This window comes from Pseudomonas sp. V88_4 (assembly GCF_029967985.1).
GTDB classification, from domain to species: domain Bacteria; phylum Pseudomonadota; class Gammaproteobacteria; order Pseudomonadales; family Pseudomonadaceae; genus Aquipseudomonas; species Aquipseudomonas glycinae.
Map to the genome: position 1 here is coordinate 115,344 of NZ_JASCAF010000046.1, position 106,781 is coordinate 222,124.

A 106,781-nucleotide genomic window follows, 5' to 3' on the forward strand; every position below is an offset into this window, starting at 1 on the left:
GAAAATGGTGGTGACGTTTACGCCGGATCGCAGCAAGTATTTCAATCAGGTGGCGGAAGCCGAAACTTGAGGAATCCCGTATGACCCGAGCCGTGATGCAGTTTTGCAAGACTGAAAGTCTGACCATCGCCTATGAGCATCACGGCCCGGAAAACGGCACGCCGGTCATCCTGCTGCACGGTTTCCCCTACTCTCCCCGCGCCTACGACGAAATCACCCCGCCCCTCGCCGCCAAGGGTTATCGGGTAATCGTGCCGTACCTGCGCGGTTACGGGCCGACCCGTTTCAACAGCCAGTACACGCTGCGCTCCGGCCAGCAAGCGGCGCTGGCGCAGGATCTGCTGGAGCTGATGGATGCGCTGGGCATCGAGCAAGCGACGTTGTGCGGTTATGACTGGGGCGGTCGGGCGGCGTGCATTGTGGCGGCGTTGTATCCCGAGCGTGTGCGCGGTTTAGTGACGGGCGACGGCTACAACCTGCAAGACATTCCGAATTCGATCCGGCCGCTGGATCCTGCGAGCGAGCATCGCTACTGGTATCAGTACTACTTCCATACGCCCCGTGGCGTTGAAGGGCTGACGCAGAATCGACGGGCGCTGTGCGAGTTGCTGTGGCAGTTGTGGTCACCGACCTGGGCGCGGAACGCCGAGCGTTATCCGCTGAGCGCGCCGGCGTTCGACAACCCGGATTTCGTTGAGGTGGTGATTCACTCTTATCGTCATCGCTTCATGTATGCGCCGGGCGATCCGGCGCTGGAAGGGATGGAGCAGGCGCTGGAGAAACAGCCGGCGATCGGCGTGCCGGCGATTTCGCTGTGCGGTGCCGATGATGGCGTTGGCCCGGCGCCGGCGGACGATGAAGATGCCCATCACTTCACTGGGCCTTATGAACGGCGAGTGCTGGCGGGAGTCGGGCATAACATTCCCGAGGAAGCGCCGGGCGAAACGCTCAAGGCATTACTGGATCTGCTCCAGCGCTGACCGAAAACCGCTCCCGATACGCCTGCGGCGTCACCCCCATGGCCCGCAGGAAGCTGCGCCTTAGGGTCTCTTCACTGCCAAATCCACAATTGGCCGCGACCCGCTTGATCGGCAATCCGGTATCGCTCAACAACCGGCGCGCGGTTTCAACGCGGATCAGTTCGATGGCCCGGGCCGGGGTCTGGCCGGTGTCGGCGCGGTAGTGACGCACGAAGCTGCGCTCGCTCATGCCGGCCTGTTCGGCGAGGGTCGGGATGCCCAGATCGCAGGTCAGGTGCTCGGCAATCCACGCGTGCAGATCGTCGAAGCGGTTGCCCTGTTTTTGCAGCGACAGCGTCACGCTGAATTGCGACTGCCCGCCCGGTCGCTTGAGGAACACCACCAGTTGCCGGGCGACGTCCAGGGCCATGTCGCGACCTAGGTCGTCTTCGACCATGGCCAGCGCCAGGTCGATGCCGGCGGTGACGCCCGCCGAGGTCCAGACCGGGCCGTCGTTGATGAAGATCGGATTCGGCTCGACCTGTAATTGCGGGTGTTGCTGCGCCAGTTGTTCGCAACGAGTCCAGTGGGTGACGACCCGGCGACCGTCGAGCCAGCCGCTGGCCGCCAACAGAAATGCTCCCGTGCAGACCGAAGCCACGCGCCGGCAGCAGTTGGCGTGTTCACGCACCCAACTCACTAACTCAGTGTCTTCGGCAGCGGCATAAACGCCCCAGCCGCCGGCGATGATCAGGGTATCGCTGGGCTGCTGCGGCAGCGGCTCGGCCAGCATCGCCAAGCCGGCCGAAGAGTTGACCGCCCCGCCGCCGCTGGCGATGACCGTTGGTGCGTACGGCGCAGGCAAACCCTGCTGGCGGGCGATATCGTTGGCCGAGGCGAAGACCTGCAACGGCCCGGTGACATCGAGCAATTGCACATTGGCGAACGCGAGGACGTGGATGGTTTTCGGCATTTGGCGTAATTCGTGGGCTGATTGGCGTATGCGCCAAAACCTACGCGCCTACAGTGAAGCCGTCTACCCCCTTTTCACGGAGAAGAACCATGGCGTTGCAGATCGGTTTTCTGTTGTTTCCCCAGGTGCAGCAACTCGACCTGACCGGCCCGTACGACGTGCTGGCCTCGTTGCCGGACGTGCAAGTGCACCTGATCTGGAAGGATCTGGTGCCGGTCACCGCCAGCACCGGGCTGGTGCTGAAACCGACCACCACGTTCGAGGACTGCCCGGATCTGGATGTGATCTGCGTACCCGGCGGCGCCGGAGTCGGGCCGTTGATGGAAGATGAGCAGACGCTGGCGTTCATCAAGGCGCAAGCGGCGCAGGCGCGTTACGTGACGTCGGTGTGCACCGGTTCGCTGGTGCTTGGGGCGGCGGGTCTTTTGCAGGGTAAACGGGCGACTACGCACTGGGCTTATCACGATCTGCTGCCCACACTGGGCGCGATTGCGGTGAAGGATCGGGTGGTGCGCGACGGCAATCTGTTTACCGGGGGCGGTATCACGGCGGGGATCGATTTTGTCCTGACCCTGGCGCAGGAACTGGTCGGTGTCGATACGGCGCAACTGGTGCAGTTGCAGCTGGAATATGCGCCAGCGCCGCCGTTTGATTCGGGCAGCCCGGAGACGGCGCCGGGTGCGGTTGTTGAAGAGGCCCGCAAGCGCGCGGCACCTTCGCTGAAGCTGCGCACTGAAATCACCGAGCGCGCGGCGGCAAGGCTCAATCTGCGCTGACATTTCAGCCTTATACAAATCCCTGTGGGAGCTGGCTTGCCAGCGATGGCGTCTGCACAGTCGATATCTTCATTGACTGACTCACCGCTATCGCTGGCAAGCCAGCTCCCACAAGTCTCAGTGTCAGCCACGGCTTTGGGTGTTGTCCCGGTTTCTCGCCGCAACTTCACTTGTCCCCTCGCCCCCACCCGTGTAGAAAGCCTGTCCACAAATCGTGCACAAGGACTTTCCATGACAGCTCTGCCATGGCTCTATCTCGGGCTTCTCAGCCTTGGTTACGGATTGGCGTCGAGTTTCGGCCAGCTCGGCTGGCTGGCGCTGATCTCCATTGCACTGCTGGTTTTCGCCGGTTACGCCGTGCGCCAGCAAACCGTGCCGGTCGGGCGTTATCTCGGCCATGGCCTGTTTATCGTGTTGGCTTTGGCGCTGGCCCTGCACTGGCTGCCGGGTTTCTACAACGGCCGGGCCATCGAGCCGCAGCGCTTCACCGACAACGCCGTGCCGTTCTCGATGTACCTGAATCTCGACAAACCGCTGATTGGCTTCTGGCTGCTGCTGGTCTGCCCATGGATCGTCGCGCGACGCTCCTTGCGCCTGACGGTGTACGCCACCGCGCTGGCACTGACGTTGAGCGTGATTCTGGCGCTGGGCGGCGCGGTGTTGCTGGGCATGATCACCTGGGCGCCGAAATGGCCGGATCAGGCGTGGCTGTGGGTGCTGAACAATCTGCTGCTGGTGACGCTGGTCGAAGAAGCGCTGTTTCGCGGCTATATACAGGGCGGCCTGAGCCGGCGTTTCAAACACCTGCCCTACGGCGAAAACCTCGCGCTGCTGCTGGCGTCTCTGCTGTTCGGTCTGGTGCATGTGGGCGCCGGCTGGCAATGGGTGTTGCTGGCGAGCCTGGCGGGTGTCGGCTATGGTCTGGCCTACCGTTTTGGCGGGCTCGGTGCGGCGATCGCCACGCATTTTGGCCTGAACCTGCTGCATTTCGGTCTGTTCACCTATCCGATGCTCGCGGGTTGAAGCAAGGGCCGTTTTGCGACGCCGTACATATAAATGAAAAAAAATTTCAATAAATCGCCGGTACCGCCGACAACCTTTCAAAGCCTTGCGGATTGAAAAACCATGCGTAACAACCAGCCCATTACACAACGCGAACGGACTTTCCCGGCTCAGCAACGGTTGATTTCCACAACCGACGCCAAGGGCGTGATCACCTACTGCAACGACGCTTTCGTCGAAATCAGCGGGTTTTCGCGTGAGGAACTGATCCGTGCGCCGCACAACCTGGTTCGTCACCCTGACGTGCCGGCGGCGGTGTTTTCGCACATGTGGGGCACACTGAAACAAGGCTTGCCATGGATGGGCATTGTCAAGAATCGCTGCAAGACCGGTGATCATTACTGGGTGAACGCCTATGTAACGCCGGTGTTCGACGGCAGTCAGGTGGTCGGTTACGAGTCGGTGCGGGTCAAACCTACCGCTGAACAGATCCGCCGTGCCGAAGCGCTCTATCAACGCATCAACCAGGGCAAGTCGGCGATCCCTCAAACAGACAAATGGCTGCCGGTGTTGCAGGACTGGCTGCCGTTCATTCTGGTCAGCCAACTGAGCTTCATGATCGGCGCCACCCTGAACTCGCAGTGGGGCTTCGCCCTCGCCGCCGGTCTGTCGGTGCCGCTGGGCCTGCTGGGCCTGCAATGGCAACAACGCGGGCTCAAGCGCCTGCTGCGTCTGGCCGAGCAGACCACGTCCGACCCGTTGATCGCGCAGATGTACACCGACAGCCGCGGCCCACAGGCCCGTCTGGAAATGTCGATCCTCAGCCAGGAAGCGCGCCTGAAAACCTGCCTGACCCGTCTGCAGGACACCGCCGAGCACCTGACCGATCAGGCCAAACAGTCCGACGCGCTGGCGCATAACAGCTCCAGCGGTCTGGAACGTCAGCGCGTGGAAACCGAACAGGTCGCCACCGCCGTCAACCAGATGGCCGCCACCACGCAAGAAGTGGCGAGCCACGTCCAGCGCACCGCCGACGCCACCCAGGAAGCCAATCGCCTGACCGGCCGCGGCCGCGACATCGCCGGTGAAACCCGCGAAGCCATCCAGCGCCTGTCGGTCGTGGTCGGTGAAACCGGCCTGACCGTGACCCAACTGGCCAAGGACAGCGACGAAATCGGCGGTGTGGTCGACGTGATCAAAGGCATCGCCGACCAGACCAACCTGCTCGCGCTCAACGCCGCGATTGAAGCAGCCCGCGCCGGTGAAATGGGTCGCGGTTTTGCCGTGGTAGCCGACGAAGTCCGCCAACTGGCGCAACGCACCAGCGAATCCACCGGCCAGATCCACGCCCTGATCGCCAAGTTGCAGCAGACCGCCACCAGCGCCGTACAAACCATGGAAGCCGGGCATCGCCAGGCGGAAGAAGGTGTAGCGCGGGTACTGGAAGCGGATCAGGCCCTGGTGGGCATCAGCGAAGCGGTGGCCAACATCACCGACATGACCACCCAGATCGCCGCCGCGACCGAAGAGCAAAGTGCCGTGGCTGAAGAAATCAGCCGCAACATCAGCAACATTTCGGAACTGGCGGACCAGACCTCGGAACAGGCGCATAACTCGGCGTTGCTGAGTGAAGAGCTGACCAAGACTGCCAACACGCAATACTCGTTGGTGGAGCGGTTTAACCGCTGATTGGATGGTTGATACAAAAAACCCGGATAGCGAGAGCTTCCGGGTTTTTTATTGCCTGTGTGAAATGGATGTTGCCCGGTAGGCCGCTTTCGCGAGCAGGCTCGCTCCCACTTTGGAACGTGGTTCACAGATGTGTGCCCGACGACAATCCCCTGTGGGAGCGAGCCTGCTCGCGAAGAGGCCATTACAGCCAGCGAAATTATTGAGGCAATTTCATCTTATCCAGCAGCCGATTCACCAGAAGCTCGTTCAACATGATCAGCTGTTGCAGCGCCAGCAGCGGTTTACGCTCCGGGCCTTTCACCGAATTGGCGATATTGCCGGCCATGGCGTTGGCCGACGACAGTGACTCACTGGCTTCGACGAGCAGTGTTTCGTCATCGAGCGTGGGATCGACCATGTAGATGGGGCGAGCCTTGGGTGGGAAGTATTTCGGGATTTCGGGGCCGAGGTAAAAGTCGAGTGCGCGGTCGGCGGCTTCTTTTGTCTTTTGGGATTCGAGCGCGGGGTCGTTGGAGGTTGGATCGGTTTCTGGTGGGTTGGGTGTGGCTTTGAACATAGATTTAACTCCAGTTTCGAATATTTAGGAGCCATCACCCTCGCTACCAAACGAAGGGTGGTGGCCATACGCGGGTTGGTAGACCGGTCGAAACGGGAAACCCGGCGCTCACAAAGGAGCCCCGCGCATGCCCACCATAAAATCTGAGACCCAAATAAGGGACTGCATATGGTGACGCCATACGACGGTTTCGAAGCGGGCTACCAAACCCGATCACTGTTTTTCAGTGACAGGGAAACGATATAGCCCTTTCCGAACCGCGTAAGCCGGCGGATTCTGGCGTACGCGTAGGCAACGACGCAAGGTGTTGTAGCCCTTATGGCGTAACGGTTCGTGTACTTTAAACGTGGTCACGCGATCGTGTTTATGTGCTGGAAATGCTGGGATTGGGGGAGCTTTCAGTTTTTGTGGTGTGTCAGTGAAGTCTTCCCCCTCACCCTAGCCCTCTCCCCGAGGGAGAGGGGACTGACCGAGGTGTTTGGGCGAGGTACGCCGACTTGGGATACCGAGGTGAACTCGGGTTTTGAACAGCACTTCAATCGGCCCTTAACCACTCAAAACGATGAGCGTTAGCTCGAGTACCGCTTTTGATCTTGATCCACGGGCGACGTCGGAAGGCTGAGTGGAGGGATTTATCCGGGGGTGGGAGCGCAGCGGCCGTATGGCGAAGCCAAACACATCGAGAGGAGGTGCAGCGAAGCAAACCGTAGGCGATGCCCCCCCGGATGAATCCCGGAGCGAAGGAACCCCGAGCCTCAGCGAGCCGGCCGAACGCAGGAGCAAGCGTTTTTGGTTACTTTTTTCTGGGCCGGCATTCCGGGCGTTTGTAAAAATTGACCCGCCGTCAGGGCGGAACCCTAAGCAGCCATACCCGCAGCATCGGATATGCCCACCGTCCAGGTTCTTTAATCACCAGACCGGAAACAAGCACATTTGATACTCGTCGCCTAGCTGTCAGGTATGACAGTAGACGCTCAACTTGAAGAAGGCATATCAAGTGTCTGGCGATCTATTAAAAGAACGCCAATCACCCTTCATGAAAAAGGAATTCCAGATGAGCAGTCATACTATTTTTGTCCCTAAATCCAACAGCACTGCGATCCCCGCAAATGAGTTCTACTGGACATTTGGGAGCAACCCCGAAGTGACAGCTGAAAGTTCCCTGTTTTATCTATTTACGTATCCGCCAACGGGTGAGCAGTTCTGGTCAATCTTAGGGGCTATCGGCTCAGTTTCTAGCGGAAACTACTTCGCCTACAACATGAGTTTCCCGTACATCAATAACGCCCCTCTCAACGCCACGTACACGCTTAAGGACAAATTGAACTTCAGTAACAGTATTTCATTCCCCCCGCCGGAGGGTTTTGAGAGTTGGAGAGTGGTCCATGCCAATGAAGCCACCTTGAAAATAGACCTCAATCCTGCCAAGGGAATTGCAGTGGGCACTTTTGAAGCGAAGTTCAAGAGTCATGGCTTTCGGACACAGCCCATCGGACGCTTTAACCTGGTGATCAGTTAATAGCGTCCACGCTTTGCGACATAAAGAATCTGCCCGGACTTTACCGGTCCGGGCTATATCTGCCCTGCAGTAAACCAAACCCCGCACACCCATCAGGGGTTGCACATTTAAAAAACGAAATAATCAACCCGTGCTTAACTGCCAGAAAATATAAAAAGCTGCAACTTCTGACAGGTGCGTGACACGCCAGTGCCCGGCAGAATCAATTCACCCAAACAATCTCGACCCTATAAATTACTGGCACGAGAAAAACAGAGGATGCAAACATGATCTTTACTCCTGTACCAACCGCCATAACGCTTGCACCTGCGGCGACAACCATGTCGAACGCCTTTACAGCCACGGCCGCTGTTCTCATCCCGCCCGGAGTGCCTGGCACTAGTGCTGCCCCACAGATAGACCAGCCTAACGGCCCGAACTTTTTAACTATCCGCTATCTTTTGCCGCGTTCATTGAGAGTAGATGATGTGGCTGAGTTTTATTTAATAGACCCCTCCAACAGTGTTGCCATACTGGTTAAAACCTACACACTTACGGATTATGATATTTTCTGGGCACTACGCAGACACGAGGGCGTGTTTATAAGGGGTGAGATACCCACAATTGATTTCATTAACTCAGGAGTTGTATCTGGAGCATGGGACTTCATGTGCGTCCACTATAGTAGACCGACGCCAACGCCCCCTTCTCCAGCCCCAGCAGGCCCTCAGACCCCTCTGCGAGTCGTTGCCACCAGTGCCACGCAAACCTATGTCATCACCTAAGGAATCTCTGAAAAAGACTTTCAGATTCGATGAAAAACCAGCGACTTTCTGCTGACTCACACGGCACCGACGACGCTATTTATGTATTGGTCAACAATTCCGGGACACAGAATTGTTGACCACTTCAATTTTCACGCGGTTCAAAATCTCGATCAGTGCTTGAGAAACTCGACCAGCCTCTGCGCGGCGGCAGCCAAATGCTGCTCATGCGTAAACCCGGACACCTTGAGCGGCTTCAAATCATGATCCCCGGAGGCCAACCAGAACACCTCAACACTCGGCGATAGATCGTAAGCCTCAACGGCGTCCCGATTGCCCAGGGCATCCCGCTCGCCTTGCACGATCAACGTCCGAGTCTTTAACCGAGCCAAATGCTCAACCCTCGGCTTCTCCGGCTTCCCAACCGCATAAAACGGATAACCCAGGCAAACCAAAGCATCAGCGCCAAGCTCATCAGCCAGCAAACTCGCCATCCGCCCACCCATGGACTTCCCGCCAATCGCGAGTGGCCCAGCGACATGAAGTCGCACCAGGCCATAAACCTCACGCCAGCACTCCTGCAATTTCCCCGCAGGATTCGGCGGTCGCTTGACCCCATCAACCCGCCGCTGCGCCATATAAGGAAACTCAAACCGCAACACGTTCACGCCCAGCCCGGCAAGGCGCCCAGCCATATCCGTCATCCACTCACTGTCCATCGGCGCCCCGGCACCATGGGCGAGAATGAGCGTCGCCGAAGCCTCACCAACAGCGGCATCCCAAAGCCACCCGTGATCCCGCAGGCACTGCGCCCATTGATCCCCGTCAATACTGGCCTTGTGCTGTTTGTCCATGCTTGCCTCGCTTTTAGTCTGCCTATAACTCCAGGCGAAGGACGCGCTGTTGGCGCTCACTTCGGCTGAACCGTGGATGGGGAACCATGAACACTTCTATCAGTACCGCCTACAACTACAAGGTGGTCCGCCAATTCGCCATTATGACGGTGGTGTGGGGCATCGTCGGCATGGGGCTCGGGGTTTTTCTCGCGGCTCAATTGGTCTGGCCCGAACTCAACTTCAACCTGCCGTGGACCAGCTTCGGACGCCTGCGCCCGCTGCACACCAACGCGGTGATCTTCGCGTTCGGCGGCTGTGCCTTGTTCGCCAGTTCGTTCTACTCGGTGCAGCGCACCTGCCAGACGCAATTGTTTGCGCCGAAAATCGCCGCGTTCTGCTTCTGGGGCTGGCAGCTTGTGATTCTATTGGCGGCCATCAGCCTGCCACTGGGTTACACCAGCTCCAAGGAATACGCCGAGCTGGAATGGCCGATCGACATCCTGATCACCATCGTCTGGGTCGCCTACGCCATCGTGTTCTTCGGCACGATCATGCAGCGCAAGACCAAGCACATTTATGTGGGCAACTGGTTCTTCGGCGCATTCATCATCACCGTGGCGATTCTGCACATCGTCAACAACCTTGAGTTGCCGGTGAGTTTCACCAAGTCCTACTCGGTGTACGCCGGTGCAACCGACGCGATGGTGCAATGGTGGTACGGCCACAACGCCGTAGGCTTTTTCCTCACCGCCGGTTTCCTCGGGATGATGTACTACTTCGTGCCGAAACAAGCCGAACGTCCTGTGTACTCCTATCGCCTTTCGATCGTGCACTTCTGGGCCCTGATCACTCTGTACATCTGGGCCGGCCCGCATCACCTGCACTACACCGCACTGCCGGACTGGGCACAGTCGCTGGGCATGGTGATGTCGCTGATTCTGCTGGCGCCAAGCTGGGGCGGCATGATCAACGGCATGATGACCCTCTCGGGCGCCTGGCATAAGTTGCGCAGCGACCCGATCCTGCGCTTCCTGGTGGTGTCGCTGGCGTTCTACGGCATGTCGACCTTCGAAGGTCCGATGATGGCGATCAAGACAGTGAACGCCCTCTCCCACTACACCGACTGGACCATCGGCCACGTACACGCCGGCGCGCTCGGCTGGGTGGCGATGATTTCCATCGGCGCGCTGTATCACATGATCCCGAAAGTCTTCGGCAAAGAGCAGATGCACAGCATCGGCCTGATCAACGCGCACTTCTGGCTCGCGACCATCGGCACCGTGCTCTACATCGCCTCGATGTGGGTCAACGGCATCGCCCAGGGCCTGATGTGGCGTGCGGTGAACGAGGACGGCACGCTGACCTACTCCTTCGTCGAGACCCTGGTGGCCAGCCACCCAGGCTTTGTCGTGCGGCTGATTGGCGGGGCGATCTTCCTCAGCGGCATGTTCCTGATGGCTTACAACACCTGGCGCACCGTGCGGGCCTCGCAGCCTGCTGACGTCGTTGCTGCCGCGCAGATGGCCTGAGGAGTCCGCCATGAAACACGAAACGATTGAAAAGAACGTCGGCCTGCTGATGCTGCTGATGGTGTTCGCCGTGAGCATCGGCGGCCTGACCCAGATCGTCCCGCTGTTCTTCCAGGACGTGACCAACAAACCGGTGGAAGGCATGAAGCCCTACACCGCGCTGCAACTGGAAGGCCGCGACATCTACATCCGCGAAGGCTGCGTCGGCTGCCACTCGCAGATGATCCGTCCGTTCCGCGCCGAAACCGAACGTTACGGCCACTACTCGGTGGCGGGCGAAAGCGTGTGGGATCACCCGTTCCTGTGGGGTTCCAAGCGTACCGGTCCGGACCTGGCCCGGGTTGGCGCGCGCTACTCGGATGACTGGCACCGCGCGCACTTGTACAACCCGCGCAACGTTGTACCGGAATCGAAAATGCCGGCCTACCCATGGCTGGTCACGCAAGCGGTCGACAGCAGCCACACCGAAACCAAGCTCAAGACCATGCGCACCCTCGGCGTGCCGTACACCGATGACGACATCAGCGGCGCGGTGGCCAGCCTCAAGGGCAAGACCGAAATGGACGCCCTCGTCTCCTACCTGCAAGTGCTCGGCACTGCGATCAAAAGCAAGAGGTGATCGAGATGGCCTTTGAAATGAGCGCGGGGCTGATTCGCGGCCTCGGCACGGTCGTGGTGTTCGTGGCCTTCGTCGGCCTGACCCTGTGGGTGTTCAACCGCAAGCGCACGCCGGAATTCGCCGAAGCGCGCCTGCTGCCGTTTGCCGACGAGCCACAACCCGACACTACCCAAGTTAATGAAACAAGGAGTACCCGGCCATGACCACCTTCTGGAGTACGTGGATCTGCGTACTGACCATCGGCAGCCTGATCGGCCTGACCTGGCTGCTGGTCGGCACCCGTCGGGGCGAAACCAAGGGCAGCGTCGACCAGACCATGGGCCACAGCTTCGACGGCATCGAGGAGTACGACAACCCGCTGCCGCAGTGGTGGTTCATGCTGTTCGCCGGCACGCTGGTGTTTTCCGTGGGCTATCTGATCCTTTATCCGGGCCTGGGCAACTGGAAAGGCATCCTGCCCGGCTACGAGGACGGCTGGACCGGCGCCCACGAGTGGGAAAAGGAAATGAGCAAGGCTGACGCCAAGTTCGGGCCGATCTTCGCCAAGTTCGCCGCGATGCCGGTGGAAGAAGTGGCGAAGGATCCGCAAGCGCTGAAAATGGGTGGCCGTCTGTTCGCCTCCAACTGCTCGGTGTGCCACGGCTCGGACGCCAAGGGCGCGTTCGGCTTCCCTAATCTCGCCGACCAGGACTGGCGTTGGGGCGGCAGTGCGGAAACCATCAAGACCACCATCATGGGTGGCCGGATGGCGGCGATGCCGGCGTGGGGCGAGTCGCTCGGTGAGGCAGGTGTGAAAAACGTCGCGGCCTACGTGCGCCACGAACTCGCCGGGCTGCCACTGCCGGCAGACAACAAGGCCGATCTGCAGGCGGGGCAGCAAACGTTCAGCACCATGTGCGTGGCTTGTCACGGTGCAAACGGCCAAGGCACTGAAGCCATGGGCGCACCGAACCTGACGCACCCGGCCGGTTTCATCTACGGCACCAGCCTGACCCAACTCGAGCAAACCATCCGCCATGGTCGTCAAGGCCACATGCCAGCTCAGAACGAGCTGTTGGGCAACGATAAAGTGCAACTGCTCGCCGCTTACGTATACAGTCTGTCAAAAAATACTGAGCAGTTGAGCGACAAGCTTCAAGCTGAAAGCTCCAAGTAAAATCACAAGCAATGTATACAATCCTGCAGGCGACATGATTCGTCTTGTCGCTTGCAGCTTGCAGCTTGCAGCTGCTTCCTTTTGTCGCACCCCGTTACCCCCTCTCCTTTCGGTTACCCGGATTCGGGTCTACGCTTGCTCGATGCGGACTGGCCCGTGCCGGTTCCAGGTCGACCCTGAGCGAGGCGTTGAACGAATCGGCTGACTGACATGGCCGCAAAGGCCGGTAGATACCGGCTGTCGTGCCGATTACCGTCCGTCACCCGAACCGAGCGTTCGAACACACCCCGTTACATCCGACCGGGACCCCTCGCTTTTTTCGTCCGCTGCGACATTTTGCCCGAGGGCAATTTTGTCCTTACGCGGCGCATGGAAAGGCCGCAGAATCAGCGTTGGAAAGCATTGACCCAGGTCATGGCGCGTTGCATTGACCCCCTGCTTTCTACATACTTGCGGCCGATTTTAATCCTAATAAAACACCCAAACCGTGGAACCTTAGAATGAGCACAGCAATCAGTCCGACTGCTTATAACTATAAGGTAGTCCGCCAGTTCGCCATCATGACGGTGGTCTGGGGGATCCTTGGCATGGGGCTTGGTGTCTTCATCGCCTCGCAACTGGTCTGGCCGGAGTTGAATTTCGGTCTGCCGTGGACGAGCTTTGGACGCCTGCGCCCGTTGCACACAAACCTGGTGATTTTCGCCTTCGGTGGTTGTGCACTGTTTGCCACTTCCTACTATGTCGTGCAGCGAACCTGCCAGACGCGACTGATTTCCGACAGCCTCGCGGCCTTCACCTTCTGGGGATGGCAAGCGGTGATCGTCGGCGCGATCATTACCTTGCCGCTGGGTTACACCACCACCAAGGAATACGCGGAACTGGAATGGCCCCTCGCCATTTTGCTGGCCATTGTCTGGGTCACCTACGGTCTGGTGTTCTTCGGCACCATCACCAAGCGCAAGACCAAGCACATCTATGTCGGCAACTGGTTCTACGGTGCGTTCATCGTGGTAACCGCGATGCTGCACATCGTCAACCACATGTCGCTGCCGGTCAGCCTGTTCAAGTCCTACTCGGCCTACTCGGGCGCCACCGATGCGATGATCCAGTGGTGGTACGGCCACAACGCCGTGGGCTTCTTCCTGACCACCGGCTTCCTGGGGATGATGTACTACTTCGTGCCGAAACAGGCCGAACGTCCGATCTACTCCTATCGTCTGTCGATCGTGCACTTCTGGGCGCTGATCACCCTGTACATCTGGGCCGGCCCGCACCACCTGCACTACACCGCGCTGCCGGACTGGGCCCAATCGCTGGGCATGGCGATGTCGATCATCCTGCTGGCCCCGAGCTGGGGCGGCATGATCAACGGCATGATGACCCTGTCGGGCGCCTGGCATAAGCTGCGCACCGACCCGATCCTGCGTTTCCTCGTGGTTTCGCTGGCGTTCTACGGCATGTCGACCTTCGAAGGGCCGATGATGGCGATCAAGACCGTCAACTCGCTCTCGCACTACACCGACTGGACCATCGGCCACGTACACGCCGGCGCTCTGGGTTGGGTAGCGATGATTTCGATCGGCGCGATCTACCACATGATTCCGAAACTGTTCGGCCGTGCGCAGATGCACAGCACCGGCCTGATCAACGCGCACTTCTGGCTCGCGACCATCGGTACCGTGCTGTACATCGCTTCGATGTGGGTCAACGGCATCACGCAGGGCCTGATGTGGCGCGCAATCAACGACGATGGCACCCTCACCTACTCGTTCGTCGAAGCGCTGCAGGCCAGCCACCCTGGCTACATCGTCCGCGCCCTGGGCGGTGCGTTCTTCGCCAGCGGCATGCTGCTGATGGCTTACAACGTATGGCGCACCGTGCGCGCCTCGAACCCGGCTGAAGCCGAAGCCGCCGCCAAGATCGCCGTAGTTGGAGCTCACTGATGAAGCATGAAGCTGTCGAGAAGAATATTGGCCTGCTGGCTTTCTTCATGGTCATCGCCGTCAGCGTCGGTGGCCTGACCCAAATCGTTCCGCTGTTCTTCCAGGACGTCACCAACAAGCCGGTCGAAGGCATGAAGCCGCGCACCGCCCTTGAACTGGAAGGCCGCGACGTTTACATCGCCAACGGCTGTGTCGGCTGCCACTCGCAGATGATCCGTCCGTTCCGTGCCGAAACCGAACGCTACGGCCACTACTCGGTCGCCGGTGAAAGCGTCTGGGATCACCCGTTCCTGTGGGGTTCCAAACGTACCGGCCCGGACCTGGCCCGCGTCGGCGGTCGTTACTCCGATGACTGGCAGCGTGCGCACTTGTACAACCCGCGCAACGTCGTCCCCGAGTCGAAAATGCCGGCCTACCCGTTCCTCGTAGAAAACAAGCTCGATGGCAAAGACACGGCCAAGAAAATGGAAGTGTTGCGCACGCTCGGCGTCCCTTACACCGACGAAGACATCGCCGGTGCAAAAGATGCCGTGAAGGGCAAAACCGAAATGGACGCGCTGGTGGCCTATCTGCAAGGCCTGGGCACCATCATCAAAAGCAAACGGTGATTCTGATGGATATCGGGATGATTCGAGGCCTGGGCACCGTTGTCGTGATGGTTGCCTTCATCGGCCTGGCGTTGTGGGTGTTCAGCCCCAAGCGCAAGTCGGAGTTTGAAGACGCGACCTTGCTGCCCTTCGCGGATGATCCCGAAGCCATCAAGCACGTCGAGCAAGCTTCTAGGAGTAACAAAGAATGACTACATTCTGGAGTCTGTACGTCACAGTTCTCAGTCTCGGTACGATCTTTTCGCTGACCTGGCTGTTGCTGTCGACCCGCAAGGGCCAGCGCAGCGAACAGACGGACGAGACAGTGGGCCACTCCTTCGACGGGATCGAGGAGTACGACAACCCGCTGCCGAAATGGTGGTTCATGCTGTTCGTGGGCACCATCGTGTTTGCGCTGGGTTATCTGGTGCTGTACCCGGGCCTGGGCAACTGGAAAGGCCTGCTGCCGGGCTACAACTACCTCGATACTGAAAAGCAGACCGCGTTCGCCAACGGCCAGACCGGCTGGACCGGCGTTCACGAGTGGGAAAAGGAAATGGCGCGTTCGGACGCCAAGTTCGGTCCGATCTTCGCCAAGTTCGCCGCCATGCCGATCGAAGAAGTGGCCAAGGATCCACAAGCCCTGAAGATGGGTGGCCGACTGTTCGCTTCCAACTGCTCGGTCTGCCACGGTTCCGATGCCAAGGGCGCTTATGGCTTCCCTAACCTGACCGACGCCGACTGGCGCTGGGGCGGCGAGCCGGAAACCATCAAGACCACCATCATGGGCGGTCGTCACGCCGTGATGCCGGCCTGGGCCGAGGTGATCGGTGAGCAAGGCGTGGCCGACGTGGCCGCGTTCGTGCTGACCAATCTGGATGGCCGCAAGCTGCCGGAAGGCACCAAGGCAGATCCGGCCAACGGCCAGAAACTGTTCGCTGCCAACTGCGTGGCCTGCCACGGTCCGGAAGGCAAAGGCACCCCAGCCATGGGCGCCCCGAACCTGACCCACCCGGCCGCGTTCATCTACGGTTCGAGCTTCGCCCAACTGCAGCAGACCATCCGTTACGGCCGTCAGGGCCAGATGCCTGCCCAGGAACAACTGCAAGGCAACGACAAGGTTCACCTGCTGGCGGCTTACGTTTACAGCCTGTCCCACGGTGAAAAACCAGCGGAAGCCGAGGCTCAGTAAGACCAACGCTTGAAGCAAAAAAACGGCCCCGCCAATGAGAGTTGGCGGGGCCGTTTTGACTCAGGCCGACAAGAACGTTGTCGCCTGGGCCAAAACGATCATTGCCCCTCGCATGTTTATCTCGGCCATTACTTTGAAGGAACTGGAGACCGGCGTCCTACGCATGGAGCGCCGTGATCCGGCTCAGGGAAAGGTTTTGCGCAACTGGCTCAAGCGCCACGTGATGCCGGCCTTCGATGCGCGAATCCTGCCGGTTGATGTCGCGGTTGCCCTGCGCTGCGCGCGCATTCATGTGCCGGACCAAGCCAATGAAAGCGATGCGCTGATCGCGGCAACGGCGTTGGTCCATGGGTTGACAGTGGTCACTCGCAACACCGGTGACTTTGAGTCCAGCGGCGTTGCGCTGATCAATCCGTGGGAATGAAAGGCCCGCATCGCAGCTTCACATCTCGCAACTGAAATTCGATGGGCACCTCTGACGACAAGCGATAACGTCCTCCAGCAGCCGATGTGCTGCTCACCTCACGACTCATCTTGCAAGGAAGCTATCCGATGAACGAACAACATCCGAATCAGGAGACTGATCACCCGATTCAAACGGGTGAACGGACGCCACAAAATGATGCGGCCAACAGCGACAGCCTGAGACGACAAACACGATCCGTCATGAACGAAGCCACTGCCGGCAGAAAGCGCAGTACCGGCGGGATCGACAGCCTTGGCGGCGGCCGATTGCTTTGACCGACCGATGAAAGCGGCGGCAATGCCCGGTCTTCTGTGGCTGAGCCGTCGCGCTGTCAGCAGCGCCTATCGTCTATAGTCAATTGATCTGCATCATGCTTTGTTACATTCGCTACACCATTCATGATTTTTCCCCAACGCGACCAAAGGTCGCACCCGTTCGTCGGTAGTACAGGCGTATCATTGGGCCACTGCAACACCCTTTCTGACCCCGGCCGGCACGTATCGACCGAGGCATTTTTCCACTGCCGTGGGATGCAATGATGAGCAACCAGATTCCGGTACACGACGTCACGCCACCCAGCAAGAACGCGAACAACAGCGTCGACCTTTACGCCTCTCGAGAAAAAATCTACACCCGTGCTTTCACCGGCCTGTTCCGTAATCTGCGGATGATGGGCGGCGCGGCGCTGTTCCTGTTGTATTTCGGAACGGTGTGGCTGAACTGGGGCGGCCATCAAGCCGTATGGTGGAACCTGCCGGAGCGCAAGTTTTTCATCTTCGGCGCCACGTTCTGGCCGCAGGATTTCATTCTGCTGTCGGGCCTGTTGATCATTGCCGCGTTCGGTCTGTTTTTCATCACCGTGTATGCCGGGCGGGTCTGGTGTGGTTACACCTGCCCGCAAAGCGTGTGGACGTGGATTTTCATGTGGTGCGAAAAGGTCACCGAAGGCGACCGCAACCAGCGCATCAAGCTCGACAAGGCGCCGATGAGCGCCAACAAGTTCCTGCGTAAATTCGCCAAGCATGCGCTGTGGCTGCTGATCGGTTTCGTCACCGGCATGACCTTCGTCGGCTACTTCTCGCCGATCCGCGAACTGGTGTTCGAGTTCTTCACCGGCCAAGCCGATGGCTGGTCGTATTTCTGGGTCGGTTTCTTCACCCTCGCCACGTACGGCAACGCCGGCTGGCTGCGCGAGCAGGTGTGCATCTACATGTGTCCGTATGCGCGCTTTCAAAGCGTGATGTTCGACAAGGACACCCTGATCGTTTCCTACGACCCGCGTCGCGGTGAAAGCCGTGGCCCGCGCAAGAAAGGCGTCGACTACAAGGCTCAGGGCCTGGGCGATTGCATCGACTGCACCATGTGCGTCCAGGTCTGCCCGACCGGCATCGACATCCGCGACGGCCTGCAGATCGAGTGCATTGGTTGCGCTGCCTGCATCGATGCCTGTGACGCCATCATGGACAAGATGGATTACCCGCGCGGGCTGATCAGCTATACCACCGAACACAACTTGTCCGGGCAGAAAACCCATAAACTGCGACCACGCCTGATCGGCTATGCCGTGGTGCTGCTGGCGATGATCAGTCTATTGGTCACAGCATTCTTCATGCGTTCGCTGGTGGGTTTCGACGTCAGCAAGGACCGCGTGCTGTACCGTGAAAACGCCGAAGGCCGGATCGAAAACGTCTACAGCCTGAAGATCATGAACAAGGATCAGCGCGACCACACCTACGTCCTGGAAGCCGCCGGTTTGCCGGATCTGCGCCTGCAAGGCAAACGCGAGATCAAGGTGCCGGCCGGGGAAATCTTCAGCATGCCGGTCGAGCTGTCGAGCGCGCCTGAACAATTGCCATCGAGCACCAACGAGGTGAAATTCATCCTCAAGGATGCCGATGACGACAGCGTCCACGTAGAAGCCAAGAGCCGGTTCATCGGCCCACAGAATCGTTGAGAGAACTGAACATGCCCGCAGCAAACGCCGCAAGTCCCTGGTACAAGCACCTTTGGCCATGGATCATCATCGGGATTCTGGCCTGTTCGGTGACCCTGACGCTGTCCATGGTGACCATCGCGGTGAACAACCCGGACAACCTGGTCAACGACAACTACTACGAGGCCGGCAAGGGCATCAACCGTTCACTGGATCGCGAGCTGCTGGCACAGACCCTGAAGATGCGCGCGGCCGTGCATCTGGATGACGTCACTGGCGAAGTCGACCTGCGCCTGAGCGGCGACAGCCAGCCGAAGACCCTGGAACTGAACCTGATCTCGCCGACCCAGCCGGAGAAGGATCGCAAGATCGTCCTGGCCCGCAGCGAGACCGAACAGGGCCGTTACATCGGTCAGCTGAGCGACAAGATCGAAGGCCGGCGTTTTGTTGAGTTGCTGGGCACCCAGGACGATCACGTATGGCGGATGTTCGAGGAAGAGCTGGTCAGCCATGACAAGGATTTGTTGCTGGGTGATGAACCGCTGCAAGGCGCTGAAGACCTGAAGAAGTAAGCAGCCTGCAAGTGCCCCCTCGCCCTGGCCCTCTCCCCCAGGAGAGGGGACTGATCTCGGGTGTTTGCAGACTTGATATTCGCCAGTGACGATTGCGCTGACTGAACCCATTTTTCCGGCCCACATCAATCGGCCCCCCTCTCCCTCCGGGAGAGGGCTGGGGTGAGGGCAAGCGGACCACTCGATTCCAAGGGTTGATCCCCTCGACAATGCCATGACCACCCCGATCCCCTGCTACCACTGCGCCCTGCCCGTCCCGTCCGGCAGCCGCTTCACCGCCGTCGTGCTCGGGCAGTCCCGCGAGTTCTGCTGCCCCGGCTGCCAGGCCGTGGCCGAAGCCATCGTCGCCGGCGGGCTGGAAAGCTATTACCAGCATCGCAGCGAAGCCTCGACCAATCCCGAAGCGCTGCCGGTGCAACTGGTGGACGAGTTGGCGCTGTACGACCGCGCCGATGTGCAGCAACCGTTTGTGCGCCACGAAGGTGAACTGGCCGAAACCACGTTGCTGATGGAAGGTATCAGTTGCGCCGCCTGCGGCTGGCTGATCGAGAAACACCTGCGCACCCTGCCCGCCGTGGCCGAAGCGCGGCTGAACCTGTCCAACCATCGCCTGCATGTGCGCTGGGCTGACACTCAGTTGCCGCTGAGCCAGATCCTCGGCGAACTGCGCCACATCGGCTACGCCGCGCACCCGTATCAGGCCGACCGCGCCAGCGAGCAACTGGCCAGCGAAAACCGCCTCGCCCTTCGCCAGCTCGGGGTCGCCGGGCTGCTGTGGTTTCAGGCGATGATGGCGACCATGGCGACCTGGCCGGAATTCAACATCGACCTCAGCCCGGAGCTGCATACGATCCTGCGCTGGGTAGCGCTGTTCCTCACCACCCCGATCGTGTTCTACAGCTGCGCGCCGTTTTTCAAAGGCGCCATGCGCGACTTGCGCACCCGTCATCTGACCATGGACGTCTCGGTGTCGCTGGCGATCGGCGCGGCTTACGTCGCCGGGATCTGGACCTCTATTACCGGGGTCGGCGAGCTGTATTTCGACGCGGTGGGCATGTTCGCGCTGTTCCTGCTCGCCGGCCGCTACCTCGAACGCCGCGCCCGCGAGCGCACCGCTGCCGCCACCGCGCAACTGGTCAATCTGCTGCCCGCCTCGTGCCTGCGCCTCGACGACGCCGGTCAGAGCGAGCGGATCCTGCTCAGCGAACTGCGCCTCGGTGACCGGGTGCTGGTGCAGCCCGGTTCGGTGCTGCCGGCGGACGGCAGGATTCTCGATGGTCAGTCGAGCATCGACGAATCGGTGCTGACCGGCGAATACCTGCCGCAACCGCGTGCCAGCGGTGACGCCGTCACCGCCGGCACGCTGAACGTGGAGGGTGTGCTGACCGTCGAGGTGCAGGCGCTGGGTCAGGACACGCGACTCTCGGCGATCGTCCGCCTGCTGGATCGCGCCCAGGCGGAAAAACCACGGCTGGCGGAAATCGCCGACCGCGCCGCGCAATGGTTCCTGTTGCTGTCGTTGATCGCGGCGGCCGCCATCGGCCTGTTGTGGTGGGAACTGGATTCATCGCGGGCGTTCTGGATCGTCCTCGCCATGCTGGTGGCGACCTGCCCGTGCGCGCTGTCGCTGGCGACACCGACCGCGCTGACCGCCGCCACCGGCACCCTGCACAAACTCGGCCTGCTGCTGACCCGCGGCCATGTGCTGGAAGGCCTGAACCAGATCGACACGGTGATTTTCGACAAGACCGGCACCCTCACCGAAGGCCGACTGGTACTGCGCTCGATCCGCCCGCTGGGCGCCCTCGACAGCGATCAATGCCTGAGCCTCGCCGCCGCCCTGGAAAACCGTTCCGAACACCCGATTGCCCGCGCCTTCGGCCGCGCGCCGCTGGCTGCCGAAGACGTCCACAGCACGCCAGGTCTGGGGCTTGAAGGATTGGTCGGCGAACAGCGTTTGCGCATCGGTCAGGCGGATTTTGTCTGTGATCTCAGCGGCGCGCCTGTGCCGTCGATGCCGAAGGAACCGGGGCAATGGTTGCTGCTCGGTGACAGTAACGGACCGCTGGCCTGGTTCGCCCTCGACGACCGTCTGCGCGATGACGCCCCGGCCCTGCTCGCGGCGTGCAAGGCGCGCGGCTGGCGCACGCTGCTGCTGTCGGGCGACAGTTCGCCAATGGTCGCCAGTGTCGCCGCCGAACTGGGCATCGACGAAGCCCGTGGCGGCTTGCGTCCGGACGACAAGTTGCAAGTGCTGCAACAACTGCACAGGGACGGCCGCAAGGTGTTGATGCTCGGCGACGGGGTCAACGACGTGCCGGTGCTGGCCGCTGCGGACATCAGCGTGGCCATGGGCTCGGCCACCGATCTGGCAAAAACCAGTGCCGACGCGGTGTTGCTGTCCAACCGCCTCGACGCCTTGGTACAAGCCTTCACGCTGGCTCGCCGCACCCGTCGGGTGATCATCGAGAACCTGTTGTGGGCCGCGCTGTACAATGGCCTCATGTTGCCGTTCGCCGCCCTCGGCTGGATCACTCCAGTGTGGGCCGCCGTCGGCATGTCGATCAGTTCGCTGACCGTGGTGCTCAATGCCCTGCGCCTGACTCGCCTGCCGAGTGCGCCGGCCGTCAGCGCCACGTCAGAAACCCGCCCGCTGCCGGCCTGAGCCGCGCGGGCATGGAGTACAGATGCCAGCTCTCTACGTGATGATTCCGGCCGCGCTGCTGATCGTGGCCATCGCCGTCTACATCTTCTTCTGGGCGGTGGACAGCGGCCAGTACGACGACCTCGACGGCCCGGCCCACAGCATCCTGTTCGACGATCAGGACCCGAACCACACCGCCGCTGTGGACGAAGCCAACCCCGCCAAACCGAACGACAAGGCGCCACCCCATGCTTGAACTGGCGCCGCTGCTGGTGTCTGCATTGATCCTCGGCCTGCTCGGCGGCGGCCATTGCCTGGGCATGTGCGGTGGTCTGATGGGCGCGCTGACCCTGGCGATTCCCAAGGAACAACGCAGCCGCCGCTTTCGATTGCTGCTGGCTTATAACCTGGGGCGAATTCTCAGCTATGCCACGGCCGGTCTGCTGATCGGGTTGGCGGGATGGGCGGTGGCCAACAGTCCTGCGGCGCTGTTCATGCGCGTGATCGCGGGTTTGCTGCTGATCGCCATGGGCCTGTATCTGGCAGGCTGGTGGAGCGGCCTGACACGCATTGAAAGCCTGGGCCGTGGTCTGTGGCGCTACATTCAACCCGTCGCCAATCGGCTGTTGCCGGTGTCGAGCCTGCCCCGCGCCTTGCTGCTCGGCGCGCTGTGGGGCTGGCTGCCGTGCGGGCTGGTTTACAGCACGCTGCTGTGGTCGGCCAGTCAGGGCAATGCACTCGACAGCGCCTTGCTGATGCTCGCCTTCGGGCTCGGCACCTGGCCAGTGTTGCTGGCGACCGGACTCGCGGCGGAACGAGTGACAGCACTGTTGCGCAAACGCAGCGTGCGCATGGCCGGCGGCTTGCTGGTGATTCTGTTCGGCATCTGGACCCTGCCGGGGCCGCACCAGCACTGGCTGATGGGCCACTGATCCCGTTGATGCAAATCAAGATGCCTTTTTGTGCCCTCCCCTAGACTCGGCACACTGCCAGCCTATCCGGGGGAATGCCCGCATGCTCGACGCCATTCGTTGGGACACCGATTTGATCCGCCGCTACGACCTGGCGGGGCCGCGCTACACCTCGTACCCGACGGCCGTGCAATTTCACAGTCAGGTCGGCACCTTCGACCTGTTCCACGCCCTGCGCGACAGCCGCAAGGCCCTGCGGCCGCTGTCGCTGTACGTGCACGTGCCGTTCTGCGCGAACATTTGCTACTACTGCGCCTGCAACAAGGTCATCACCAAGGATCGCGGCCGCGCGTTGCCGTATCTGCAACGGCTTGAGCAGGAAATCCAGCTGATCGCCTGCCACCTCGACCCGGCGCAGAAAGTCGAGCAACTGCACTTCGGCGGCGGCACGCCGACCTTTCTCAGCCACGATGAATTGCGGCAACTGATGGCGCACCTGCGCAAGCATTTCAATCTGCTGGACGATGACTCCGGCGATTACGGCATCGAGATCGACCCGCGCGAAGCCGACTGGTCGACCATGGGCCTGCTGCGCGAACTGGGTTTCAACCGGGTCAGCATCGGCCTGCAGGATCTCGACCCGGCGGTGCAGCGGGCGGTCAATCGCCTGCAAAGCCTGGAAGAAACCCGCGCGGTGATCGACGCGGCGCGGACCCTGCAATTTCGCTCGATCAACATCGATTTGATCTACGGCCTGCCCAAGCAGACGCCGGACAACTTCGCCCGCACCGTCGAGGAAGTCATCAGCCTGCAACCGGACCGGCTCTCGGTGTTCAACTATGCGCACCTGCCGGAACGCTTCATGCCGCAGCGGCGGATCAATGGCAACGAACTGCCGAGCCCGGCGCAGAAACTGGAGATGCTGCAACGCACCATCGAACAACTGACCGCCGCCGGCTATCGCTACATCGGCATGGACCACTTCGCCCTGCCCGACGATGAACTGGCGGTTGCCCAGGAAGAGTCGACCCTGCAACGCAATTTCCAGGGCTACACCACCCACGGCCATTGCGACTTGATCGGCCTGGGCGTGTCGGCCATCAGCCAGATCGGCGACCTGTACTGCCAGAACAGCAGCGACCTCAATCACTACCAGAACACCCTGGCCGGCGCGCAACTGGCTACCAGCCGGGGCCTGGTGTGCAACGCTGACGATCGTTTGCGCCGCGCGGTGATCCAGCAACTGATCTGCAATTTCAGCCTGGACTTCGCCGAGATCGAGCGCAGCTTCAATATCGATTTTCAGGGCTACTTCGGCGCGCTCTGGCCGCAACTGCAGAGCATGGCGCAGGACGGGCTGATCGAACTGGATCGCGAGCGCATCACCGTGCTGCCGGCCGGGCGCCTGCTGGTGCGCTCGGTGTGCATGGTGTTCGACGCCTACCTGGAACAGCAAAATCGCCAGCGTTTCTCCCGGGTGATCTGACTTTTTCGATCACTACACAGGGCTGCGTATCCATAACGGTCATCGAAACGGCGCCTTGCACGCCGTCCGAGACCTGTTTATCGGCCGTCATCCCTGCGGCGTTTTGCCGGTGGGGCAATCTCGCCACAGGCTGGCCTGAATGTCTCCCAGTGGGTTACCCTTACGCCTTATGTGTGATTTCCCACAAGGATCCAAGAAATGTCCGAGCCAGTTAAACTGCGCGCTCACAACCAGGCTAATTGCAAGGATTGCAGCCTGGCCCCTCTCTGCCTGCCACTTTCGCTGAATCTGGAAGACATGGAAGCGCTGGACGAAATCGTTAAACGTGGCCGCCCGCTGAAAAAGGGTGAGTTCCTGTTCCGCCAGGGCGACACCTTCGATTCCGTTTATGCAGTACGCTCCGGCGCCCTGAAGACCTTCAGCCTGAGCGATACCGGCGAAGAACAACTGACCGGCTTCCACCTGCCGAGCGAGCTGGTCGGGCTGTCCGGCATGGACACCGAGAAACACCCGGTTTCCGCCCAGGCCCTGGAAACCACTTCGGTCTGCGAGATTCCGTTCGAACGCCTCGACGAACTGGCCCTGCAATTGCCGCAACTGCGCCGTCAGCTGATGCGCGTAATGAGCCGGGAAATCCGCGACGACCAGCAAATGATGTTGCTGCTGTCAAAGAAAACCGCCGACGAGCGCATCGCCACCTTCCTGGTCAACCTGTCGGCGCGCTTCCGCGCTCGCGGGTTCTCGGCCAACCAGTTCCGCCTGAGCATGTCGCGCAATGAAATCGGCAACTACCTGGGGCTGGCAGTGGAAACCGTGTCCCGGGTCTTCACCCGCTTCCAGCAGAACGAACTGATCGCCGCCGAAGGCAAGGAAATCCACATTCTCGACCCGATCCAGCTCTGCGCCCTGGCCGGCGGCTCGCTCGAAGTCTGATCTCGACCCGCGGCCGAGCGAATCGTTTCAGCCGCGGGTATACTGCGCCGTTTGCAGCCCTGCCAGGACACTTCGACGATGGTCTTCGACTCCTTCGACATCAAATCCCTGATCCGCCCCGTGATCGACTTCCCGAAACCGGGCGTGATCTTTCGCGACATCACCCCGCTGTTCCAGTCGCCCAAGGCCCTGCGCCTGGTGATGGACAGCTTCGCCCACCGCTATGTGGAAGCCGACTTCACCCACATCGGCGCGATGGATGCGCGTGGTTTCCTGATCGGTTCGGTGCTGGCCTATCAACTGAACAAGCCGCTGGTGCTGTTTCGCAAGCAAGGCAAACTACCGGCGGACGTGCTGGCTGAAGGTTACGCGACCGAGTACGGCGAAGCGTTTCTGGAAGTGCACGCCGACAGCCTGTGTGAAGGCGACTCGGTGGTGATGTTCGATGACCTGATCGCCACCGGCGGCACGCTGATCGCAGCGGCCAACCTGATCCGCCGCATGGGCGCCCGGGTTCATGAAGCGGCGGCGATCATTGATCTGCCGGAGCTGGGTGGTTCGCAGCGTCTTGAGGACATGGGGATTCCGACGTTCTGCCTGACGCAGTTTGCGTTGACTGACAAGTAAGCGGCGCCTGCCATTACGCCTTCGCGAGCAAGCCCGCTCCCACATTCGACCGTATTCCGCTGATGGAACATGGTCGAATGTGGGAGCGGGCTTGCTCGCAATGGGCCGGCAGCCTCACTGCAAAATCTAAAGTCCCATCTGTTTGCTGATGATCTCGTTCATCACTTCCCGCGTACCGCCGCCAATCGACAGGATGCGGTTATCCCGGTACAGCCGCTCCACCAGGCTTTCGCGCATATAACCCAGCCCACCAAGAATCTGCACCGCCTCGTTGGTGATGCGGTCCGAAGTGTCCGTGGCGAAGTTCTTGGCCATGGAAATCTCCTTGATCACGCTCTGCCCCGCCGCCATCTTCGCCGCCTGCCGGTAGGTGAATTCCCGCGAGACTTCCAGCGCCGTGGCCATTTCCGCGAGGCGATGCTTGATCACCTGGAACTTGCCGATGGGTTTGCCGAACGCTTCACGCGCCTTCGCCCACTTCACGCTCTCTTCCAGCGCCAGTTGCGCGGTCATATTGGCCATCAGCGCCAGCGCCAGACGCTCGCTCTGAAAGTTGCCCATGATGCAGGCAAAGCCCATGTTCTGCGCGCCAATCAGATTTCCTACAGGCACCCGGCAATCGTCGAAGAACAATTCAGCGGTGTCTGACGCCCACCAGCCCATTTTCTTCAGTTGCCGGCCGACAGTGAAACCTGGCGTGCCCTTCTCGATCAGTAGCAGGCTGATGCCGCCAAAACCAGGCGCACCAGTACGTACCGCAACCGTGTAGTAGTCGGCGCGTACCCCACTGGTGATGAAGGTTTTGCTGCCGCTGACCCGGTAATGATCGCCGTCGCGTACGGCGCGGGTCTGCAGGTTGGCGACGTCGGAACCGCCGCCCGGCTCGGTGACGGCCAAGGCGCTGATCTTCTCGCCGCTGAGCACTTGGGGGACGACGCGGTCGCGGACTTCGGAGCGGGCCCATTTGACGATCGGCGGCAAACCGATGTCGAGCGAACCGAGCCCGGCCACCAGCCCGCCGGAGCCGCAACGCATCAGTTCTTCGCTGGCGGCAATTTTGGCGAACAGATCACCTTCGTGACTGCCGCCCAGCGCTTCGGGGTAACCGATGCCGAGGATGCCGGCCGCACCGGCCTTGAGGTACAGCTCACGGGGAAAGTTTTCGGCTTCTTCCCACGCATCGATATCCGGCAGGATCTCGCGTTCGACGAAACGCCTGACGCTGTCGCGAACCATTTGGTGGCTGGGATCGAAGTATTCCTGGAAGGCGGGCATCGGCGAACTCCATGGAAGGGTTCGCCGAACTTAACCGAGCGCTTGCTTGGTTTTCAACAGGATTGTGAGAATCAGTAAATCCGAGTTGCCAGCGATGGGGTCAGAACAATCAAAGCAAAATTCAGAGCGAGATAGGTTTACGCCCGGCAAACGAGTGAGCCAGCGTGCCGCCGTCCACCAGCTCCAGTTCGCCACCCAACGGTACGCCGTGGGCGATGCGCGAGGCGATCAGGCCTTTGTTCTGCAGCAACTGGGCGATGTAGTGGGCGGTTGCTTCACCCTCCACGGTCGGGTTGGTGGCGAGGATGACTTCGGTGAAGGTGCCCGCCTCTTCGATCCGCGCCATCAGTTGCGGAATGCCGATGGCCTCCGGGCCGAGCCCGTCCAACGGCGACAGGTGCCCCTTGAGCACGAAATAGCGACCGCGAAATCCGGTCTGCTCGACCGCGTAGACGTCCATCGGCCCTTCCACCACGCACAGCAGCGTGTCGTCGCGGCGGGTGTCGGCGCATTGCGGGCACAGATCGTCTTCGGTCAGCGTGCGGCACTGGCGGCAGTGTCCGACCCCTTCCATGGCCTGGCTCAAGGCCTGGGCCAGACGCGTACCGCCGCTGCGGTCACGTTCGAGCAACTGCAACGCCATACGCTGGGCAGTTTTCTGACCCACGCCCGGCAAAGTTCGCAGGGCATCGATCAGTTGGCGAATCAAAGGGCTGAAGCTCATGGGGAAAAAGTCCGACAAAACAACGAGACGCGGTTTATACCCGCGCCTCCGGCCAGCGTCAAATCCTCAGTCCTGGGCGACCTTCACCACCAGTTTGCCGAAGTTGCGCCCCTCCAGCAGCCCGATAAACGCCTCAGGCGCCTGCTCCAGGCCCTCGACCACATCCTCGCGGAACTTCACCTTGCCATCGCGCACCCACGGCACCATGGCACTGATGAATTCCGGCTGACGGTCGCCGTAGTCGTCGAACACGATGAAGCCCTGAATCCGTACGCGCTTGGTCAGCAAGGTGCGTTGCAGTGCAGGCAGACGATCCGGGCCTTTCGGTGCTTCGGAGGCGTTGTACCCGGCAATCAGACCGCACAGCGGGATCCGCGCTTTGGGATTGAGCAGTGGCACGACCGCATCGAAGACATGGCCGCCGACGTTTTCGTAATAGATGTCGATGCCATTGGGGCAGGCCTTGGCCAGTTGCTCGGCGAAGTCCGGTGCCTTGTGATCGATACAGGCGTCGAAGCCCAGTTCCTCGACCACGTATTTGCACTTCTCGGCACCACCGGCCACGCCGACGGCGCGCAGACCTTTGATCTTCGCCACCTGGCCGACCACCGAGCCCACTGCGCCGGAAGCGGCGGCGACCACCAGGGTCTCCCCTGCTTTTGGCTGGCCGATGTCCATCAACCCCATGTACGCGGTCATGCCGGGCATGCCCAGCACGCCGAGGGCCATCGACGGACTCGGCAGGCCGGACGGGATCGGGATGATATTGCGGCCATCGCTGATGCTATGGCTTTGCCAACCGGTGGCACCGACCACCAGATCGCCGGGGTGGAATTTCGGATGACGCGACTGCTCGACCCGGCTGACAGCCCCGCCGGTCATCACCTCGCCGATTTGTACCGGCGCCGCGTAGGACGGCGCATCACTCATGCGTCCGCGCATGTAGGGATCGAGCGACAGGTACAGGGTCTTGAGCAACACCTGGCCTTCTTCAAGGTCCGGCAGCGCCTCGCGCTCCAGACGGAAGTTCTCGGGCGTTGGCGCGCCCACCGGACGCGAGGCCAGCACGAAGCGTTGATTGAGGGTCAGTGGGTCAGACATGTCAGCGTCTCCTGTGAAGGGTGAATTCGGTGGTATAGGGAGCAGACCGTTGCAGCGATTGCGCGTTCGATGTTTCGTCAGCCGGAAACAAAAATGCCAGGCGCGATGCCTGGCATTTTTTGTAGCTCATCCAACCCGCAAAGGCGAATCAGAACGGCAGTTTCATACCGGCCGGCAGGTTCATGCCAGCGGTCATGCTGCCCATTTTCGCCTGGCTGTTGGCTTCGATCTGACGCACGGCGGCGTTGACGGCGGCAGCCACCAGATCCTCGACCACTTCGCGGTCGTCTTCGTCCAGGCCCGGCAGTACGCTCGGGTCGATGCTGACTTTCTTCACGTCATGACGACCGGTCATCACCACGGTGACCAGATCGCCGCCGGCTTTGCCGGTGACTTCGGCGTTGGCCAGTTCTTCCTGCATCTTGGCCATTTTTTCCTGCATCTGCTGCGCCTGCTTCATCAGGCCGGCCATGCCACCTTTCATCATGGGAATCACCTCAAAAGTACTTGGATCAAAACAGCGCCCGGCCATACAGGACGGACGCCCTCAGTTATTAGCCCTGACTGGCCAGGGCGTCGACAGGTTCAATAGTATCGTGTCGCACGACCGCACCGAACTGCTGCACCATCTGCTGGATGAACGGATCGCCGTGGATCGATTCCTCCGCCTCGCGCTGACGGTTGGCACGGCGCCGGGACGCCGCCTGGGCCGGGGTTTCCTGCTCGGGCTTGATCAGCTCGATGGTCAGGGTCAGCGTGCGCCCGTGGAACTGGTTCAGCGCATCGTTCAGACGACGCTGCTGGGTGGCGTTGAATAAGGCGCTGTGGGCCGGGTCCAGGTGCATCAGCCAGTTGTCGCCATCGACCGCGATCAGCGTGCAGTTGGCGGCAATGCTGCCGGTCATCCCGGAGATTGGCAGTTGCGGGAACAGCTCCAGCCATTGCAGGGCCAGGCCGGTGGCCGGCGCGGCGGCGGGTTCCGGCTCGGGCTCGGGAGCCGGTTCTGCGGCGTGTTCGCTGGCCAGATCGTCGAGGTAACTGTAGGCCGAATCCATGTCCGGTTCGATGTAATCCTCGTCGAGCGGCGGCTCGTCGTCCATGTCCATGCCCGGCGTGGCGGCATCGACTTCGGCTACCGATGGCTCGGGGATCGGCGCGGCGGCCCACTCCGGGGCGTCCGGCACGACGCTGTCCGGGGTCGGCAGCGGCATCGGCGGCAAATCGGGTTGTTCGGCGGTGGTTTCCAGAACGGGCTCGACCGCTGGCTGCTGCGCAGGCGCCGGCTCTACCGGGTCATTCCACGGCAGGTCGACGACTTCTTCGACGGCGACCGGTTCTGGCTCTGGCTCAGGAACGGGTTCAGGCGCAATCACCGGGGCAACCGGTGCAGGCTCGGGAGCTGGCGCCGGCGCAACAGCCGCAGCAACTACCGGCGCAGGTTTCGGCGCGGCAGCCACTGAGTTTGCGGAATCAACTGTGGCCTGGCTGATCCCCACTGGCTTTAGCGGTTGCCTCGGGGCGTCCGCCGTGTCTGCCGGCCGGAAGGCCAGCATCCGCAGCAGGACCATTTCGAAACCGCCTCGCGGGTCCGGCGCCAGCGGCAAGTCGCGGCGACCGATCAGGCCCATCTGGTAATAGAACTGCACGTCTTCGGCCGGCAACGCCTGGGCCAGTGCCAGCACCCGGTCACGGTCGCCGTGGCCGTTGTCGACACCTTCCGGCAAGGCCTGGGCGATGGCGACGCGGTGCAGCACGTTGAGAATTTCCGAGAGCACGCCGTTCCAGTCCGGCCCCTGTTCGGCCAGATGACGCACCGCTTCAAGCAATGCCTTGGCGTCGCCTTCGATCAGCGCGTGCAGCACGTCGTAAACCTGGCCGTGATCCAGCGTACCGAGCATCGCCCGCACATCGGCGGCCAACACCTTGCCTTCACCGAAGGCGATGGCCTGGTCGGTCAGGCTCATGGCGTCACGCATCGAACCGTCGGCCGCGCGGCCGAGCAGCCACAGCGCGTCGTCTTCGAACGGGACATTTTCGGCGCCCAGAACGTGGGTCAGATGCTCGACGACCCGCTCAGGCGTCATGTTCTTCAGGGAGAACTGCAGGCAACGCGACAAAATCGTTGCCGGAAGTTTCTGCGGGTCGGTGGTCGCCAGGATGAACTTGACGTAGGGCGGAGGCTCTTCGAGGGTTTTGAGCAGCGCATTGAAGGAATGGCTGGAGAGCATGTGCACTTCGTCGATCAGGTAGACCTTGAAGCGCCCACGGCTCGGGGCGTACTGCACGTTGTCGAGCAGCTCGCGGGTGTCCTCGACCTTGGTCCGGCTCGCGGCGTCGATCTCGATCAGGTCGACGAAACGGCCTTCATCGATCTCGCGGCACACCGAACACTCGCCGCACGGGCTTGAAGTGATACCTGTTTCACAGTTCAGGCATTTGGCGATGATCCGCGCAATCGTGGTCTTGCCGACGCCCCGCGTACCCGTGAAGAGATAGGCGTGGTGCAGGCGCTGGCTGTCCAAGGCATTGATCAGAGCCTTGAGCACATGGGTCTGGCCGACCATTTCGCGGAACGAGCGCGGACGCCATTTACGTGCAAGAACCTGATAACTCATCGAAAACCGTCGCGGCAAAGGAAGCAGAAGCGGCTAATGCTAGCGGAGCAAGGGCAAAATTGCATCCGGTGTGCTCGTCTATTCTGGCTAAGCTGCATGGGCAGGGGCTTTTATCGGTTCGGGATCGGGAATTACCGGAGCGTTTATGCGGTGGGCCGTGGGGGCAATACTGGGAATCAGCCTGAGCGCGATGGCGTCGCAACCGCCGCTGCGCTTCGTAATTGCCGACAGCTGGGCGATGCCGATGGTGCAGATCGAACGCGGCCGTCCGACCCAGGGCATTCTCTACGACATGATGCTCAGCCTCGCGACCCAGGTCGGCGTGCCGGCGCAATTTCACGTCCTGCCCCGCGCCCGGGTGCAGAACGCCATGGAACACGGCGAGGTCGACGTGCGCTGCTATGCCGCGCAATCGTGGCTGCCGAACCAGTCCGGCGATTACATCTGGAGCATTCCGCTGCTGTTCCAGCGCGACCTGCTGATCAGCCGCCAGGACCAACCGCCCAGCGCTGATCCGGCCCACCTGCCCCGCCAATCGATCGGCACCGTGCTCGGCTACAGCTACCCAACACTTCAGCCGCTGTTCGACACCGACCGGTTATGGCGCGAAGACGCACGCAACCAGGAACAGGTCCTGGACAAGCTCCTGGCCGGTCGCTACCGCTACGCCGTGAGCAATCAATGGACGCTGGACTGGTTCAACCAGCGCCTGCTGCCGGGGCAGCAACTGCAAGGGGTGGCGGTATTGCAGGAGCAGCAGGTCGGTTGCTACGTACGCAACGATCCGAAAGTACCGGTGCAGAGGATATTGAGGACGTTGCTGCGGATGAAAATATCGGGGGAGATTGATGACATTATCCGGTTGTATACCGGGAGCTCGAGCGGTGAACAGTGAGCCAGACCCTCAATGCCCAGCCGTATCACGAAACTGCTGGTACTCGTGATACTCGACCCACTCAACCACATCGTACGGCACGTAAAGCTTCAACCTGGCCCGGGAGATGGCGATGTACACGGCGCAAATCCGTTGATCGAACGCGTAGGCGTCCTTGAATTTCTCGTTGGTCAGCAACCCCGGTGTCAGTAGCACCTTGTCGAACTCCATGCCCCCCGCCTCTTCCGCGAGCATCAGCAGGCAGCCGTTGCCGGCGTTGTCGATCATTCGGTTCAGGCGCGTCAGGTCGGCAATCATGAAGCCGTTTTCCAACTTGGCCCTGACCCGCAGAAACGATTCGTCGAACTGATTGGCGTCACAAACGGCCTGCCAGTCTGGCAGGTCGCTGAAGTACGGATGCACGCCGTTTTCGCTGAATTCGGAACGGTAGAAGTCAGGTTTGAACAGTTCGATGGCGGTGGCCATGAAATGCTTGAGGCCTTCCTGGGTTCGCTTGTCCGGAAATCTGAATTTGCAGTTGGAGTCGTGCAGGTGGATGGCCCAGATCATCGTGTCCCACAGCGATGCCGTCAGGACCACGCAGCCCTCGGGCGGCACGAAACCTTCCGGGTACTCCTTGATGACGACGTCAGCATCACTGGCGCCCTCGAATGGAATCTTGCCCTTTTGCGAATGCCGGGCGATCAGCGGGTTGACCAGTCGTTCGACGTTGCGGCCCGAGCGTACGGAATAGCTGATATCGCTCTGGCGAACCTCACGGTGCCGTTTGACCGGCACGCCACTGGCCTGCTGGTACTCGTCGCCGAGGGTGATCAGTACCTGCCGACCGCGCTCGATGATCTGCAACAGCGAGCCGGGAATGTCCTGGCTCTCGTCGATCAGCACGTGGGTGTAGCGCGCCGGCACCACGCAACCGGCGATGCAGGCGCGCTTGATCATCAGCAGCGCTTCGAAGCCGGTCTGGCTGCCCCACGCCGGGTTGAGTTCGAGATAGCCCCACACCCGGCTCGAATACTCCAGCAACACCTGAGCGTCCACGCTGGAGAGCGGCTGGTTGAAATGCGGCAGATGCTTCGCCGAAAAGGTGTGATCGCGGAAGCGGCAATAGCGCTCGATCACTTTGAGGCAGAGGTCAAGGGTCGCCTGTCCATCGTGGTGGTGGAAACCGTAGATATTCAGTTCCTGCGCCAGCGCCTGCCGACTCAGAATCCGAGTCACCCCTTCAGCCTGAGGCCTGCGCCCGAGCATCAGTGACTGCGCAAATGCCAGGAAGGTCTTGCCGGCCTTCTTCTCGCTCGGCCCTGTCATGCGCTGGCGAAGGACCTCCAGCTTGGCCGGGGTGCGCGCCAACAATAAGGTCTTTTCCGGGCGCAAATGCTCCAGCAAAGCGACCAGCAGATGGCTTTTGCCGATCCCCGCGTAGCCTTGAACGTGCAGGTCTTCATCCAGGTTGGCGCGGAAGGTTCTGACCAGTTTGTCCTGTGCCGGGCTCAACCAGCGCTCGCGCTGCCGGGGCGTCACGATCGGCTGGCTGAACGGATCATGACTGCGGTGGCGACGGACTTTGTATTCAAAATCCCACTGGCCGTCGGGCAATAAGTAATCGCGCGCCGATATTTCTTCCGTCAGCAGAAAACGCAAGTTCAGAGGATTCAGGACCTTCAGGCCGAAATACAGTTTGCGCGGATCGAACAGCCGCTGCGCTTCGGACAGCAGGCCCGCCGTTGTTGACTGCCGCTTTTCGGCAGCCCAGGACAAGAGCCTGGCCAGAATCTTCTCTGCCGCCACGGCGCCGAGATCCTGCTCTTTCGTCTGCACCAGATTCTGGATGACCAGCACCGCCGCCAATTCCGGATCAGTCAGGCTTTCGAGGGCTTTGGCGCCACCCGCCTGCAACAGGTTCGCGCAGGTTTCATCCGTGACGGGCAAGAACACAGGGATGGATAAATCGGAATGTTCCGGGAGCATAAAACCTCGCGGCCAGGGTGCAGACCTCACACGGTCGATCCTGGACAGACTCTTCATTTATTTCGGTGGTGGCGAGTATGCGGGATTGAAGAGGCGTCGACACCTTCGCGAGCAGGGGTTTGAGGACGAAGCGCCAAATCGCAGGCATAAAAAAACCGCAGTGGGCGAAACCCATGCAGTCCGGTCTGATTCGTTCGAGGGTCGTTAAGGTGGTAACCCTACCAGCCACACCCCGGCACACAATGTCACCGCTGCGGCTGCTCCCTTCCAGGCCTGACCGGGTTCACGGCTGATCGTTGCGGGGGGACCGATAGGGTCACCATAACGACGCTCACCTGTCGGCGAGCCGCGCCATTGTACCTATCTGAGACGAAGTTACAACCGCTGGTTGCAGATTAAAAATATGAAGGGCTTCAAGCACTTGCTATTGCGCTTGCAGCACCTCGTCCGCGCGACCGCCCTCTTGCTGGATCACCAGATGAATGAAGTGCAGCTTGGCGATCGCCGCGGGTGGCAGGACGAAGGGATAGAAATCCGGCTGCCCCATGCTGCGCGACAGTTCGTTGAGCATGCCGGCCAGTTCGATCCACGCGTTGACGAACGACAGAAATGCCGCGCCGCCAGGGTGCTCGGGGTCGTACAGCGTGCTCGGCGGAAACGGCTGGTAATCCAGATCCATCTCACGGGCGCTCATGCCGAAACCCAGCGCCGTGTCCACCGCGTCCATCATGTGCAGGTAATGCGCCCAAGTTTCCGCCCAGTCTTCCCAGGGATGCATGGTGGCGTAGGCGCTGACGTAGTGCTGCGACCAGTCCGCCGGCGCGCCCTGTTGATAATGCCGTTCCAGCGCCTCGGCATAACTGGCGCGCTCGTCGCCGAACAGATTGCGGAATGAACCGAGCCACAGTCCATTGTCGATCAGGCGATCCCAGTAGTAATGCCCGACCTCATGGCGAAAGTGCCCGAGCAGCGTGCGATACGGTTCGTGCATCTGCGCCCGGACCCGCTCGCGATGGGCGTCGTCGGCTTCTGCGATGTCGAGGGTGATCAGGCCGTTGGCGTGGCCGGTCATGGGCGCGTTGCCTTGCAGATCGACGCCGATGAAATCGAAGGCCAGGCCGGTGGCTTCGTCGACGGTTTTCGGGACGACCGGCAGGCCGAGGCTGATCAGTTGCGCCACCAGTCGGCGCTTGGCGATTTCCACCTTGCGCCAGCGTTCGGGGTTTTCCGGGACGGACAGATCGGGGATGGTGCGGTTCAGAGCGCAGGCCGCGCACAGGGTGTCGTGATCGTTGGCGGGCAGCAGCCAGTTGCAGGCCGCCGGAGTGTCGAGATTGGCGCAGCGCCGGAACAGCCCGGCCTCGGGATCGACATCCAGCGTCCAGGTGCCCTCCTGCGGGCCCGGTTGCAGCGAGGTCAGCCGACTGTGTTCCGGTTGATAGCCCAGTGCCGCGTTGCAGGCCAGGCACTGACTGTTGCGAAAAAACAGCGACTGGCCGCAACGGCACGGCCAGATTTTGCTGTTGCGCGAGGACTCGCCCATGAACGGCGCGACGATGCGGGAACTGAGCTGCTCGAAAAAGCGGTACATGGCGATCTCTCCCTTGGTCTTGCCAAGACTAGATCATTCCCGCGAGTCGATCGTTCCCGCGCGTTGCGTCAGGCGGAAATACCGTGACCTTTCAGGAACGCGATAAACGCCTCCTCATCCATGACCTTCACGCCCAGTTCGTTGGCCTTGGTCAGTTTCGACCCGGCGCCCGGCCCGGCGACCACGCAATGGGTCTTGGCCGACACGGAACCGGCGACCTTGGCGCCGAGGCTTTCCAGGTGTTCCTTGGCGACGTCGCGGCTCATCAGCTCGACCTTGCCGGTCAGCACCCACGTCTCCCCGGCCAATGGCAGGCCTTCGACGACTTTCTTTTCGCTCTGCCAGTGCATACCGAAATCGCGCAGTTGCTTCTCGGCGTCTTCAGCCAGTTGACGATGTTCGGGCAAGGCGAAAAACTCGCGTACCGAATTGGCCTGCTTCTCCGGCAATGCCTGGCGCATGTCCAGCCAGTCAGCGTTCATCACCCCTTCCAGCGATTCGAACTTGTCCGCCAGCTTCTGCGCCCCGCCCGGCCCGACCGAAGGAATGTGCAGCTTGTCGAGGAAACCGCCCAGCGTGGTGCTCGCGGCAAACTCGGCGCCCAGCTCGCCCTGATCCTGAATCTGCAAACCATGACCCAGCAGCTCGGTGATCACCTGCTGGTTGTGCGCATCCTCAAAGAAACTGTGGATCTCGTGGGCCACTTCCAGGCCGATGTCGGGCAAGTACGTCAGCACTTGCGGCAAGGCTTGCTGAACACGCTCCAGCGACCCCAGCGAGCGGGCCAGAACCTTGGCCGTCTCCTCGCCGACATCCGGAATGCCCAGCGCATAGATGAAGCGTGCCAGACCCGGTTTCTTGCTGTCTTCGATGGCGGCCAGCAGCTTGTTGCTCGACACTTCGGCAAAGCCCTCGAGGTCGACGATGTCCTCGAACTTCAGCGCATAAAGATCAGCCGGCGAACTGACCAGGCCTTCATCGACCAACTGCTCGACACTCTTGTCGCCCAGGCCTTCGATGTCCATCGCCCGACGGGAGACGAAGTGAATGATCGCCTGCTTCAGTTGCGCACCGCAGGCCAGCCGCCCGACGCAGCGATACACCGCACCTTCGCTGATGGTTTCCTTGCCCTTGCTGCGCTTGACCAGTTGCGTGCGTTCGACGTGGGAACCGCAGACCGGGCAACTCTCGGGAATCTGCACCGGCCGCGCATCTTCAGGGCGGCGCTCCATGACCACTTGCACCACTTGCGGGATCACATCGCCAGCGCGGCGAATGATTACCGTGTCGCCGATCATCAGGCCCAGCCGGGCGACTTCGTCCATGTTGTGCAGCGTGGCGTTGGCCACGGTGACGCCAGCGACTTTGACCGGTTTCAAGCGCGCCACTGGGGTGACGGCGCCGGTGCGGCCGACCTGGAATTCCACGTCGAGCAGTTCGGTGAGTTCTTCCATGGCCGGGAATTTGTGGGCGATGGCCCAGCGTGGTTCACGGGCGCGGAAGCCCAGTTCGCGCTGGTCGGCAATGCTGTTGACCTTGAACACAACGCCGTCGATTTCATAGGCCAGCGAATTACGGCGCTCACCGATATCGCGGTAATAATCCAGGCATTCGCCGATGCCCTTGGCCAGTTTCAATTCGTGGCTGATCGGCATGCCCCAGGCTTGCAGTTGCTTGAGGTTGCCGATGTGAGTGTCGGAAATATCGTGGGACACTTGGCCGATGCCGTAGCAGCAGAATTCCAGCGGCCGGTTGGCGGTGATCTTCGAATCCAGCTGGCGCAGACTGCCGGCGGCGGCGTTGCGCGGGTTGGCGAAGGTCTTGCCGCCGACTTCCAGTTGCGAGGCGTTGAGGCGTTCGAAACCGGCCTTGGACATGAACACCTCGCCGCGCACTTCCAGGGTCGCCGGCCAGCCCGTGCCGTGCAGCTTCAGCGGAATGTTGCGCACGGTGCGCACGTTGACGCTGATGTCTTCGCCGGTGGTGCCGTCGCCGCGCGTGGCACCGCGCACCAGCACGCCGTCCTGATACAACAGGCTGACCGCCAGACCATCGAGTTTCGGCTCGCAGCTGTATTCCACCGCCGCGCCACCGCCGAACAGATCACCGGCCGGCAGATCCAGGCCCTCGGTCACCCGGCGGTCGAACTCGCGCATGTCGGTTTCTTCGAAGGCGTTGCCGAGGCTGAGCATCGGCACTTCGTGACGCACCTGGGTGAATGCGGTCAGCGCCACGCTGCCGACGCGCTGGGTCGGCGAGTCGCTGGTGATCAGTTCCGGATTGGCCGCTTCCAGCGCCTTGAGCTCGTGGAACAACCGGTCGTACTCGGCATCCGGAATGCTCGGCTCATCGAGAACGTGATAACGGTAGTTGTGCTGATCGAGCTCAGCGCGCAGCTCTAGAATGCGGTCTTTGGCGGCAGTCATGGGTGTTCTCTCATAAAGCAAAAGAGCAGCCGAGGCTGCTCAATCTATTTTGCCGATTGCCCCTTTATTGCGAGGCAACCTTTTCAATCAACGCTTCTGGGTCAGGGCGCGACGTTCGAATTCGACGATGCGCTGACGGTAGTGCTCGATGGTCTGCGCGGTCAGGACGCTGCGCTGATCATCTTTCAATTCACCGTTCAGTTCCTGGGACAGCTTGCGGGCTGCGGCGACCATCACGTCGAAGGCCTGCTTCGGATGACGCGGGCCTGGCAGACCGAGGAAGAAGCTCACCGCCGGGGTGCTGAAATGGTCGATGTCGTCCAGATCGAAGATGCCCGGCTTAACCGCATTGGCCATGGAGAACAGCACTTCACCGTTGCCGGCCATGCTTTCGTGACGGTGGAAAATATCCATCTCGCCAAAACGCAGACCGCTTTCCAGAATGTTCTGCAGCAGGGCCGGACCCTTGAAGCCGGCCGGGTCGCGGCAGATCACGCTGATCACCAGCACTTCTTCGGCTTGCGGCTGATCCTTGTCGGCCACTGCCGGCGACGACTTGGCGGCAGGCTCGACGAAATCATCGTCGCGGCTGCTGAAACTCGGGCCGCCGTCCAGATCCAGATCGAGGTTCAGGTCGCCCTGGGCCGGACCATTGCTGCCACGCTTGCCGCGCTTGGAACCGGATTCGCGAGGCTCGCGTGCTTCGCGGGCCGGCATGCTCACCGATGGCAGATCGTGTTCGTCCAGTTGCGGCTCTTTATGGGTATCCAGCACGCGGGCCGGGCCCAACAGCTCGGCGCTGGTGTCCTCGTCCGGCAGGTTGGACAGACTTCGGTCAAGACGGAATTTCAGTTTTCCCTTGCCGCCGCGCATACGGCGCCAGCCATCGAAAAGAATACCGGCTATCACAATGATGCCGATGACGATCAGCCACTCGCGCAGACCGATTTCCATGTAATCCCGTGCCTCTATAAAAAATGCTGAAAAATAAGGGGTTTACACTGTGCAAACCGCTTTAAAACGTGGCGCCAACTCTATGTTCTGACAGGCGTTTTGCCCACGTATACGAAAAATTGACATTAAACTAGCACGACCAAAGACAACTTTACACCGTCTGTCGAAATCGCCGCGCAAATTGTGTCGAATTGCCACTTTCATTCAAATAGCCCACCTGTCGTCAGCTTTGCGCAGCTCAGCTGCAAGTTGCGAGCTACAAGCCACAAGCTCTTCTCTTACAGCTCACAGCTTATCGCTCGAAGCTGCGCCGCTAGGCGTCCACCATCGCCATCGCCTCCTCGACATCCACGGCTACCAGTCGCGAACAACCCGGCTCGTGCATCGTCACGCCCATCAACTGGTCAGCCATTTCCATGGCGATCTTGTTGTGGGTGATATAGATGAACTGCACGGTCTGCGACATCTCTTTGACCAATCGTGCGTAGCGTCCAACGTTAGCGTCATCCAGTGGTGCGTCAACTTCATCGAGCATGCAGAACGGCGCCGGATTCAATTTGAAGATCGCAAAAACCAGTGCCAGCGCGGTCAGGGCCTTCTCGCCACCGGAGAGCAAATGGATGGTGCTGTTCTTCTTCCCGGGCGGTTGCGCCATGATCGTCACCCCTGTATCGAGTAGATCTTCGCCCGTCAGTTCCAAATACGCCCGCCCGCCACCGAAAACTTTCGGGAAAAGTGCCTGTAAACCGCCATTGATCTGATCAAAGGTATCTTTGAAACGGTTACGGGTTTCCTTGTCGATCTTGCGGATGACGTTTTCCAGGGTCTCCAGGGCTTCGACCAGATCGGCGTCCTGGGCATCCAGATAACGTTTACGCTCGGATTGTTGCTGGTATTCGTCGATCGCCGCGAGGTTGATCGCGCCCAGGCGCTGAATGCGCGCGGCGATGCGTTCAAGCTCTTCCTCGGCAGCCTTCTCGCTGGCCTCGGCGGTCAGGGTGTTGAGCACACCGTGCAGATCGTAGCCGTCTTCCAGCAGTTGATCCTGCAGAGCCTTGCGGCGCACGGTCAGGGCTTGCCATTCCATGCGTTGCTGCTCGAGCTGACCACGGATCAATTGCGATTGCTGCTCGGCCTGGGTCCGGCGTTTTTCCGCGTCGCGCAGTTCGCGGTCAGCGTCTTCCAGAGCGATCTGCGCGGTCTTGAGTTCATCGTCGACGCTCATGCGCTTATCGAGCAACTCTTCGAGCTTGAGGCGCAGCTCTTCCAGCGGCGCCTCGCCCTCCTCCAGATTCAGACTGAGCTGTTCACGTTTTTCGGTAAGGCGCTCGGCCTGCATTTCCAGACGTTCAAGGGCCTGACGAGTCGAATCATGCTGCGCACGCAGCGAACCCAGACGCACGGCCAATTGGTGGGCGTGATCCTTGTGCTGGCGCGCTTCCTGACGCACGCGATCCAGACGTTCGCGCAAACTGTCGCGCTGGGCCAGCAGCAATTCGCGCTGCTCGGTGTCGAGGGCCATGGCGTCGAGGGCGTTCTGCAACTGGATCCGCGCTTCACCGATGTTTTCGTGTTCCAGTTCGCGCTGCTCGGCGAGTTCGACCAGCTCTTCGTCGAGGCGGGTGCGACGCAGGTTCAACTGCTCGGCCTTGGCTTTACCGGCGGACAGCTGAGCTTTCAATTCGCCTTGCTGACGAGCTTCGTCTTGCAGCAAGCGACGTAGATGTTCGCGACCGTTTTCCTGCTGACGCTGTTGCGCGCGCAGGGTTTGCAGACGGGTTTCCATGGCCTCGACCGTGGCTTCGCGCTCTTCGCGTTCCGCATGCAGCGATTCGATTTCCTGGCCGCGCGCAAGCATGCCGCTTTCGGCTTCACTGGCGCGGCGCACCCGCAGAAAGTGCCGGCCAACCCAGTAACCGTCACGACTGATCATGCTCTGCCCGGCAGCCAGTTGGCCGCGCAGGGCCAGTGCCTGTTCAAGGCTGTCGACCGGCTTGACCTGAGCGAGCCAGGGCGACAGATCGACCTGCGCCTCGACCTTGTCCAGCAGACTTCCGGCCACGCGCACGCCATCGTTGCCGGGGCTGAGCAAACGCAGATCGCCCTGCTCGAAACCGGACAGATCGAAGCCGTCGAAATCATCCACCAGCACCGCTTGCAGGTCGGCGCCGAGCACGGTTTCCACCGCCAGCTCCCAACCGGCCTCGACCTTCAGGCCTTCGGCCAGACGCGGGCGCTCGGCGAGGTTGTGTTCCTTCAGCCACTCGGCAGTGCCGGTGCCCGGATCGAGCGCGGCTTGCTGCAAGGCTTCCAGCGATGCGAGGCGGCCATTGAGGCGCTGCAAATCGCCCTGTGCCTGCTGCTGCGCAGTGAGCGCCTGCTGCAACTCCTGACGCAGTTGCTCAAGTTTTTCGACCTGGGCTGCTTCGCTGGTCTGCAAATCTTCAAGGGTGGCTTCGGACTCGGCGAGCTGTTCGCTGAGCTCCATGATCGCCGCGTCTTCCGGATCGGCCGACAGCAGCGCCCGCTCTTCACCCAGACGCTTTTGCCGATCGGCCAGACGCTCCATGCTGGTTTCCAGCTGCTGGATCCGCGACTGTTGCACTTCGGCCTGACGGCGGGGTTCGGCGGCAGTCAGGTTGAAAGCGTCCCACTGCTCCTGCCAGCCGTGCATGACGGCTTCGGAATCTTCCAGCGCCGCGGCGGCTTCTTCGGCGGCGGCGTTGGTGATTTCCTGCTCGGGAGTCAGTTGATCGAGTTCTTCGCCAAGGGTCAGCAGCAAGGTGCGGTCGTGGCCCAGGTGCGATTCGGTTTCCAGGCGCGCGCGCTCGGCTTCTTTCAGGTCGTCCTGCAATTGGCGCAAACGCTGCTGGCCGTGCTGGATGCTCTGCTCGACCCGGGCGATGTCGCCGCCGACCGAATAGAAGCGCCCCTGCACCAGATTGAAGCGCTCTGACAGGTCATGGTGACCGTCGCGCAGGCGTTCAATGGCGGCGTCGGCGTTGCGTTGCTCGGCGACCAGCGCTTCGAAGCTGATTTCCTGGTTGCCGATAATCGACTCACGCTGACCGACCTGATCGTTCAGATCCTGCCAGCGCAGGGCCGACAATTGCGCCTTGAGCTGGCGTTCTTCGGCCTTGTATTCCTGATACTTCTTGGCGGCCTCGGCCTGCCGGTGCAGGCGTTCGAGCTGGCGCTCGAGCTCTTCGCGCAAGTCGGTCAGGCGGGCAAGGTTTTCGTGGGTGCGGCGGATGCGGTTTTCGGTTTCGCGCCGGCGCTCCTTGTACTTGGAGATGCCGGCGGCTTCTTCGATGAAATTACGCAGGTCTTCGGGTTTGGACTCGATCAGCTTGGAGATCATCCCCTGCTCGATGATCGAGTAGCTGCGCGGGCCGAGGCCGGTGCCGAGGAAGATGTCGGTGATGTCGCGACGACGGCATTTGGCGCCGTTGAGGTAATAAGTGGTCTGGCTGTCGCGGGTCACTTTGCGCCGGATCGAAATTTCCGCATACGCCGCCCACTCGCCCAGCAGCGTGCCGTCGGAGTTGTCGAACACCAGCTCGATGCTCGCCTGGCTCACCGGTTTGCGACTGGTCGAGCCGTTGAAGATGACGTCGGTCATCGACTCGCCGCGCAGGTTCTTGGCCGAGCTTTCGCCCATTACCCAGCGCACGGCGTCGATGATGTTCGACTTGCCGCAACCGTTCGGCCCTACGACCGCCGCCATGTTGCTGGGGAAGTTCACCGTGGTCGGATCGACGAAGGATTTGAACCCCGCCAGCTTGATGCACTTGAGCCGCAAGGTCAGGCAACCGTCAGCGCGGACACCACCAGATCGCAGCTGCGCTGGGCGTAAGCCGTCAGCACGATGCGGATCTGCGGCAGGTCACGGGCGAGGACGGCGGCGAGCAGGCGTTCGAACAGTTCGAGGAACTCGCTCATCTCGGCCTTGCGCTGTTCCAGCGCGAGGAAGTACGCACGGCTCATGGCCGGTTGCAGGTTCTCGACGGTTTCCTGCAGGTACGGGTTGTTGGCGAACGGGTACGCGGCGCGCATCACGTTGAAGCTGTCGTCGACGAAGGTGCGGATGTCCTGACGCTCGTAGCTGGCGGTCAGGCGCTGCTGGATCTGCACGAACGGCGCCATGTCGGCCTGCGTCTGCCAGCCATTGGCCACGGCGTTGCCGAGCAGGATGTACAACTCGCTCATCAACGTGCACAGGCTCTGCACCTTGTGCGCCGTCAGTTCGGTGACGTGGGCGCCTCGGCGCGGCAGGATCGCGATCAGGTGACGGCGCTCGAGGATCAGCAAGGCTTCGCGGACAGAGCCGCGGCTGACGTTCAGCGCCAGCGTGACCTTTTGTTCCTGGATGCGCTCTCCCGGCTTCATTTCGCCGCGAATGATCCGTTCGGCGAGGTGGTGAGCGATTTGCTCGGCGAGGCTGTCCGGCGCCTTGAACGTCATGGTTGTCCTTCAAACTCTTCGATCTGCACAAGCGGCGCAGTGTAGCGCAATGCGCGGTCATGGCGGAGTGCCCGCACAGCGGTTTTTGGCACGAATCCCGCAAAAAAGCGCTTGATCCAATGAGGGTCAATACTGAAGAGACACGTGGTTGAGCGACAAAACGGTTTTTCCTGACCTTTAAGTCAGAAAACCATTGACCGAAAAGTCAGACCTGCTAAATTCGGCTCAAGTCGCTCAACAACAATAATGAGTCTGCGAGGCCTTCCGTGATCCAGTTTTTACTTAACCAGGAACTCCGTAGCGAGCACGCCCTGGACCCGAACCTGACTGTGCTCAACTACCTGCGTGAACACGTGGGTAAATCCGGCACCAAAGAAGGCTGCGCCAGCGGTGACTGCGGCGCCTGTACGGTGGTGGTCGGCGAGTTGCAGACGGATGACGATGGCCGCGAGCACATTCGCTATCGCAGCCTCAACTCGTGCCTGACGTTCGTTTCGTCGCTGCATGGCAAACAACTCATCAGCGTCGAAGACCTCAAGCACAAGGGCGAACTGCACAGCGTGCAGAAAGCCATGGTCGAGTGCCACGGTTCGCAGTGCGGTTTCTGCACCCCCGGCTTCGTGATGTCACTGTTCGCCCTGCAAAAGAACAGTGATGCACCGGATCAGGCCAAGGCCCACGAAGCACTGGCCGGCAACCTCTGCCGCTGCACCGGCTACCGGCCGATCCTGGCCGCCGCCGAGCAATCCTGCTGCAGCAAGCAACCGGACCAGTTCGACGCCCGGGAAGCGGAAACCATCTCCCGCCTCAAAGCCATTGCCCCGACGTCCATAGGCGAACTCAACAGCGGCGACAAACGCTGCCTGGTGCCACTGACCGTGGCCGATCTGGCCGACCTCTACGACGCCTATCCACAGGCCCGGCTGCTGGCCGGCGGCACCGATCTGGCGCTGGAAGTCACGCAGTTCCACCGCACCCTGCCGGTGATGATCTACGTCGGCAACGTCGCCGAAATGAAGCGCATCGAGCACTTCGAGGATCGCATTGAAATCGGCGCCGCCACCGCCCTCTCCGACTGCTACGAAGCGCTGAACGCCGAGTACCCGGACTTCGGCGAACTGCTGCACCGCTTCGCCTCCCTGCAGATCCGCAACCAGGGCACTTTGGGCGGCAACATCGGCAACGCCTCGCCGATCGGTGACTCGCCACCCCTGCTGATCGCCCTCGGCGCGCAGATCGTGCTGTGCAAGGGCGAGACCCGCCGCACGCTGGCACTCGAGGATTACTTCATCGATTACCGGGTCACCGCGCGCCAGGAAAGCGAGTTCATCGAGAAAATCATCGTGCCTCGCGCCACGGCCGATCAGCGCTTCCGCGCCTACAAAGTCTCCAAGCGTCTGGACGACGACATCTCCGCCGTCTGCGCCGCGTTCAACCTGCGGGTCGAGAACGGCGTGATCACCGACGCCCGCGTCGCCTTCGGCGGCATGGCCGCGATCCCGAAACGCGCCGCTCATTGTGAAGCCGTGCTGCTCGGTCAGCCGTTCAACAACGCAGTGGTCGAACGTGCCTGCACCGCGCTGGGCGAGGATTTCACCCCGCTCTCGGACTTCCGCGCCAGCAAGGAATATCGCCTGCTCAGCGCGCAGAACCTGCTGCGCAAATACTTCATCGAACTGCAAACACCGCACATCGAGACTCGGGTGACCGCTTATGTCTAACCATCACGGCGTAGAGAAAACGCAAGCTGAACTGGCTGAACTGTTCGCCAGGGACCTGACCACCGGTGTCGGCCGCAGCGTCAAGCACGACAGCGCCGCCAAGCATGTGTCCGGTGAAGCGCAGTACATCGATGACCGTCTGGAATTCCCCAACCAGTTGCACGTTTACGCGCGGTTGTCGGATCGCGCCCACGCGAAAATCATCAGCATCGACACCCAGCCCTGCTACGCCTTCGAAGGCGTGCGCATCGCCATCACCCACGAAGACGTGCCGGGCCTGAAAGACATCGGCCCGCTGCTGCCGGGCGATCCGCTGCTGGCCATCGATGACGTGCAGTTCGTCGGTCAGCCGGTGCTGGCCGTGGCCGCAAAGGACCTGGAAACCGCACGCAAGGCCGCCATGGCCGCGATCATCGAATACGAAGATCTGGAGCCGGTGCTCGACGTGGTCGAAGCCCTGCGCAAACGCCACTTCGTGCTCGACAGCCACACCCATCAACGCGGCGATTCAGCCAATGCGTTGGCCACGGCTGAACATCGCATTCAAGGCACGCTGCACATCGGCGGCCAGGAACACTTCTATCTGGAGACCCAGATCTCCTCGGTGATGCCGACCGAAGACGGCGGCATGATGGTCTACTGCTCGACCCAGAACCCCACCGAAGTGCAGAAACTGGTGGCTGAAGTCCTCGACGTGTCGATGAACAAGATCGTGGTCGACATGCGCCGCATGGGCGGTGGTTTCGGCGGCAAGGAAACTCAGGCCGCGAGCCCGGCGTGTCTGTGTGCGGTGATCGCGCACCTCACCGGCCAGCCGACCAAGATGCGCCTGCCGCGTGTCGAAGACATGCTGATGACCGGCAAGCGTCACCCGTTCTACGTCGAGTACGACGTCGGCTTCGACAGCACCGGACGCCTGCACGGCATCGCGATGGATCTGGCCGGTAACTGCGGCTGCTCGCCTGACCTGTCGGCCTCGATTGTCGACCGGGCGATGTTCCACTCGGACAACTCGTACTACCTGGGCGATGCGACCATCAACGGCCACCGCTGCAAAACCAACACCGCGTCGAACACCGCGTACCGTGGCTTCGGCGGCCCGCAAGGAATGGTCGCGATCGAAGAAGTGATGGACGCCATCGCCCGTCACCTCAACCTCGATCCGCTGGCCGTGCGCAAGGCCAACTATTACGGCAAGACCGAGCGCAACGTCACCCATTACTACCAGACCGTCGAGCACAACATGCTCGAAGAGATGACCGCCGAGCTGGAAGAAAGCAGCCAGTACGCCGAGCGCCGCGAAGCGATCCGTCGCTACAACGCCAACAGCCCGATCCTAAAAAAAGGCCTGGCGCTGACCCCGGTGAAATTCGGTATTTCCTTCACTGCCAGCTTCCTCAATCAGGCCGGTGCACTGGTGCACGTCTACACCGACGGCAGCATCCACCTGAACCACGGCGGTACTGAAATGGGCCAGGGCCTGAACACCAAAGTCGCGCAAGTCGTGGCCGAAGTGTTCCAGGTCGAAATGGACCGCGTGCAGATCACTGCGACCAACACCGACAAGGTGCCGAACACCTCGCCGACCGCGGCCTCCAGCGGTGCCGACCTCAACGGCAAAGCGGCGCAGAACGCTGCCGAGACAATCAAGCAGCGGCTGGTCGAATTCGCTGCGCGGCACTACAAGGTCAGCGAAGAGGACGTGGAATTCCACAACGGCCACGTGCGCGTTCGTGACCATATCCTGACCTTCGAAGCGCTGATCCAGCTGGCGTATTTCAATCAGGTGTCGCTGTCGAGCACCGGGTTCTACAAGACCCCGAAAATCTACTACGACCGCAGCCAGGCCCGTGGTCGGCCGTTCTACTACTTCGCCTTCGGCGCGGCGTGCTGCGAAGTGATCGTCGACACCCTGACCGGCGAATACAAAATGCTGCGTACCGACATCCTCCACGACGTCGGCGCCTCGCTGAACCCGGCCATCGACATTGGCCAGGTCGAGGGCGGTTTCGTTCAGGGCATGGGCTGGCTGACCATGGAAGAACTGGTGTGGAACAACAAGGGCAAGCTGATGACCAACGGCCCGGCCAGCTACAAGATACCGGCCGTGGCAGACATGCCGCTGGACCTGCGGGTGAAACTGGTGGAAAACCGCAAGAACCCGGAAGACACGGTGTTCCACTCCAAGGCTGTGGGCGAGCCGCCGTTCATGCTCGGCATCGCCGCGTGGTGCGCAATCAAGGATGCGGTGGCCAGCCTCGGCGACTACAAGCATCAGCCGAAGATCGACGCACCGGCGACCCCGGAGCGGGTGTTGTGGGGTTGCGAGCAGATGCGCCAGCTCAAGGCGGTGAAAGCCGTCGAAGCTGAAACCGAGTTGGCTCCGCTCTAAGGACCGAGGCGCGGCCATCGCGGGCAAGCCCGCTCCCACAGGGTTTTGTGGTGATTACCCGATAGGTGTCACACCGCAAATCCTGTGGGAGCTGGCTTGCCAGCGATGAGGCCCGAACAGACAACGACAGATGTCGAGGTGAACATGTACAACTGGATCGACGCCCTCGCCGACCTGCAGAACCAGGGCGAACCCTGCGTTCTGGTGACGATCATCGAAGAGCTCGGCTCGACGCCGCGCAATGCCGGCTCGAAGATGGTCGTCAGCGCCCGCCAGACGTTCGACACCATCGGTGGCGGGCACCTGGAGTACAAAGCCATGCAGATCGCCCGCGACATGCTCGCAAGCGGCAGGCAGGACACGCATCTGGAGCGCTTCAGCCTCGGCGCCAGTCTGGGCCAGTGCTGCGGCGGCGCCACGGTGCTGCTGTTCGAACCGATGGGCCAGGTGCAGGCGCAGATCGCCGTGTTCGGCGCCGGTCATGTCGGCCGCGCGCTGGTACCCTTGCTCGCCAGCCTGCCCTGCCGGGTGCGCTGGATCGATTCCCGGGAAGAAGAATTCCCCGAACAGATTCCCCACGGCGTGCGCGAGATCGTCGCCGAGGAACCGGTGGATGAAATCGACGACCTGCCCGCCGGCAGCTACTGCATCGTCATGACCCACAACCATCAGCTGGATCTGGAACTCACCGCCGCGATCCTCAAGCGCAACGACTTCACCTGGTTCGGCCTGATCGGCTCGAAGACCAAGCGGGCCAAGTTCGAACATCGCCTGCGTGACCGTGGCTTCGACGCCAGCGTCGTGCAACGCATGCGCTGCCCGATGGGCATCGGCGAAGTCAAAGGCAAGTTGCCTGTGGAAATCGCCATCTCCATCGCCGGCGAAATCATCGCCACCTATAACGCCAATTTCGGCCAGCACACCGCCAGCGCCGAACCGATTGCCAAACTGCTGCCGGTTTCACGCCGCAGTCAGGCCGCCACACTCAAAGCCTCAAACTGATTAGAGAACCCTCATGCCTCTGACTCGCAAAGCCTACCGCGCCGCCATCCTGCACAGCATCGCCGACCCTGCCGAGGTCGGCATCGAAGCCTCCTACGAGTATTTCGAGGACGGCCTGCTAGTGGTCGATGGCGGCAAGATCAGCGCCCTCGGCCACGCCAGCGAGCTGCTGCCGACGCTGCCGGCGGACATCGAGATCACCCATCACAAGGATGCGCTGATCACCCCGGGCTTCATCGACACCCACATCCACCTGCCGCAGACCGGCATGGTCGGCGCCTATGGTGAGCAACTGCTGGACTGGCTGAACACCTACACCTTCCCGTGCGAAAGCCAGTTCGCCGACAAGGCCCACGCCGATGAAGTGGCGGACATCTTCATCAAGGAACTGCTGCGCAACGGCACCACCACCGCGCTGGTGTTCGGCAGCGTGCACCCGCAGTCAGTGAACTCGTTCTTCGAAGCGGCCGAGAAGCTGGATCTGCGCATGATCGCCGGCAAGGTGATGATGGACCGCAACGCGCCGGACTACCTGACCGACACTCCGGAGTCGAGCTACGTCGACAGCAAGGCGCTGATCGAGCGCTGGCACGGCAAGGGCCGTCTGCACTATGCGGTCACCCCGCGTTTCGCCCCGACCAGCACCCCGGAGCAGCTGACGCTCGCCGGCCAGTTGCTCAGCGAATACCCGGATCTGTACATGCAGACCCACATCAGCGAAAACCTCAAGGAAGTCGAGTGGGTCAAGGCGCTGTTCCCGGAGCGCAAGGGCTATCTGGACGTCTACGATCACTACCAATTGCTCGGCGAGCGCTCGGTGTTCGCCCACGGCGTGCACCTGTGCGACGACGAATGCGCGCGCCTGGCGCAGACCGGTTCGGCAGTCGCGTTCTGCCCGACCTCGAACTTCTTCCTCGGCAGCGGCCTGTTCAACCTGCCAATGGCCGAGAAGCACAAACTGAACGTTGGCCTCGGGACTGACGTCGGCGGCGGCACCAGTTTTTCGCTGCTGCAAACCCTGAACGAAGCCTACAAGGTGATGCAGCTGCAAGGTGCGCGCCTGAGCCCGTTCAAGTCGCTGTACCTCGCCACCCTCGGTGGTGCACGAGCGCTGCGTCTGGAAGACAAGATCGGCAACCTGCAACCGGGCTCCGACGCCGACTTCCTGGTGCTGGACTACAACGCCACCCCGCTGCTGAGCTACCGCTTGAAGCAGGCCAACAACATTGCCGAAACGCTGTTCGTACTGATGACCCTGGGCGATGACCGCACTGTGGCCCAGACTTACGCGGCGGGTGCGCTGGTGCACCAGCGCTAGTTTTCTGCGGACAAAAAAATCCCCCGGTGGTGTTCACCCCGGGGGATTTTTATTGCCTGTCTGGTTGCTATCGCTGGGAAGCCAGCTCCCACAAAGTTTTGTGGAGATTACAAAATCTGCGACACACCGAGAAAACTGTGGGAGCTGGCTTGCCAGCGATTGGGGCCAACTCGATCTGACTTAGAGCTTGGCCGCCGGCCGCCCCGGCTTCTTGGTCTGCAACAGATGCGAGAACACTGCATGCAGATCGTCCGAAGCACTTTCCTCGTCAAGGTTGAGCTTGCTGTCGATGTGGTCCATGTGATGCATCATCAGATCCACCGCCAGCTCGCCGTTGCGCGCTTCGATGGCATCGATCAACTGAGTGTGCTCGTCGTAGGAACAGTGCGAACGGTTGCCGCTTTCATATTGGGCAATGATCAGCGAGGTCTGCGAAACCAGGCTGCGTTGGAAACTGATCAACGGCGCGTTCTTCGCCGCTTCGGCCAGTTTCAAGTGAAATTCGCCGGAGAGACGGATGCCGGCGCCGCGATCGCCACGGGAGAAGCTGTCGCGTTCGTCGTTGACCATCTGGCGCAATTCGGCGATCTGCTCGGCGGTGGCGTGCTGCACCGCCAGTTCAGTGATCGCGCGTTCCACCAGACGCCGGGCGAGGAACACCTGACGCGCTTCTTCGACGCTCGGGCTGGCCACTACCGCGCCACGGTTCGGCCGCAACAGCACCACGCCTTCATGGGCCAGACGCGATAGCGCACGGCGAATGATGGTCCGGCTGACCCCGAAAATTTCCCCCAGCGCTTCTTCGCTCAACTTGGTGCCGGGCGCCAGGCGTTGTTCGAGGATGGCCTCGAAGATATGCGCATAGACAATATCGTCCTGGGTTCCGCTGCGGCCGGCTTTGCCTGCTCGCGGTTGTTTCTTGAGGGGTTGCAACTGTTCGTTCATGGGCACTCGAGTCGGGAAGAACGGCGGCGAATTGACCGTGACTGTAATACGGCACAGTGGGTCGCTGGCAAGTATCGCGTAAAAAACAGCGCGATTGTACACAATGGAAGGTGGCAACACGACTGTACGGCTGTTTGTGGCTACGGCTGTATTGCAACGCTCCGTTACGTTTGAGTTTAGGCTTAAACCCGAAATCCGTGGCTTGAACAAGGAACACCGCTGTCATGAACGAAATCACCCACACCCGACTGCGCCCGCTGGCGGACACATCGCCCTCCGCCATCGTTGCCGGGTTCATCGCGATGATGACCGGCTACACCAGTTCGCTGGTGCTGATGTTCCAGGCCGGGCAGGCGGCCGGCCTGACCACCGGGCAGATTTCGTCGTGGATCTGGGCGATTTCCATCGGCATGGCGGTGTGTTCGATCGGGCTGTCGCTGCGTTATCGCACGCCGATCACCATTGCCTGGTCGACGCCCGGCGCGGCGCTGTTGATCACCAGCCTTGGCGGTGTCTCCTACGGCGAAGCCATCGGCGCCTACATCACCTGCGCGGTGCTGGTCACGATCTGCGGCTTGACCGGCAGCTTCGAACGGCTGGTGAAAAAGATCCCGGCCTCCCTCGCCGCCGCGTTGCTGGCGGGGATTCTGTTCAAGATCGGCAGCGAAATCTTTGTCGCCGCACAACACCGTACCGGCCTGGTGTTGGGGATGTTCTTCACTTATCTCATCGTCAAACGCCTGTCGCCACGCTATGCGGTGCTCGCCGCGCTGCTGATCGGCACTGCGTTGTCGGGCTTCATGGGGTTGCTGGATTTCAGCGGCTTTCATCTGGAAGTGGCAACCCCGGTCTGGACCACGCCGCACTTCTCCCTGGCTGCGACCATCAGCATCGGCATTCCGCTGTTCGTGGTAGCGATGACCTCGCAAAACATGCCCGGCATCGCCGTGTTGCGCGCCGATGGCTACAACGTGCCGGCCTCGCCGCTGATCACTGCCACCGGCATCGCGTCCTTGCTGCTGGCGCCGTTCGGTTCCCACGGCATCAACCTGGCCGCCATCAGCGCGGCGATCTGCACCGGGCCCCATGCCCATGAGGATCGCAACAAACGCTACACCGCTGCGGTGTGGTGCGGGATTTTCTACGGGATTGCCGGGGTGTTCGGCGCCACGCTGGCGGCGCTGTTTGCCGCGCTGCCCAAGGAACTGGTGCTGTCGATTGCTGCCTTGGCCCTGTTCGGCTCGATCATCAATGGCTTGAGCATCGCCATGACCGAAGTCAAGGAACGGGAAGCGGCGCTGATCACCTTCATGGTCACGGCGTCGGGGCTGACGCTGTTTTCCATCGGTTCGGCGTTCTGGGGGATTGTCGCGGGGGTGCTGACCTTGCTGATCCTCAACTGGCGCAAGGCCTGAAGCCTCGTTAAAAAACAGGCATAAAAAAACGGCGACCCTCAGGTCGCCGTTTTTTTCAGTATCACTTGGCCGCGTTGATCGGCTTTTCCGGATACCAGACGTCCAGCAGCGGGCTGATTTCAGTAGAAGTCAGCTCGGAGCGGGTTTTCAGCCAGGCTTCAACAGCAGCGCGCTGCTCTTCGGTGACCGAGCCACGCTTCTGCAGGCAAACCAGACCGAAGTCTTCGCCGCCGACATAGCCCAGACCGTTGGCTTCCATGGCTTCTTTGATGAATGCTTCGAGGAAAGCGTCAATGGCTTCTTCGGACAGGTCTTCTTTGAAGCCCAGGTTCAGTTCGAAACCCAGCTCTTGAAATTCATCGACGCACAGTTTTTTGCGCAGACGCTGGGAACGGTTAGTCGCCATTGGAACAATCCTCTTAAGTAATTACGGCCGGCACTTTACCAGTTTAAGCCGGCGATTGCCCGCCTATCCGGGACGTGCGTGCGACCGCCTGTAAAAAAATAACGAATTGGCGCCCTTGCGAAAGGCCCAAGCTGTTGCACCTTGGGGCATAATGCCGACACTTTCATGACCACTGAGGGCCTTTTCATCCATGTCCTCGTCTTTTTTCCCCTCGGCTGTAGGGTTTTATTTCATATGATCAAATCGTTGCGTCCTCTGCTCCTGGCCGGTCTCCTTCTGCCGCTGGCCTTGCCCGTCTCCGCTGCCACCATCAACACCGCCCTGACCCCCAACGTCGAAAAAGCCCTCAAGGCCAGCAAGCTGCAACCCACTGCCCTGTCACTGGTGATGGTGCCGCTGGACGGCCCGGGCACGCCGACCGTGTACAACGCCGACGTGTCGGTCAACCCGGCCTCGACCATGAAGCTGGTCACCACCTACGCAGCGCTGGAAATGCTCGGCCCCAATCATCAGTGGAAAACCGAGTTCTACACCGACGGCGACCTGAACGGCGGGATCCTCAACGGCAACCTCTACCTCAAGGGCGGCGGCGATCCGAAGCTGAACATGGAAAAGCTCTGGCTGCTGATGCGCGACCTGCGTGCCAACGGCGTGACCCAGGTCACCGGTGATCTGGTGCTCGACCGCAGCTTCTTCGTGCAGCCGCAACTGCCGGAATTCAACGATGACGGCAACGACGAGAACAAGCCGTTCCTGGTCAAGCCGGATTCGCTGCTGGTCAACCTCAAGGCCCTGCGTTTCGTGGCCCGCAACGACAATGGCCGGGTGTTGATCTCGGTCGAACCGCCGATTGCCAGCATCAACATCGAAAACACTGTCAAAGCGCTCAACTCCAAACAATGCACCGGCGGCGTGCGCTACAACCCGGTGCCGCAGGCCGATGGCAGCGTGACCGTGACCGTGGCCGGCCAGTTGGGCGAAGGCTGCAGCTCGCAGACTTACCTGTCGCTGCTCGACCACGCGACCTACACCGCCGGCGCCGTGCGGGCGATCTGGAAAGAATTGGGCGGCAGCATCCAGGGCAAGGATCGTCTGGCCCCGACGCCGAGCAGCGCGAAAGTGCTGGCCCGTGCGTTCTCGCCGGATCTGGCGGAAATCATCCGCGACATCAATAAATACAGTAACAACACCATGGCTCAGCAGCTGTTCCTGAGCCTGGGCCAGAAATTCCGCAACGACGCCGACGGCGATGACGCCAAGGCCGCGCAACGCGTGGTGCGTCAGTGGCTGGCGAAGAAAGGCATCACCGCGCCGCATCTGGTGATGGAGAACGGTTCCGGTCTGTCGCGTTCCGAGCGGGTCAGCGCCCGGGAAATGGCCAACATGCTGCAAGCGGCCTGGCACAGCCCCTACGCCGCCGAATACATCAGTTCACTGCCGATCGCGGGCACCGACGGCACCATGCGCAAACGCCTGAAAACCACTGCGATGCGCGGCGAAGCCCACGTCAAGACCGGCACGCTGAACACCGTACGGGCAATCGCCGGCTTCAGCCGCGACGTCAACGGCAACACCTGGGCGGTGGTGGCGATCCTCAACGACAAGGCCCCGTTCGGCGCGTCGTCGGTGCTGGATCAGGTACTGCTGGATCTCTATAAACAGCCGCGGACGCCGCAGACTGCTTCGGTTCTGTAAGCCGCCACAAAACACTGTGGGAGCGAGCTTGCTCGCGAAGGGGCCATCAAAGTCGCCATCTTCATCGACTGAATGGACGCCTTCGCGAGCAAGCCCGCTCCCACAGGGGTTCAGCGGCTGACCGACTCAGTTAATCTGTCGCTCGACCCGATCCCGGCCGCCCTGCTTCGCCGCGTACACCCCGGAATCCGCCCGCAGCAACAGCGCATCCGCGCCCTCACCCGGTCGCCAGCTGGCAATCCCGAAACTGGCCGTCACCACCCCCACCACGTCGATCGGTGCACTGCGCAGGCTGTGCCATAACTCTTCGGCCAGCATGTGCGCGTGATCGCCGTCGATGTCCGGGCACAACACCATGAACTCTTCGCCACCCAAGCGGCAGAACACGTCAGTACGCCGCAGCCGGTGACCGATGCGCTCGCAAACCGCCTGCAACACGCGGTCACCTACCGCGTGACCGTACTGATCGTTGATCCGCTTGAAGTGGTCGATGTCGAGCATGATCACCGACAACTCGCCTCCGCCGCGCTCGACCCGGGCCATTTCGGTGGTCAGGCGCTCCTGGAAATAGCGCCGGTTGTGAATGCCGGTCAGGGAATCGGTCACCGACAGCGCGCGCAGCTCTTCTTCCACCCGTTTCAGGTCGGAAATATCCGAAATATAGCCATGCCACAGCACCCCGCCGCCCGGCAGTTCCTCCGGCGTCGCCTCGCCGCGAACCCAGCGCAGGCCACGCTCGGGCAACTGCACGCGGTACTCCTCACGCCATGGGCTGAGATTGTCCGCCGAAGCACGGATCGACTTGCGCACGCGGCTGACGTCCTGCGGGTGGATACGGGTGAAGATCGCTTCGGCGTTGAGCAGCAGCACGTCCGGCTCCAGCTCATAGATCTCGCGGATACCGTCGCTGGCGTAAATCACGCTGAAGCGTCCGTCGAACTCCATCTTGAATTGATAGATCCCGCCGGGAACGTGGGCGCTGAGCTTCTTCAACAGGACGTCCCGTGCAGCCAGCGCTTCGTGCACGCGCTTGCGTTCGGTGATGTCGATACAGATCGCCAGATGCCCGACCCACAGGCCCTGCTCGTCCAGCACCGGGGTGGCCAACATGTTCACCGGCAGGTGGCTGCCATCCTTGCGTACCAGTGTCCATTCCCGCGCCTCGTGCCCGCCGACTTCGCCGCCCTCCACCAGCATCGCCTGACAGGTTGGAATCGCCTTGCCATAACGGGCGCTGAGTTCCGCCGCGCGGGCCACCAGCTCCCGGGGGAAGTGCAGGTTTTCCAGGGTCATGTGGCCGACCACTTCGTTGCTGTGATAACCGAGCATCTGCTCGGCACCGGGGTTGAAAGTGTTGATCACTCCGCGCAGGTCGGTGGCGATGATTGCCACCTGTGTTGCCGCGTTGAGCACACCGCGCAACTGGCCGTGGGTGCCACGCAGTTCCTGCTCGCGCTCATGCAGCTCCTGAGTGCGCAACTCGACCATGCGCAACGCGCGCTGACGCTGGCTGACCAGCACATAAAGCAGCGCGCTCAGCAGCAGACTGAGCAATCCGCCCAGCACCACCACGCTGCCAACCGACGAATGGTTGGCCTGCATGAACGCCTCGCTGGGCAGGATATCCACCTGATAGTCGTGATCGGCCATGCGCACCAGCCGGGTCGCCGACAGATCACTCTGCGCCGGTTCATTGGTCGATTCGAACAGCACTTCATGCTGATCGGTGGTGGACAGATCGAGGATGCGCACCGACAGATAGTCATGAAATGCATCCGGCAAGCCGTCTGCCAGCAGCTGACGCATGCTGATGACAGCCATCACGTAGCCGTATGATCTGAGCTCGCCTTCGCGCAACACCGGTGCCACCAGCAATACGCCGCGTGCGTATGCCGGCTCGATACCGACCAGATGCATCGGCTGCGAGACTGCCAGGCCACGAAGCTGGTCGGCACGCTCCAGGGTCGAGCGGCGCAACGGCTGAGCCAGCAAGTCGTAACCCAGCGGAGAACCGAGCCGGCTCTGGGTCTGGCTGTACACCACGACGACGTACTCATCGCGGGCCGAGGCCAGTTGCAGTTCGCCGCGCGCATTGAGTTCGCGCACGCTGAAGGTGCTCAGGCCCTCATCTCGCACGCGCTGCTCGAAAGCGGCACGTTCGGCACCGCTCACCCGCAAGGCAAACGAATAAGCCTGGGTGCGCAGCAATAGAGGATGGGTGTAACCGTCGAATTCGGCACGGGACACCGATTCGGAGTTGGCGAAGAACCGGCGCAGCCCATCGAGGCGTTGCTCCTGATCCTGAAAACGTTCTTCGATGCGGCTATAGCGTTCGTTGGCCAGCAGCTGAAAGCGTTGGCGCAACTGGCTGTGAAACTGGTTCAGAGTGCCCCAGGCGAGCAGCCCCGTAAGAATCCCGCCGGCGAGCAATACCAGCACCGCGACCAGCCAGGCCGAGACGTCTTCGCTGATAAAACCCAATATCTTCGGGCGCACGGGGTGCAACGACATAAAAGCCACTCACTACGTCAGCATCTGCGGGAAAAACCCCATCGGCCGTGTGTGAGTTATAGCTATTAGCCACTAATTTGGCTAGCTCTGAGCGGATCCAAGAGCCTTTAAAAATCAAGGCTCTGTGGATCCAATTTTGCAAAGCGTCAACGAGCCGTGATTTTCCAGGCGCGGTGGATCTTGCCGTTACGGGCGAAATCCGGGTCGATGGTGCTGGCGGTGATTTCCTCGACCGCGTAGCGCTCGGCCAGGTTGTCTTCGAGCTGGAACTTGCGGAAGTTGTTGGAGAAGTACAACACCCCGCCCGCCGCAAGACGGGCCATGGCCAGGTCGATCAACTGCACCTGATCACGCTGCACGTCGAAGATCCCTTCCATGCGCTTGGAGTTGGAGAAGGTCGGCGGATCGATGAAGATCAGGTCGTACTCTTCGCGGCAGTTTTCCAGCCACGCCATCACGTCGCCCTGCTCCAGGCGGTTCTTGTCGGAGAAACCGTTGAGCGACAGGTTGCGGCGCGCCCAGTCGAGGTAGGTTTTCGACAGGTCGACACTGGTGGTGCTGCGCGCGCCGCCCTTGGCTGCGTGGACGCTGGCGGTCGCGGTGTAGCAGAACAGGTTGAGGAAGCGCTTGCCGGCGGCCTCTTTCTGGATCCGCATGCGCATCGGCCGGTGATCGAGGAACAGCCCGGTGTCGAGGTAGTCGGTGAGGTTGACCAGCAACTTCACGCCGCCCTCGGTCACTTCATTGAACTTGCCCTGTGCCGCCTGACGCTCGTACTGCTTGGTGCCGCTCTGACGCTCGCGGCGCTTGACCACCACGCGGCTCTTGTCGATGTTCAGCGCCTGCGGAATGGCCGCCAGCGCATCGAACATGCGGATCGAAGCCTTTTCCGGGTCGATCGACTTCGGCGCGGCGTATTCCTGAACGTGCACCCAGTCGTGGTACAGGTCGATGGCCATGGCGTATTCCGGCATGTCCGCATCGTAGACGCGGTAGCAATCGATGCCTTCACGCTTGACCCACTTGCTCATGGCCTTGAGGTTCTTTTGCAGGCGGTTGGCAAACATCTGCCCGCCTTCGCTCAGGCGCGGTTGCTCGATCACTGGCGCCGGGGCCGGCGTCGGTTTGATCGGGTTGCCGTTCTTGTTGAACTTGCGCTCCTGCGGCTCGTTCGGCGTCTGGTCGTAAGCGGCTTGCTCGCGCTCGGCCTGACGTTGCTCGGGGGTGCGGCGCTCGCCGGTGACGAACTGATCCGGCAGGACTTTGATCAACAGCAGCTTGCACGGCAACGCGCCGTTCCAGAACGAATACTGCTTGTGGCTGCGGATGCCCATGCGCTTGCCCAGGTCTGGCGCGCCGGTGAACACCGCCGCTTCCCAGTTCAAACAGGCCTGACGCAGACGCTCGCCGAGGTTCTGGTAGAGGTACAACAGGCTGGCTTCATCGCCCAGACGCTCGCCGTACGGCGGGTTGCAGATGACCAGACCTTTCTGGTTCTGATCCGGACGCGGTTCGAACGTCGCCACTTCGCCCTGATAGATCTTGATCCACTCGCTCAGGCCGGCGCGTTCGACGTTGTTGCGGCCCGGCTGGATCAGGCGTGGGTCGGCTTCATAACCGCGAATCCACAGCGGCGGCTTGGCCAGACCGGCAGCAGCACGCTCGACGGCTTCTTCATGGAGTTTTTTCCACAACGCCGGCACGTGACCGAGCCAGGCGGTAAAGCCCCACTGTTCGCGACGCAGGTTCGGCGCCATGTCGGCGGCGATCATGCCGGCTTCGACCAGGAACGTACCGACACCGCACATCGGGTCAGCCAGCGCGCCACCTTCGGCGGCAATGCGCGGCCAGCCGGAACGGATCAGGATGGCGGCCGCGAGGTTTTCCTTCAGCGGCGCAGCGCCCTGCTGCAAGCGGTAACCGCGCTGGTGCAGGCTGTGGCCGGAGAGGTCGAGGGACAGAATCGCTTCGCCGCGATCCAGACGCAGGTGAATGCGCAGGTCCGGGTTGAGTTTGTCGATGCTCGGGCGGTCGCCCTGCGGGGTGCGCAGTTTGTCGACGATGGCATCCTTGACCTTCAGGGCGCCGAAGTGAGTGTTGTCGATGCCCGAACCATGACCGCTGAACTCCACGGCCAGGGTGCCATCGGCCAGCATGTGATCCTGCCAGTCGACGTCGAGTACGCCGTGGTACAGGTCTTCGGCGTTTTTCATCGGGAAGCGCTTGAGCACCAGCAGCACCCGGTTGGCCAGACGCGACCAGAGGCACAGGCGATAAGCGGTTTCCATGGTCGCCATGCCCCGCACGGCGGAGGTGTGTTCGCGGGCCTCTTCAAGGCCAAGCCCGACGGCTTCCTCGATGAGCAGGCCTTCAAGGCCTTTGGGGCAAGTGAGGAAGAGTTCGAAACGGTCGGACATGGTTTTTCCAGAGCCTTTGGCTGATGAACCGGCAACGCATTGCCGATCCGGTTTTCAATCAGGCGCTTTTCTACAAGAGCGCCCGCGTGGCACGAAGGTGTGCCGTTCCATCCCCGCTGCTCGGGTTAAAAGAGCTTAGATGCCGGGACAGAGAAAAAAGTTGAAGCAACAAAATGACTCAAAGCAACCCTTCGTCGAATAGTACCCCAGTGTAAACGTGGGTCATTCTCACTAAAGGATTAACCTCATCATCCAGCGCGGGGCCGATCATACCGGGGTTTGGCCAACAGACGCTGGATAAATACGCGGTTACTTATGGCCATAGCATCTTTTTCGTTACGTCCTTATGACAAAACGGTCATTCCATCGATGTGACTCATTGGTTAGAACTGGACACAGGTTGACGTCGCAACGGCGTCAACACCTTGGCTCGCCACGCCGGCAGCGAGCCGCCAACGGCAGAGTTTTTCTGCCAGACCTCAGTTGAGGTCGACGCGACAAAAACAGTCAACAAGTGAGGGAAACACCCTATGAGAAGACTTAAGCGTGATCCGTTGGAAAGAGCATTTTTGCGCGGATATCAATATGGCGTTGGTGGCAAATCCCGTGAGCTTTGCCCATTTACTCTACCGTCGGTACGTCAAGCCTGGATCAACGGCTGGCGAGAAGGACGCGGCGACAACTGGGACGGTATGACCGGCACTGCGGGAATCCACAGACTCAACGAACTTCACGCCGTCGGCTGACACAGGGCACTTATTGCGACACGACAATCTGATTTCGTAACAACCTGATCACCATGCACGTCCTTCCCGGACGGCGGGCTACGGCCCAGGGGCTCCTTCGAGGAGCCCTTTTTTATGCCTGTCTTTCAAGTCCGCAAATCAGCGCTTGGCGGCGATCGCGTCCACGGACTCGCGGATCAGCGCCGGGCCCTTGTAGATGAAGCCGGAGTAGATCTGCACCAGGCTCGCGCCGGCCGCGATTTTCTCGGCCGCATGCTTGCCTTCGGTGATACCGCCCGCCGCGATGATCGGCAGCTTGCCGCCCAGCTCGGATGCCAGCACTTTCACGGTATGGGTACTCTTTTCACGCACCGGCGCACCGGACAGACCGCCCGCCTCGTCACCGTGTTCCATACCTTCGACGCCCACGCGGCTGAGGGTGGTGTTGGTGGCGATCACCGCGTCCATCCCGGTTTCGATCAGCGCCTGGGCGACTTGCGCGGTTTCTTCGTCGGTCATGTCCGGCGCGATCTTGATCGCCAGCGGTACATGCTTGCCGTGGCGCAGGGCCAGTTCGGCGCGGCGTGTGGCCAGATCCGCCAGCAATTGCTTGAGCGAATCACCGAATTGCAGGCTGCGCAGGCCCGGGGTGTTCGGCGAACTGACGTTGACCGTGACGTAGCTGGCGTGGGCGTAGACCTTGTCCAGGCAGATCAGGTAGTCATCCACCGCGCGCTCGACCGGGGTGTCGAAGTTCTTGCCGATGTTGATGCCAAGCACGCCTTTGTATTTGGCCGCCGCCACCCGCGCCAGCAGGTTATCCACACCGAGGTTGTTGAAACCCATGCGATTGATGATCGCCTCGGCTTCCGGCAGGCGGAAAATCCGTGGTTTCGGGTTGCCCGGCTGCGGACGCGGGGTCACGGTGCCGATTTCGACAAAACCGAAACCCAGCTGGGCGAAGCCGTCGATGGCCGCGCCGTTCTTGTCCAGACCGGCCGCCAGACCCACAGGGTTCGGGAACTCCAGGCCCATGACGGTCACCGGCAGCGACGCCGGAGCCTTGCACAGCAAGCCGTTGAGGCCCAAACGCCCGCCCGCGCCGATCAGATCCAGCGACAGATCGTGGGAGGTTTCCGGGGAAAGTTTGAACAACAGCTGACGGGCCAGGGTGTACATGGGCGGCTATGACTCGGGCGGCGAAAAGAGGCGGCGATTATAGCCGGGCATCGCCCCGCCGCGCGAGGCGCACGGGTAAATCGGTGCGCATGGCATATGCCTTGCACCTTCCTCGGCATCAGCCTGCAGGCCAATGGTGGCGTGCAGGCAAGGACAATGGCGTCGTCTCTCGGTTTTGCGCGGGCAAAGCCTGGGACGACGTTTTTTTTGAGGGTGGCTTTCATGACTCAAACCTCCGCCGGGCCGCTGGCCTGGGTCAACGGCAGCGATGCCCCGGAAAAAAGCGCGATCAACCTGGGTTTCATGGCCCTGAGCGACTGCGCCTCGCTGGTGGTCGCGGCCACTCAAGGCTTTGCTCAGCCTTACGGCCTGACCCTGAACCTCAAGCGCCAGAGTTCCTGGGCCAACCTGCGGGACAATCTGGTCAGCGGCGAACTCGATGCCGCCCACAGCCTTTACGGCCTGATCTACGCGGTGCACCTGGGCATCGGTGGCGTCGCGCCGACCGACATGGCGGTGCTGATGGGTCTGAACCAGAACGGCCAGAGCCTCAACCTGTCCCACGGTTTGCAGGGCCTGGGCGTGACCGGTCCTGAAGCGCTGCACCACCATGTGCACCAAACCCGCGCAAAACTGACCTTCGCCCAGACTTTCCCGACCGGCACCCATGCCATGTGGCTGTATTACTGGCTGGCGAGCCAGGGCATTCATCCGTTGCAGGATGTCGACAGCGTGGTAGTGCCGCCACCGCAAATGGTCGCGCACTTGAAGGCCGGACGTATTGATGGCCTGTGCGTCGGCGAGCCGTGGGCGGCCAGCGCCGTGCAGCAGGATCTCGGTTTCACCTTGGCGACCAGCCAGACCATCTGGCCCGATCACCCGGAAAAAGTCCTCGGCTGCACCCGCGCCTTCGTCGAGCAATACCCCAATACCGCCCGTGCCTTAGTGATGGCGATCCTCGAAGCCAGCCGATTCATTGAAGAAAGCCCGGAAAACCGCCGCAGCACTGCGCAGTTGCTGAGCGCCCCGGAATACCTCGACGCTCCGGTGTCCTGCATCGAACCACGCTTTCTCGGCGACTACGACGATGGCCTGGGCAATCGCTGGCAGGACCCGCACGCCTTGCGCTTTCACGGCGATGGCGCGGTGAATCTGCCGTACCTCTCGGATGGCATGTGGTTCATGACCCAGTTCCGCCGTTGGGGTTTGCTGCGCGATGACCCGGATTACCTCGCCGTCGCCCGGCAGGTGCAACAACTGGAGATCTATCGCGACGCGGCGACAGCTGTGGGCGTCGCGGCCTGGGGCAAGGACATGCGCAGCAGCCAGTTGATCGACGGCAAGATCTGGGACGGCAGCGATCCGGCCGCCTACGCCCGGAGTTTCAAGCTCCACGCGCTGAGCGACAGCGCGCCCCTTCTCGCCCAACGCTGACAGGAGACCGCGAACATGTTGCGCATTCTGCTGATCAACGACACCGCGAAAAAAGTCGGACGCCTGAAAGCCGCGCTGACCGAGGCCGGTTTCGAGGTGATCGATGAGTCGGGCCTGACCATCGATCTGCCGGCGCGCGTCGAAACGGTGCGTCCGGACGTGATCCTGATCGATACCGAGTCACCGAGCCGCGATGTGATGGAGCAAGTGGTGCTGGTCAGCCGCGACCAGCCCCGGCCGATCGTGATGTTCACCGACGAACATGACCCCGGCGTGATGCGTCAGGCGATCAAGTCCGGGGTCAGTGCCTACATCGTCGAGGGCATTCACGCACAACGCTTGCAGCCGATTCTCGATGTGGCCATGGCCCGCTTCGAAAGCGACCAGGCCTTGCGCGCCCAGCTTCAGGCCCGCGACCAGCAACTGGCCGAGCGCAAGCGCATCGAACTGGCCAAAGGTCTGCTGATGAAAATGAAGGACTGCAACGAAGAAGAGGCCTACACCCTGATGCGCCGCCAGGCCATGAGCCGCCAGCAGAAACTGATTCAGGTGGCCGAACAGATCATCGCGATGAGCGAGTTGCTCGGCTGAAGTTTCGTGGAGCCTCTAAAGGCCCATCGCTGGCAAGCCAGCTCCCACAGGTTTCCTTGTCGTACACAGTGTCTGTGATTAATGCAGAACCTGTGGGAGCGGGCTTGCCCGCGATTGGCCGCAACGCGATTTCAGACTATTGGCACAAATCTCGCTAAGCAATCACCAAAGGTAACCAACGGCGGTTGCCCCACCTACGACAAAGACGTCGCTCACCCTCTTCGCCCCTTTCGGCGGTCCGGGTAGCGGCGTTTTTGCGTTTTGGCCCCACAGCCCGGGGCCGGTGGTGCGGCCGTGGCGGCGCCCCACTGTGCTGGTTCTGACTTCTTCTCGAGATTCTCTACCGCTGAGGTGCGCGATGAATAAAAGCTTCTGGAAATCCGGCCACACCCCGACCCTGTTCGCGGCCTTCCTGTATTTCGACCTGAGCTTCATGGTCTGGTACCTGCTCGGCCCGCTCGCAGTGCAGATCGCTGGCGACCTTCACCTGACTACCCAGCAGCGCGGTCTTGTGGTCGCCACGCCGATTCTGGCCGGAGCGGTATTGCGCTTTGCGATGGGCATGCTCGCCGATCGCCTGTCGCCGAAAACTGCCGGGCTGATCGGCCAGGTGATCGTGATCTGCGCGCTGTTCGGTGCCTGGAAACTGGGCATCCACAGTTACGAACAGGCCCTGCTGCTCGGTTTGTTCCTCGGTATGGCCGGCGCCTCGTTCGCCGTGGCCCTGCCCCTGGCCTCGCAGTGGTATCCGCCGGAGCATCAGGGCAAGGCGATGGGCATCGCCGGGGCCGGCAATTCCGGGACCGTGTTCGCGGCACTGATCGCCCCGGTGCTGGCGGCGGCGTTTGGCTGGAGCAATGTATTCGGGTTCGCCCTGATCCCGTTGATCCTGACCCTGGTGCTGTTCGCCTGGCTGGCGAAAAACGCGCCGGAGCGACCAAAAGCCAAAGCCATGGCCGACTACTTCAAGGCTTTGGGTGATCGCGACAGCTGGTGGTTCATGTTTTTCTACAGCGTCACCTTCGGCGGCTTCATCGGCCTGGCCAGCGCCCTGCCCGGCTACTTCAACGATCAATACGGCCTGAGCCCGGTGACCGCCGGTTACTACACCGCGGCCTGCGTGTTCGGTGGCAGCCTGATGCGTCCACTGGGCGGCGCGCTGGCTGATCGTTTCGGTGGGATTCGCACGCTTTTGGCGATGTACACGGTGGCCGCAGTTTGTATCGCAGCGGTCGGATTCAACCTGCCAAGTTCCTACGCGGCACTGGCGCTTTTCGTCTGCACCATGCTCGGTCTCGGCGCGGGTAATGGCGCGGTGTTCCAACTGGTACCGCAACGTTTCCGTCGCGAAATCGGCGTGATGACCGGGCTGATCGGCATGGCCGGCGGCATCGGCGGTTTTGCCCTGGCGGCAGGCATGGGCGCGATCAAACAGAGCACCGGCAGCTATCAACTGGCGCTGTGGTTGTTCGCCAGCCTTGGCGTGTTGGCCTGGTTCGGTCTGCACGGGGTCAAACGTCGCTGGAGAACCACTTGGGGTTCGGCGGCCGTGACCGCTGCCCGGGTCTGAGGCCCGAATGGCTCTGCAACTGAGCTTCGCCGAAGCCAGCGCCGCCGGCCCCCGCGCGGAAAACCAGGACGCCTTGCGCCTGGTCACGCCGGCCTCGGCGCTGGCTGCCAGCAAAGGGTTTCTGTTCGCCATCGCCGACGGCGTGAGCCAGTGCGCCGATGGCGGGCTGGCCGCACGTTCGACCTTGCAGGCGCTGGCACTGGACTATTACGCCACTCCGGAAACCTGGAGCGTGGCCCAGGCCCTCGATCGTCTGCTGCTCGCGCAAAACCGCTGGTTGCAGGCCAACGGTGGCGGCCAGCCGCTGCTCACCACCGTCAGCGCGCTGGTCCTGCGCGGCCGGCGGTTTACCCTGGCACACGTCGGTGATTGCCGGGTCTATCGCTGGCACGCCGAGACCTTGCAACGGATCAGCGAGGATCACGTCTGGGATCAACCGGGCATGCAGCACGTGCTCAAACGCGCCCTGGGGCTGGATCAGCATCTGGTGCTGGATTTTCTCGACGGCGAACTGCAAGAGGACGAATGTTTCGTGCTGCTCAGCGATGGCGTGTGGGCGGCGCTCGGCGATACCGCCATTGCCGGAATACTGCGCGATCAACCGGATCTGCACAGTGCGGCGCAAACGCTGGTCAACGCTGCGCACCTGGCCGGCAGTCAGGACAATGCCAGCGCGTTATTGGTGCGGGTGGATGCGGTCGGCGAGGCCAGCCTTGGCGATGCGCTGATTCATTTGCAGCAGTGGCCGCTGCCCTCGCCGCTGAAACCGGGTCAGGCATTCGAAGGCTGGCAGGTGCAAGGGATCGTCGGTCAGAGCCAGCAATCACTGCTGTATCGCGTGCTCGATGGTCAGGGCCAAGCCTGGCTTTTGAAGACGTTGCCTGCACAACTGACAGACGATGCCCAGGCCGGTCAGGCCTTGCTGGCAGAGGAGTGGTTTCTCAAACGCGTCGCCGGGCGGCACTTCCCCCAAGTCCATAGCGCCGTTCAGCGTCAGCATTTGTACTACGTGATGCGTGAATATTCAGGGACGACCCTGGCGCAGCTGTTCGCACAAAGCGGCCCACTGCCACTGGCTCAGTGGCAGGATCTGGCCGAACGCCTGCTGCGGGCTGTCGGCCTGCTGCATCGACGGCAGATCCTGCACCGCGACATCAAACCGGAAAACCTGCACCTGGGGGACGACGGCGAGTTGCGCCTGCTGGATTTCGGTCTGGCGTATTGTCCCGGTCTGTCGCAGGACGCACCGTCGACCTTGCCCGGAACCCCGAGTTTCATCGCGCCGGAAGCCTTTCAAGGCACGGCGCCCAGCACACACCAGGATCTGTATGCGGTAGGCGTGACCTTGTATTTCCTGCTTACCGGGCATTTTCCCTACGGCGAGATCGAAGCCTTCCAGCGCCCGCGTTTCGGGGTGCCGGTGAGTGCCGGTCGCTATCGCCCGGATCTGCCGGAATGGCTGGCGCAATGCCTGGAGCGCGGGGTCTTGGCCGACCCATTGCAACGTTATGAAACTGCTGAAGAATGGCTGCTGGCTCTGGAACAAGGTGAACGCCGCAGCCTGAATGTGCGCCCTCGTCCCTTGCTGGAGCGTGAGCCGCTGAAGGTCTGGCGGACACTGGCGTTACTCGCGCTGCTGGGCAATCTGGTGCTGCTGTTCCTGCTGTTTCATGGCTGACGCGGCGCTCCATTAACGGGCGTGCCGCTTCCATTCAGTGCAAAAACCACAACGAGCATCTGGCCAATTCCAGCCTTACCCCAGTGAATTCGCGGCCCGCCGCGACTTGGCACAACCACTGCATTAACGTTTTCAACTGACATAAAGCCCGGCCTTCAACGACGAAGGCCAGGCTTCCCGAGAGAACGGGACAAGGACAAAGGCGTCCTCGCTAGGTAACTGGCGGGACGCCTTTTTTGTTTGCGCCATTTTTGTCGAGCAAGGCCTGACTGCCCACAAGAGGCAAGCCCGATGCTCCCGGAGAACCTGATGAAAAAACTCAAACTGGTGATGATCGGCAATGGCATGGCCGGGGTTCGCACCCTGGAAGAACTGCTCAAACTGAGCAACGAGCTGTACGACATCACGGTCTTCGGCGCCGAACCGCACACCAACTACAACCGCATCCTGTTGTCGCCGGTATTGGCCGGCGAACAGACCTTCGAAGAAATCGTGCTCAACGACCTCGACTGGTATCTGGAAAACGGCATCAAACTGCTGCTCAACCGCAAAGTGGTGGAGATCGACCGGGTCAAACGCCGAGTGATCGCCGAGGACGGCACCGAGGCCGAATACGATCGCCTGCTGATCGCCACCGGCTCGACCCCGTTCATCCTGCCGATCCCCGGCAACACCTTGCAGGGCGTGATCGGCTACCGCGATATCGCCGACACCCAGGCGATGATCGACACCGCCAAGACCCACAAGCACGCCGTGGTGATCGGCGGCGGCCTGCTCGGTCTCGAAGCGGCCAACGGCCTGATGCTGCGCGGCATGCACGTCACCGTGGTGCACCTCGGTGAATGGCTGCTGGAGCGGCAACTGGACAAGACCAGCGGCCAACTCCTGCAAACCGCCCTCGAATCCCGTGGCCTGCACTTTCGCCTGTGTGAACAGACCCAGGCCCTGCACGACGCCGGCAATGGTCGGGTCGGCTCGGTGCAGTTCAAGAACGGCGACATCATCCCCGCCGATCTGGTGGTCATGGCCGCCGGCATCCGCCCCAACACTGAACTGGCAGAAAAGGCCGGTATCCCGTGCAATCGCGGGATCCTGGTCAACGACACCCTGCAAACCTACGACCCACGCATCTATGCCATCGGTGAGTGCGCCAACCACCGTGGCATCGCCTACGGCCTGGTGGCGCCGCTGTTCGAACAGGCCAAGGTCTGCGCCAACCACTTGGCGCAACTGGGCTTCGCCCGTTATCAGGGCTCGGTGACGTCGACCAAACTGAAGGTCACCGGCATCGATCTGTTCTCCGCCGGTGACTTCATGGGTGGCGAAGGCACCGAAACCATCACCCTCTCCGACCCGATCGGCGGGGTGTACAAAAAACTGGTGATCAAGGATGACGTGCTGGTCGGCGCCTGTCTGTACGGCGATACGGCAGATGGCGGTTGGTATTTCCGGCAGATTCGTGAGAATCACGCCATCGGCGAGATCCGCGATCACTTGATGTTTGGTGAAAACGCCCTCGGCGACGTAGGACATCAGGGCCAGGACAAAGCCATGAGCATGGCCGACAACGCCGAAGTCTGCGGCTGCAACGGCGTGTGCAAGGGCACCATCGTCAAGGCGATTCAGGAACACGGCCTGTTCAGCGTCGACGAAGTGAAGAAACACACCAAGGCTGCCAGCTCCTGCGGCTCCTGCGCCGGGCTGGTCGAGCAGATCCTGATCAACACCGTCGGCGGCGCGGCGGACGTCAAACCGAAAAGCGAAAAAGCCATCTGCGGTTGCAGCGATCTCAACCATGGCCAGATTCGCCAGGCCATTCGCGAGCAGCACCTGCTGACCATCGCCGGCACCATGAGCTACCTCAACTGGCGCACCCCGAACGGCTGCGCCACCTGCCGCCCGGCCCTAAACTATTACCTGATTTCCACCTGGCCCGGCGAAGCCAAGGACGATCCGCAGTCGCGTCTGATCAACGAGCGGGCCCACGCCAACATCCAGAAGGACGGCACCTATTCGGTGGTGCCACGGATGTGGGGCGGCGTGACCAACCCGTCGGAACTGCGGCGCATCGCCGACGTGGCGGACAAATACCAGGTGCCGATGGTCAAGGTCACCGGCGGCCAGCGCATCGACTTGCTGGGGATCAAGAAACAGGATCTGCCCGGTGTGTGGAAAGACCTCGACATGCCGTCCGGCCATGCCTATGGCAAATCGATCCGCACGGTGAAAACCTGCGTCGGCAGCGAGTTCTGCCGCTTCGGCACGCAGAACTCGACCCAGTTGGGCATCGACCTCGAACATGACCTGTTCAACATGTGGTCGCCGCACAAAGTGAAACTGGCAGTCTCCGGATGCCCACGCAACTGTTCGGAAGCGGGGATCAAGGACGTGGGAATCATCGGCGTCGATTCCGGCTGGGAGATGTACATCGGTGGCAACGGCGGGATCAAGACCGAGGTCGCCGAGTTCTTCGTCAAGCTCAAGACCGCCGAGGAAGTGCGCGAATACAACGGCGCGTTCCTGCAGTTGTACCGCGAAGAAGCCTTCTACCTCGAACGCACCGTGCACTACCTGCAACGGGTCGGCATGGAGCACATCAAGAAAGCCGTGCTGGAAGATCCCGAGCGCCGCAAGGCCCTGAACGAGCGCCTGCAATTCTCCCTGTCGTTCGAACAGGACCCGTGGAAAGAGCGCCTCGCGCAGCCGCAACTGAAGAAAGAATTCGACGTGATCCCCGTGAAAAACCTGGAGGTGCCGGCATGAACTGGCTCGATATCTGTGCCCTGGAAGAGATCAATGCCCTCGGTTCGCGGATCATCGCCGGGCCCAAAGGTGACATCGCGATCTTTCGCACAAGCGACGACGAAGTTTTCGCACTCGATGACCGCTGCCCGCACAAGGGCGGCCCATTGTCCCAAGGCCTGATCTACGGCAAACGTGTCGCCTGCCCGCTGCACAACTGGCAGATCGACCTGCAATCCGGCGAAGCCCAGGCGCCGGACGTCGGCTGCGCGCACCATCACCCGGCTCGGGTCGAGAATGGCCGGGTGCAACTGGCCCTGCGGGACGCCGTCTGATGAACCGCCAGACGACCGCCTCGACCTGTTGCTATTGCGGGGTCGGCTGCGGCGTGCTGATCGAGCATGACGGCGAGCGCATCCTCGGCGTCAGCGGCGATCCGGCGCATCCGGCCAACTTCGGCAAACTGTGCAGTAAAGGCTCGACCCTGCACCTGACCGGCGATCTGGCGGCCCGAGCGTTGTATCCGGAATTGCGCCTGGGCAAAGGCCTGGCGCGCAGTCGCTGCGACTGGGACACCGCGCTGGATCACGCCACCAACGTGTTCGCCGCAACCATCGCTGAACACGGCCCGGACAGCGTGGCGTTCTACATCTCCGGGCAATTGCTGACCGAGGATTACTACGCCTTCAACAAACTGGCGCGGGCGCTGGTCGGCACCAACAACATCGACAGCAATTCACGGCTGTGCATGTCTTCGGCGGTGGTCGGCTACAAGCGCAGCCTCGGCGCCGACGCACCGCCATGCAGCTATGAAGACCTGGAGTTGAGCGATTGCGTGGTGATCGTCGGCAGTAACATGGCCTACGCCCATCCGGTACTTTTTCGCCGTCTCGAAGAAGCCAAATCCCACCGCCCGCAGATGAAAGTCGTCGTCATTGATCCACGGCGCACCGACACCTGCGATCTGGCGGACCTGCATCTGGCGATTCTGCCGGGCACCGATGTCGCGCTGTTCCATGGGATTTTGCATCTGCTGCTGTGGGAAGACTGGATCGACCGCGACTTCATCAAGGCCCACACCGACGGGCTCGCCGAGCTGAAAAGCCTGGTGCGCGATTACACCCCGGCGATGGTTTCGCAGCTGTGCGGGATCAGCGTCGAGCAGTTGCAGCAATGCGCCGAGTGGATCGGCACCGCGCCGAGTTTTCTGTCGCTGTGGTGCATGGGCCTGAACCAGTCCACCGCCGGCAGTGAGAAGAACAGCGCGCTGATCAATCTGCATCTGGCCACCGGGCAAATCGGCCGGCCGGGTGCAGGACCTTTCTCCCTGACCGGTCAGCCGAATGCCATGGGCGGGCGCGAAACCGGCAGTCTTTCCAACCTGTTGCCAGGCCATCGTGAAGTCGCCAATCCAGAGCACCGCGCCGAAGTGGCGGCGTATTGGGGTGTGGATAAGCTGCCGGAAAATACCGGGCTCAGTGCCATCGAACTGTTTGAGCAGGTACGCAGCGGCAAGATCAAGGCGTTGTGGATTGCCTGCACCAACCCCGCGCAATCGATGCCGGATCAGAACACCGTGCGCGCCGCGCTGGAGACTTGTCCGTTCGTGGTGTTGCAGGAGGCGTTTCGCACCACCGAAACCGCGGCGTTTGCCGATCTGCTGCTGCCGGCGGCCAGTTGGGGCGAGAAGGAAGGCTCGGTGACCAACTCCGAGCGGCGGATTTCCCACGTCCGCCAGGCCATTGCCGCACCGGGTGAGGCGCGTCCGGACTGGGCGATCACGGTGGATTTCGCACAGCGCCTGGAGAAACGTCTGCGCCCGCAACAACCGGGTCTGTTTGCTTTCGAGCAACCGGCGCAGTTGTTTGACGAGTACAAACAACTGACCAGGGGGCGCGATTTGGATTTGTCCGGGATCAGCCATGGTTTGATTGATGAACTGGGGCCACAGCAATGGCCCTTCCCCGCCGGCGCTCGCCAAGGCACAGCCCGACTGTATGGCGACGGGATCTTTCCTACAGCGAACGGGCGCGCGCAGTTTGTTGCTGATCCCTATCGCGCCGCCAAGGAACAGCGCGACGCGCGCTTTCCCCTGACCCTGATCACCGGTCGCCTGCGAGATCAATGGCACGGTATGAGCCGCACGGGTACGGCTGCGCAGTTGTTCGGCCATGTCAGCGAAGCAGTGTTGAGCCTGCATCCTGACGAAATGCGCCGTCACCGCTTACAACCGGGGGATCTGGTGAATCTGAAAAGTCGTCGGGGTGCAGTGACCGTGGCGGTCGCCAGCGATGACAGTGTGCGTCCGGGCCAGGCGTTCCTGCCGATGCACTGGGGTGATCGTTTCCTCAAGGGCGGTGTGAACAGCCTGACCCTGCCCGCCTTCGATCCTTTGTCGAGACAGCCTGAACTCAAGCATAGCGGCGTGCGGCTGGAGCCGGTGAATTTGCCATGGCAACTGTTCGCACTGATCGAGGGCGATGTTCAACGGCATTTCGAGGCGCTTCGACCGCTCTGTGAGGCGTTTTCCTACGCAAGTCTCAGCCTTGTCGGACGTGAACGGCCAGCGCTGCTGATACGCGCAGCCAGCGCCGTGGCGCCAGAACCGCAATTGCTGCGTGAAATCGACCAGTGCCTGGCCCTGATCGACGGGCCAGTGCTGGCTTATGACGATCCTCGCCGCGCCATCGGCAAGCGGGTGCGCATCGAAAACGGACGAATCACCACGATCCGTCTGGCCGGCGAAACCCTCGCCCAACATTGGCTGCAAGGCCTGTGGCTGGAGGGCCGCGCCGACGAACAACTGCGGCGCTGGTTGCTGGCGCCGATGAGTGCACCGCCGGGCAATGCCGGTGCGCAGGTTGTGGCGGACAAAACCCTGTGCAACTGCAAGAACGTCAGCCACAGCGCGGTTTGCGCCGGTATCCGTGAAGGACTGGACCTGCAGGGTTTGAAAAACAAGTTGGGATGCGGCACGCAATGCGGTTCCTGCGTCCCGGAAATCAAGCGTTTGCTGGCCACCGATGTGCGTCCGGTCGCCGTTATCTGAAGAGGAAAACACCATGAACGCGAAAGTCTGGCTGGTGGGCGCGGGCCCCGGTGATCCTGAACTGCTGACGCTCAAAGCGGTGCGTGCCTTGCGCGAGGCCGAGGTGGTACTGATCGACGATCTGGTCAATGAGGCGGTACTTGAGCACTGCCCTGCTGCACGGATCATCGCGGTCGGCAAACGCGGCGGCTGCCGCTCGACGCCCCAGGCGTTCATCCATCGGCTGATGCTGCGATATGCCCGTCAGGGCAAATGCGTGGTGCGGCTCAAGGGCGGCGATCCGTGCATTTTCGGGCGTGGGGGTGAGGAAGCGCAGTGGTTGCGCGAGCGCGGGGTCGAGGTGGAACTGGTCAATGGCATCACCGCCGGACTGGCCGGCGCGACCCAGTGTGATATTCCGCTGACATTGCGCGGCGTCGCACGGGGCGTGACGCTGGTCACAGCCCATACCCAGGACGACAGCCAGTTGAATTGGCGGGCGCTGGCGCAAGGCGGGACAACGCTGGTGATTTACATGGGAGTGGCGAAGCTCGGCGAGATTCGCGAACAACTGCTGGCAGGCGGTATGGCGGCGGATACGCCAGTGGCGATGATCGAGAATGCTTCATTGCCAGAACAGCGCGAATGCCGCAGCGATCTGACAGCGATGGAGAACGATGCCCTTGATTTTCGGCTCAAGAGCCCTGCGATTCTGGTCATAGGCGCCGTTGCAGCGGCTGCGACCCAGGTTGATTCGATTGGCTGGGCAGCCGATCGTCTGGCCTGACAATCGCTGGATTCACCAAATCACAGGCAAAGAAAAGCCCGGCCTAAGCCGGGCTTTTCTCGTAGCGGCAGCTAATTACTTAGCTTGAGCTTCAACCTGCGCTTCTACGCGACGGTTAACAGCACGGCCAGCTTCAGTTTTGTTGTCAGCAACTGGGCGGGATTCGCCGTAGCCGATCGACTGAACGCGGGACGATTCAACACCGTACTGGTTGGTCAGAACTTGCTTAACGGCGTTTGCACGACGCTCGGACAGTTTCTGGTTGTAAGCGTCAGGACCGACGGAGTCAGTGTGACCTTCAACAGTAGTGGTGGTGGATGGGTACTGCTTCATGAAGTCAGCCAGGTTTTTGATGTCGCCGTAGCTGTTTGGCTTCACAACCGACTTGTCGAAGTCGAACTTGACGTCCAGCTCAACACGAACAACTTCAGCAACTGCAGGGCAGCCATCAGCGTCAACAGTTACGTTGGCCGGGGTGTCCGGGCACTTGTCAACGTTGTCGCAAACGCCGTCGTTGTCGCTGTCGGAGCAGACTTCAGCTGGAGCTGGAACTGGAGCAGCGGCTGGCTTGTTGCCGCCACCGAAGTTCACGCCCAGACCGATTACTGGAGCGTAGTTCCAGCGACCGTTGTCCAGTTTGTAGTCAGCGTCTACACCAGCACGGGCGTAGAAGTTTTCAGCGAAGTAGTACTTAACGCCAGCGCCAGCAGTCAGGTAGGTCGACTGATCGCGACCGGTGTGGCCATCAGCAGCTACGTTGGTCAGGCTGCCGTGCTTAACACCACCGGAAACGTAAGGACGCAGAGCGTCGCCAGCGTTGTTGAAGTGGTACTGAGCGTTCAGACCGAAGTTGTCGCCGTGCAGTTTCTGGCTGCCGGTGCCGTCGTTCGAACGGGTGTGGTTGTTCTTGTCGTAGGTCAAGTTCAACGATACGTCGTCGGTCAAGAAGTAACCGATAGAGGCGCCTGGGTTGAAGCCGTCTTCGACATGGTTAACGCTGTCGTTGTACTGCTTCTTGTAGAACAGTTCGCCTTCAACTGCGCCTTGGCCTTGTGCCAGTGCGCCGAACGAAGTAGCGGCAATCAAAGAACCAATGGCCAAGCCCAAGGTGTTTTTCAGTTTCATCCGTTAAATCCCCATCTGGTGATTGTGAAGCAGTCCCGCAAACCGGGGGACAACTCGGCGGCAAGTCTATCAGAACTTGCCTACACGTAAGAGATATTTGCGCCGAACTAAGTTTCAGCAATGCCTGCAAATTTCTCACGCAATTTATCTAGAGCACGTTTGTAACGCATTTTTGTCGCACTCAAACCCATGTGCATGATGTCTGCGATCTCCTGGAACTCCAGCTCTGCGACAAATCGCAGCACCAGAATTTCCCGGTCAATCGGGTTCACATACACCAGCCAGCGATCCAGTCCGCCCTTCTCCTCGGGTTTCGGCGCCTTTTCTTCGGACGCTTCCTCGAGGGGGTCAAGACTCAGTGCGTCCATCAAGCGACGCTTTCGCCGTTCCTTCCGATACTGTGTGATGCATTCGTTGTAGGTGATGCTGTACAGCCATGTCTTGAACTTCGATTTTCCCTCGAAGTTCTTCAGCCCGTACAGCACCTTCAACATCACTTCCTGACAGACATCGTCTGCATCGCGATCGTTCCCAAGATATCGTGCGCACACGTTAAATAATGTCCGCTGGTAACGCCGCATCAGTTCTTCATACGCACGCGTCACGTGAAAAAGCTCGGTATGCGAGCGCGCGACCAACTCCTCATCAGAGAGCTCGCGGGGGTCGTAGCGCGTGGATAGCGTTTGGGCTTTATTCAAAACAAGTCGTGCCGACAGTCAGGTCAATGTCCACCGCAGCCAGCGATGGCTGGCATTTTGCGGCGGCATACATTAGCAGGGTTTGCCGGGTTAGCGGCTACTCACATGCTGCTCCAGCAGGATCCGATTGGAGAGAGAGACTAGCTCACCCTCATCGGTCAGCAATGTGGTCTTAACCGTGCCGATCTCTTCAATCTGGCCTTCGACCTCGCCAATACGCACTTGTTGCCCAACCTGATACAACTCACGCACATAGATTCCCGCAAGAATCTGACCGGCAATTTCCCGGCTTCCCAACCCCATGGCCAGCGCAACCGCCAGACCAACGGTAATCAATACGATGACAATCACATGGTTCAGCAGGTCGGTCTTGACCTCCAGCTGACTGATCGCTACCGAAATGCTGATGATGATTACCAGGCCCTGGGCAATTCGCCCAAGCCCTGAAGCGTAGTCCAGGCCTACGCCTTCTGCCGCCCCGCGAACCAGGCCATTGGCCAGTTGCGCGAGCAGGACACCGACCAGCAACACCAGCGCCGCGCCGAATACCTTCGGCAGATACAGCGCGAGCATATCAAGCGTAGCTGAAACTCGCTCAAGCCCAAGGGATTCTGCTGCCGAAACCAGAAAAATCAGCAGAACGAACCAATAGACGATTTTACCGATCAACGTGGAGATCGGCACTTGCAGCCCCGCGCGGGACATCAATTTGGTCAGACCGGTGCCGCCCATCAGGCGATCAAGCCCCAGTTTTGCCAGCAACTTGGACAACAAGGTGTCCAGCAACTTGGCCACGACAAAACCCAACAGCAGCACAACCAGTGCGCCGAACAGGTTCGGAATGAAGTTAGCGACTTTGGTCCACAACGCAGTCATTGCAGTGACGAGGCTCTGAGTCCAGAGATCAAGTTCCATATTCAATCAGCCTTATCAGCGGTGCGAGCGGTAGGTTTACGGAGACGGGAAACCGGCGCGACATGGGCCGAGCCGTTATTCAGGGCGATCATCAGCGCGGGCAGCCAGCGGCCCAGCAGACTGAACAGATCGCCTGCGCCAACCTGGCGGTTGGCGGTTTTGAGTACGCGGCCCAGGCAGGCATCGTCGTCGCGGCTGGACGGCGAGGCGTTGAGCATGTCGCGCAAAGACTGTTCAAACGGATCGTGCATACGCACCTCTCGTGATGTCTGTGAAAGACGCGGGCAAATTTGGTCGGGTCACATGGCGCATCGTCAGACCCAGCGCAATCGGCGGAACAACCACCATTGTCCGAACGCCAGGGCGAGCACCGTCAGGCAAGCGATCAGGAAACCATAAGGGCTGCTCGAGAACGGAATGCCGCCGACATTGATGCCCAACAGACCGGTAATAAAACTCATCGGCAAGAAGATGCAGGTGATGATGCCGAAACGATACATCGTGCGATTCATGTGCACGCTCAAGCGCCGGTCTTCGGCCTCCAGCACAAGCCCCACGCGCTCTCGGGTCAATTCGAGCTCTTCGAGATAACGGGTCAGGCTGTTGTTCAATTCGTTCCAGTAGTCGGCATCGTCATCGACGAACCACGGCAGTTTTATCCGCGTCAGCTGTCCGAAAATATCCCGCTGCGGTGCCAGGAAACGCTTCAGCCCGGCAGCCCTGCGACGGATATGCAAAATGGCGCCATGCTCGGGGGTATACCGTTCGTCGGCATCCAGTTTTTCTTCCTCTTCATCGACCACTTCGGAGAGGCAAGTCACCAGATCCTGCACCTTGTTGGTGAGGAATTGCGCCAGATAAAGCATCAGTTCGGACGAAGTTTTCGGCCCTTTGCCCTCGCCCAGCATCACCAGCAACTCGTCCGTGGCGCGCAACGGACGCAAGCGCAGGGAAATCACCCGCTGGGCCGAAGCAAAAATCCGCACCGATACCATGTCTTCCGGCTCGGCGCCCGGGTTGAGATTGACCCCGCGCAAAAACAGCAGCAGCTCGGAATCCGGCAGCGGCAAGAGGCGTGGGCGGGTGTTTTCTTCCAGCAGCAGATCGCAGGTGAACTCGTTGAGCCCACTGGATTTGCGCAGCCAGGTCTGGGTCTGCGGGTGACTGCGATCCCAGTGCAACCACAGGCTTTCATGAGCCTGCAGCTGCAGATCGTCGAGATCAGTCCGGGCTATCGAACGCGCACCGCCTTTACCGTCCAGCACCAGGGCATGCACCAGCCCCCATTGCGCGTTTTCTTCCTCGAACATCCTCACCCCTGTGATTACAGCGATTTATTCAGGCATTTTCAGCGGACTTGGCGAGATGATCACGCCATTGTTGTCCGCATAGATGTACTGACCGGGATGAAAGGTCACACCCGCGAAGGTCACCGGCACGTTGAGGTCGCCGAGACCGCGTTTTTCAGTCTTTTTCGGATGGCTGGCCAGGGCCTGCACGCCAAGATCGGTCTGGGCGATGACGTCCACATCACGGATGCAGCCGTAGATGACCAGCCCTTCCCAACCGTTTTTCGAGGCTTTCTCGGCGATCATGTCGCCCAGCAGTGCACAGCGCAGCGAGCCACCGCCATCGACCACCAGCACCTTGCCGTTGCCCTTGAGCTCGGCTTGTTCCTTGACCAGCGAGTTGTCTTCGAAGCATTTGATGGTCACGATTTCGCCACCGAACGAATCACGGCCGCCGAAATTGCTGAACATCGGTTCCAGCACCTGAACCAGCTCCGGATAGGCGTCGCACAGGTCAGGCGTAAGGTAATGGTTCATCGAAAAACTCCTGTAACAAGGAAGACGATCAAGGATGTCGCACTCTTTTGAAACGAGTTCCGGCGGTCGCTGTTTACCTTAGCCCATGTCATGGTCGCTGAACGAACCTGAACACAGGCTGAAACGTAATAGCGAAACAGTCACTAAATATGACCAGAACCGCCCAATGCGTCATATCTTAGCCGCAAGCCGACGCGAACGAAATGCCCTTTTCAGGGCGCCGCGTTCAGACCGCTGCAGCCAGATCCGGCTTCTCGCCAAGCAATGGCGTGTGCTGATCTGCCAGCCAGCGCGCCACCAGCGGCCAGACCTCAGCCTGCGCCGCCTTGCTGACCAGCATCTCGACATGACCGAACTGATCGTTGAAGCCCTGCTCTCGGCCCAGATTGATGAACTGCTTGTGCTCGGAGCCAATCTGTTCGAACAGTTTCCGGCAGGCCCAGGTCGGATCCTGATGATCCCCCGCCGCGCTCACTGCCAGCACCGGCACCTGCACATCGGCAAGACCTGCCCACCAATCCTTGTCCTTGTCGCCGAAACGGCCGAACAGCCCGTACCAGCGCATGCTTTCCAGCGCCAGGCCGATTGGCTCGTCCTCGGGGCCGCGCTTGAGCCGCGAGCCGGACAACTGGGCAAAACGCTTGAGAATGAAGCGCCCGCTCCATTCCACCGGCGGAATCTTCAACGGCCAGTAGGTGCGACTGACCTGGGTGCCGAAAAACGCCGCCGACGCCACCGCAGGCTCACCGAGGTATTCGCCGCCCAACGCGGCTGCCAGCGTGATGCCACCCAGCGAGTGGCCGATCCAGTGCGGAATCTGCCCGCTCTGCTCACGGACGAACGCAGCAATCGCCGGCAAATCGTAACGGGCATAGTCGGCGACGCGGTTGCGGCGGTAGTCCTCGTTGCGCTGGGACAAGCCGTGACCGCGCATTTCCGGGATCCACACATCGAAGCCCAGCCGCGTCAGATAGGCGCCCAGGCCCAGGCCTTTTGGCGAAAACCAGAAGCGCCGGTTGGAAAAACTGCCGTGCAGCAAGATCACCGGCACGCCACGCGACGCCGGCTCATCGGCCATGCCGAGACGGGTCACCGCGATTTCCACGGACCAGTCAGGGCTGTTGCCCGGTTTCAAACGATAAACGTCTTCGCTCAGATCACCGCGTCGCTCGGCGCTGATCAGGGCGACAGGAAATAGGTTGCTGCTGCTTTGCATAATGCTCTTGCACAAAAAAGGGCGGCATCCGGAGAGCTCGCCCTACTTCAATCTTAAAGCCCCGGCCCGGTTCAACGGGCCGGGGCTTCATTCACGGTTTATTCCGCCGCCTGGCCTTCGGCAAGGAAGAACCAGGTTTCCAGCACGGTGTCCGGGTTCAGCGACACGCTTTCGATGCCCTGTTCCATCAGCCACTTGGCCAGGTCCGGGTGGTCCGAAGGCCCCTGACCGCAGATGCCGATGTACTTGCCGGCCTTGTTGCACGCGGCAATCGCGTTGGCCAGCAGTTTCTTGACCGCCGGATTACGCTCGTCGAACAGGTGCGCGATGATCCCGGAGTCACGGTCCAGACCCAGTGTCAGCTGAGTCAGGTCGTTGGAGCCGATCGAGAAACCGTCGAAAAATTCGAGGAATTCTTCCGCCAGGATCGCGTTGGACGGCAGTTCGCACATCATGATTACGCGCAGACCGTTGTCGCCACGCTTGAGGCCATTCTCGGCAAGCAGATCCACCACCTGGCTGGCTTCGCCGAGGGTACGGACGAACGGCACCATGATTTCGACGTTGGTCAGGCCCATCTCGTTGCGCACGCGCTTCAGCGCACGGCACTCGAGTTCGAAGCAGTCACGGAACGATTCGCTGATGTAACGCGAAGCGCCACGGAAGCCCAGCATCGGGTTTTCTTCTTCCGGCTCGTACAGTTTGCCGCCGATCAGGTTGGCGTATTCGTTGGACTTGAAGTCCGACAGACGCACGATGACTTTCTTCGGTGCGAACGCAGCGGCCAGGGTGCTGATGCCCTCAACCAGTTTCTCGACATAGAAGCCGACCGGATCGTCGTAACCGGCGATGCGCTTGTCGACGCTTTCCTTGATGTCCTGCGGCAGACCGTCGTAGTTCAACAGCGCTTTCGGGTGGACGCCGATCATGCGGTTGATGATGAATTCCAGACGGGCCAGGCCCACGCCGGCGTTCGGCAGCTGCGCGAAGTCGAAGGCGCGGTCCGGGTTGCCGACGTTCATCATGATCTTGAACGGCAGCTCCGGCATGGCGTCGACGGAGTTCTTCTTGATGTCGAAGCCCAGTTCGCCTTCGAAGATGTAACCGGTGTCGCCTTCGGCGCAGGACACGGTCACGCCCTGGCCATCTTTCAGCAGTTGGGTGGCGTTGCCGCAACCGACGACTGCGGGAATACCCAGCTCACGGGCGATGATCGCCGCGTGGCAGGTACGGCCGCCACGGTTGGTGACGATGGCGCTGGCGCGCTTCATCACCGGTTCCCAGTCCGGGTCGGTCATATCGGAGACCAGCACGTCGCCCGGCTGCACTTTGTCCATTTCCGACACGTCGCGGATGATCCGCACCTTGCCGGCGCCGATGCGCTGGCCGATCGCACGGCCTTCCACCAGCACGGTGCCGGTTTCTTTCAGCAGGTAACGTTCCATGACGTTGGCCTGGGTGCGGCTTTTCACGGTTTCCGGACGGGCCTGCACGATGTACAGCTTGCCGTCGTCACCGTCCTTGGCCCATTCGATGTCCATCGGGCAGCCGTAGTGTTTCTCGATGATCATCGCCTGCTTGGCCAACTCGCTGACTTCAGCGTCGGTCAGGCAGAAACGCGCGCGCTCGGCCTTGTCGACATCAACGGTTTTCACGGAACGACCGGCCTTGGCCTCGTCGCCGTAGATCATCTTGATGGCCTTGCTGCCCAGGTTGCGGCGCAGGATCGCCGGGCGACCGGCCTCCAGCGTGCCCTTATGGACATAGAATTCGTCCGGGTTCACCGCGCCTTGCACGACGGTTTCGCCCAGGCCGTAGGCGCCGGTGATGAACACCACGTCACGGAAGCCGGATTCGGTATCGAGGGTGAACATCACGCCGGCGGTGCCGGTTTCCGAACGCACCATGCGCTGCACGCCGGCCGACAGGGCGACCAGCTTGTGGTCGAAGCCCTGGTGCACGCGGTAGGAAATGGCGCGGTCGTTGAACAGGGAAGCGAACACTTCCTTGGCCGCGCGGATGACGTTTTCCACGCCACGGATGTTCAGGAAGGTTTCCTGCTGACCGGCGAACGAAGCGTCCGGCAAGTCTTCGGCGGTGGCGGAGGAACGCACGGCCACGGCCACGTCAGGGTTACCAGCCGACAGCGCGGCGAACGCGGTGCGGATCTCGGTGTTCAGTTTTTCAGGGAATTCGGCTTCCATGATCCATTGGCGGATCTGGGCGCCGGTCTTGGCCAGGGCATTGACGTCATCGACGTCCAGCGCATCGAGGGCCTTGTGGATCTGATCGTTCAGGCCGCTCAGTTCCAGGAAGTCGCGATAGGCTTGCGCCGTGGTGGCGAAGCCGCCGGGGACCGAAACACCGGCACCGGCCAGGTTACTGATCATCTCGCCCAGGGATGCGTTCTTGCCCCCCACATGCTCAACATCGTGTTTGCCGAGCTTATCGAGGGAAACTACGTACTCTACCAAGGTGATCTCTCCACTAACTGTGTTGGAAAAGCTCAGAAACCGGCGGCTCGGGGGAGCGTTGGCCGGCTGTATGGCCTGGACCTGGAAAATAAGTGAGAATGCGGGCCAATGGCGGCCGGCAAATCGCGCCTATCATATCCAGAAATGCTCATTAGCTTAAGGCCCAAGGTGCAAATGAAACGATCTGCTTTCTTTATCTCCGATGGCACCGGTATCACCGCCGAAACCCTGGGTCAAAGCCTTCTGGCGCAGTTCGAAAACATTACCTTCAGCAAATTCACGCGACCGTACATCGACAGCGTTGAAAAAGCGCGGGCCATGGTACAACAAATCAACAAAGCCGCTGAAACCGACGGTTTCCGGCCGATCATCTTCGACACCATCGTCAATCAGGACATCCGTGAGATTCTCGCAACCTCCAATGGTTTCATGATCGACATCTTCTCGACGTTCCTCGCCCCACTCGAACAGGAACTGACCGAGCATTCTTCCTACACCGTCGGCAAATCCCACTCCATCGGCCACAACTCCAATTACATGGAGCGGATCGAGGCGGTGAACTTCGCCCTCGACAACGACGACGGCGCCCGCACCCACTATTACGACAAGGCCGACCTGATACTAGTGGGCGTGTCGCGTTGTGGTAAGACGCCGACGTGTCTGTACATGGCGATGCAATTCGGCATCCGCGCAGCCAACTATCCGCTGACCGAGGACGACATGGAGCGCCTGCAACTGCCGGCCGCCCTGCGCGCCCACCAGCACAAGCTGTTCGGCCTGACTATCGATCCGGACCGCCTCACCGCGATCCGCAACGAACGCAAGCCCAACAGCCGTTATTCGAGCTACGCCCAGTGCGAGTTCGAAGTGCGCGAAGTGGAAAACCTGTTCCGCCGCGAGAATATTCCGCATATCAACTCCACGCATTTCTCCGTTGAAGAAATCTCCGCGAAGATCCTCGTGGAAAAAGGCGTGGAGCGGCGTTTCAAATAGATTTGTAGCGCCCTTGCAGCCGCCATCGCTGGCAAGCCAGCTCCCACAGGGTTTTGTGGTGTACGCAGATTTTGCATTCACAACAAAACCCTGTGGGAGCGTGGTTTGCCCGCGATGAACGATAACGCGGTCTCTCAGATAACGAACAAATCGACAAACCGGTTTACCGGCGTGGCTTCAAGCCGCGCCTGATCCTTGCACAGAGCCAGAATCTCCCCGCTGCGCTGCCCGGTGAACCGGGTGGCCAGATTTGCCCTGAACTTGTCCTCCAGCAATGGAATGCCCTCGGCGCGACGCCGGCGATGGCCGATCGGGTATTCCACCACCACGTTTTCCGTGCTCGAACCGTCCTTGAAAAACACCTGCACCGCGTTGGCAATCGAGCGCTTATCGGGCTCCAGGTATTCACGGGTGAAGCGCGGATCTTCGACGATGACCATTTTCTCGCGCAGCACATCGATGATCGGATGAGCCTTGTGGAAATCATCCTCGTACTGCTCCGCCACCAGATTGCCGAACGCCAGCGGTACGGCGGTCATGTACTGGAGGCAGTGATCGCGGTCGGCGGCGTTGGCCAGCGGCCCGACCTTGGAAATGATGCGGATCGCCGATTCGTGGGTGGTGATCACGATCCGGTCGATTTCATGCAGACGATTGCGTACCTGCGGGTGCAGGGCCACAGCAGCTTCGCAGGCGGTTTGCGCGTGGAATTCTGCCGGGAAGCTGATCTTGAACAGCACGTTTTCCATCACGTAACTGCCGAACGGTCGCGAGAAGCTGAAGGTGCGTTTGTCTTCGGGTTTGAGCGCCAGATCGTTGTTGGTGTGGCTGAACAGAACGTCGTAAAAGCCCCACTGTCGGGCACTCAAGACGCCGGGAATGCCCATTTCGCCGCGCATCGCGATATCCGCCAGCCGCACGCCCCGGCTCGATGCATCCCCTGCCGCCCAGGATTTGCGCGAGCCGGCGTTTGGCGCATGGCGGTAAGTGCGCAATGCCTGGCCGTCGGCGAACGCGTGGGACAACGCCGACAACAGCTGCTCACGGTTGGCGCCCATCAGTTTGGCGGTCACGGCGGTCGAGGCCACTTTCACCAGAATGACGTGGTCGAGGCCGACGCGATTGAACGAGTTTTCCAGCGCAATCACGCCCTGGATTTCGTGGGCCATGATCATCGCTTCAAGTACATCGCGCACGGTCAGCGGCGCTTCGCCGTTGGCCAGACGCTTTTGCGACAGGTGATCGGCCACCGCGAGAATCCCGCCGAGGTTGTCCGACGGATGACCCCATTCAGCGGCGAGCCACGTGTCGTTGTAATCCAGCCAGCGCACGATGCAGCCGATGTCCCACGCGGCTTTGACCGGATCGAGGCGATAAGAGGTGCCAGGGACTCGCGCGCCGAATGGGACGACAGTGCCTTCGACGATCGGGCCCAGGTGCTTGGTGCATTCCGGGAAACGCAGGGCCAGCAGGCCGCAGCCCAGGGTGTCCATCAGGCAGTTGCGGGCGGTGTCGAGGGCTTCGGCGGATGTGATTTTGTAGCTGAGGACGTAATCGGCGATGTCCTGCAGGACATGGTCGTAGTCGGGGCGGTTGTTCAGGTCGACGTTGGCGCTCATGTTCGATTCACTCTTCAAAGTGGTTCGTTGATGGGACCTCGGTTCAGGGCTAATTTTCTTCTTATTGAAATGTGCATGGCGGTGAGAGCGAACGGGCTCGCTCTCACCGGTTGTTCATTAGAACGAGTCGCCAGGTACGCGCACGTAACCTTCCATCAGGACGCGCGCACTGCGGCTCATGATCGCCTTCTTCACGACCCACTCACCGTTTTCCAGACTGGCCTCAGCCCCGACGCGCAGGGTTCCGGACGGATGCCCGAACCGTACCGCATTACGCTCAACACCACCCGCCGCCAGATTCACCAAGGTGCCGGAGATAGCTGCTGCGGTACCAATCGCCACCGCCGCCGTCCCCATCATCGCGTGGTGCAACTTGCCCATCGACAACGCCCGCACCAGCAAATCCACATCCCCGGCGCTAATCGCTTTGCCGCTCGAGGCCACGTAATCCGCAGGCTTGGCGACGAACGCGACCTTAGGCGTGTGCTGACGCTTGGCCGCTTCATCCAGATTGGAAATCAGGCCCATGCGCAGCGCGCCATAAGCACGAATGGTCTCAAACATCTGCAACGCTTTCGGATCGCTGTTGATCGCGCTTTGCAATTCAGTACCGGTGTAACCGATGTCTTCGGCATTGACGAAGATCGTCGGAATACCCGCGTTGATCATGGTCGCCTTGAACGTGCCGACGCCCGGGACTTCCAGCTCGTCGACCAGGTTGCCGGTGGGAAACATCGAACCGCCGCCGCCCTCTTCTTCCGCCGCCGGGTCCATGAATTCGACCTGGACTTCGGCGGCCGGAAAGGTCACGCCGTCGAGTTCGAAATCACCGGTTTCCTGGACTTCGCCGTTGGTGATCGGCACATGCGCAATGATGGTTTTGCCGATGTTGGCCTGCCACACGCGAACCACCGCCACACCGTTGTGCGGAATGCGGCTGGCGTCCACCAGACCGTTGCTGATGGCGAACGAACCGACCGCCGCCGACAGGTTGCCGCAGTTGCCGCTCCAGTCCACGAATGGCTTGTCGATCGACACCTGACCGAACAGGTAATCGACGTCGTGATCGGCCTTGATGCTTTTCGACAGGATCACGGTTTTGCTGGTGCTGGACGTGGCGCCGCCCATGCCGTCGATCTGCTTGTCGTACGGATCGGGGCTGCCGATGACCCGCAGCAACAGCGCATCGCGGGCCGGGCCGGGAATCTGCGCGGCTTCGGGCAGATCCTTGAGGCTGAAAAACACGCCTTTGCTGGTGCCACCACGCATGTAGGTGGCAGGGATTTTTATTTGCGGTGCGTGAGCCATGGTGCTCCTTAACGAAGACATGGGACTTGAAGTCCCATGCCCACATCAGTTGATTTAAACGGCAACCGCCGACTCTTCGAGGAAGTCCTGAGCGAAGCGCTGCAACACGCCGCCAGCCTCGTAGATCGACACTTCTTCGGCGGTGTCGAGGCGGCAGGTCACCGGTACATCGACGCGTTCGCCGTTCTTGCGATGGATCACCAGCGTCAGGTCGGCGCGCGGCGTGCGCTCACCGACCACGTCATAGGTTTCGCTGCCGTCGATGCCCAGAGTCTTGCGGTCGGTGCCCGGTTTGAATTCCAGCGGCAACACGCCCATGCCCACCAGGTTGGTGCGGTGAATGCGCTCGAAACCTTCGGCGGCGATCGCTTCCACACCCGCCAGACGCACGCCTTTGGCCGCCCAGTCGCGGGACGAACCCTGGCCGTAGTCGGCGCCGGCGATGATGATCAGCGGCTGCTTGCGCTCCATGTAGGTTTCGATGGCTTCCCACATGCGCATCACTTGGCCTTCCGGCTCGACTCGCGCCAGCGAGCCCTGCTTGACCTTGCCGTTTTCCACGACCATTTCGTTGAACAGTTTCGGGTTGGCGAAGGTCGCGCGCTGTGCGGTCAAGTGGTCGCCCCGGTGGGTCGCGTAAGAGTTGAAGTCCTCTTCCGGCAGGCCCATTTTCGCCAGGTATTCGCCGGCGGCGCTGTCGAGCATGATCGCGTTCGACGGCGACAGGTGATCGGTGGTGATGTTGTCCGGCAACACCGCCAGCGGGCGCATGCCCTTGAGCGGCCGCGCCCCGGCTAATGCGCCCTCCCAGTACGGCGGACGGCGGATGTAGGTGCTCATTTCGCGCCAGTCGTACAGCGGCGTGACTTTCGGGCCGGTGTCTTCATGGATGGCGAACATCGGGATGTAGACCTGACGGAACTGCTCGGGCTTGACCGAAGATTTCACCACCGCGTCGATTTCTTCGTCGCTCGGCCAGATGTCTTTCAGGCGGATTTCCTTGCCGTCGACCACGCCCAGCACATCTTTCTCGATATCGAAACGAATGGTGCCGGCGATCGCATAAGCCACCACCAGCGGCGGCGACGCGAGGAACGCCTGCTTGGCGTACGGGTGAATCCGGCCGTCGAAGTTGCGGTTGCCGGACAGCACGGCAGTGGCGTACAGGTCGCGGTCGATGATCTCTTGCTGGATCACCGGATCCAGCGCGCCGGACATGCCGTTGCAGGTGGTGCAGGCGAAGGCGACGACACCGAAACCGAGCCGCTCCAGCTCCGTGGTCAGGCCCGCTTCATCGAGGTACAGCGCCACGGTTTTCGAGCCCGGCGCCAGCGACGACTTGACCCACGGTTTGCGAGTCAGGCCAAGCTTGTTGGCGTTGCGCGCCAGCAGGCCGGCAGCGATCACGTTGCGCGGGTTGCTGGTGTTGGTGCAACTGGTGATGGCGGCGATGATCACCGCGCCGTCGGGCATTTGCCCCGGTACTTCTTCCCACTGACCGGCGATGCCTTTGGCCGCCAGATCCGACACCGCCACGCGGGCGTGCGGGTTGCTCGGGCCGGCCATGTTGCGCACCACCGAAGACAGATCGAAGGTCAGGCCGCGCTCGTATTGCGCGCCTTTCAGGCTGTCGGCCCACAGGCCGATCTGTTTGGCGTACTGCTCGACCAGTTGCACTTGCTGGTCTTCACGACCGGTGAGTTTCAGGTAATCGATGGTCTGCTGGTCAATGTAGAACATCGCCGCCGTGGCGCCGTATTCCGGGGCCATGTTGGAGATGGTCGCGCGGTCGCCGAGGGTCAGCGCGGAAGCACCTTCGCCGAAGAACTCCAGCCACGCGCCGACCACTTTCTGTTTGCGCAGGTATTCGGTCAGCGCCAGCACCATGTCGGTGGCGGTGATGCCCGGTTGCAGCTTGCCGGTCAGTTCGACGCCAACGCTTTCCGGCAGGCGCATCCACGACGCGCGGCCGAGCATCACGCTCTCGGCTTCCAGACCACCGACGCCGATGGCGATCACGCCCAGCGCATCGACGTGCGGGGTGTGGCTGTCGGTGCCGACGCAGGTATCCGGGAAGGCCACGCCGTCGCGCACCTGGATCACCGGCGACATTTTCTCCAGGTTGATCTGGTGCATGATGCCGTTGCCCGGCGGGATCACGTCGACGTTCTTGAACGCCTTCTTGGTCCAGTTGATGAAGTGGAAGCGGTCTTCGTTGCGTCGGTCTTCGATGGCGCGGTTCTTCTCGAACGCCTGTGCGTCAAAGCCACCCGCCTCCACCGCCAGCGAGTGGTCGACGATCAGTTGCGTCGGCACCACCGGGTTGACCTGCGCCGGGTCGCCGCCCTGTTGGGCAATCGCGTCGCGCAGACCGGCCAGATCCACCAGCGCGGTCTGGCCGAGAATGTCGTGGCACACCACGCGGGCCGGGAACCACGGGAAGTCGAGGTCGCGTTTGCGCTCAATCAGCTGTTTCAGGGAATCGTTGAGCGTGGCCGGGTCGCAGCGACGCACGAGGTTTTCCGCCAGCACGCGAGAGGTGTACGGCAGGGTGTCGTAGCTGCCGGGCTGGATCCCATCGACCGCCGCGCGGACGTCGAAAAAGTCCAGCGGCGTGCCGGGCAGGTTCTTGCGAAATTCTGTGTTCATCGGTCAGGACTCGGTCACGGTAGTTTCAAAGGGTGGGCGGACACTGATCTTGAAATTCACACCAAACCCTGTGGGAGCTGCGGTGCGACGTTTCGACTTGCCAGCGATAGCGGTGGGTCAGTCGACATCAATGTTGGATGTGACTCAGTCATCGCTGGCAAGCCAGCTCCCACAGGGCCCTCGGTGAACCTCTGGATCAGTGTTTAGCCATCACCATTCAGCGACGTTCGATTGGCACGAACTTGCGCTGTTCGACGCCGGTGTACTCGGCGCTTGGACGGATGATGCGGTTGTTGGCGCGCTGTTCGAACACGTGCGCTGCCCAGCCGGTCAGGCGCGAGCAGACGAAGATCGGGGTGAACAGCTTGGTCGGGATGCCCATGAAGTGGTACGCCGAGGCATGGTAGAAGTCGGCGTTGGGGAACAGTTTCTTCTGCTCCCACATGGTCTTGTCGATGGCTTCCGAAACCGCGAACAACACCTTGTCGCCCACTTCGTCGGCGAGTTTTTTCGACCAACCCTTGATCACCTCGTTGCGCGGATCGCTGTCCTTATAGATCGCGTGGCCGAAGCCCATGATCTTGTCCTTGCGCTCCAGCATGCCGAGGGTGCCCTTGATCGCCTCTTCCGGCGACGAGAAGCGCTCGATCATTTCCATCGCCGCTTCGTTGGCGCCGCCGTGCAGCGGGCCGCGCAGCGAGCCGATGGCTGCCGTGACGCAGGAATACAGGTCGGACAGAGTCGAAGCGCACACGCGAGCGGTGAAGGTCGAGGCGTTGAATTCGTGCTCGGCATAGAGGATCAGCGAGACGTTCATCACTTTGACGTGCAGCTCGCTCGGCTTCTTGTCGTGCAGCAAATGCAGGAAATGGCCACCAATGGACGGCTCGTCGCTCACGCAATTGATGCGCTTGCCGTCGTGGCTGAAGCGATACCAGTAGCACATGATCGCCGGGAACGCGGCCAGCAGGCGGTCGGTCTTGTCGCGTTGCTCGGAGAAGTCTTTCTCCGGCTCGATGTTGCCCAGGAACGAGCAACCGGTGCGCATCACGTCCATCGGGTGGGCGTCGGCGGGGATGCGTTCCAGCACTTCTTTCAGCGCTTGCGGCAGGTCGCGCAGCTTGCTGAGCTTGTTCTGGTAGTCGGCGAGCTGGGCCTGGGTCGGCAGCTCTCCGTAGAGCAGCAGGTACGCGACCTCTTCAAACTGAGCGTCTGCCGCCAGTTCGCGCACGTCGTAACCGCGATAGGTCAGCCCGGCACCGGCCTGGCCCACGGTGGACAGTGCGGTTTGCCCGGCGACCTGGCCCCGGAGCCCGGCGCCACTGAGTACTTTTGCTTCGGCCATTGTTGTCTCCAATCTTGAATTTATTAGGGAGTACGGTTGCGGCTTACTTCTTCGCCGCAAACAACGCGTCGAGCTTCTGCTCGAAGGTGTGGTAATCGATGCGATCGTAAAGCTCCATGCGAGTCTGCATGGTGTCGATGACATTCTGCTGAGTGCCGTCGCGGCGGATCGCGGTGTAGACGTTTTCGGCGGCCTTGTTCATCGCGCGGAACGCCGACAGCGGGTACAGCACCAGCGACACATCGGCGCCGGCCAGTTGCTCGGTGGTGTACAGCGGCGTCGAGCCGAATTCGGTGATGTTGGCCAGGATCGGCGCTTTCACGCGGCTGGCGAACAGCTTGTACATCTCAAGCTCAGTGATGGCTTCCGGGAAGATCATGTCGGCGCCGGCCTCGATGCACGCGGCGGCGCGATCCAGTGCCGATTCCAGGCCTTCAACGGCCAGCGCGTCGGTGCGGGCCATGATCACGAAACTGTCATCGGTGCGGGCATCGACGGCAGCCTTGATGCGATCGACCATTTCCTGCTGGGTCACGATTTCTTTGTTCGGACGGTGGCCGCAGCGCTTGGCGCCGACCTGGTCTTCGATGTGAATCGCCGCCGCGCCAAACTTGATCATCGACTTGACGGTGCGGGCCACGTTGAACGCCGACGCGCCGAAACCGGTGTCCACGTCCACCAGCAGCGGCAGGTCGCAGACGTCGGTGATGCGGCGCACGTCGGTCAGCACGTCATCCAGGCCGGTGATGCCCAGGTCCGGCACGCCGAGGGAGCCGGCAGCCACCCCGCCACCCGACAGGTAAATCGCCTTGAAACCGGCGCGCTTGGCCAGCAGTGCGTGGTTGGCGTTGATCGCCCCGACCACTTGCAGCGGATGTTCGCTGGCGACCGCATCGCGGAAACGCTGGCCTGGAGTGCTCTTGTTGGAACTCATGACTCACCTCGTTCAGTGGCTGTCTTGTTGTCGGCACCGTCCTGGTAGTGACGGGCGATGTTGCGTTTCGAGGCGCCGATGTGACGGCGCATCAACAATTCCGCGAGCTCGCTGTCACGGTCGGCGATGGCATCGAGAATCCGGTGGTGTTCGGCAAAGGCCTGGCGCGGGCGGTTGGGTGTGGTGGAAAACTGGATGCGGTACATGCGCACCAGTTGATAGAGCTCGCCGCAGAGCATTTGCGTGAGGGTGCGGTTGCCGCTGCCCTGGATGATCCGGTAGTGAAAGTCGAAATCGCCTTCCTGCTGGTAGTAGCCGACGCCGGCCTGAAACGCCGCATCGCGCTCATGGGTTTCCAGCACCCGGCGCAGTTCGTCGATTTCTTCGACGCTCATGCGCTCGGCCGCCAGACGGCAGGCCATGCCTTCGAGGGATTCGCGGATTTCGTAGAGTTCGAGCAATTCGGCGTGGCTCAGCGACACCACCCGCGCACCAACGTGCGGCACGCGCACCAGCAGGCGCTGGCCCTCCAGCCGATGGATCGCCTCGCGCAGCGGCCCGCGGCTGATGCCGTAGGTGCGCGCCAGTTCCGGCTCGGAGATCTTGCTGCCCGGGGCGATCTCACCTTTGACGATGGCCGCCTGAATGCGCCGGAAGACGTTTTCCGAGAGCGTCTCGGAATCGTCACCGCTGATCACCGGGGGATCGAGTTGATCCAGCATATTGTCGACACCTTTAAATCCAATGCGGCAAAAACTAGCGAATCATCCCGCACCAGTCAAAGGATAAATACAGATTGTCGACAATCGTCTAATAAGCCTTCGTATCAGCCCCAAGGGTTATAGACCGCCCCCGGCGCTGGCGCCATAAAACCACCGTGCTAGAATGCCGCCCGCATTTGCGAGTCATTTGCACGGCTTGTCATAAAAAGCTGATAGGCACACGAAGGCGCATGGGCAGACAGGATTTCCTGATGCCATGGCCCTGAACCGAGAACGGAACGCTGCTCGCCAGGATTTATGAGACTCAAGCCCTTCCCCACATTCTTTGCACTGTTTTGCCTGCCCGGCCTCGCTGCGGCGGGGGAAAAGACCGTGTACGGCCTCAACGAATATGCTGCCCTCGACGGGATCAACCTGGAAGTGGCGGCGAAACTCGACACCGGGGCGAAAACCGCCTCCCTGAGCGCCCGCGACATCAAACGCTTCAAACGCAACGGCGAGTCCTGGGTACGTTTCTACCTGGCCATCGACGCCGCGCATTCGCACCCGATCGAACGGCCGCTGGCCCGGGTCAGCAAGATCAAGCGCCGCGCCGGCGACTACGATCCGGAAGAAGGCAAGAAGTACACCGCCCGCCCGGTGATCGAGCTGGACATCTGCATGGGTTCGGCAATGCGCAGCATCGAAGTGAACCTGACCGACCGTAGTGCGTTCCAATACCCGCTTTTGATCGGCTCCGAGGCGTTGAAACGCTTCGATGCGCTGGTCGATCCCAGTCTTAAATACGCTGCCGGCAAACCCGCCTGCGCCATCGCCGCTCATACCGCCGAGTAATTTCCATGCGTTCTCTAACCTTCCACCTGAAAGTCCTGATCACCATCCTGGTGTTGCTGGGCGTTTCGGTTACGGCCTATCAGATTTTCGTGCTCGGCATTCCAGTGACCGAAGACGCCACCGACGACTTGTGGAACATCGACGCCAAGGTCGAGTTCGTCGCCAGCACCAAGGATCCGGTGAAGATCCAAATGTTCGTGCCGCCCCTGAGCCGCGATTACGTCAGCCTCAATGAAAGCTTTATCTCCAACAACTACGGCGTGGCGGTCAACCGCGTCGACGGCAACCGCAAGGTCACCTGGTCCGCACGCCGCGCCAAGGGCAACCAGACGCTTTATTACCGTCTGGTGCTGACCAAGCGTTACACCGCTGAAAAAACCAAGGTCAAAGGCCCGACCTTCCGCGACAGCATGGCCATCGAAGGCCCGGAAAAGATCGCCGCCGAAGCCCTGCTCGCCCCGATCCGCCAGCACTCGGCGGACGTCGAAACCTTCATTGGCGAGGCGATCAAACGCGTCAACAACGTCAATGACGACAACGTGAAACTGCTGCTGGCCGGCGATCCGTCGACGCCGCACAAAGCGAAAATCGTCGAACTGCTGCTGTCCATCGCCCACGTACCGGTGGAGAAAGTCCACACCATCCGCCTCGTCGCCGATCAGCCGCAAACCCCGGAACTGTGGCTGCGCAGTTTCAACGGCACCGACTGGCTGTACTTCAACCCGGAAACCGGTGAACAAGGCCTGCCGACCGACCGTCTGCTGTGGTGGAGCGGCGATGAAAACCTGATCACCGTCGACGGCGGCAAGAAGGCCAACGTTACCTTCAGCCTGAACAACAGCGAGATGAACGCGATTCGTCTGGCCAAGCTGACCGACGAGAACACCGACGCCAACTTCCTCGAATACTCGCTGTACGGCCTGCCGCTGCAAACCCAGCAGACCTTCATGATCATGGTGATGATCCCGATCGGCGTGCTGGTGATCCTGATCCTGCGCAACCTGATCGGCCTGCAGACCCTCGGCACGTTCACACCGGTGCTGATCGCCCTGGCCTTCCGCGAAACGCAACTGGGCTTCGGCATCCTGCTGTTTACCGTGATCACCGCGCTCGGGCTGTCGCTGCGCTCGTATCTGGAACACCTGAAGCTGCAAATGCTGCCGCGCCTGTCGGTGGTGCTGACCTTCGTGGTGGTGCTGATTGCGGCGATCAGTCTGTTCAGTCACAAGCTCGGTCTGGAGCGTGGCCTGTCGGTGGCGCTGTTCCCGATGGTGATTCTGACCATGACCATCGAACGCCTGTCGATCACCTGGGAAGAACGCGGTGCCAGCCATGCCATGAAAGTGGCGATCGGCACGCTGTTCGCGGCGTCCCTGGCGCACCTGATCATGACCGTTCCGGAGCTGGTGTACTTCGTGTTCACCTTCCCGGCGATCCTGCTGATCCTGGTGGGCTTCATGCTGGCCATGGGTCGCTATCGCGGCTACCGCCTGACAGAGCTGGTGCGTTTCAAGGCTTTCCTGAAGAAGGCTGACGCCTGATGTTCGGTTTCTGGAAGACCTGGAAGGCCCTGGAAGCCCGGGGCATCATGGGCATCAATCGGCGTAACGCCGACTACGTGCTCAAGTACAACAAGCGCAGCCTGTACCCGATCGTCGATGACAAGATCATCACCAAGGAACGCGCGATCAAGGCCGGCATTCACGTGCCGGAACTGTATGGCGTGATTTCCACGGAGAAAGAAATCGACAAGCTCGGCGAGATCATCGGCGGGCGCAGCGACTTCGTGATCAAGCCGGCCCAGGGTGCCGGCGGTGACGGCATCATCGTCATCGCCGACCGTTTCGAAGGCCGCTATCGCACGGTATCGGGCAAGATCCTCAGCCACGAAGAGCTGGAGCACCATATTTCCAGCATCCTCACCGGCCTGTATTCGCTGGGCGGCCACCGCGACCGGGCGCTGATCGAGTATCGGGTGACCCCGGACCAGATCTTCAAGAGCATCAGCTACGAAGGCGTGCCGGACATCCGCATCATCGTGCTGATGGGTTACCCGGTGATGGCGATGCTGCGATTGCCAACCCGTCAGTCCGGCGGCAAAGCCAACCTGCATCAGGGCGCCATTGGCGTCGGTGTCGACCTGGCCACCGGCCTGACCCTGCGCGGCACCTGGCTGAACAACATCATCGCCAAACACCCGGACACCACCAATGCGGTGGACGGTGTGCAATTGCCCTACTGGGACGGATTCATGAAGCTTGCCGCCGGTTGCTATGAGCTGTGCGGCCTGGGTTACATCGGCGTGGACATGGTGCTGGACCAGGAAAAAGGCCCGCTGATTCTGGAGCTGAATGCGCGGCCGGGGCTGAATATCCAGATTGCCAACGATTGCGGACTGACGTTGCGCACCCATGCGGTGGAAGCGCATCTGGAAGACCTGAAGGCGCGTGGTGTGACTGAAACGGTTGAAGAGCGCGTGGCGTTTGCTCAGGAGTTGTTTGGGCATATTCCGGCGGTCGAGGGCTGAAGCTCAGAAGCAAAAAGCACCCTCACCCTGACCCTCTCCCGGAGGGAGAGGGGACTGACCGAGTTGATTATTCGAGTTACATCGACCTGAGATACCGAGTCGAACTTAAGTTTTGAAAAGCATAGAGTTCGGCTCCCTTCCCCCTCGCCCCCTTGGGGGAGAGGGCTGGGGTGAGGGGGTTGCTTTTGATTTTGATATCTAAGAGCTGAGGGGACTACAATCCCCACCCCGCCTCGATGGCCGATCTGCCCCGCCCATGTTGACCTGTTCCGTACACCCGCTGCCCTACCGCGCCAACCCCGCCGACTATTTTGCGGCCGTCCGCCATGCGCCCGGCGCCGTGCTGCTCGACAGTGGCCGACCGAGTGCCGACCGTGGCCGTTATGACCTGCTCAGCGCCTGGCCGCTGGAACAACTGGCGGTGTTGCCGGACGAGCGCGGGGAAGATTTCCTGCAACGCCTACGGACCAATCTGACCCGGTTGGGCGACGCGCAATTGCCCGACGGGTACGAATTGCCTTTCGCCGGCGGCCTGATCGGCTACCTGAGCTACGACTTCGGCCGGCATCTGGAAAACCTGCCGAGTCAGGCCCTGGATGACCTGCAATTGCCCGATGCGCGATTTGGTCTGTACGACTGGGCCTTGATCAGCGATCACCAATCGGCCACCAGCCAGCTGGTGTTCCACCCGTCGGTCAGCGCCAGCGAGAAACAGCGGTTGATCGATGTATTCAGCCAAACAGTGGGCACGGAACTGACCCCGTTCAAGCTGAGCAGCCCGATGGCGGCAGATCTTTCAGCCGACGAGTACCGTCAGGCCTTCGAGCGTATCCAGCACTACATACAGGCCGGCGACTGCTATCAGGTCAATTTCGCTCAGCGTTTCCGCGCGCCGTGCCAGGGCGATCCATGGCTGGCCTACTGCAAATTGCGTGAGGCCTGCCCGACGCCGTTTTCCGGGTTCCAGAGCCTTCCCGACGGCAACGCAGTGCTGAGCCTGTCGCCCGAGCGTTTCGTCAAAGTCAGCCAGCGCCAGGTGGAAACCCGCCCGATCAAGGGCACCCGCCCCCGTGGCGCGACCCCGGCCGAAGATGCAGCGAACGCCGCCGAGTTGCTGGCCAGCCCCAAGGATCGCGCGGAAAACCTGATGATCGTCGACCTGCTGCGCAATGACCTGGGCCGCACCTGCCGTATCGGCTCGGTGCGGGTGCCAGAGCTGTTCAGCCTGGAAAGCTATCCGAACGTGCATCATCTGGTCAGCAGCGTGACCGGTGAGCTGGCGCAGGATCGCGACGCCCTGGACCTGATTGCCGGCAGCTTCCCCGGCGGCTCGATCACCGGCGCACCGAAAATCCGTGCGATGCAAATCATCGATGAACTGGAGCCGACCCGGCGTGGTTTGTATTGCGGTTCGTTGCTGTATCTGGACGTGCGCGGCGAGATGGACAGCTCTATCGCCATTCGCAGTCTGCTGGTGAAGGATGGGCAGGTGTGCTGCTGGGGCGGTGGCGGGATTGTCGCCGATTCGGACTGGGAAGCGGAGTATCAGGAATCGATCACCAAGGTCAGAGTCCTGCTCGAAACCCTGCAGGCCCTCTGACTAGAGCACTTGATCGTTCCCACGCAGTGGGAACGATCATCAAAGGGCTACAGGCTCAGGTCGCGGTTGGAGGCCTTGAGAAACTCCTGCTTCAACTCGGCAAACGTATGCACCGCCGGAAACTGCGGAAACTCGCGGATCACGTTATCCGGCGCATGAAACAGAATCCCCGCATCCGCTTCGCCCAGCATGCTGGTGTCGTTGTAGGAATCCCCCGCCGCAATCACCCGGTAATACAGACTCTTGAAGGCCAGAACCGACTGCCGCTTCGGATCTTTCTGACGCAACTGGTAGCTGGTCACTCGCCCGCTGTCATCGGTAATCAGTCGATGGCAGAGCAAGGTCGGAAAGCCCAACTGACGCATCAGCGGCTGGGAGAACTCATAGAACGTATCCGACAGAATCACCACCTGGAAACGCTCGCGCAGCCAGTCAACGAACTCCACCGCGCCGTCGAGCGGCTTGAGGGTGGCGATCACTTCCTGGATGTCCGAAAGTTTCAGGCCATGCTCGTCGAGGATGCGCAGGCGCTGTTTCATCAGCACGTCGTAGTCGGGAATGTCCCGGGTGGTGGCCTTGAGCGATTCGATTCCGGTTTTTTCGGCGAAGGCGATCCAGATTTCCGGTACCAGCACCCCTTCAAGATCAAGACAGGCAATTTCCACAGGACACTCCATTTGTAATGTTTATTGAGCCGAGCGAGCCCGAACTCTAGCGGCTCGACCTGGACCGCGCAACGCAGAGGCTGCCCCGGCGGGCGTTGCTTTTTGTTACCATCGCCGCCATATAGAGCGCCCAGCGCCACCGACCTGTAGGAAGCCGCCCTGATGAGCCCAACGTTCGACGTCGTGGAACTCGCCACGACCTATGCCAACAAATCCGCGCAGGACATCCTCAAACTCGCGTTCGCCGAGTTCGGCGATGACCTGTGGATATCTTTCAGCGGCGCCGAGGATGTGGTGCTGGTGGACATGGCCTGGAAGCTGAACAAGAACGTCAAGGTGTTCAGTCTCGACACCGGCCGCCTGCATCCGGAAACCTATCGCTTCATCGATCAGGTGCGCGAGCACTATAAGATCGATATCGAACTGGTCTCGCCGGACTACACGAAACTTGAACCGTTCGTGAAGGAAAAAGGCCTGTTCAGCTTCTACAAGGACGGCCATGGCGAATGCTGCGGCATCCGCAAGATCGAACCGCTGCGCCGCAAGCTCTCCGATGTGAAGGCCTGGGCCACCGGCCAACGACGCGACCAGAGCCCTGGCACCCGCAGCGCTGTTGCGGTGATGGAAATCGATACAGCGTTCTCCACCCCGGAGCGCACCCTGTACAAATTCAACCCGCTGGCGCAGATGACCAGCGAGGAAATCTGGGGCTACATCCGCATGCTGGAGCTGCCGTACAACAGCCTGCATGAGCGCGGCTTCATCAGCATCGGCTGCGAACCGTGCACCCGCCCTGTCCTGCCGAACCAGCACGAACGTGAAGGTCGCTGGTGGTGGGAAGAAGCGACTCAGAAAGAATGCGGGTTGCATGCGGGGAACATCATCAGCAAGGCATAAGATCCCTGATATCCCGTGGGAGCAAGTCAGCTCCCACAGTGTTCACCACCCGTCTTGAAAAATGTGTACACGCGAATGTCACCATCGGTGCCATTTATGTGTGCACTTTTCATTTCTGCGCCCTGAAAAGTTACATAAAGCTCAAAAAACACTCCCTCCCGGCGCCCGCCAAAATCCCACCCGAAAAATAAATACCTGTTCGAACGGTCAATTTATATCGCCAGCATTTCAATGACTTGGCGAACATCAATAACTTTTCGAAATCAGCGATGGTTTTCATAGATCGACGTCTGGCACAGATCTGGCTTTGGTGCATACATGTTTTGTATACAAAACCGCAAAACATGAACCCACACTTTCGATCCGCAAGCCTGAAGCGCCCTATCCCGTACAGGCTGCAGATGCCCCGTAACCAGTGATGCTTCACCGTCGCGACGAAGATCTGCCGAGCCCGAACGCTCATGCACAGTCATCGCGGCACGAACATCAGGAGCCTGCCGGAATGCGTACGAGTCTCTCCAATAACAACATCGCGCTGAATCTGCCCGCCTCTTCCACCTTCGACCACAGCGTGCCCGGTGATGGCATTGCCGAACCGCTGCAGTTGAGCCCGCGTCTGCACAACAGCGACCTCGCGCCGACCAAGGTCGAAGGACGGCGCTGGGGCAAATACAGCATCTTTGCCCTGTGGACCAACGATGTGCACAACATCGCCAACTACTCGTTTGCCATCGGCCTGTACGCCCTGGGCCTGGGCGGCTGGCAGATTCTGCTGTCGCTGGGGATCGGCGCGGCGCTGGTGTACTTCTTCATGAACCTGTCCGGTTACATGGGGCAGAAAACCGGCGTGCCGTTTCCGGTGATCAGCCGGATCAGTTTCGGCATTCACGGGGCACAGATTCCTGCATTGATCCGGGCGGTGATCGCCATCGCCTGGTTCGGCATTCAGACATACCTGGCGTCGGTGGTGTTTCGCGTGTTGCTCACGGCGATCCATCCCGGTTTCGCCGACTACGACCACGACTCGATCCTCGGCCTGTCGAGCCTGGGCTGGGTGTGTTTCGTGGCGATCTGGTTCGTGCAGCTGGCGATCCTCGCCTACGGCATGGAAATGGTCCGCCGGTACGAAGCCTTCGCCGGGCCGGTGATTCTGCTGACCGTCGCCTGCCTCGCCGCGTGGATGTACACCCAGGCCAACGCGACCATTGCCTGGTCGATCCGCGAACCACTGACCGGCGGCGAGATGTGGCGCAACATCTTCGCCGGCGGCGCCTTGTGGCTGGCGATCTACGGCACGCTGATCCTCAACTTCTGCGACTTCGCCCGTTCTTCGCCGTGCCGCAAAACCATCAAGGTCGGAAACTTCTGGGGCCTGCCGGTGAATATTCTGGTGTTCGCCGGGATCACCGTTCTGCTGTGCGGTGCCCAATTTCAGATCAACGGCCGGATCATCGAAAGCCCGACCGAGATCATCGCGTCGATCCCCAACACGTTCTTTCTGGTGCTCGGCTGCCTGGCGTTCCTGATCGTCACCGTAGCGGTGAACATCATGGCCAACTTCGTCGCCCCGGCCTTCGTGCTCAGCAACCTGGCGCCTAAATACCTGACCTTCCGCCGCGCCGGGCTGATCAGCGCAACGATTGCCGTGCTGATCCTGCCGTGGAATCTCTACAACAGCCCGCTGGTCATCGTGTATTTCCTGTCAGGCCTGGGCGCCCTGCTCGGCCCGTTGTACGGCGTGATCATGGTCGACTACTGGCTGATCCGAAAAGGCCGGATCCACGTGCCGCAGCTGTACAGCGAAGATCCGAACGGCGCGTATTTCTACAGCCGCGGGGTCAATCTGCGGGCCGTGGCGGCGTTCATTCCGGCCGCGCTGATCGCCATCGTCCTGGCGCTGGTGCCGGGCTTCCACAGCGTTTCGCCCTTCTCCTGGCTGATCGGTGCCGGCATTGCCGGAATGCTCTATCTGATCATCGCCAAACGCCAGCCGCACTACGCCGACGTCGACGGTGAAGCCATCGCCGTCGACAACGTCAGCCACTGACTCTTTTGGCGGCCCTTCGCCGGGCCGCAGAACCAACCGTATTAAGGACTTCCCATGCGCATCCTCGTGGTCAACGTCAACACCACCGAATCCATCACCCAGGCCATCGCCCGTTCGGCGCAGGCTGTCGCCTCCCCCGGCACCGAAATCGTCGGGCTGACGCCGCATTTCGGCGCCGATTCAGTCGAAGGCAATTTCGAAAGTTACCTGGCCGCCATCGCCGTGATGGACCGGGTGATGTCCTACGACCAGCCGTTCGACGCGGTGATCCAGGCCGGCTACGGCGAGCACGGTCGTGAAGGTTTGCAGGAGTTGCTCAACGTTCCCGTGGTCGACATCACCGATGCCGCCGCCAGCACCGCAATGTTTCTGGGCCACGCCTATTCGGTGGTCACCACGCTGGATCGCACCGTGCCGCTGATCGAGGATCGCCTGAAACTCTCCGGCCTGTGGGATCGATGCGCCTCGGTGCGAGCCAGTGGCCTGGCGGTTCTGGAGCTGGAACACGAACCGCAGCGGGCGCTGGAAGCGATCGTGCATCAGGCTGAACTGGCGGTCACTCAGGATAAAGCCGAAGTTATCTGCCTCGGTTGCGGCGGCATGGCCGGGCTTGATGAGAAGATCCGTCAGCGCACCGGGGTGCCAGTGATCGATGGCGTCACCGCCGCTGTGACCATCGCCGAGTCGCTGGTACGACTGGGCCTGTCGACCTCCAAGGTGCGTACCTATGCGACGCCACGGCCGAAAACCATTATTGGCTGGCCAGCACGTTTTGCGCGTTGAACCGTTCGGCGAGGCCCAAGGTTGAAAACTGCTCGATGACAAAATCGACGAACGCCCGGGTCTTGCCCGGCAGCAATTTGTGTTCGGCGTAATAAATGGAGATGTTGCCGTCGTCGACGTACCAGTCCGGCAGGACCCGCTGCAACGTCCCCGCCTCAAGATAGCCGACGGCAAAAGGCATACTCACCAGCGCAATCCCCAACCCCTGCGCCGCCGTGGCGCAGGCGGCTTCGGAATCACTCATGGTCATTCGTGCCTTGAGGGTCAGCGGGCTGTGTTGTCGGGTGCGATGCGTCAACTGCCAGGAGCGCACGCGACCGGTCTGCGGTGAGCGGATCAGGATGCCGTCGTGCAGCTTGAGCTCGTCTGGCTCGCTGATCGGCGCGTATCGATCCAGATAATCCTTGGAAGCCACCAACACCCGATGCGCCGGCGTCAGCCTGCGCGCCACCACGCCTTGGGGCAGCTCAAAGCCACCGCCAATCGCCGCATCGAACCCCTGGCCGATCAGATCGACCTGTCGGTTATCGAAGTGCCAGTCCGGGTTGATCGCCGGAAACCTTGTCAGGAACTCCCCCAGCAACGGCACGATGTACAAGCGGCCGAACACCGTGCCCATGCTGACTTTCAGCGTACCGGCCGGTTGACCGCCGGCACTGGCCAGATTGTTCACGGCATTCTGGATGGTGGTGAGGCTGCCGCTGACCTCACTCAGAAACAATTGCCCCGCTTCCGTCAGGGTCAAGCGACGGGTGCTACGCTGGAACAGCCTCACGCCGAGGCGCGCTTCCAGTTTCGCCACGCTTTTGCCCACGGCGGCCGGCGTCAGGCTCAGGCGTCGCGCGGCCTCGGCAAAGCTGCCGACTTCGGCGCTGCGCACGAAGCATTCGATACTGCTGAAGGTTTCCATGGCCGCCACTCTAAACTTTTGGTTTACACAGACTATAGCAACCACGGTCTACTCGCCCGGTGGCGAGGGGCAGATACTCGACACCACACCAAGGCAGCCTGCCTTGAAACTTCTGGAGATCGAACATGACCACTCAACACCTCAACGGTAAAGTCGCTCTGATTCAAGGCGGCTCTCGCGGCATCGGTGCCGCCATCGTCAAACGCCTGGCCGCTGAAGGCGCCGCGGTTGCCTTTACCTACGTCAGCTCCGCCGCCAAGGCTGAAGAACTGCAAAACAGCATCACCGCCACCGGCGGCAAAGCCTTGGCAATCAAGGCCGACAGCGCCGATGCCGGCGCCATCCGCAACGCGGTGAACGCGACCGTCGAAACCTTTGGCCGCCTCGACATTCTGGTCAACAACGCCGGTGTGCTGGCCGTCGCGCCGCTGGAAGATTTCAAGCTGGAAGACTTCGACCAGACCCTGGCAATCAACGTGCGCAGCGTGTTCATCGCCAGCCAGGAAGCCGCCAAGCACATGGGCGAAGGCTCGCGCATCATCAACATCGGCAGCACCAACGCCGACCGCATGCCCTTCGCCGGTGGCGGCGTGTATGCAATGAGCAAATCCGCACTGGTCGGCCTGACCAAAGGCCTGGCCCGCGACCTCGGCCCACGCGGCATCACCATCAACAACGTGCAACCCGGCCCGGTCGATACCGATATGAACCCGGCCCACGGCGAGTTCGCCGACAGCCTGATTCCGTTGATGGCGGTGGGTCGTTACGGTAAAGCCGAGGAAATTGCCAGCTTCGTCGCCTACCTCGCAAGCCCGGAGGCCGGTTATATCACCGGGGCCAGCCTGACCATCGACGGTGGTTTCGGCGCCTGATTGATCGGATAGTCGATTACGAAAAACGCCGCCCCTCCTTTGACAGAGGGGCGGCGTTTTTTTGTTCGCGATTTGATCAAGCCCAGTCGAGCGCCGGCAACCCGCAAGCACTTGGCGTGAACGCTTTCAACGTACGAAGAATCCCGTCGGCGTGTGCGTATTTTTCATCGGCCATGGCGGCATCGGGAATGGCGATGGCAGTCATGCCGGCTGCTTTCGCGGCTGTCACACCGAACGGCGAATCTTCGAACACCAGGCAATCTTCCGGCGCAACACCGAGGCGGCGAGCAGCGGTGAGGAAGATGTCCGGCGCCGGTTTGGCCGCACCGACTTCAGGGTCGTCAGCGGTGACGATGAAGTCGAACAACGCGAACCAGTCGCGGTGCAACGTGGTTTTCTGACCGAACGACTGACGCGATGAGCTGGTGCCGACGGCAATCGGAATGTTGTGCGCCTTGAGGTGGCGGATCAGTTCCTCGGCGCCCGGCATCGCTTGCGCGGTGGGAAAACGCTCACGCATCAGCGGCTCGCGAATCACCAGAAACTCTTCAGCGGTGATCGGCAGGTCCAGCGCTTCGACCACATAACGCGCGAGATCGCCGGCGCCACGACCGATGATGTTCTGCTTGATGCTCCAGTCGAACGTGCGCCCGTACCGCTCGGCAATCAGCGAGGTAACCTCGGTGTAGATGCCCTCGGTGTCCAGCAGCAAACCGTCCATATCGAAAATCACGGCCTTGATCGGGCCGAACGCCTTCAGCGGTGCATTCATCATCGGATCCGTTATCAAAGACATCCCGGGCGGCGTGGATAGCGCCGCTGCTCGGATCTGATTAAAGGGTTCAGCAGCATAACGAGCGCGGCCAAGTTTGAGCAACGGGCAATGTCGGCTGTCCGGCGAACGCCCTCCTGCACATTTAGAGAATCGCCCTACAGACATCGCCTACTCGGCTGACTTCTTTCCTGTTTGATCCCCCGCAAAGTTTCGCGCCATTCCCCTGATGCGCGCGAGTGACTGCGAATGCTTCCACCTGACCCACTCCTGAAACTGAACAACAGCATTGGTTTGCTGGTGGTCGCCGCGCTGAACCCCGATCAGCCTGACGTCGAAAAGCTGTTTCAGGAGTTTCGCCTTTGTCTCAATAACTATGACGCCTGGGCCGAACAGTTCTGGACAGGCACCGCGCTGGGTGTCGAGCAGGTGTTCCAGGTCGGCAACGATGTCCGGCTCCGTGCGCCGGTCACCAGCCGCAACCCCATCAGTTCCTCTGTCGCCATGTGTCCCGCCAGCGGCTCCCTGGCGCTGGTGCACATGTTCGAAGCCGCACGGTTTGTGCCGATCGGTGATACGCCGGTGATTCTTGAACCGGTCATTTCCGATGTCGACGGTGTTCTGGGTTTCGGCGATCCACTGCATTACACCATCGGCCCCAGCGGCATTCTCGAGGTCGACGATTGCGACCGGGGCCAGCGTTATCGCATCACCTTCTTTCCCGATGTTTCCACCGCGCATATCCAGACGTTGTACGCCTCGTATCAGGGGCTCCTTGATGGTCTGGAAGGCTGGCTGCGTGAGGAATGGAAAGGGTTTCAACCGCAGTGGACGGCGTTTTCCAGCGCCGGTTTCACCGAGCGTTACGGGCAGTTGCAACGGGCTGACTGGCACGGTTTCGAATCCGCGCTCAATGGTGTTTGGGATGACGTGAAGCAACTGTTCGCGTTGCTCGCCGATTTGCAGGCCAACAGCGAAAAGCTTCTGCAGTACCTGTCCAGCGCTGAACTGGATGCCTTGCTCGAGGCGTCCAGCGAGGCCATTGCCAATGGCTTGCTGATGCTCAGCGACGAGCCGTTGCTGTTCATTTATCTGGCGGCCTTAACCAGCTGGCTGAAGATGTTGCCGCCGCAGTATCTGGCCGAGGTGGTGGCTGAGGTTCGGGCCGAATTGCTGGTCAGTTTTCTGCTGATGTGTGTGTCGGGTGGCATGGGTGTGCCGCTGCGGTTGAGCACCCAGGTACTGGACAAGATCAAGTCGCCACGTGCGCGGGAATGGCTGGCGGCGTCAGCGTTGCGGCTGGCGGAGATGACCTCGGCGCCTGACCTGACCCGACATGCGAGCGCTTTGAAACCGTTGATGGTCAATGCAGGTCCGGCACCGTTGCGGCCGACACCGGCTATTCCGCTTGAAGTTCGCACGACGGATGCGCTGGTGCTGACGGTACCCAATCCGGCGGCCATTGCCCGTGACAAGTCCCACGGCATGACGCGCATGGAACGGCATGAGCCTCGCGATGAGGCTTCGGATCAGGCGAAGAACCCCAACGGTGATAGCGCCGATTGTGCACCGCGAACCTGCACCAACGGGTGTCCGGTGTCGATGGTCACTGGCGAAGAGCTGCTGACGCTGACCGATGGTGTGCTCGATGGTCTGCTGCCGTTTGAGTTCAGCCGTTTGTATCGCAGCAGTGCGGCCGAGATTGATCTCGGGCTGGGGTTTGGCTGGAGTCACTCGCTGGCGCATCGGCTGGAGGTCGATGGTGCTTCGGTGGTCTGGGTGGACCATGAGAACCGGCGTACGCGGTTTCCGTTGCCGAGTGTCGAGCGGCCGGCGATCCACAACAGCCTGTCGCGGGCGGCGATCTTTCTCGGGGATGAGCCGCAGGAGCTGATTGTTGCGCTGGCGGGGGACGCGGCGCGGTTTTATCACTTTCGGGGTGGGTGTCTGACGGCGGTCAGCGATGCGTATGGCAACCGCTTGCGTATTTCGCGGGATCGTCTGGATCGCGTTGAGCGCCTCGACAACGGCGTTGGTCGCTCTTTGTTGCTGCGCTATGAGCGGGCGCATCTGGTGGCCGTGGACTATCAGGTCTGGCGCGAAGCCACTTGGCGTACCGAGCAGACGCTGGCCAGTTACCGCTTCGATGCCCGCCATCGATTGATCGAGGCAATCAACGCGGTCGGTGAAAGCGAGCGTTACGACTACGACGACCAGCACGTCATCCTGCAACGGCAGTTAACGGGCGGCGCGAGCTTCTTCTGGGCGTGGGAACGTGCCGGCAAGGCCGCGCGTTGCGTGCGGCACTGGGCGTCGTTTTCGCAGATGGACACGCGTTACGTCTGGGATGACGCCGGCCGTGTCACGGTGCATTACGTCGATGGGACTGAGGAAACTTACGTCCACGACGACACCGCGCGGCTGGTGCGTCAGGTTGCCGCCGACGGTGGTGAGCAGCTCAAGGCCTACGACACGCAGGGCCGGCTGGTCGCCGAGCAGGATGCGCTGGGCGCGGTCACCGAATACCGCTACGACGATGCCGGACGGCTGATCGCGCTGATTCCGCCGGACGATGCGCCGACGTCCTACGAGTACCGCAACGGTTTCCTGCACAGCCGTTCACGTGGCGATGCGGTGTGGACGTACCGGCGCAATGCCCAGGGTGACATCACCGAAGCGGTCGACCCGGACGGCCATGTCACCCATTACCACCACGATGCACAGGGCCGGTTGCTGTCGATCCGTTATCCGGATTCGGGTCGGCACGTGTTCGTGTGGAACGACCTGGGCCAACTGGTCGAAGAAAGTCTGCCGGACGGTGGGGTTCGCAAGTTTTCCTACGATGCGCTGGGGCGGCGGACGACGGTTCAAGACGAACATGGGGCGGTCACCCGTCACGCCTGGGACGCCGTTGGCCGGCTGATCCAGACCACCTCGCCGAATGGCGCCACCCGCGCCTGGTCCTACAGCGCCTACGGCCAGATCACCGCCGAGCGTGATGAATTGGGGCGCATCACCCGCTACGAGTATGACGACGACCTGCATTTGGTCAGCCGGCGGATCAATCCCGACGGCACGCGCCTGCAATACCGCTACGACCATGCGCAGCTGTTGCTGACGGAAATCGAGAACGAATCCGGCGAAAAGTACCGGCTGGACTACACGCCCACCGGACTGATCCGACAGGAAACCGGCTTCGATGGCCGACGCACCGCCTACGCCTACGACCGCAACGGCCACCTGCTGGAGAAGACCGAGTTCGGCGACGACGGCTCGACGTTGGTCACCGGCTACCAACGTGATGCTGCTGGGCGTCTGCTGCTCAAGACCCTGCCGGACGGCATCGAGGTCAGCTACCGCTATGACCGTTTAGGCCGTTTGGTCGGCGTCGATGACGGCCAGAATCACCCACTGGCTTTTGAATACGACCTGCAGGATCGCCTGGTGCGCGAGCATCAGGGTTGGGGCACCTTGCGCTACACCTACGACGCCTGCGGCCAGCTCAGTCGGATGCGTCTGCCGGACAACAGCAAGCTCGACTACCACTACGCCAAGGGCGGCGCGCTGACCGCGATCGACCTCAACGGCGCTTTGCTCACCCGCCACGTTTATCAGAACGGCCGCGAACAGCAGCGCCAGCAGGGCTTGCTGCTCAGTGAATATGCCTACGACGAACAGGGCCGCTTGAAGTCCCACGCCGTAGGCCATCAACGCAGTGCGCTGTACCGCCGCGACTTTGCCTACAGCGCCAACGGCAATCTCGAACACATCACCGACACCCGCCACGGCCAGCGCAGCTACCAGTACGACGCCCTCGACCGGCTGAT

At 61.2% G+C, this 106,781-nt stretch carries 86 protein-coding genes and 1 other RNA gene (1 of these 87 only partly in view); 50 read left to right on the forward strand and 37 right to left on the reverse strand.

Annotation, left to right across the window (positions count from 1 at the left end; genetic code table 11):
* Both QLG12_RS25225 and QLG12_RS25230 read left to right on the forward strand, forming a co-directional pair.
* A protein-coding gene (locus tag QLG12_RS25225; RefSeq protein WP_282475411.1) for a hypothetical protein crosses the window boundary here: on the forward strand, nt 1–70 show its 3' portion. 320 nt of this gene lie to the left of the window's left edge; the window shows 70 of its 390 coding nt (coding positions 321–390); its start codon lies off the left edge, out of view; it ends in the stop codon at nt 68–70.
* 10 nt (nt 71–80) lie between these two features.
* The gene (locus tag QLG12_RS25230) at nt 81–980 is read left to right on the forward strand and encodes an alpha/beta hydrolase (RefSeq protein ID WP_282475412.1); all 900 of its coding nucleotides are present in this window, start codon (nt 81–83) and stop codon (nt 978–980) included.
* Here the strand turns inward: QLG12_RS25230 and QLG12_RS25235 are convergent.
* Nucleotides 949–1,932: a GlxA family transcriptional regulator gene (locus QLG12_RS25235; protein ID WP_282475413.1), complete on the reverse strand. Its 984-nt coding sequence runs from the start codon at nt 1,930–1,932 to the stop codon at nt 949–951. The genes QLG12_RS25230 and QLG12_RS25235 overlap by 32 nt on opposite strands.
* 89 nt (nt 1,933–2,021) lie before the next feature.
* Between QLG12_RS25235 and inhA the strand changes: the two genes are divergently transcribed.
* From inhA to QLG12_RS25250, 3 genes are all read left to right on the forward strand, one after another.
* Nucleotides 2,022–2,708, forward strand: a complete 687-nt coding sequence (gene inhA / locus QLG12_RS25240) for an isonitrile hydratase (RefSeq protein WP_282475414.1) — start codon at nt 2,022–2,024, stop codon at nt 2,706–2,708.
* Between the two features lie 231 nt (nt 2,709–2,939).
* The gene (locus QLG12_RS25245) at nt 2,940–3,731 is read left to right on the forward strand and encodes a CPBP family intramembrane glutamic endopeptidase (RefSeq protein WP_108560595.1); all 792 of its coding nucleotides are present in this window, start codon (nt 2,940–2,942) and stop codon (nt 3,729–3,731) included.
* Between the two features lie 102 nt (nt 3,732–3,833).
* Nucleotides 3,834–5,399, forward strand: coding sequence for a PAS domain-containing methyl-accepting chemotaxis protein (locus QLG12_RS25250; RefSeq protein ID WP_236194453.1), 1,566 nt, complete (start codon nt 3,834–3,836; stop codon nt 5,397–5,399).
* A gap of 199 nt (nt 5,400–5,598) precedes the next feature.
* Here QLG12_RS25250 and QLG12_RS25255 read toward each other — a convergent pair whose 3' ends face one another.
* Nucleotides 5,599–5,958 (reverse strand): DUF6124 family protein, encoded by a 360-nt coding sequence (locus QLG12_RS25255; RefSeq protein WP_197869485.1) that lies wholly within the window; start codon nt 5,956–5,958, stop codon nt 5,599–5,601.
* A 1,054-nt stretch (nt 5,959–7,012) separates the two neighbouring features.
* On the opposite strand from QLG12_RS25255, the gene QLG12_RS25260 reads away from it, so the two are divergent.
* Nucleotides 7,013–7,477, forward strand: a complete 465-nt coding sequence (locus tag QLG12_RS25260; protein WP_197869486.1) for a hypothetical protein — start codon at nt 7,013–7,015, stop codon at nt 7,475–7,477.
* A gap of 916 nt (nt 7,478–8,393) precedes the next feature.
* Here the strand turns inward: QLG12_RS25260 and QLG12_RS25265 are convergent.
* Nucleotides 8,394–9,074 (reverse strand): alpha/beta family hydrolase, encoded by a 681-nt coding sequence (locus QLG12_RS25265; protein ID WP_197869487.1) that lies wholly within the window; start codon nt 9,072–9,074, stop codon nt 8,394–8,396.
* An 86-nt stretch (nt 9,075–9,160) separates the two neighbouring features.
* On the opposite strand from QLG12_RS25265, the gene ccoN (QLG12_RS25270) reads away from it, so the two are divergent.
* The 18 genes from ccoN (QLG12_RS25270) to QLG12_RS25355 all read left to right on the forward strand — a co-directional run bounded on the left by ccoN (QLG12_RS25270) (nt 9,161) and on the right by QLG12_RS25355 (nt 25,654).
* The gene (gene ccoN / locus QLG12_RS25270; protein WP_007969190.1) at nt 9,161–10,585 is read left to right on the forward strand and encodes a cytochrome-c oxidase, cbb3-type subunit I; all 1,425 of its coding nucleotides are present in this window, start codon (nt 9,161–9,163) and stop codon (nt 10,583–10,585) included.
* A 10-nt stretch (nt 10,586–10,595) separates the two neighbouring features.
* Nucleotides 10,596–11,204, forward strand: coding sequence for a cytochrome-c oxidase, cbb3-type subunit II (gene ccoO / locus QLG12_RS25275; protein WP_003223389.1), 609 nt, complete (start codon nt 10,596–10,598; stop codon nt 11,202–11,204).
* A 5-nt stretch (nt 11,205–11,209) separates the two neighbouring features.
* The gene (locus QLG12_RS25280) at nt 11,210–11,407 is read left to right on the forward strand and encodes a cbb3-type cytochrome c oxidase subunit 3 (RefSeq protein WP_011333290.1); all 198 of its coding nucleotides are present in this window, start codon (nt 11,210–11,212) and stop codon (nt 11,405–11,407) included.
* Entirely contained in the window at nt 11,404–12,360 is a 957-nt protein-coding gene (gene ccoP, locus QLG12_RS25285; protein WP_282475415.1) for a cytochrome-c oxidase, cbb3-type subunit III, read from the forward strand. Before QLG12_RS25280 ends, ccoP (QLG12_RS25285) begins: the two co-directional genes overlap by 4 nt.
* A 500-nt stretch (nt 12,361–12,860) precedes the next feature.
* On the forward strand, nt 12,861–14,303 hold the full coding sequence (gene ccoN / locus QLG12_RS25290; protein ID WP_064378780.1) for a cytochrome-c oxidase, cbb3-type subunit I: 1,443 nt from the start codon (nt 12,861–12,863) through the stop codon (nt 14,301–14,303).
* A complete protein-coding gene (gene ccoO, locus QLG12_RS25295) occupies nt 14,303–14,911 on the forward strand; it encodes a cytochrome-c oxidase, cbb3-type subunit II (protein ID WP_007905434.1) in 609 nt (202 codons plus the stop codon). Before ccoN (QLG12_RS25290) ends, ccoO (QLG12_RS25295) begins: the two co-directional genes overlap by 1 nt.
* Nucleotides 14,912–14,916: 5 nt before the next feature.
* Complete coding sequence (locus QLG12_RS25300) at nt 14,917–15,102, forward strand: CcoQ/FixQ family Cbb3-type cytochrome c oxidase assembly chaperone (RefSeq protein WP_003175465.1); 186 nt, start codon at nt 14,917–14,919, stop codon at nt 15,100–15,102.
* On the forward strand, nt 15,099–16,082 hold the full coding sequence (gene ccoP / locus QLG12_RS25305; RefSeq protein WP_011333286.1) for a cytochrome-c oxidase, cbb3-type subunit III: 984 nt from the start codon (nt 15,099–15,101) through the stop codon (nt 16,080–16,082). The genes QLG12_RS25300 and ccoP (QLG12_RS25305) overlap by 4 nt, the downstream gene beginning before the upstream one ends.
* Nucleotides 16,083–16,137: 55 nt before the next feature.
* The gene (locus QLG12_RS25310) at nt 16,138–16,506 is read left to right on the forward strand and encodes a type II toxin-antitoxin system VapC family toxin (protein WP_282475416.1); all 369 of its coding nucleotides are present in this window, start codon (nt 16,138–16,140) and stop codon (nt 16,504–16,506) included.
* A 128-nt stretch (nt 16,507–16,634) separates the two neighbouring features.
* A complete protein-coding gene (locus QLG12_RS25315) occupies nt 16,635–16,823 on the forward strand; it encodes a hypothetical protein (RefSeq protein ID WP_236194459.1) in 189 nt (62 codons plus the stop codon).
* Nucleotides 16,824–17,086: 263 nt separating this feature from the next.
* Nucleotides 17,087–18,502, forward strand: a complete 1,416-nt coding sequence (gene ccoG / locus QLG12_RS25320; protein ID WP_197869492.1) for a cytochrome c oxidase accessory protein CcoG — start codon at nt 17,087–17,089, stop codon at nt 18,500–18,502.
* A gap of 11 nt (nt 18,503–18,513) precedes the next feature.
* Nucleotides 18,514–19,053, forward strand: a complete 540-nt coding sequence (locus tag QLG12_RS25325; protein WP_085613300.1) for a FixH family protein — start codon at nt 18,514–18,516, stop codon at nt 19,051–19,053.
* A 214-nt stretch (nt 19,054–19,267) separates the two neighbouring features.
* Nucleotides 19,268–21,718 carry a heavy metal translocating P-type ATPase gene (locus QLG12_RS25330; protein ID WP_282475417.1) on the forward strand — a complete coding sequence of 817 codons (2,451 nt, stop codon included), beginning with the start codon at nt 19,268–19,270 and terminating at the stop codon, nt 21,716–21,718.
* A 22-nt stretch (nt 21,719–21,740) separates the two neighbouring features.
* A complete protein-coding gene (gene ccoS / locus QLG12_RS25335; RefSeq protein ID WP_197869494.1) occupies nt 21,741–21,953 on the forward strand; it encodes a cbb3-type cytochrome oxidase assembly protein CcoS in 213 nt (70 codons plus the stop codon).
* Nucleotides 21,946–22,629, forward strand: coding sequence for a sulfite exporter TauE/SafE family protein (locus QLG12_RS25340; RefSeq protein ID WP_064378773.1), 684 nt, complete (start codon nt 21,946–21,948; stop codon nt 22,627–22,629). The genes ccoS and QLG12_RS25340 overlap by 8 nt, the downstream gene beginning before the upstream one ends.
* Before the next feature lie 82 nt (nt 22,630–22,711).
* The gene (hemN, locus tag QLG12_RS25345) at nt 22,712–24,094 is read left to right on the forward strand and encodes an oxygen-independent coproporphyrinogen III oxidase (RefSeq protein ID WP_197869495.1); all 1,383 of its coding nucleotides are present in this window, start codon (nt 22,712–22,714) and stop codon (nt 24,092–24,094) included.
* 198 nt (nt 24,095–24,292) lie between these two features.
* Nucleotides 24,293–25,027, forward strand: coding sequence for a fumarate/nitrate reduction transcriptional regulator Fnr (fnr, locus tag QLG12_RS25350; protein WP_039770035.1), 735 nt, complete (start codon nt 24,293–24,295; stop codon nt 25,025–25,027).
* Nucleotides 25,028–25,105: 78 nt separating this feature from the next.
* Nucleotides 25,106–25,654, forward strand: coding sequence for an adenine phosphoribosyltransferase (locus QLG12_RS25355; protein WP_003223345.1), 549 nt, complete (start codon nt 25,106–25,108; stop codon nt 25,652–25,654).
* Between the two features lie 126 nt (nt 25,655–25,780).
* On the opposite strand, the gene QLG12_RS25360 is transcribed toward QLG12_RS25355, so the two are convergent.
* The 5 genes from QLG12_RS25360 to dnaX all read right to left on the reverse strand — a co-directional run bounded on the left by QLG12_RS25360 (nt 25,781) and on the right by dnaX (nt 31,369).
* The gene (locus QLG12_RS25360) at nt 25,781–26,929 is read right to left on the reverse strand and encodes an acyl-CoA dehydrogenase family protein (protein WP_282475418.1); all 1,149 of its coding nucleotides are present in this window, start codon (nt 26,927–26,929) and stop codon (nt 25,781–25,783) included.
* Between the two features lie 121 nt (nt 26,930–27,050).
* Nucleotides 27,051–27,653, reverse strand: coding sequence for a recombination mediator RecR (gene recR, locus QLG12_RS25365; RefSeq protein ID WP_007951652.1), 603 nt, complete (start codon nt 27,651–27,653; stop codon nt 27,051–27,053).
* Between the two features lie 66 nt (nt 27,654–27,719).
* Nucleotides 27,720–28,754: an NADP-dependent oxidoreductase gene (locus QLG12_RS25370; RefSeq protein WP_282475419.1), complete on the reverse strand. Its 1,035-nt coding sequence runs from the start codon at nt 28,752–28,754 to the stop codon at nt 27,720–27,722.
* A 148-nt stretch (nt 28,755–28,902) separates the two neighbouring features.
* On the reverse strand, nt 28,903–29,241 hold the full coding sequence (locus QLG12_RS25375) for a YbaB/EbfC family nucleoid-associated protein (protein ID WP_007951650.1): 339 nt from the start codon (nt 29,239–29,241) through the stop codon (nt 28,903–28,905).
* A 67-nt stretch (nt 29,242–29,308) separates the two neighbouring features.
* Nucleotides 29,309–31,369: a DNA polymerase III subunit gamma/tau gene (gene dnaX / locus QLG12_RS25380; RefSeq protein WP_282475420.1), complete on the reverse strand. Its 2,061-nt coding sequence runs from the start codon at nt 31,367–31,369 to the stop codon at nt 29,309–29,311.
* A 145-nt stretch (nt 31,370–31,514) separates the two neighbouring features.
* On the opposite strand from dnaX, the gene QLG12_RS25385 reads away from it, so the two are divergent.
* The gene (locus QLG12_RS25385) at nt 31,515–32,264 is read left to right on the forward strand and encodes a transporter substrate-binding domain-containing protein (RefSeq protein ID WP_282475421.1); all 750 of its coding nucleotides are present in this window, start codon (nt 31,515–31,517) and stop codon (nt 32,262–32,264) included.
* A gap of 9 nt (nt 32,265–32,273) precedes the next feature.
* Here the strand turns inward: QLG12_RS25385 and QLG12_RS25390 are convergent, their stop codons facing one another.
* From QLG12_RS25390 to QLG12_RS25420, 7 genes are all read right to left on the reverse strand, one after another.
* On the reverse strand, nt 32,274–34,232 hold the full coding sequence (locus QLG12_RS25390) for a hypothetical protein (RefSeq protein WP_282475422.1): 1,959 nt from the start codon (nt 34,230–34,232) through the stop codon (nt 32,274–32,276).
* Between the two features lie 216 nt (nt 34,233–34,448).
* Nucleotides 34,449–34,545, reverse strand: an RNA gene (gene ffs, locus QLG12_RS25395) — signal recognition particle sRNA small type.
* A gap of 111 nt (nt 34,546–34,656) precedes the next feature.
* Nucleotides 34,657–35,823: a putative zinc-binding metallopeptidase gene (locus QLG12_RS25400; RefSeq protein ID WP_197869501.1), complete on the reverse strand. Its 1,167-nt coding sequence runs from the start codon at nt 35,821–35,823 to the stop codon at nt 34,657–34,659.
* A gap of 68 nt (nt 35,824–35,891) precedes the next feature.
* The gene (gene ligA / locus QLG12_RS25405; RefSeq protein ID WP_197869502.1) at nt 35,892–38,249 is read right to left on the reverse strand and encodes an NAD-dependent DNA ligase LigA; all 2,358 of its coding nucleotides are present in this window, start codon (nt 38,247–38,249) and stop codon (nt 35,892–35,894) included.
* Between the two features lie 87 nt (nt 38,250–38,336).
* The gene (zipA, locus tag QLG12_RS25410) at nt 38,337–39,203 is read right to left on the reverse strand and encodes a cell division protein ZipA (protein WP_064378762.1); all 867 of its coding nucleotides are present in this window, start codon (nt 39,201–39,203) and stop codon (nt 38,337–38,339) included.
* Nucleotides 39,204–39,516: 313 nt separating this feature from the next.
* Complete coding sequence (smc, locus tag QLG12_RS25415; RefSeq protein ID WP_197869503.1) at nt 39,517–43,005, reverse strand: chromosome segregation protein SMC; 3,489 nt, start codon at nt 43,003–43,005, stop codon at nt 39,517–39,519.
* A gap of 2 nt (nt 43,006–43,007) precedes the next feature.
* Nucleotides 43,008–43,667 (reverse strand): GntR family transcriptional regulator, encoded by a 660-nt coding sequence (locus QLG12_RS25420; protein WP_011333269.1) that lies wholly within the window; start codon nt 43,665–43,667, stop codon nt 43,008–43,010.
* A 266-nt stretch (nt 43,668–43,933) separates the two neighbouring features.
* On the opposite strand from QLG12_RS25420, the gene xdhA reads away from it, so the two are divergent.
* The 4 genes from xdhA to guaD all read left to right on the forward strand — a co-directional run bounded on the left by xdhA (nt 43,934) and on the right by guaD (nt 50,100).
* Entirely contained in the window at nt 43,934–45,388 is a 1,455-nt protein-coding gene (gene xdhA, locus QLG12_RS25425; protein WP_197869504.1) for a xanthine dehydrogenase small subunit, read from the forward strand.
* Nucleotides 45,381–47,780, forward strand: a complete 2,400-nt coding sequence (gene xdhB, locus QLG12_RS25430; RefSeq protein ID WP_282475423.1) for a xanthine dehydrogenase molybdopterin binding subunit — start codon at nt 45,381–45,383, stop codon at nt 47,778–47,780. Before xdhA ends, xdhB begins: the two co-directional genes overlap by 8 nt.
* A 144-nt stretch (nt 47,781–47,924) precedes the next feature.
* Nucleotides 47,925–48,782, forward strand: coding sequence for a xanthine dehydrogenase accessory protein XdhC (gene xdhC / locus QLG12_RS25435; RefSeq protein ID WP_197869506.1), 858 nt, complete (start codon nt 47,925–47,927; stop codon nt 48,780–48,782).
* A 13-nt stretch (nt 48,783–48,795) separates the two neighbouring features.
* Nucleotides 48,796–50,100, forward strand: a complete 1,305-nt coding sequence (guaD, locus tag QLG12_RS25440; protein WP_197869507.1) for a guanine deaminase — start codon at nt 48,796–48,798, stop codon at nt 50,098–50,100.
* Between the two features lie 180 nt (nt 50,101–50,280).
* On the opposite strand, the gene QLG12_RS25445 is transcribed toward guaD, so the two are convergent.
* Nucleotides 50,281–51,045 carry a GntR family transcriptional regulator gene (locus tag QLG12_RS25445; protein WP_064378756.1) on the reverse strand — a complete coding sequence of 255 codons (765 nt, stop codon included), beginning with the start codon at nt 51,043–51,045 and terminating at the stop codon, nt 50,281–50,283.
* A gap of 224 nt (nt 51,046–51,269) precedes the next feature.
* Between QLG12_RS25445 and QLG12_RS25450 the strand changes: the two genes are divergently transcribed.
* A complete protein-coding gene (locus QLG12_RS25450; protein ID WP_282475424.1) occupies nt 51,270–52,460 on the forward strand; it encodes a benzoate/H(+) symporter BenE family transporter in 1,191 nt (396 codons plus the stop codon).
* Nucleotides 52,461–52,521: 61 nt separating this feature from the next.
* On the opposite strand, the gene QLG12_RS25455 is transcribed toward QLG12_RS25450, so the two are convergent.
* Complete coding sequence (locus QLG12_RS25455; RefSeq protein WP_282475425.1) at nt 52,522–52,866, reverse strand: YggL family protein; 345 nt, start codon at nt 52,864–52,866, stop codon at nt 52,522–52,524.
* Between the two features lie 234 nt (nt 52,867–53,100).
* On the opposite strand from QLG12_RS25455, the gene dacB reads away from it, so the two are divergent.
* Nucleotides 53,101–54,561, forward strand: a complete 1,461-nt coding sequence (gene dacB / locus QLG12_RS25460; RefSeq protein ID WP_039770010.1) for a D-alanyl-D-alanine carboxypeptidase/D-alanyl-D-alanine-endopeptidase — start codon at nt 53,101–53,103, stop codon at nt 54,559–54,561.
* A gap of 126 nt (nt 54,562–54,687) precedes the next feature.
* Here the strand turns inward: dacB and QLG12_RS25465 are convergent, their stop codons facing one another.
* The gene (locus QLG12_RS25465) at nt 54,688–57,072 is read right to left on the reverse strand and encodes a diguanylate cyclase (RefSeq protein WP_282475426.1); all 2,385 of its coding nucleotides are present in this window, start codon (nt 57,070–57,072) and stop codon (nt 54,688–54,690) included.
* Between the two features lie 146 nt (nt 57,073–57,218).
* Nucleotides 57,219–59,489: a bifunctional 23S rRNA (guanine(2069)-N(7))-methyltransferase RlmK/23S rRNA (guanine(2445)-N(2))-methyltransferase RlmL gene (rlmKL, locus tag QLG12_RS25470; RefSeq protein ID WP_282475427.1), complete on the reverse strand. Its 2,271-nt coding sequence runs from the start codon at nt 59,487–59,489 to the stop codon at nt 57,219–57,221.
* Nucleotides 59,490–60,019: 530 nt separating this feature from the next.
* Between rlmKL and QLG12_RS25475 the strand changes: the two genes are divergently transcribed.
* Entirely contained in the window at nt 60,020–60,235 is a 216-nt protein-coding gene (locus QLG12_RS25475; RefSeq protein WP_003223300.1) for a ribosome modulation factor, read from the forward strand.
* Between the two features lie 138 nt (nt 60,236–60,373).
* Here QLG12_RS25475 and QLG12_RS25480 read toward each other — a convergent pair whose 3' ends face one another.
* Complete coding sequence (locus QLG12_RS25480) at nt 60,374–61,393, reverse strand: quinone-dependent dihydroorotate dehydrogenase (protein WP_085609036.1); 1,020 nt, start codon at nt 61,391–61,393, stop codon at nt 60,374–60,376.
* Nucleotides 61,394–61,615: 222 nt separating this feature from the next.
* On the opposite strand from QLG12_RS25480, the gene QLG12_RS25485 reads away from it, so the two are divergent.
* The 8 genes from QLG12_RS25485 to cobA all read left to right on the forward strand — a co-directional run bounded on the left by QLG12_RS25485 (nt 61,616) and on the right by cobA (nt 73,223).
* The gene (locus QLG12_RS25485; protein ID WP_282475428.1) at nt 61,616–62,827 is read left to right on the forward strand and encodes a CmpA/NrtA family ABC transporter substrate-binding protein; all 1,212 of its coding nucleotides are present in this window, start codon (nt 61,616–61,618) and stop codon (nt 62,825–62,827) included.
* 15 nt (nt 62,828–62,842) lie between these two features.
* Nucleotides 62,843–63,418, forward strand: a complete 576-nt coding sequence (locus QLG12_RS25490; protein WP_007916390.1) for an ANTAR domain-containing protein — start codon at nt 62,843–62,845, stop codon at nt 63,416–63,418.
* Nucleotides 63,419–63,776: 358 nt separating this feature from the next.
* Complete coding sequence (locus tag QLG12_RS25495; RefSeq protein WP_064378752.1) at nt 63,777–64,988, forward strand: nitrate/nitrite transporter; 1,212 nt, start codon at nt 63,777–63,779, stop codon at nt 64,986–64,988.
* A 7-nt stretch (nt 64,989–64,995) separates the two neighbouring features.
* The gene (locus tag QLG12_RS25500) at nt 64,996–66,666 is read left to right on the forward strand and encodes a bifunctional protein-serine/threonine kinase/phosphatase (protein WP_282475429.1); all 1,671 of its coding nucleotides are present in this window, start codon (nt 64,996–64,998) and stop codon (nt 66,664–66,666) included.
* Nucleotides 66,667–66,975: 309 nt separating this feature from the next.
* The gene (gene nirB, locus QLG12_RS25505) at nt 66,976–69,429 is read left to right on the forward strand and encodes a nitrite reductase large subunit NirB (protein WP_197869514.1); all 2,454 of its coding nucleotides are present in this window, start codon (nt 66,976–66,978) and stop codon (nt 69,427–69,429) included.
* Nucleotides 69,426–69,743, forward strand: coding sequence for a nitrite reductase small subunit NirD (nirD, locus tag QLG12_RS25510; protein WP_007951992.1), 318 nt, complete (start codon nt 69,426–69,428; stop codon nt 69,741–69,743). Before nirB ends, nirD begins: the two co-directional genes overlap by 4 nt.
* Nucleotides 69,743–72,457, forward strand: coding sequence for a nitrate reductase (locus tag QLG12_RS25515; RefSeq protein WP_282475430.1), 2,715 nt, complete (start codon nt 69,743–69,745; stop codon nt 72,455–72,457). Before nirD ends, QLG12_RS25515 begins: the two co-directional genes overlap by 1 nt.
* A gap of 13 nt (nt 72,458–72,470) precedes the next feature.
* Nucleotides 72,471–73,223 carry a uroporphyrinogen-III C-methyltransferase gene (gene cobA, locus QLG12_RS25520; RefSeq protein ID WP_197869516.1) on the forward strand — a complete coding sequence of 251 codons (753 nt, stop codon included), beginning with the start codon at nt 72,471–72,473 and terminating at the stop codon, nt 73,221–73,223.
* Between the two features lie 75 nt (nt 73,224–73,298).
* Here the strand turns inward: cobA and QLG12_RS25525 are convergent, their stop codons facing one another.
* The 8 genes from QLG12_RS25525 to ppsA form a co-directional block, all read right to left on the reverse strand.
* Nucleotides 73,299–74,348, reverse strand: a complete 1,050-nt coding sequence (locus tag QLG12_RS25525) for an OmpA family protein (RefSeq protein WP_197869517.1) — start codon at nt 74,346–74,348, stop codon at nt 73,299–73,301.
* Between the two features lie 107 nt (nt 74,349–74,455).
* Complete coding sequence (gene sigX, locus QLG12_RS25530) at nt 74,456–75,046, reverse strand: RNA polymerase sigma factor SigX (RefSeq protein WP_011333251.1); 591 nt, start codon at nt 75,044–75,046, stop codon at nt 74,456–74,458.
* Between the two features lie 90 nt (nt 75,047–75,136).
* A complete protein-coding gene (locus tag QLG12_RS25535; RefSeq protein WP_007951987.1) occupies nt 75,137–75,961 on the reverse strand; it encodes a mechanosensitive ion channel domain-containing protein in 825 nt (274 codons plus the stop codon).
* 2 nt (nt 75,962–75,963) lie between these two features.
* Nucleotides 75,964–76,212, reverse strand: coding sequence for a hypothetical protein (locus tag QLG12_RS25540; protein ID WP_007951986.1), 249 nt, complete (start codon nt 76,210–76,212; stop codon nt 75,964–75,966).
* Nucleotides 76,213–76,275: 63 nt separating this feature from the next.
* Nucleotides 76,276–77,271: a zinc transporter ZntB gene (locus tag QLG12_RS25545; protein WP_011333249.1), complete on the reverse strand. Its 996-nt coding sequence runs from the start codon at nt 77,269–77,271 to the stop codon at nt 76,276–76,278.
* Between the two features lie 24 nt (nt 77,272–77,295).
* Entirely contained in the window at nt 77,296–77,787 is a 492-nt protein-coding gene (gene rraA / locus QLG12_RS25550) for a ribonuclease E activity regulator RraA (RefSeq protein WP_064594678.1), read from the reverse strand.
* A gap of 226 nt (nt 77,788–78,013) precedes the next feature.
* Nucleotides 78,014–79,003, reverse strand: coding sequence for an alpha/beta fold hydrolase (locus tag QLG12_RS25555; protein ID WP_236195145.1), 990 nt, complete (start codon nt 79,001–79,003; stop codon nt 78,014–78,016).
* A 98-nt stretch (nt 79,004–79,101) separates the two neighbouring features.
* On the reverse strand, nt 79,102–81,477 hold the full coding sequence (ppsA, locus tag QLG12_RS25560; protein WP_236195146.1) for a phosphoenolpyruvate synthase: 2,376 nt from the start codon (nt 81,475–81,477) through the stop codon (nt 79,102–79,104).
* 174 nt (nt 81,478–81,651) lie between these two features.
* Between ppsA and QLG12_RS25565 the strand changes: the two genes are divergently transcribed.
* On the forward strand, nt 81,652–82,470 hold the full coding sequence (locus QLG12_RS25565; RefSeq protein ID WP_011333245.1) for a pyruvate, water dikinase regulatory protein: 819 nt from the start codon (nt 81,652–81,654) through the stop codon (nt 82,468–82,470).
* 134 nt (nt 82,471–82,604) lie between these two features.
* On the opposite strand, the gene prpD is transcribed toward QLG12_RS25565, so the two are convergent.
* The 6 genes from prpD to QLG12_RS25595 all read right to left on the reverse strand — a co-directional run bounded on the left by prpD (nt 82,605) and on the right by QLG12_RS25595 (nt 91,044).
* Nucleotides 82,605–84,089, reverse strand: a complete 1,485-nt coding sequence (gene prpD / locus QLG12_RS25570; RefSeq protein ID WP_197869521.1) for a 2-methylcitrate dehydratase — start codon at nt 84,087–84,089, stop codon at nt 82,605–82,607.
* A gap of 117 nt (nt 84,090–84,206) precedes the next feature.
* On the reverse strand, nt 84,207–85,397 hold the full coding sequence (prpF, locus tag QLG12_RS25575; RefSeq protein WP_197869522.1) for a 2-methylaconitate cis-trans isomerase PrpF: 1,191 nt from the start codon (nt 85,395–85,397) through the stop codon (nt 84,207–84,209).
* 54 nt (nt 85,398–85,451) lie between these two features.
* Entirely contained in the window at nt 85,452–88,046 is a 2,595-nt protein-coding gene (acnD, locus tag QLG12_RS25580; RefSeq protein ID WP_282475431.1) for a Fe/S-dependent 2-methylisocitrate dehydratase AcnD, read from the reverse strand.
* A 217-nt stretch (nt 88,047–88,263) separates the two neighbouring features.
* Nucleotides 88,264–89,391, reverse strand: coding sequence for a 2-methylcitrate synthase (gene prpC, locus QLG12_RS25585; RefSeq protein ID WP_197869524.1), 1,128 nt, complete (start codon nt 89,389–89,391; stop codon nt 88,264–88,266).
* Nucleotides 89,392–89,434: 43 nt separating this feature from the next.
* Entirely contained in the window at nt 89,435–90,325 is an 891-nt protein-coding gene (prpB, locus tag QLG12_RS25590) for a methylisocitrate lyase (protein ID WP_007951973.1), read from the reverse strand.
* A complete protein-coding gene (locus tag QLG12_RS25595) occupies nt 90,322–91,044 on the reverse strand; it encodes a GntR family transcriptional regulator (protein ID WP_197869547.1) in 723 nt (240 codons plus the stop codon). The genes prpB and QLG12_RS25595 overlap by 4 nt, the downstream gene beginning before the upstream one ends.
* Nucleotides 91,045–91,344: 300 nt before the next feature.
* On the opposite strand from QLG12_RS25595, the gene QLG12_RS25600 reads away from it, so the two are divergent.
* The 4 genes from QLG12_RS25600 to pabB all read left to right on the forward strand — a co-directional run bounded on the left by QLG12_RS25600 (nt 91,345) and on the right by pabB (nt 96,008).
* The gene (locus QLG12_RS25600; RefSeq protein ID WP_011333239.1) at nt 91,345–91,881 is read left to right on the forward strand and encodes an ATP-dependent zinc protease; all 537 of its coding nucleotides are present in this window, start codon (nt 91,345–91,347) and stop codon (nt 91,879–91,881) included.
* A gap of 5 nt (nt 91,882–91,886) precedes the next feature.
* Entirely contained in the window at nt 91,887–93,422 is a 1,536-nt protein-coding gene (locus tag QLG12_RS25605) for an inactive transglutaminase family protein (RefSeq protein ID WP_039769978.1), read from the forward strand.
* Entirely contained in the window at nt 93,422–94,408 is a 987-nt protein-coding gene (locus QLG12_RS25610) for an alpha-L-glutamate ligase-like protein (protein WP_197869525.1), read from the forward strand. Before QLG12_RS25605 ends, QLG12_RS25610 begins: the two co-directional genes overlap by 1 nt.
* A gap of 256 nt (nt 94,409–94,664) precedes the next feature.
* Nucleotides 94,665–96,008 carry an aminodeoxychorismate synthase component I gene (pabB, locus tag QLG12_RS25615; RefSeq protein WP_282475432.1) on the forward strand — a complete coding sequence of 448 codons (1,344 nt, stop codon included), beginning with the start codon at nt 94,665–94,667 and terminating at the stop codon, nt 96,006–96,008.
* Between the two features lie 47 nt (nt 96,009–96,055).
* On the opposite strand, the gene thrH is transcribed toward pabB, so the two are convergent.
* On the reverse strand, nt 96,056–96,673 hold the full coding sequence (thrH, locus tag QLG12_RS25620; protein ID WP_041067615.1) for a bifunctional phosphoserine phosphatase/homoserine phosphotransferase ThrH: 618 nt from the start codon (nt 96,671–96,673) through the stop codon (nt 96,056–96,058).
* A gap of 162 nt (nt 96,674–96,835) precedes the next feature.
* Here thrH and QLG12_RS25625 point away from each other — a divergent pair, with 162 nt between their 5' ends.
* The 3 genes from QLG12_RS25625 to QLG12_RS25635 all read left to right on the forward strand — a co-directional run bounded on the left by QLG12_RS25625 (nt 96,836) and on the right by QLG12_RS25635 (nt 100,400).
* Nucleotides 96,836–97,570, forward strand: a complete 735-nt coding sequence (locus QLG12_RS25625) for a phosphoadenylyl-sulfate reductase (protein WP_039769972.1) — start codon at nt 96,836–96,838, stop codon at nt 97,568–97,570.
* A gap of 502 nt (nt 97,571–98,072) precedes the next feature.
* Complete coding sequence (locus QLG12_RS25630) at nt 98,073–99,617, forward strand: NCS1 family nucleobase:cation symporter-1 (protein WP_282475433.1); 1,545 nt, start codon at nt 98,073–98,075, stop codon at nt 99,615–99,617.
* Nucleotides 99,618–99,671: 54 nt separating this feature from the next.
* Complete coding sequence (locus QLG12_RS25635; RefSeq protein ID WP_007960127.1) at nt 99,672–100,400, forward strand: aspartate/glutamate racemase family protein; 729 nt, start codon at nt 99,672–99,674, stop codon at nt 100,398–100,400.
* Here the strand turns inward: QLG12_RS25635 and QLG12_RS25640 are convergent.
* Complete coding sequence (locus QLG12_RS25640; RefSeq protein ID WP_197869528.1) at nt 100,369–101,310, reverse strand: LysR family transcriptional regulator; 942 nt, start codon at nt 101,308–101,310, stop codon at nt 100,369–100,371. The genes QLG12_RS25635 and QLG12_RS25640 overlap by 32 nt on opposite strands.
* A gap of 125 nt (nt 101,311–101,435) precedes the next feature.
* On the opposite strand from QLG12_RS25640, the gene QLG12_RS25645 reads away from it, so the two are divergent.
* Nucleotides 101,436–102,182, forward strand: coding sequence for a 3-oxoacyl-ACP reductase family protein (locus QLG12_RS25645; protein WP_282475434.1), 747 nt, complete (start codon nt 101,436–101,438; stop codon nt 102,180–102,182).
* Nucleotides 102,183–102,258: 76 nt separating this feature from the next.
* Here QLG12_RS25645 and QLG12_RS25650 read toward each other — a convergent pair whose 3' ends face one another.
* Nucleotides 102,259–102,954, reverse strand: coding sequence for an HAD-IA family hydrolase (locus QLG12_RS25650; RefSeq protein ID WP_007960113.1), 696 nt, complete (start codon nt 102,952–102,954; stop codon nt 102,259–102,261).
* 249 nt (nt 102,955–103,203) lie between these two features.
* Here QLG12_RS25650 and QLG12_RS25655 point away from each other — a divergent pair.
* On the forward strand, nt 103,204–106,781 hold a 3,578-nt coding region (locus QLG12_RS25655), incomplete at its 3' end, for a DUF6531 domain-containing protein (RefSeq protein WP_282475435.1).

Excerpts from the sequence above, each read along its gene's own strand:
- QLG12_RS25480 (WP_085609036.1), bottom strand. The coding sequence starts at position 61,393 with ATGTACACCCTGGCCCGTCAGCTGTTGTTCAAACTTTCCCCGGAAACC.
- QLG12_RS25235 (WP_282475413.1), bottom strand. The coding sequence starts at position 1,932 with ATGCCGAAAACCATCCACGTCCTCGCGTTCGCCAATGTGCAATTGCTC.
- xdhB (WP_282475423.1), top strand. The coding sequence starts at position 45,381 with ATGTCTAACCATCACGGCGTAGAGAAAACGCAAGCTGAACTGGCTGAA.
- prpD (WP_197869521.1), bottom strand. The coding sequence starts at position 84,089 with ATGAGCGCCAACGTCGACCTGAACAACCGCCCCGACTACGACCATGTC.
- QLG12_RS25340 (WP_064378773.1), top strand. The coding sequence starts at position 21,946 with ATGCTTGAACTGGCGCCGCTGCTGGTGTCTGCATTGATCCTCGGCCTG.
- QLG12_RS25300 (WP_003175465.1), top strand. The coding sequence starts at position 14,917 with ATGGATATCGGGATGATTCGAGGCCTGGGCACCGTTGTCGTGATGGTT.
- nirD (WP_007951992.1), top strand. The coding sequence starts at position 69,426 with ATGAACTGGCTCGATATCTGTGCCCTGGAAGAGATCAATGCCCTCGGT.
- pabB (WP_282475432.1), top strand. The coding sequence starts at position 94,665 with ATGTTGACCTGTTCCGTACACCCGCTGCCCTACCGCGCCAACCCCGCC.
- nirB (WP_197869514.1), top strand. The coding sequence starts at position 66,976 with ATGAAAAAACTCAAACTGGTGATGATCGGCAATGGCATGGCCGGGGTT.
- QLG12_RS25325 (WP_085613300.1), top strand. The coding sequence starts at position 18,514 with ATGCCCGCAGCAAACGCCGCAAGTCCCTGGTACAAGCACCTTTGGCCA.
- ccoO (WP_007905434.1), top strand. The coding sequence starts at position 14,303 with ATGAAGCATGAAGCTGTCGAGAAGAATATTGGCCTGCTGGCTTTCTTC.
- QLG12_RS25390 (WP_282475422.1), bottom strand. The coding sequence starts at position 34,232 with ATGCTCCCGGAACATTCCGATTTATCCATCCCTGTGTTCTTGCCCGTC.
- rraA (WP_064594678.1), bottom strand. The coding sequence starts at position 77,787 with ATGAACCATTACCTTACGCCTGACCTGTGCGACGCCTATCCGGAGCTG.
- QLG12_RS25565 (WP_011333245.1), top strand. The coding sequence starts at position 81,652 with ATGAAACGATCTGCTTTCTTTATCTCCGATGGCACCGGTATCACCGCC.
- QLG12_RS25385 (WP_282475421.1), top strand. The coding sequence starts at position 31,515 with ATGCGGTGGGCCGTGGGGGCAATACTGGGAATCAGCCTGAGCGCGATG.
- QLG12_RS25600 (WP_011333239.1), top strand. The coding sequence starts at position 91,345 with ATGAGACTCAAGCCCTTCCCCACATTCTTTGCACTGTTTTGCCTGCCC.
- dacB (WP_039770010.1), top strand. The coding sequence starts at position 53,101 with ATGATCAAATCGTTGCGTCCTCTGCTCCTGGCCGGTCTCCTTCTGCCG.
- cobA (WP_197869516.1), top strand. The coding sequence starts at position 72,471 with ATGAACGCGAAAGTCTGGCTGGTGGGCGCGGGCCCCGGTGATCCTGAA.
- QLG12_RS25250 (WP_236194453.1), top strand. The coding sequence starts at position 3,834 with ATGCGTAACAACCAGCCCATTACACAACGCGAACGGACTTTCCCGGCT.
- QLG12_RS25475 (WP_003223300.1), top strand. The coding sequence starts at position 60,020 with ATGAGAAGACTTAAGCGTGATCCGTTGGAAAGAGCATTTTTGCGCGGA.
- recR (WP_007951652.1), bottom strand. The coding sequence starts at position 27,653 with ATGAGCTTCAGCCCTTTGATTCGCCAACTGATCGATGCCCTGCGAACT.
- hemN (WP_197869495.1), top strand. The coding sequence starts at position 22,712 with ATGCTCGACGCCATTCGTTGGGACACCGATTTGATCCGCCGCTACGAC.
- QLG12_RS25455 (WP_282475425.1), bottom strand. The coding sequence starts at position 52,866 with ATGGCGACTAACCGTTCCCAGCGTCTGCGCAAAAAACTGTGCGTCGAT.
- QLG12_RS25260 (WP_197869486.1), top strand. The coding sequence starts at position 7,013 with ATGAGCAGTCATACTATTTTTGTCCCTAAATCCAACAGCACTGCGATC.
- QLG12_RS25245 (WP_108560595.1), top strand. The coding sequence starts at position 2,940 with ATGACAGCTCTGCCATGGCTCTATCTCGGGCTTCTCAGCCTTGGTTAC.
- prpC (WP_197869524.1), bottom strand. The coding sequence starts at position 89,391 with ATGGCCGAAGCAAAAGTACTCAGTGGCGCCGGGCTCCGGGGCCAGGTC.
- guaD (WP_197869507.1), top strand. The coding sequence starts at position 48,796 with ATGCCTCTGACTCGCAAAGCCTACCGCGCCGCCATCCTGCACAGCATC.
- QLG12_RS25445 (WP_064378756.1), bottom strand. The coding sequence starts at position 51,045 with ATGAACGAACAGTTGCAACCCCTCAAGAAACAACCGCGAGCAGGCAAA.
- QLG12_RS25490 (WP_007916390.1), top strand. The coding sequence starts at position 62,843 with ATGTTGCGCATTCTGCTGATCAACGACACCGCGAAAAAAGTCGGACGC.
- QLG12_RS25650 (WP_007960113.1), bottom strand. The coding sequence starts at position 102,954 with ATGAATGCACCGCTGAAGGCGTTCGGCCCGATCAAGGCCGTGATTTTC.
- QLG12_RS25630 (WP_282475433.1), top strand. The coding sequence starts at position 98,073 with ATGCGTACGAGTCTCTCCAATAACAACATCGCGCTGAATCTGCCCGCC.
- ccoN (WP_007969190.1), top strand. The coding sequence starts at position 9,161 with ATGAACACTTCTATCAGTACCGCCTACAACTACAAGGTGGTCCGCCAA.
- QLG12_RS25545 (WP_011333249.1), bottom strand. The coding sequence starts at position 77,271 with ATGTTCGAGGAAGAAAACGCGCAATGGGGGCTGGTGCATGCCCTGGTG.
- QLG12_RS25515 (WP_282475430.1), top strand. The coding sequence starts at position 69,743 with ATGAACCGCCAGACGACCGCCTCGACCTGTTGCTATTGCGGGGTCGGC.
- inhA (WP_282475414.1), top strand. The coding sequence starts at position 2,022 with ATGGCGTTGCAGATCGGTTTTCTGTTGTTTCCCCAGGTGCAGCAACTC.
- QLG12_RS25280 (WP_011333290.1), top strand. The coding sequence starts at position 11,210 with ATGGCCTTTGAAATGAGCGCGGGGCTGATTCGCGGCCTCGGCACGGTC.
- QLG12_RS25360 (WP_282475418.1), bottom strand. The coding sequence starts at position 26,929 with ATGCCCGCCTTCCAGGAATACTTCGATCCCAGCCACCAAATGGTTCGC.
- zipA (WP_064378762.1), bottom strand. The coding sequence starts at position 39,203 with ATGGAAATCGGTCTGCGCGAGTGGCTGATCGTCATCGGCATCATTGTG.
- prpB (WP_007951973.1), bottom strand. The coding sequence starts at position 90,325 with ATGAGTTCCAACAAGAGCACTCCAGGCCAGCGTTTCCGCGATGCGGTC.
- QLG12_RS25500 (WP_282475429.1), top strand. The coding sequence starts at position 64,996 with ATGGCTCTGCAACTGAGCTTCGCCGAAGCCAGCGCCGCCGGCCCCCGC.
- ccoS (WP_197869494.1), top strand. The coding sequence starts at position 21,741 with ATGCCAGCTCTCTACGTGATGATTCCGGCCGCGCTGCTGATCGTGGCC.
- dnaX (WP_282475420.1), bottom strand. The coding sequence starts at position 31,369 with ATGAGTTATCAGGTTCTTGCACGTAAATGGCGTCCGCGCTCGTTCCGC.
- QLG12_RS25555 (WP_236195145.1), bottom strand. The coding sequence starts at position 79,003 with ATGCAAAGCAGCAGCAACCTATTTCCTGTCGCCCTGATCAGCGCCGAG.
- xdhC (WP_197869506.1), top strand. The coding sequence starts at position 47,925 with ATGTACAACTGGATCGACGCCCTCGCCGACCTGCAGAACCAGGGCGAA.
- QLG12_RS25645 (WP_282475434.1), top strand. The coding sequence starts at position 101,436 with ATGACCACTCAACACCTCAACGGTAAAGTCGCTCTGATTCAAGGCGGC.
- QLG12_RS25370 (WP_282475419.1), bottom strand. The coding sequence starts at position 28,754 with ATGTCTGACCCACTGACCCTCAATCAACGCTTCGTGCTGGCCTCGCGT.
- prpF (WP_197869522.1), bottom strand. The coding sequence starts at position 85,397 with ATGGCTCACGCACCGCAAATAAAAATCCCTGCCACCTACATGCGTGGT.
- fnr (WP_039770035.1), top strand. The coding sequence starts at position 24,293 with ATGTCCGAGCCAGTTAAACTGCGCGCTCACAACCAGGCTAATTGCAAG.
- QLG12_RS25265 (WP_197869487.1), bottom strand. The coding sequence starts at position 9,074 with ATGGACAAACAGCACAAGGCCAGTATTGACGGGGATCAATGGGCGCAG.
- QLG12_RS25635 (WP_007960127.1), top strand. The coding sequence starts at position 99,672 with ATGCGCATCCTCGTGGTCAACGTCAACACCACCGAATCCATCACCCAG.
- ligA (WP_197869502.1), bottom strand. The coding sequence starts at position 38,249 with ATGACTGCCGCCAAAGACCGCATTCTAGAGCTGCGCGCTGAGCTCGAT.
- QLG12_RS25485 (WP_282475428.1), top strand. The coding sequence starts at position 61,616 with ATGACTCAAACCTCCGCCGGGCCGCTGGCCTGGGTCAACGGCAGCGAT.
- QLG12_RS25465 (WP_282475426.1), bottom strand. The coding sequence starts at position 57,072 with ATGTCGTTGCACCCCGTGCGCCCGAAGATATTGGGTTTTATCAGCGAA.
- QLG12_RS25540 (WP_007951986.1), bottom strand. The coding sequence starts at position 76,212 with ATGCACGATCCGTTTGAACAGTCTTTGCGCGACATGCTCAACGCCTCG.
- QLG12_RS25605 (WP_039769978.1), top strand. The coding sequence starts at position 91,887 with ATGCGTTCTCTAACCTTCCACCTGAAAGTCCTGATCACCATCCTGGTG.
- ccoP (WP_282475415.1), top strand. The coding sequence starts at position 11,404 with ATGACCACCTTCTGGAGTACGTGGATCTGCGTACTGACCATCGGCAGC.
- ccoO (WP_003223389.1), top strand. The coding sequence starts at position 10,596 with ATGAAACACGAAACGATTGAAAAGAACGTCGGCCTGCTGATGCTGCTG.
- ccoP (WP_011333286.1), top strand. The coding sequence starts at position 15,099 with ATGACTACATTCTGGAGTCTGTACGTCACAGTTCTCAGTCTCGGTACG.
- QLG12_RS25355 (WP_003223345.1), top strand. The coding sequence starts at position 25,106 with ATGGTCTTCGACTCCTTCGACATCAAATCCCTGATCCGCCCCGTGATC.
- QLG12_RS25230 (WP_282475412.1), top strand. The coding sequence starts at position 81 with ATGACCCGAGCCGTGATGCAGTTTTGCAAGACTGAAAGTCTGACCATC.
- QLG12_RS25625 (WP_039769972.1), top strand. The coding sequence starts at position 96,836 with ATGAGCCCAACGTTCGACGTCGTGGAACTCGCCACGACCTATGCCAAC.
- QLG12_RS25535 (WP_007951987.1), bottom strand. The coding sequence starts at position 75,961 with ATGGAACTTGATCTCTGGACTCAGAGCCTCGTCACTGCAATGACTGCG.
- acnD (WP_282475431.1), bottom strand. The coding sequence starts at position 88,046 with ATGAACACAGAATTTCGCAAGAACCTGCCCGGCACGCCGCTGGACTTT.
- ccoG (WP_197869492.1), top strand. The coding sequence starts at position 17,087 with ATGAGCAACCAGATTCCGGTACACGACGTCACGCCACCCAGCAAGAAC.
- QLG12_RS25255 (WP_197869485.1), bottom strand. The coding sequence starts at position 5,958 with ATGTTCAAAGCCACACCCAACCCACCAGAAACCGATCCAACCTCCAAC.
- QLG12_RS25330 (WP_282475417.1), top strand. The coding sequence starts at position 19,268 with ATGACCACCCCGATCCCCTGCTACCACTGCGCCCTGCCCGTCCCGTCC.
- QLG12_RS25495 (WP_064378752.1), top strand. The coding sequence starts at position 63,777 with ATGAATAAAAGCTTCTGGAAATCCGGCCACACCCCGACCCTGTTCGCG.
- QLG12_RS25400 (WP_197869501.1), bottom strand. The coding sequence starts at position 35,823 with ATGTACCGCTTTTTCGAGCAGCTCAGTTCCCGCATCGTCGCGCCGTTC.
- QLG12_RS25610 (WP_197869525.1), top strand. The coding sequence starts at position 93,422 with ATGTTCGGTTTCTGGAAGACCTGGAAGGCCCTGGAAGCCCGGGGCATC.
- rlmKL (WP_282475427.1), bottom strand. The coding sequence starts at position 59,489 with ATGTCCGACCGTTTCGAACTCTTCCTCACTTGCCCCAAAGGCCTTGAA.
- ccoN (WP_064378780.1), top strand. The coding sequence starts at position 12,861 with ATGAGCACAGCAATCAGTCCGACTGCTTATAACTATAAGGTAGTCCGC.
- QLG12_RS25525 (WP_197869517.1), bottom strand. The coding sequence starts at position 74,348 with ATGAAACTGAAAAACACCTTGGGCTTGGCCATTGGTTCTTTGATTGCC.
- QLG12_RS25420 (WP_011333269.1), bottom strand. The coding sequence starts at position 43,667 with ATGACGTTCAAGGCGCCGGACAGCCTCGCCGAGCAAATCGCTCACCAC.
- QLG12_RS25375 (WP_007951650.1), bottom strand. The coding sequence starts at position 29,241 with ATGATGAAAGGTGGCATGGCCGGCCTGATGAAGCAGGCGCAGCAGATG.
- QLG12_RS25640 (WP_197869528.1), bottom strand. The coding sequence starts at position 101,310 with ATGGAAACCTTCAGCAGTATCGAATGCTTCGTGCGCAGCGCCGAAGTC.
- QLG12_RS25315 (WP_236194459.1), top strand. The coding sequence starts at position 16,635 with ATGAACGAACAACATCCGAATCAGGAGACTGATCACCCGATTCAAACG.
- QLG12_RS25450 (WP_282475424.1), top strand. The coding sequence starts at position 51,270 with ATGAACGAAATCACCCACACCCGACTGCGCCCGCTGGCGGACACATCG.